Source organism: Leptospira harrisiae (genome assembly GCF_002811945.1).
Classification (GTDB): Bacteria; Spirochaetota; Leptospiria; order Leptospirales; family Leptospiraceae; genus Leptospira_A; species Leptospira_A harrisiae.
The window spans coordinates 115,343-230,685 of the sequence record NZ_NPDX01000005.1 but is presented as its reverse complement, the minus strand read 5'-3'; the positions used below and the strand labels follow the sequence as shown (position 1 = coordinate 230,685).

Genomic DNA, 115,343 nt, shown 5'->3' with positions numbered 1-115,343 from the left:
TCAAAATGGTGGGACTTACGGATCCAAAAGATGAACTTTTGATCTCAGATATCATGAAGAATAATAAATTTATTCGTATGGACATGGGAAAAATTGTTTGTACGGACATGGCAGAACTAGAAAAACTCGTCCAATTCTATCATAAAAAGGCTAACATGGAGAATAAGCTAAAGAAGCTGAAATAACTTCTTGCAAACTTTCCTCTCCTGACTTACGTTAGAGGCCAACGAAATATGAGTGATAAGATACTAGTCGAAGAAAAGGGAAACACGATCCGTGTTCGTTTTATGGATCAGATCCTTGATGGAAACGCACCAGAGTTAAGAGAGATTTTAGCGGAAATCTTGGAGAAGAACGTTCAAGAAATCTTTTTGGATTTGGAAAAAGTGGTGATTGTGAGTTCCCTAGGAATCTCTCGTTTGCTTTCATTCAAAAACAAAGCGGATGAAAAGAAAATGACAGTGAAGATTGTCAATATCCAAGATAAACTAAAAGAAACTTTGAAGAAATTGATGTTGGATCAGTTTTTTGGTCTTTAAACCAAAAAACGATCCATTCAAAAGATAGTTATTCTAATTTACTGGTTTCAATCCTTGAGTAGCTAAATCAGCTTCCATCATGATTCGAACCAACTCTTTGAACTTAACCTTTGGCTCCCAACCTAACTGAAGTTTTGCTTTTTCAGGGTTACCAATCAAAAGTTCCACTTCCGTAGGTCTGTAGTACTTTGGATCAATTTTAACAAGAACTTGGCCGGTCTTTTTGTCCTTACCAACTTCTTTCTCAGCTTTGCCTTCCCATACTACTTCAAATCCAGCAATTTTGTAAGCTTCTTCTATGAATTCACGAACTGTATGTGTTTCATTTGTCGCCACAACATAGTCATCTGGAGTGTCTTTTTGCAACATCATCCACATCATTTCTACGTAGTCTGGAGCATATCCCCAGTCGCGTTTGGAATCAATATTTCCCATTGTGATGTGTGGGAGTTTTCCAGCTTTCACTTCAGAAACACCAATGGTTACTTTTCTTGTGACAAAAGCTTCACCACGACGGGGAGATTCATGGTTAAATAAAATTCCGTTAGAAGCATGTAAATTGTATGCTTCACGGTAGTTAACGACTGCCCAATAAGCATAAAGTTTTGCAACTGCATAAGGGGATCGTGGGTAAAACGGCGTTTTTTCTGTTTGTGGTACTTCTTGGACAAGTCCGTAAAGTTCGGAAGTTGAAGCTTGGTAAAAACGGGTATTGATCCCTGTTTGTTTGATGGCATCTAAAATCCGTAAGGTTCCGACCGCATCCACTTCCGCAGTGTATTCTGGAACTTCGAAAGAAACCTGAACATGGGACTGAGCTGCTAAGTTATAGATTTCCGATGGTTGGATTTTTTCTAAGATTCGGTTTAGGTTCGAGGAATCCGTCATGTCTCCATAATGGAGGCGGAGGTTTGGGTTTCCGTGCAGATGTTCAATGCGATTGCGATTGAAAAGGCTCGTTCTACGAACGATCCCGTGGACTTCGTATCCTTTTTGGAGGAGGAGTTCTGCCAGATAGGAACCGTCTTGGCCTGTGATTCCGGTAATGAGTGCTTTTTTCATAGATCAGGGATCAGTATTTTAAATTTCTTTCGTAAGAAAAGGAAAAATGAACCTAGAAAGGTAAATATTCTCAAAAAGTAGCACCGATTTGCTTCTTTCTGTCTCATTCTCCTCTATTTCGACTCGAAAAACTCCTAACCAGGCTAAATCAAACTAAAACAAACCTTCATATACTTTCGCTTTCTTCGTTGTTAAAAGAAAAGGACGGCCAAAGGAATTGGTGAGTGAGGCATCGGGATTGACTCCAGCCGCTTGGTAAATGGTGGCGATGAGATCTCTTACATGAAGGGCCTCCTTTGGATTCACAGGTTTGGATCCTGTTTCATCTGTTTCGCCTAACACGAATCCTTTGGCAAAGGGTCCACCTCCAAGTAAGGTTGACCAAACTTTAGGATGATGGTCACGACCGTCTCTTGATCCTACATCTGGGGTTCTACCGAATTCACTGGTAAGAACAAATAACGTTTGTTTCATGAGCCCTGTATTATATAAGTCTTCGAGTAGAGAAGCAATGCCCATATCGGTTTCTTTCATTATTTTTGTGACTTGTGCTTTGTTGCCTGTATGTGTGTCCCATCCTCCAATCGAGATATGAATGAAAGGAACTTCTTGTGCTGCAAGGCGTTTCGCCAGTAACATAGCTTTGCCTTGCCAAGTGGTTCCGTAACGAGCACGAGTTTTTTCATCTTCCAAACTGATTCGAAAACTATCTATGTTTTTGGAATTCCGAAACTCTTCGGCCGCCACGAGCATATTTTTCCAATGTTTGGATTCTTTTGTGGGATAGGTTTTAGAAAACTCTTCATTCATAAAGGAAACCAAGTCCTTTCTTCGAAGGATCCGATCATCAGAAAATTTTCCATAGGATGGGTTTAGATGTTGGATGGGTTCATCCACATTTCCAACATGATAACCAGAATAATCGATTCCTAAAAATCCAGAGTTCCCATTTTTACTACCACGACCCCCAATAGTCACATAACTTGGAAAATACGAAGATTTGACTTTCGATTTTTTAGCATAAGCAATCACGGCACCAAAATGAGGAATGTCAGGAAAGCCCATCGCTTCTGTCATTCGGTATCCCGTACCCAGTAACATTTGTGCGAATCCATGATCCCCTTCTTCACTCCATGTAGACCTAACAATTCCAATCGAATGTAATTGTTTTGCGGTAAGAGAAAATGGTTCCAATACAGAAAGTCCAGAAATGCTGGAATTTACTTTTCCAAACGCACTGTTTGGTTTGGGATCTAATGTATCGACATGGCTCATCCCTCCCATCATTTCAATAAAGATGACGGACTTTACTTTAGAAGGAAGGGTAATGGATTCCTCTTCTTCTTCGGCATGTAGACTTCCAAAGGGATTTGTAGAAAACAAAAAGGGACTGAGTCCCAAACTGAGAATTGATTTTTTTAAAAATTCTTTGCGATCCATGATGATTCCCTAATTGATGTGTTGAAACTCTTGGCTATTGATCAGAGCCCAGAGAATGTCTTGGAGTAAGTCTTTGTCAAAAACAGTATCTGGTTTTATCAAAAGTGTTTTTATTTTTTCTTTTTCCCCTAAACTTGGCTCTCTACCTAAAAGTCGAAAGTAAAGATTGGAAATAACCAAATTCATTGATTTTAATTGGTCAAACTCTTGTTTCACCAAAGACTCTTTGTTACCAAAATCCCAAACCAATTTTCCCACCACACGACCATTCATTAGAGTTAACATTTGTTCAATGGTAAGTTCTGAGATATCATCAGAAATATCCACTCTTGGTCCAGACCCAAATACAGATAACATCGTATGATAAGGCGCTGGTCTCTCTACCTCAGCTGAGTTGGAAAATTCTTTTGGGTTTTCCTGAGGAATTCGGATACTACCTATTCCAGTCAAATCATAAGGTTTTTTATCCATAAAGCCAGAGATCCAAGATAAATTCCTTTCTCGAATGTTACCGATTTTTTGGGAATCAGAGACTCGAATGAGAGAGTTGAGAAGTTGATCACTGTCCAATCGATTGGGAGAAAAATAACGAATAGGATCTTGGTCGTTTGGATTGTTTGTCAGTGAACGATTGTAAGCATTGGAAGTCACAATGTATAAAATGAGCTCTTTTAGTTTTAAGTTGTTTGTCAAAAAATAAGAATCGAGATGATTTAGAATCTCATCTCCAGTCACCACAGTATCTTCATTCCAATCATCAAGTGGAGTGAAAAAACTCCAACCCATAAGTTCTGTCCAAACTCGATTGATGATCACTTTCCGAAACCGATCATTGGATTTATTTGTTAACCAAGTAGCAAAGGCTTTTCTACGATCCTCTCCAGGTAATAATTTTGCTTCTTTCCCATCTAAATACTTTGGCCTTACTAAATCACCTCCAGGGGCATCGTCAGTATGAGGAAAACGAAGTCCAAGTTTGGGTTGGTAATATAGAGTTGCGTATTCCACCTCATGTTTCTTTTGGTAGTCTTTTCGTTGTTCGTCGGTCCATTTGCTCCAATTGTCTCTATTCCATTCATTGTTTTTATCTTGAAGATTTTTTTGTTCTTCCATTGGAAGATGAACTTCTAATTCTCTCGGAACATAACTCAAAGTTTTTCCATAACGATCTGCTTCCCAAGATCCATCTCGAAAGAACTGTTGGCTAAAAAAGGCTGCGAGTGCATAATAATCTCTTCTTGTAAAATCCGAAATATAAGGATGGTCATGGCATCTGGCACAAGCCACTCGTTTTGCATAAAATAACCTTCCAACATACTCGGCTGTTTGTAAAGGATCGGCTCCATCACGAATATAAAACATGGTTGCTGGCGATTCTTTTACGTTGCCAGTAGAGGTTAACATTTCTTGCACCAATTGGTCATAGGGTTTGTTTTTATGAAGGGAACTGGCAACGTATTCGAAAAACGAGCCTGTTGGAATTTTACGACCTTTGGATTTGTCCCGTAACATAGAGGTGAACTTGGTTCCCCAGTATTCGGCAAACTCAGGTTGTTTTAAAAAACTTACTGCAAAAGATTCTAAACTTTGGTCGGCAGGTAGAGCTTCTAATTCTTTCCATTCGTTGACACTGGGAATCACACCTCGCAAATGAAGAGATAACCTTCGAAGTGCAATTTTCTTTTCCGTCTTAACTACATTAGGTGATAATTTCAAATACAAACTATCAAGTGGATGAACTGCATTCTGTTTTGATCGAGAATGAAGGTAACCAAGAGAGAAAATCAGAACGACAAAAGAGAAAAAGAAATAACGAAACTTAAGAACTAGATTTAGTACCAAACGCATGTTGGTAAGATTCTATGTGGGATTTTACGAATTGGAAATATTTTTCTTGCAAAAGTCAATTTTTTGCAGATAAACCTTTGTTGCGATGGCAGAAGAAAGAATCTATGAAATGCTTTGGGACTGCGAATATTGCGGAACTAAAAAATTGTTAGGTAAAACACATAGGCATTGTCCCAATTGTGGAGCCACACAAGATCCCAATCGAAGATACTTTCCGAGCGAAGCAGACAAAGTCGCTGTCCAAGATCATGTCTATTACGGAGCAGACAAGGTTTGTCCTTTTTGTCAAACAGCCAACGGAGCCAAAGCCACGTTTTGCGGAAACTGTGGTGGTTCCCTAGATGGAGCTCAAAATGTAAAACTCAGATCCGACCAGGATGGACTCACGGAAGACTTGTACAAAAAGCAAAAGAAGATTTAGACTTCCCCAATTCCGATTGGGTCAAACCACATCCAAAAACTCCCAAATGGGTTTTGTGGCTACTCGGAACCATTGTTTTTGGTGGGATTGGATTTGTTTGCCTCGGTGTGTTATGGACAGAAAAAGTAGAATTACAAATCACTCACCAAGAATGGTCTCGCACAATAGCCATCGATCAGTTCAAACCAGTTTCCGAATCTGAATGGTGTGACTCCATGCCTATCGGTGCGTACAGTGTGTCCAGAAGTCGTGAGATCAGAAGTTATAACAGCATACCTGATGGAGAAGATTGCCATACAGTTCGTTCGGATCGTGGAGATGGAACTTTCTCCGAAAGTGAAAGTTGTACTACCAAATACAGACAAGAACCTGTGTACGATGACCATTGTAGTTACCGCGTCGATAAATGGGCCTTTGAGAGAAATGCAGTGGCAAAAGGATTTGGAACCACACAAGAACCTTATTGGCCCTCTCCCCAAATCCGCGAATGTACAAGCACTAATATTGGCTGTGAACGTTTAGGAACCAAAGAAGAAAAATATATAGTTCATTTCACAGAGTCCACTGGTGAAACCAAAGGGGAAAAACATGACTGTGAATTTGATATGGCCAAATGGAAATCACTTCCATCCAAAGCACTCTACCAAACAGAAAAAAGTGTCATCTTTAATTACATCACTTGTGACACCATACAAACGTTAGAAGGGAACGTAAAAGAGGAATAAAATGGACCAAACTTGGTTAAAATCTACATTAGAACGTTTTAAGAACGAACAAGATCCCATCCGAAAGTTTTTAAAGGAAATCAAACTATTCGAAGAAGCTCTAGCCAACCAAGAGTATGAAAAAACCGATCTTCTCATCCGAAAAGAACTCGGAGGAATTCTAACCTCTTTTAAAGAAAGTTTTCGTAAACTAGAAGAAGGGTTTGTGGCGAAGGCAGAAATCCAAAACATCGGAAAAACAAATCCAGCAACCACGCTTCTGGATCGAATCATAATGAAAGTAGGTTCTGCTGGGTATGGACTGAATGGACTCGGTACTGGGGTCAAAGCCACTGCGGAAGAAATGGAAAAATTACTAAACCATGACTTTTCGATGTTGGAAAAAGTGGGGAACATACAAAAAGAAATTTTGGATACCCTTCCCGCTGCTTTTGTGACTAATCCAGAAGCGGCAATTGAATCAATCAACAAATTATTGTTAAACTTTGAAACACAATTTGAATCTAGAAACTCAATCTTTTTAAAATAAGAGAATAAGGAAATAAACAATGGCACTAATCGATAGAATTAAATTTGAAGGCAGCCCCAATGAAATCGTTTGGAAGTATCCATCTGATGAAATCAGCACTGCAGGGCAACTGGTGGTGGATGAAAACCAAGAAGCCATTTTTTTTAAAGAAGGAAAGGCTTTAGATACTTTTGGTCCAGGAACTCATACATTAAAAACGGGAAACATTCCTATTTTAGAAGCTCTCGTCAATCTTCCGTTTGGTGGAAAAACTCCTTTCACAGCAGAAGTTTATTATGTAAACAAAGCCATCTTTGCAATGAAATGGGGAACCAATACCCCAATCCCTTTGGAAGATCCAAAATACAAAATTGTTTTAAACATTCGAGCCTTTGGAGATTATAAATTACGAATCAAAGATTCGAGGTCCTTTTTACTCAATGTGGTGAAAGGTGGAAATCGAACTACCAACGAATCCATTGATGAATTTTTAAAACCAAATATCGTTCGTGGGATTGGTGATTTTATTTCTGAAGTCATTTTAAACAACAACACTTCTGTAGTTGAGATCAATAAATATAGGGATGAAAGTTCCACCGCAGGAAGGGTCAAACTGGCTCCTGAATTTGAAAAATATGGAATCGACTTAACAGAGTTTAACGTATCTTCGGTGAACTTTGACCAAAACGATCCCAACTACCAACGAATCCAAAAAATCATTACCGATAAATTCGAAATCGATATGCTTGGAGACAAATACCAACAAAAGAAAATGTTTGATATTGGGCAAGCCGCTGCAGAAAACGAAGGCCAAGGTGGTGGTGCGATGGGTGCTGGGATGGGAATGGGAATGAATATGGGCCAAATGATGGGAAGTATGATGAACCAAGGCGGAGGCCAAGGTGCGGCACCTGCAGCCAATGACCCAGCTGCTCGCATTGCCAAACTCAAAGGTTTACTCGACCAAGGCCTCATCAACGCCGAAGAATTTGAAGCCAAAAAAAAAGAAATTCTATCTTCTTTGTAAAATTGGCTGAACCTTAAAAACAGTTATCCCACCCATCGACACAAGTTAGTTTTCGTTAGGTGGGAATAATTTAGATTATGAATCAAAAGATTGTTAGGAAAACAATTGTTTGATTTCTGCTAAGTTTGCTTCTGCTTCTTGTTCCCCTTTATCAATGATCTCTTGGTAACGAGCAAAATCAAATAACTGAAATTCTTCCAAATGGAAGTGCACAAACAGATCCATTTTAGGTCGTTTGAGGCGAGTGATCTCTCTACCTTCTAAAGTGATGGTTCTTGTCATAATTTGTAAGATAGGAGGGTATTTTAAAGTATCCCAAATATAACGAAAGAATCCTTTTTCAGTTGTGTTTCTGTCTTCAAAGAGTTTGCCCGGAACAATTTCTTGCAAAGGAGATACGTTGATTCCCATCACTACATCCGCACCTTTGGAACGAATGAGATTTTCGGGAACGTTATTGATCATTCCCCCATCCACTAAAAGTTTTTCACCGAGTCTGTAAGGGGGAAAGGCACCGGGCAAACTCATAGCGCTTGTGAGAGCTTCCGTAATTGGACCTTGGTCAAAAATATGTTCTTTTCCCGTTTGTAAATCTACAGCTGAAGTAGCAAAAGGGAGTGGCAATTCTTCAATACGTTGGTCACCAAACCCTTTCTTTAACATACGTTTCATTCGTTTTCCCTTAAAAAAGGCAACAACCGGTATCGTTGGATCAAAGGCACTTTCTAATCCACCAAAGAAATTTTTAATCATCTCTTCAATTTCTTCAGGTGAATTTTTTCTGGCATACAAGGCCGCAATCACAGCTCCCATCGAAGCACCAGATACAAAATCAAAATGTATCCCTTCTCTATGTAAAACTTTTAACAAACCTACATGAGCAAGAGCTCTAGCACCACCACCACCTAACGCTAAACCTCTCGTTTTTGCGACCAGATATCTTGCTAAAGTATCTTTTTGATAAAAGGTTTTGAGTGATTGGTCTTGTGGAAGATAACTTTTACGAACACCGCTTTCCATCATTCGGATGGCACGGCCTTCAAAGTTTCTAATTCTATTTTTCCAAAAATTGATGATTTCTTCTTTTTCTTTATAAAACTTTTCTGGTTCATCTTCCCAAAACACAATGAAGTCAGATTGCACCACAAGATAATGTAAATCCATTCGCGATGTGGATTCATCAAAATAAATATGAAGTAAGGGAGTTTTATTTCTAAGATTGGTAAGGTATTCGGAAATTTGTGTGGGGTCCATTCCTTTGAAAGTGGAAATAGGAATTGCCGATGATAACTTTCTAGTAACTTCTCCGTATTCGTCTAGGAAGGATTTTACTTTTTCGCTGAAATGATATTCTGGTTCTAAAGGAACATGAACACATAACCTTCGTAATCCGGAAAATGTATCTTTATGATTGGAACGATCTAAATTCTCTCGCATTCGAGAGCCCATCATTTGAATGATGTTTTGTGCGAAGACCTTTTCTTGAGAAGCCAATTGCAAAAATAATTTTCCATTCAATACATAAACAAGGGAATCAATAACGGCAATAGCAGAAGTGGAATGGTTGGAACTGGAGATAAGTGAGTTCTCAGCCAAAACTTGACCTGAACCCACATAAACATGACTTTGGCCGGCAACATTTTCGAGTAGGATTTCTCCATACCGAACAATATAAATTGATTCCGAAGACTCTCCTTTATAATAAAGAGCTTCGTGGCTTCGGATTAATTTTTCTTGGACATTGTTTGCCAGTCTTAACAAAACAGCGGGGGGAAGTTTTTTGAACAAATCCACAGACTTTAAAAAATTTTGGATGGCCTGTCGTTCTAATTCTGTTCGTTTCATTTTCCCCTCGTTCTATTAAATTCGTATGTTCACCCACTCCTTCTTACGAAATTTTCCGACAAAAAGCACTGCCATGAGTAAAATCCAAATAAAAAACGCAGACCAGATTCCAATCGTTCCCCATGCTAGGACAATCCCGAATAAATATGCCAATGGCAACATAATGAGGAAGGATACGATGAGATAAACAAACATCACATAGTACATCATCCCCGCACTACGAAGTGCTGAACCAATCACCATATGATAGGCATCACCTATTTGAATGAGGGCAACAATACAAAGTGCAGGATATGCTTCTTTGGCAACAGCAGGTACATCGGTAAAAAGCCCAATAAGCCAAGGTCCGCCAATAATAAAAAAGAGTCCCATAGAACCCATCACAATCGCTGAAAAAGTTGCTGAACGCATGGTTCCTTCATATGCCAATCGAAGTTTTCCTTGTCCCATTGATTGACCAAGAATGGTAGTGGCTGCAATTCCAAAAGAAAAACCAGGCATAAAAGATAAACTAAGACATGTTAATACAACGCTCGCAGAAGCAAGAGTGGTTGTACTAATCATACCTGCAATTTTATAAAAACCAGAAAATGCAAAGTTAACGAGTGTTCCCTCTACAGCAGGCGCAAATCCAACCATACAAAGTTCTTTGATGATTTCAAAACTTGGAGTGAAGATTTGATACTTAAAGAATTTGATTACATCTTTGCGGAAAAAATAAAACACCACAACTAATAGAGATGGGATAGAAGATAAACTAGAAGCAATGGCCGCACCCTTCACTCCCCAAGCTGGGAAACCCCAGTTTCCAAAAATCAGTAACCAATTAAAAAAGATATTTGTGACAGCAGCTAAAATGGAAGAAATCATCCCCACTTGTACAATTCCAATTCCATCAAAAAATCCACGTAAGGCGAATCCAACGAAAAAGAGAACAGTTCCTATAAATCGATAGGAGAGATAGACTCCCGCCACTTCAATGACTTGCGGATCATCTCCAATCCAACCCATAAATTGTGGGGCGTAATGGAATCCGAAATAAGACAATAAAGATCCTAATATTAAGGACAAATAAACAGAATTAACTAAGGTAATTCCGACTCCTCTTTCATTTTTTTCGCCAAATCGACGTGCTACGATGATTTGAACGGCCATAGATCCACCCATAAGAAAGGCAAAGATGGAAAAATAAACCATTCCACCAAATCCCACAGCGGCAAGCGGAACCTCACCTAATTTTCCTACCATGGCAGTGTCTGCCACCATAATGGCTGTATAACTGATCATTCCAAAAAAAACTGGGATTGCTAATCCAAGAATTTTCTGATTCAATCGAGTTGGCTTCAAGATGCGTCTAATTTTGTGAAGCATAGTTTTGTCATTCTTATATGTATTGCGATCTACACAACCACCTTTATGGATGTTTACCCCCTGAAACTTTGTATCGAATTGGTAAAAATAACCCAGAACCTAGATGGCATCTCTATTTAGATTCTTATGAAAAAGCATATGGGATAAAAATTCGACCTTCGACTTTTTTTGAAGATTATGCTGACATAAAAAATTTTTCCAAACTCTATCACTTTCGGGAAAAGGCTCCTTTTTTACATTTTCAAGCAAAGTTCAATCTCATCATCGCACTTGTAAAGTTTGATGAAAGAGAAATTACAGAAGTAACTCATGATGTAGTATTATCTAATAGTTTGGATGATATCAGTTATGCCGAATATCGTTTGATGTTTGGTAAAGAAGAACCAAAAGAAAGTTTTTATAGCAAACTAATGGCTTGTTTGGAAGGGCTTTCCAAAGGCGAAAACTCTGCGAAAAAAGAAGGAAAAACCATCCAATCAAAACTTGTGATGTCTTTACATAGAGATATCAACTTTGAAAGGCATTATGATTGGATGAAGAACTGGATGGAAAAAGATTCCGTCATTCGCAATGGACTTGTGGGTATTGACTTCTGTCATATTGAAGAAGGACATCCACCAAAAGATAAAAAATCTTTTTTTCAATCCGTAATCAAAGATAACCAAGCAGAACCAAACACTGCCTTATCAATCCTATACCATGTGGGCGAAAGTTTTAGAGATAAAACTCCCTTCTCTGCAACGCGTTGGGTTTTGGAATCCGCTTTGAATGGTGCCCATAGACTGGGTCATGCATTGGCATTGGGAATTGATTCCGATTATTTTTTGGGAGATGAAAGGACTGAACTTGTATCGGAGGCCAAGGACCAAATTGAATGCGAATTGGAATCTTATGAAGAGATTACAAGTTTTGGTCCTTTTTATCCAAAAGAAGAACTCGAACTCAAACGAAGGGAACTAAAAACCAAACCAGATTCCGAACTTTTAAAAATCCCTTTTGATGTGACCCAGTCCCAATACCTCCACACTTTCCAAAACTTTGTTATGTCTAAAGTAGCACAAACAGAGTCTGTGATTGAATGTTGCCCTTCTTCTAATTTATACATTGGGATGTTGGAATCGCATATTGATCACCCTATCACAAGGTTTCTGCAAAACGATATCAAACTCGCTATCGGTTCAGATGACCCAGGTTTATTTGGAACCACAATGCCTGAGGAATATGGACATGCACATACGGCAGGAGTTTCTGAAAAAGAATTGGAAACCATCCGGGAAAAGTCTTTTTCCTACAGATCCACCAAACTTTCCGGGCGTGAATTGGATTGACCCTGACAGAGATTAGGTAAACTGGAATGTATGCGGATTTTTTCCCAAGTATTTGTGCCGATGATTGTATTTTCTTTGGCAATGGGACCTCTCTTTGGACAAACTAAAGAAGGTTTTTATGACACAAATAACTATGATCTAAGAAATCTTCCGAAATCCGATCCTGAATCCAATGTTTTACAGGATGTGACACTTCCTCCCAAGTTTGAAACTCCAGTTCTTGCAACGCCTAAAAATGTGAAAACCCAATACAGCGGGATTGAATCCATTCCGGGAGCTGGTGCCTTAATGAATTCCAGAACCACTTCCAACACAAGCCAATCCGCAGCAAATCCTTATAATTTAACTGGTTCTCAAAATTTACCAATCAACCCACTCACCGGGGAAATCAACGAACAAGCCCTACAAAACCAATTACAAAAAAGTAGAGTCAAACAAGAATTAAAGAAAAAACAAAAAGAAGAATTTGATGAAGATGCCGTCTACGAAGAAACAAAATTTCGAAGGGCTTATATCATTTTCTTTTTAACCTTCCCGTTTGCTTTAGGAGCATCTGCAGCAGTGGCTTCCGTATTTGCCGTTGAAAAAACGATTGCTGGAAGTATCATTATGATTGGTGGCTCCACTGGTCTTTCTGGAGCAAATGTTTATGCAGATAGACAAAGATTGGAAGAACACCGAGAAAAGAAAAAACAAGTGGCTGACGTTTTCCCTTGAAACTCAAACGATACTTCGTTTTTCTAACACGATTTTTTATTTATTTACAAATCCAAAGATTCGAAATTCGAAAGTTTTATATAGAACACTTCCGTTGGATGGGAAGAACTTTCTATATTCTTTTTGGATTTTTGTCAGTTACCATTTTAATTTTAGATTTTGGATTTTATTATCCAGAAAGTTGGAAAGCGTATGTGACTCTATCGATTCGAACTTTAGTATCCTTTTTTATTTTCTATGAATCTGTTCATTTAATTTTTACAAACAAACGTTGGAAAGAATATGTTTCCATTCACAAAATAGAACTCATCATTTTACTGATGTTAGGACTAGAATTTATATATGAAAAAAATATAGTTTCAATTTTGAAGTCCTATCATATTTCCGGGGATGATACTACACTTATCTTTTTATCAGCCAACCAAATTTTGTTTTTGTTTTCCAATTTAGCCCATTTCTATCGGCTCTCCAGAAACCATGAATCCCGAAAATTAAATCCTTCCATCGTATTTGTATCTTCTTTTGCATTTATCATTTTACTCGGAGTTTGTTTTTTACATTTTCCAAAATCGACAAATGGAAGTGTTCCTTCTATTGATATTCTATTCACAACGATCAGCGCCACTTGTGTGACAGGACTTTCGACTGTCGATATTAGTTCTAGTTTTACTTTGACTGGACAATTGATTGTATTGCTGCTCATCCAAGTAGGTGGGCTAGGACTTATGACCTTAACCAGTTTTTTTTCCATCTTCCTTGCCGGAAAAGTTTCTGTCAGTGATACGATGATGATCAAAGACCTTCTTTCTGAAGAAACGATGGGCCGGGCCAAAGAAATTTTAAAACAAATCACGATTCAAACCCTTGTCATTGAATCTATTGGAGCGATCTTATTATTTTATAGTTTTCCAGAGAACTTTCCGATCGCCCTCTCTGAAAAAATTTATTATTCCATCTTTCATTCCATTTCTGCTTTTTGTAATGCAGGTTTTAGTTTGTTACCAAATGGACTCGCTACAGAAGCCTTCCAAAGATCCGAAGGATTTTTATCAGTGATTATGTTTCTGATTGTTCTGGGTGGACTTGGATTTCCCGTCTTATTCCAAATTAGAACCAAACTTTCCAATCCTTTTGATTTTAAGTTTCGATGGTCCGTGACCTCTAAATTAGTATTTTGGACGACCGGTTGCCTTCTGTTATTCGGTTGGGTATCGTATTATTTTTTAGAACAGAATTCAAGTTTAAAAGGTTTAACCACATCCGAACAAATCTTTCATTCTTTGTTTTATTCGGTCACTACAAGGACCGCTGGATTTAATACTTTAGATTTAAGCCAAATGGGATTTCCTATCACTTTTATTTCATTTTTTTTGATGTGGGTGGGAGCCTCTCCTGTATCTACAGGTGGTGGAATCAAAACCACAACCTTTGCCATCTCCTTATTAAACATAACCAATGAAATTCGTGGGAAAGATAGAATGGAAATTGACCACCGAACGATTGCTAATTCTTCGATTGCAAGAGCCAGCGCCACGATTGTTCTTTCTTTATTTGTTATCTTTGTTGCCATCTTTTGTTTGTTACTCACCGAAAATGCTAATTTTATCGATTTATGTTATGAAGTGGTTTCTGCCTTTGGAACAGTCGGTCTCACTCGTGGCCTCACTCCACATTTAAGTGATTACGGTAAAATTATCATTTGTACGGTTATGTTTGTTGGAAGAGTGGGAATTTTAACTCTGCTTGTGGCAGTCTCTAAAAAAGTAGATCGTATCTCGTATGAATATCCAAAAGAATATGTGGTTGTAGGTTAAAGTTTGGTATGCAAAGAAAAAAAATAGCAGTCATCGGTATTGGAAGTTTTGGAAAGTTATTTGTTCGTTATCTTTTTGATGATGGGCATGAAGTCATAGCAATTGATAAAGATCCCATGGTCATTGATTCCATAAAAGATTATGTAACGATTGCTGTTACCTTGGATGCCACTGACGAACATGCATTACGTTCTCAAGGAATTGTTGATGTGGATTATGCAGTCATTGCACTTGCCGACGATTTTGAAACATCCATTATTTGTGCTGATAGTTTAAAAAAATGTGGTGTTAAAAATATTTACGCTCGTTACCAAACGGAACTACAAATGAAAGTTTTGGAACTTCTTGGAATCAAAGATTTGTTTAATCCAGAAGAAAAAGCGGCAAGGAGTATGGCCGAAACATTATCTTTTTCCGGAATGCGTTCTAGTTTTTTACTTTCTGATGAATACAGTGTGGTGGAAGTCACTGTACCAAAACGTTATATTAATCATACCATCGCTGATGCTGACTTACGTCATAAATACAATATCAATGTCATTACCATCAAACGCCCCACGATCAATAAAGAAACCAAACGAGCATCCGATTCTAAATCAGAAAAAATTTTAGGAATCCCACATGGAAATACAATCCTCAAAGAAGATGATGTGATTGTTCTCTTTGGATCCCAATCCGATCTGGCTCGTTTTTTGGAAACTTAAAGTATGGGCCCAGAAAGAATCATTTGTCTCACTGAAGAACCCACAGAGATGTTGTATCTCTTGGGAGAAGAAAAACGAATCGTAGGAATCTCTGTTTATACCGAACGCCCACCAAGAGCCAAAGAAGAAAAAACCAAAGTCTCTGCCTTTATCAGTGGGAACGTAAAAAAAATCACGGCTCTCGAACCAGATCTCGTCATTGGTTTTTCTGACATCCAATCCCAACTTGCCAAAGATCTCATTGAACGAGGGTTAAACGTTCTAATCTTCAACCAAAGATCGATAACAGAAATTTTATCCAATATGCAAATGCTTGGTAACCTTGTGGGCCAATCAGAAAAGGCAAAAAATCTGATCGATGATTGGAAACGTAAGATACATTCTTGGGAAAAGGAAAACGAATCCAAAACCCACAAACCAAAAGTTTTTTTTCAAGAATGGGATGAACCCATTATCACTGGAATCCAATGGGTGAGCGAAGCAATCACACTAGCGGGTGGCGAAGATTGTTTTTCCCACTTAAAAGATCGTAAACTTGCTAAAGACCGAATCATTACCGCTACGGATGTGAAGGATGCCAATCCCGATGTTTACATAGGTTCTTGGTGTGGAAAGGCAATGGACTGGGACTGGGTGCGGAACAAACCCGAATGGTTATCCACAAACTTTATCAAATCCAATAAAATCTTTGAGCTAGACCCAAGCATTATATTACAACCAGGTCCTGCTTTGTTTTTAGAAGGCATTCCCAAACTGAAAGAGATCTTCTCCTCCCTCTAATTTCCTTCTTTGTCATTCCCCTGTAATCTAAATGTAACAAGGATATTCTAGATTTGAAACATATCAATTAGATATGGAGACATTCATGAACTTTTCATGTAACCTGACAAAGAAGAAATTCGCTTTGTCTTTTGTGACCTTACTTATCACAATTTTTACTCTTGCAGGAAAAATCGAAGCACAAGCAACACCTGCTCCACCAACGACTGAATCCACACAAACAACGGAAGCACCAGCGGAAACTCAGGCTCCCGTAGCCGAAGCTCCTGCGGAAGCACCAAAACAAGATTCCGAAATCGGACTCGTAAAATTGTTTGTGACTGGTGGATGGTCAATGTGGCCACTCCTACTTTCTTCTATTGTTGGCTTTGGTGTGATTCTAGAAAGATTGTATTTTTTCTTCACAGCAAAACTCGTAAGAAAAGGTTACAACCAAGACTTACAAGATGCGATTGATGCTTCTGGTATGAATGGTGTCGAAGAATTCTTAAAAGCAAATGAAGGACAAAGAATTACTGACGTATTAAAAAATGGTATGGAAATTTCGCAAAACGATCCAGAGATTTTTGCATCTGGTATCGAAAGAGAAGCTGGTGAAGTCATGACACTTCTTGAAAAAGGACTCACAGTTCTTTCTGCAGTATCCACCATTGCCCCACTCGTTGGATTCCTTGGAACCGTTTCTGGTATGATCAACGCATTTGATGCGATTGCAAACGCAGACCAAGTAAACGCAAAAGTGGTTGCTGGTGGTATCAAAGAAGCACTTATCACAACTGCTGCTGGTCTTATCGTTGCGATTCCTGCAATGACATTCTACCAATACTTACAAGGCCGAGTTGCATTCTTTACTTCTGAAGTAGAAGAAGCTGCTAACAAAATCTACAAAGAATACTTAAAACTAAAAGCCGGTAAAAGAGCGTAAGCGACGGAAAGTAACTAACCATGATTAAGTTAAAGAAAAAACAAGAACTAGAGGAGATATCGGCAGCATCCATGTCGGATATTGCTTTTCTGCTCTTGGTATTTTTTATGGTAACTGCTGTATTTTTTGTAAAGGAAGGACTCAACATTTCCCTTCCTCGCAAACAATCCGAACCTCAGCCTTTTTTACGTAAAAATGTATATGAAATTTTGGTAACACAAGATCGATACAAGATGCGTAACACAGCATTCGGAACCAAAGAATATTCTAGTTTAAAAGAATTTCGTGATGATCTAAACCAAATGGAAATCCCGGATCTTAAAAACAAACTAGCACTCATTGTTACAACCGGTGATACCAAATATGCAAAGATGTTGGATGCTTTATCAGCAGTTCAACTTCGTGGATTTGAAAAAATCTCAGTGAGAAAGAAGAAATAATATGTTACGAAGAAAGAGAGTCGCACCTTCAGTTCCCGTAAGTTCGATGGCAGACATTGCCTTCTTACTTCTCGTGTTCTTTATGGTAACCTCCGTACTAGATTCGGATCCAGACCTTCCCATCAATTTACCAGATGTTCCTGGTGGAGAACAGTTAAACAAAAAGATTGCCAATCTTTATCTAACTGCTGATGAAAAGAGAACTGTCTATTTTAACTCAGTGAAGATGGAACTTAACGAAGCTATGAGTGAAATCAGAGCTAAAATTTCCACTACACCTGACTTAAAAGTTTTGATCCATGCTGATCAAGATCTAACCTATGAAGAGTTGGATAATGTTTTCGAAACTCTCCGAGAGATTGGAGCCTTAAAGGTTTCTCTCGTTACCAAGACCACTCAAGGTGGCGGGTTAAAAGGAAAGTAACGTGAACGGAACAGTTGTTACACAAAAAAGATCCAAACGCGAAAGAATCCATCGGTTCATTGACAGATACAGAATTGAGACTGGTCTCGCTATTTCTGCCTTCCTCCAGGCTATCATCATTCTCTTTTGGTTCACACCTCATTTAGAAACTGATAGTTTGGACGACCTTGTGGAAGAAGTTGCTTTCATCGATAATGTGCAAATCCAAGAACCATCTACCGACTCCAAACCAACAGATGGTGATTTTGATCTTACCGACAAAGAAAAGGAAGAGAAAAAAGAAGACCCAAGGATTGCTGGAGCTTCTGATCCCATCGTTTCTGGGGCCACTTCTCCAGTAGACCTCTCACCAAATGTTCGTCCCGAATATACTTCTGAGGCAAAGGCACTTGGTCTCACAGGAACAATGACTTTAGAAGTCATCATCGGAAACACTGGTGAAGTCTTACGAGTTAGATCCGTAGGTAAGCAGTTAGGTGGTGGTCTCGAAGAAGAAGCCGTCAAAGTGTATCGAAGAAAACGATTTTCTCCATCCATTTTAGAAGGGAAAGCCATCACCGTTAAGGTGCTTGTTCCCATTCGATTTACTTTAAATTAAAAATTCACCACTACTATTTCTTTAGTAGTGGTTGAACCTTTCCGTATCCAAATACAACTTTTAAATATTTGTTTGGGCGAATCCACCACCCAAATGGTGGTGGACCGGGCTCTCCGCTGCAATCTGCAAAGCAGGATTTCCGCTACGATCCCTTTCGCTACTCCGGTAATTCCAATACCTTATCTTCTTCTTCCATTGGTTGTTTAGGAATTTCCATTTTTTCGATTCGAATTTCGTGAACAAAATCAGAATCTTCAAACTTGTCTAAAATACTAATTCGTCTAGGGTATTGTTTGTCGTTCCAAACTTCATAGTATCCGTATTTGATCACACCTTTGTAAAAACTAAACAGTTCTCGGTAAGTAAACTCCATCCATTCTAAGGCACCACTTGTTTTTTCAAAATAACCAACATATTGGTCTGTGTCAGGAGTAGCACCGACTTGGACAGATGTAAAATAAACCACTTCATAATCTTGGCCTAACTTTTGAATGGGACCTGAATATTGAACGATAGGATATTCTGTGAGTCGCCATGGAAGTGTTAAATACAAACGAAGGGACTCTAAATAAACTCGGACTTCATCATCGCCAGTAAAAACTTTTCCTGTATCAGCAGCAATTTGGTAGGTATCTTTTTTGACAAGGCCAAGGATCAGTCCTTTTTTTTCTCCTCCAAGAAACTCCACTTCCATCGCATCTTTTTCAAAATCTAAGTACACACGAAGCCTTTGTTCTGGATCCTTGATGGGTGTAAAAAATCGAACAAACTTAGAATGCCATACATCTTTGATCACAAATTGAATTTGTTTGTAATCTTTCCAATTGCCTGGTGTGAGTTCTTTCACAGGAGGATTTGTAATGATTGATAATCCTTTTTTCTTTAGGTCGGGATTTAAACCTTCTTTTTGTAAGGCGGGTGGTCGTAAATCAGCCAAAGAACATGAAATACAAAATAAAAAAATAGAAATGAATGATAAATGGAAACGAAACATTGATTCCAGATTGAAGTAAAAATGATCCTCTGTCAATAGGGAAAGTGAATCAGTAAAACTGGAGTCAGCGAAGAATTAAAGGTTTTAGAATTTTAAAAGAATCAAATGAGAAAAATGATAAATGAAGACTCAAAACAACTGAAAAGAAAAGAGAAAAGGCCGGAAATCCGACCTCTCTTCTTTAAAGAAACTTATGCTTTTGCAGCACCTGTTTTTTTGATAGATTCCGCAACTTCATTGATTTTTGCTTTTACGGATTCAATTTTTCCTTCAGGCATTTTTGCTTTGATTTCTTCAGCAATTTTGTTGTAGTTATCTACGATTTTAGAACGAGTTTCGTCGTAGTTTTTTCCAGCAACACTAGAGAATTCTTTAATGTCTGTTAGGATTTTATCAACGGATTGGCGAATCTTTACAGAATCTTCCGTATTGTCCAAAGCACCTTTGGATACTAATTCATTGTAAGTTGTTTCCAACTGAGTTTTTGCCTTATCAAGACCCTCTTTTCCTGATTGGAAAAGTCCGATACCTGCGTTAAGAATGTCCATGATTTGTTTTTCCATAATTTAGCTCCTGGTTTTCAACTAATTGTGCAACGCACAACACAGTTATGTGCGTTGCACAAAATCTTACAAGAACTTTTTTATCCCATTTTGTAAATTTTTAGATTTTTTTTTCGTAATCCGATTTAGGATTAATATCCATAGAATTGTTCCAAAATTGAAAACACTGAATCCTCCATTCAAAATCCCAACGGAATTCAAAACCATTCCCATGGTCCACTTAACAGATGTTCATGAAGATGGCAAAAATCCTTACTTTTACGTGGGACGACTGGAGGAATTGCCAAACGAATTTCAGGACTTTGAAAGTTCTCACAGACATTCTTATTTTGCGTTGTTCTATTTTACGGAAGGAGAAGGGATCCACTCCATCGACTTCCATTCACATTCCATTACTGAAAATAGTCTTTTTTTCTTAAGACCAGGCCAAGTGCATTCTTGGACTTTTACCAAACCAGTAAATGGTTTTGCATTGAAGATTTATCCCGAATACCTTACGGAACATGGGGGGCAGGTCACCAGTTTTCAAAACTTTCCCTTTTTCCAATTGGGAAATGAAAACTCAAAACTCGTGGTCGCTGAGGCAAAACAATTAACTAACGATTTTGAAAGACTACTCATAGAAAAGAATTCCAAACCAAGTTCTTCTATGACCTATGTTCTCATTCAGCTGGTATTACAACAATCCTTGAAGGAATTTAATACCTCATATACAAGTAACATAACCATTGATTCTAAGTTAGGGGATTTTTTTCGTTTATTAGAAAATCATTTTAAAGACCAAAAAACCACTTCGTATTATGCAAAACAAATTGGAACTTCCTCTGGAAATTTAAACCAATTATGCCAAAAACAATATGGGAAGTCTGCAAAAGCAATCATCCAAGAAAGGTTGGTTTTGGAAATCAAACGACTGTTACTACATTCTGATTTGAATATCAACCAAATTGCTTTGACTTTAGGGTTCGAAGATAATTCTTATTTTAGTAAATTCTTTAAAAACCTCACAAACAACTCACCTGAAAATTTTAGACGCCTAAAACGAAAACTACCATAAAAATCAAATTCTCTCCATTTACCAAAAACCTCTTTTTCCGTAAGATACAAACAACACTTACAAAAGGAATTAGATATGTTCGAAAAGTTATTCTACACTGAATCAAGTTGGTTTTTTACCTTACTCAGATTGGTTTTAGGTTTTGTGATTTTACCTCACGGATTACAAAAGTTATGTGGTTGGTTTGGAGGGTATGGGTTTTCTGCCACTTTGGATTTTTTTAAATCGGAAGGAATCCCCTATGCCATAGGATTTTTAGTCATCGTTGCCGAATCTTTCGGGGCACTTGGACTCATCTTCGGATTTTTCACAAGGCTTTCTTCGCTCGGGATTGGACTAACCATGATCGGAGCAGCCATTTATGTAAGAAAAAACGGCTTTTTTATGAACTGGTTCAACAACCAAACAGGCGAAGGATTTGAATACCATATCTTAGCCATTGGAATTGCTGTGATTTTGATGTTCACTGGCGGTGGCCAATTAGCAGTTGATAGTTGGATCGCAGAGAAGATTAAATAAAACTGTTGAAAACCAATTAAAACAAAATTTGAAACAAAGGAAGTAACAGGAATCTAAATACAAAGTTTTCGATTGTTTAGTTTCAAACGAGCGAAACCACAGATTCTTAAATGATTTGTATTTAGATTTCTAAAGCACTGATGGGCTCTTGTTGTTGAGCCATGATGGATTCCAAAAACTTTATATAAGCTTCGCGACCAGGATACTCTACTTGATTCACTCCTGTTTTGACAGCAGCTTCTGCCACGGCCGGAGCCACATGGTAAAGAACTCTTGCGTCCAAAGGTTTTGGAATGATATAATCAGCACCAAATCGAATTTCCTTTTCGTTGTAAGCTTCAGAAACTTCGATAGGGACAGGAAGTTTTGTGAGTTCGCTTAACGCATAAGCGGCAGCTAACTTCATTTCCATATTCACAACTTTTGCACGAACATCTAAAGCTCCGCGAAAGATAAATGGAAATCCAAGTACGTTGTTTACTTGGTTATGGTAATCACTGCGACCGGTTGCCATGATGAGGTCAGGTCTTGCACGTTTTGCATCTGGATAAGGAATTTCTGGATCGGGATTGGCAAGAGCAAACATAATAGGTTTCTCAGCCATCGTTTTTACCATGGCTTCAGTCACCACATTGGCAACAGAGACTCCAATAAATAGATCCGTTCCAGGAAAAATATCTGCTAACGTTTCTGCTTCGGTGTTACGAACAAAAGGTAACTTGGTTTCATGTAAATTAGTTCGTTTGTGATTGATCACACCGCGAGAATCCAACATAAAAATGGATTCATGTTTGACTCCGATATGTGTTAACATCTCAGCAATCGAGATCGCAGCAGCTCCCGCTCCGTTGATCACAACTTTGATATTACCAGCTTTTTTACCGGTAATTTCTAATGAGTTTAATAAGGCAGCAGTAGAGATGATTGCAGTTCCATGTTGGTCATCATGAAACACAGGAATTTTCATACTTTCATCTAAAGTTTTTTCGATATGGAAACATTCTGGGGCACGGATGTCTTCCAAGTTGATACCACCAAACGTTGGTTCAAGGGCCTTAACAATCGTAATGAATTTTTCAGGATCGGTTTCATTGATTTCAATATCAAACACATCAATGCCGGCAAATTTTTTGAATAAAACTGCCTTTCCTTCCATGACTGGTTTTCCAGCGGAAGCTCCAATATTACCAAGACCTAAAATGGCAGTTCCATTGGTAATGATTCCGACTAAATTTCCTCGGTTTGTGTATTCATAAACGAGATCAGGTTGTTTTTCAATTTCGAGGCAAGGGTAAGCGACTCCCGGTGAGTAGGCCAAGGACAGGTCGTAACTGTTCTCCGTTGGTTTTGTCGGAACTACTTTGGTTTTTCCTTTCGGAAACCTAGAGTGATACTCAAGTGCGCTATTTTTCATGGTCTATTTTCCCACGATTTATGATTCAATGGAAAATCCTAGAATAAATTGGAGGGATGGCCTTTCAAAAAAGGTTGATGGAAGTTCTATGTCCCTTTAGATAAAGTCCTTACAAAAGCCATAGGGGGCAAATTTGGAACTCGTCGGAGAATTTTTTGGTACTGCTGTTCTTATTTTACTGGGTGATGGCGTCGTTGCGGGTGTTTTATTAGAAAAATCAAAAGCAAAAGATGGAGGATGGATCACCATTACCACAGCTTGGGCTTTGGCCGTTTGTTTTGGAGTTTTGGTGGCAAAGGCCTTGGGTAGTCCTGGTGCTCATTTGAATCCTGCTGTGACCCTTTCTGTTTGCATCCAGTCGGGTGATTTTTCCAATTTTCTCCCTTACTGTTTTGCCCAAATCGCAGGCGCTGCCCTCGGAGCCACTCTTGTTTATTTGCACTACCTTCCCCATTGGAAAGAAACCAAAGATTCTGGAACCATTTTAGCTGTATTCTCTACATCACCAGCCATCCATCACACTCTCTCCAATGTCATCAGTGAAGGACTCGGAACCTTTCTCTTAATCATAGGCATCCATGCCATCTTCTCTCCGTTCAACGGTGGAGCCACTGGTGTCGTCGGCACTGGGTTTGTAGGACTCCTTGTTTGGGCCATTGGACTTTCCATGGGAGGAACGACAGGTTATGCGATTAACCCCGCACGTGACTTAGGTCCAAGGATTGCCCATTGGTTATTACCGATTCCTAATAAAGGAAATTCCAATTGGAAATACGCATGGCTTCCCGTTGTGATCCCGTTAGTGGGTGCGGCGATCGCAGCGGCCGTGATCAGGTGGGGGGTAGGATAACTGGTGTAAGGGGTTTTTTCTCCCATAAGATTGTTATTTCTGTCGAAGGAATCTAACCTTATGGGAGATCATATTCGTTAAAAAAATGTCTTATCCAAACTTGTTAATCTATGTTTTTTTTTATATCCTCTCTGTTTTTTCATTTTTATTGTTCGATGAAAAACAGGTTCACAACCCTGCACCAGAAATTACTATTTTATTTACATCACTCCTTCACCCAATCTACATAATCAGTCTCTTTTCAAATATTAAGTTCTATTACTTGTGGATTCCATCTCTTGGATTTTGGATTTCAATTTTTTCATTTCATGTAATAAAAAAAGTAAATAAATAACCTCTATATAATTCTTTTCTAGGTTGAATTGTATTTTTCAATCCCATTATAACAATCAACATTCTCATTTTTACCACCTAATTTTGAATAAATTTCATTTTTCTAAAATATAATATTAATCCATAACTAGAAATTAAACTGATAAAATATTGACCAGATTGGTCTTGGAAAGTTAATTACTAACAGCTGATTTTCGAGTTAAATAAATTAACACAAATCTTAACTCGTTAATTAGAATATTCATTAGATTCAATATGAAAATTAATCAATCGGAAACCATGAAAAGTAAATGTATCCTCCTCATCCTACTCTCTCTCGCCTTCCTCCCGATTTTCGCTACAGAATCAGAAACTATAGATACCTTTCGTGGAATCAATTTTTCTACCACTGAAGCACAAAAAGTGAAGGCTATGTCCATTTTCATTCCCCAAGTGGCAAAACGTTCTGAGTCCACCCATCTGAAAGATAAGTTCCCAATTACTTTTTTCAAAGCAGATTGCACCCAAGAAAAAGAATGTTTTTCGCTATTAATCGCAGTATCAATCATACCTGAATCAATCAAATCCTTTGATACATTGGTGGAAGAATCAAGGGCAGCTGACTTTGGCAATCCGCCGTATGAAGTGAACAAATGGGTGGAACTTCTTTCGTTTAAAACCGAAAAAACAAAAATTCTAATGGGACCTGGGGAAATTCTCGGAACGAAGATTAACGCTTTTTATTATATAAAAGAAACCAATGAAACCTACAGAGTTTCCATGAACTTAATCTATCATCCTAAATTTCCAGAGGAAGAATGGAAAGACATCTTAATGCATTCATTTCTTATCTTAAATAGCATTCATATTGAAACAAAAATCAAAATGAAAGAAGCGGACTAGATATAAAAAAAGTATTACTCCTACTCGCCAAAGGCTTTGAATCTTTCGAAGCCACTGTTTTCATTGATCTCAAGGCAAAATCTCTTCATTTTTTCTATAAAGTAGGCTCAATCAATCAGAAAGATGATAGACAAAGGAATAAATCACTTCCTTATTAATGTTCAAAATAGAATTGGAGAACCAAATATTCAATGTTAGTTCTAACAAGATTGAAAACAAAGTTTATTCTTTCAGCAGTGTCACTATTCATAATTTCTTGTTCCAGTTTTCCAATTGGTTCAGGTTATAGTTCTAGGCAAAAAACGATAGTTTATTCAAAACCAGATAACAAAAGTCCAATTGTTTTGGAGCTTAAAAAAGAATCTAACTTTGACATCATAACCTATAACTATTTAAAAAGTAATCAAAAGGGAAGATTATGGCATAAAATTAAACTAGATGACAAGGTCGGCTATATAGAAGAAGATCCTGGAGACAAATCTAATTCTCCAACGCAATTGTTTCTTACAACAAACGAACCAATGTATGGTTTCGTAGTTGCTTCTTCTTTAGTTTTGCGCAAACAACCAAATACGACAAGTGCCGCTATTGAAAAACTTGCAACGAAAGAGATTGTTAAAATCATAGAAGAAGGAAAAAATCCGGTAACTGTTAATGGAAAAACTGGAAACTGGGCCAAAGTAAAAACAAAAAACAATAATATAGGTTTTGTATTCACTCCATATTTGATGTTAAACAAGTCTCCAGACAATTTTGTTATCGGCGAGGATATAGAAACCGATGAAAAAGGTTGGGCATATACTACGACCTTACCAAAAATCATTTATCAAAAAAAGAAAGGAAAGTTACACCCAGTAGAAAATAATCAAATTGATGAAAATGTTTTTTATTTAGTAGATTCTAGATATATCACAAAAGATGGTAAAGTATACTTTCATATTTACAAACAAACCGCCAGTCAAGCCGATTGGTATTCAGACATAGAAGTTGAAAACTCTGCGGATTGTTATATTCCTTCAAACCAAGTATTAGTTTCAAATCGTTATGCGCCATTATACTCACAAGTCAAAGAAACAGATAAAACAATACGCAAACTGATCGATTTTTTAGACCAACAAGAGGAATTTGAAATAGATCCTGAAAGGTCTCAATTTAACACATTTAATTCAAAAAAAGATAAGTTTCATGTGATCATTACTTCAATTAAAAGTAAATATGACGAATGTCGTGGTTGTTTTGAAAGTGAGGACTACAATTTAGTTTATGTGTTTCAAGAGAAAGATAACCAATTTAAAAAAGTATTCGATGCAGCAGGAAATCGATCCGCAAGTTTCATCGAATCAGATAAGAAGTATTTTATTACAATAGCAACGAGTCCTCTTCCTGAAGGAGATGAGGATCCAAGCACAACTACATACACTGAATACAAATTTGATGGATCTAGTTTTGTATTTGAATCAGAAGAAAAAAGACATTGATTCAATCATTCGATAGCTGATGAAAATCTCCCTCATTCGCTATCGATAAAACTTCCATTCCATTATCTTTTCAGATTCCATCTAACAATCAAAGCTAATCCAGATTAGGTGGGAAGGGGAAATGACCGTTCCTATTCTTTAATTTCCGTTCTGTACTTTTTGAAATGCAATACAAGCATTTACAGTTTCGATCTTTCCTTCTTGTAAATCTTTACAACTAAACAACAAAATTTGTTTATGACACTCTTTATATGCAGTTTGAATTGCGAATGGATCCGCACCAATTAGTTTGTAAGCATTACTTTCACGAAATCGTTTTTGGCATTGTGTTTCTTCCAATCGACCTTCCGTAAATTTTTTAAGGTTCTCCGGGATTGACTTCCATTCGTTATTTGCACATTCTCTATACTTAGCACAAATCTCAGCAGTCAAAGTTAAAGATTCATTTTGCCACTCTATGTTTATGATACCTTTCTCTTTTTTGCAAGAAATGGCAGCCAACAAAACAAAAATAGAAAAGAAAAGAAACAGTTTATTTTTCAAGTTTGATTTAGGAACAGAATTAACTGGTCGGCATTTCATTGTAATTCGATTATAAACCTTGATAACTTTCTCTTTATTTGTATTTCGTATAGCCACAACAAAACCTAAGGAAGTTATATCTACATTTCGTTTGTATCCGCCGCCTCCCCAATGACCTCGCTTGTTATCTGTAACGCATTTAGCTTTACTGAAGTTTAAAAAAAATTGATTTAGTAAGTTCATAAATTCTTTCGATTTTCCTTTATTATTTCTCTGTTTCTGCTGTTTCTTTTTTACGTATCAAAATTTCAATTCGCTCTTCTTTGGCTTTTTTTTCTGGTGTATCCGACTCTTTTGATTTTTGAAACATGGCGTAACCTTGGACAGAAACTTGTTCCTTGGGAATACCATATTCGTTTACTAATTTTTCCGCAAGCAAAGAGGCTCTATGAGAATGATAATCCCATGAGTTCTGAAATTTTGATTTATCAATTTGTGATTCATAAGGGATTTGAACACGAACCACTATATCAATATCCATTCCTTTGGATAATACTGCCAATTGTTCAAATGCATATTTTAGATCAGGATCTGCTTTTAATATATCATCCGAGGCTAAATCTGAACCAGCGAACGTCAATTTGAGCTCTTCTGTTTCAGCAAGTCCGAGTTTTAATTTTGCTTTTTCTCGAAGTGTCTTTAATGCAAATCCAATTCGTTCCCAAAGCCGAAACACTTGTGACTTAGGTTCCATCGTGTCATCTTCCAATATTCCTGAACCACCATCTAATAGGGCACCAACAGAACTTACATTTAATCCAAAACCACGTTTGATATCTTTTGCAACTTCTGTTAGGCGATTTGCATCAACCTTACTAATTGCGTATAATATAATAAAAAGTCCAAGCAACAAAGTAATCATATCGGCATAAGTCAATAACCAACGATCATGCGCTTCGATATGTTCTTCTTCTTTTGATACAAACCTGGAACGTCTTCTCATATTTCCTCTTTAAGAGTTGGGAAAGCTTTATGTAAAAATTCCCATTCTTTTTTTTGGACAATCTCATAGAACTCATTAAATAATTCTTGGTTCACCGGCAACGTTGCATAATAACCTTGTTCTACTTTTTTAAACAAAGGGTAAACTCCAAGTAACCTTGCCATCATTGCTGCTGGTTTGATAATATATGCACTTACTGGTTTATGCGCCAACTCATAGAATTTTTTAAGATTAAAAAGAACAACTTCTAATTGTTTTCTACGAGTTTCGCGTTGGTCTAACTCACAAAACAAAGAAAAATACTCATCCTGATCTAAGTTTTTTCCTGACTGCCAACCTTTAGAGAGAAGAAGTTTGGCCATTTGAATGTCCAATTCATCTGTAATAGAATTTAGTTCCATTAAACGTTCTACGTTTTCTCTCGTCCCCTCTTTCATCATGTTTTTAACTTTATCATAGGTGGTGAACGCTAATGTTTCCCATTCTTCTTTTCCATCTAAATTATAAACTGTTTCAAAAAAGAATTTTGCCATTCCGATTGTTTCGTTTCGATGAAAAAAATCATAATAATAGAGATGAAACCGGTCTACTTGGACTCGAACAATTTCTCTTCTCGCAAGAGCGACTTCTTCCGTCAATTGGTGTTTCATTTTCGCTTAGTTAGCTGTTGCTCCTAAAAGATAAGAAGGAAATCCTTGTTGGTCACGTTCAAAAGGTGCAATTGAAAATTGATTTGGAATGGAAACAATTTCATGATAGAATTTATAAGTAGATCGAAATAAAATTTTAGGTGTTATCGATTCTTTTGGCGTATAATAAAATTTTACACCATAACGAAAGTTATTTGCCCATCCTTCCTTTGTAACCTCTAACAAAGGATATTCCGCTGGGATTTTTTTGTTTTGGATAACATTAAAAACAATGTCACCTTTTTTATACAACCGAACTCCTTGAGTTTCACCTGCCAATCGAACAGAACCAGCTTCAGGAAAGGACAAGGATAAATATGTTAAACTAACATAGTTTCCACGATTCTTTAGTTGTAATGTTACAAGTGACTCTTTTCCAACCTCAAACTTAGGAACCACTTCTAAGGAAACAAATGCAGGTACCGGTTGCATCGGTAGGTTTGGAATCATCTCCCAACCATTAAAAACAAATTCTTGAGAGTAATTTGGATTCGTAGGAAAGATTCGAAATGATTTATCTTTGAGATTGTATTCAAAATCAGCCCGTTTGCTTCTTTTTAATTCCTCGTGTTCTTTGAGTTGGAACCCGTCCCATATTTTTTTACCTTTACGGTATCCCATAGGCACCGAAATCAAACCTAACGGTGGTTCTTCGGCAAGTACTTCGATAAATATAGAATTAAAATTATCACCGGGAAGTTCCGCTACTACAATCCTACGAAGGCAATCCCCTGCAAAAGTTACTTTTTCCTTTCCCGGTGCCGCACCTGGAACCCAAGATTTAAGTTTTGCATCATAGAACATCTCCCCCAAATTCTGTAGAAAGAACTCCAACTTCCATAAAAAAGTCCAACTTGATCCGTCTTTGCGAAATGCCGCAAGTACCTCGCTTGTCCCCGATTGGAACAAAACCAAAGTCTCCATTTCTGGAGTTTCATCTAAATTGATTTGTTTTTGGCCTAAAACTCGAACTGGTTGTCCGTTTTCACTGCCATACACTGCATTTCTAATTTCTCCATCGGAAGGAACTTCCTTTTGTGAGCAGGATACAAAAGAGAGGAATGCGAAAAGTAAAGTGACTGTAATTCGAAACTGAATGGATAAATTCATGGGAATTCTTTCATTCCATCAGACCAAAACTCCAATTCAACCTTTTTTGCTTTTCCTTTCTCGCTCCTGTGTTTTACTCGTCTAAGTAGTAAGAATTGGGGACGACATTGGTTTCGACTGTTGTTGGCTTGGATTCAGTGGCACGTAGGGGTGAGGGACCTCTTAAAAACCTTCAAAACAATAACTGCAAATAACGAATTTGCTCTAGCAGCTTAATTTTAAGCTCTACGGTTTCACTGGCTGTTTCCTTAGGTGGCCAAGAAACCGACACCTCTCTAAGGACCTTTCGGATTTGTCGCCCGCTTCGAACCGGATTGAACTCTAAGTAGGATAGGAATTAGTCCCCCGTTTGTAGGGTAAGTCTTTCCAAAATTTATTTGCAAACTAAACGTGTAGAAGCTGCATTTGAGGACGATAGGACCCGGGTTCGACTCCCGGCGTCTCCAGAATCTATTTTAAGCATCTCAAACCCTTTTTCATATAACAAACAATTCACGACGGGAGTCGAACGACCGCAGCAGAGAGAAATGGTAGCACGAAAACTGGGACGCCCCAGTCTTCGTGCGTTAAGCCATTTCGACCTGAGCACACGATGTGCGAAGGCTGATGCGGGACGGGCTGGAACGTGTTCGCCTGTCTCTCATGGCCAGAGACCCACCCGCACCCATGGTGCTTTTCGAAGCAAACACCTTCAACCTATCGAACGACAAATTGGTATATTATAGACTTAAACTTACATTAAATGAAAGAGCTGAACTTAATCTTAGGCCATACTCCAAACCACGTATGGTAATAAAGCATATAAATTCCAAAGGAAATTCCGCATAAGATAAGAAAGACAGCTGTTTTCCGAAAGACCAAAAGATTTCCCATGTCCACGGTCATTTTCAAAACGATCTTAGTGAATCTATCGATGATAGAGAACAAAAAGAAAAAAAGTAACAGGATCACAGCCATACCAATCAAAGTCACGATGGGTTTTTCATACATACTAGTAAGACCCAATACTCGTCCATTGATTGTTGTTACAATCAAATCCACAGCAAGTATACAAAGTAAGCGAAAATAAAAACCTAAAAAACGATGAACAAGGGTTTGTTTCGATGAAGTAGACATGGAAAAAAATTTAGGGATCCAAACGAAGTTTGCAAGTATGATTTTTCAAAAATCAATTAACGAAACTAAGAATTTTTACGTTCGCTGAACTAAGCCTGACCCAGATTCAAGTAATAAAGCGGAAGTTTTAAACATTATGCTACCTAACATCTAAAACGTTCTATATTTATTAATATCGAATATTTTTCTTCTGGTAATGCAGGTTTTTAATCAAAGGATCTCGAAGCACCTAAAGTAATATTAACAAAAGATGATTCGGCATTATAACTATATCCAAGTCCATTAAAGGAAGTTGGTCCTGTCCTTATGTAGTGTGATAAATCCCAATCTGTTCCCTTTGATCCTGTAATTTTGTTTCTTGGTCCATTATAACTAATTCCAAAATCAAAACTCCATTTATCAAAGAGATAACTAAATCCCGCTGCGACTACATGATGCAATGAAAAGAATCCTCCAGTTGATCCACCTAAACCATTACTCTTAATGGGAAGTGTATTGTAACTATAACCCAATCGATAAATCCAACTTTCACTTACTTTGTGTTCCAATCCAAGAAGGGCCGCAAATTGATCTCTAAAATTTAATTGAGCATCCCCCGCTTGTACATTTCCAATTGGTGTCGAAAGCCATGGATCTTCTAACTTTTGAGTGACCTTTCTTAAATAAGAACCATAGTTTGTATAAACAAAATCCAAACCAACTTTGAGATTGTCTGCACCAAAAGCAAAACCTAAGGAATGTTTTTCAGGCATATTGAAAAAATAAGAAACACCTGTTGTCCGGTAGTATGCTGGATTATTGATACCAACAGTATAGTGTCCATTCATTGGCAAGGCAGCATGTGCTTGGTAAGAATATGCAACACGTAACCATTCAGTAACTTTATAGTTTAATCCAAAAATTCCACCGATTGCAAATGACTTTTTACTACTTTCATAATAAGATCCTGTTCCAGGGACTTCAATAGAACCAGTTAAATCATAATATTTTTGATTTAACCTTTGGTATCCATACAAACCTTCAATACTGATACCAACAGAAAGTTTTCCAAAATCATAAGATATACCATTTACCAATCTCGCAATAGCAAATTCATTAGAATTTGATTCTTTAATTTGAGGATTGTTTCCAATTCCTGTTGGAAGATTCAAACCACCCCAATCATTTAACGTTTGTCCGGTGGGAGTGTTGCGAGTAATTTTGTCAACACCACCTTTGGCTCCTCCCGAAACATAAAAGGCGATACCATAATGTAAATTTTCTGTGATCTGCGTTTTAAAAGCTATATAAGGCGCAGGTGCATTAATTGCAGATTTTTTATCGTTTGTATAGACGTATTGTGGATTGGAATCTATAAAACGATCTTGGTACCTTGTATAAATAGTTGAATTAGTAGCTCCAAATTCCAAAAGTTTCCCTTTTTTTAAGGAAAGGTTTGCGGGATTAAGTGCCACATCAATAGCCGATCCACCTAACGCTGTATTTGTTCCAGCCAATCCTTCATAACGAGCGTTAAATGCATTTCGAGTGAGCCCATCGATTGCTTCAATGCGATTTCCGTTAATGATTACAAAAACCAAAAAAACAAAGTAAAAAGTGTAATTTTTGTTCTTTTTTAAGTTCATTTCATTTCCTTAGGAGACAAAATGTACGCATCCAAGTCATCACCCGGATCCAGGTTAAAAGGTAAAACCTCTAATTTAAAGAAACATATTTCCAGTATAACAGATATAAATCTAGTTTAACTCTATATTCTGTTCAATTTGTATAACATCATGCTCACCTTATTTTTGTTATAGATTCAAACTATCTCTCCATTCAGATCATTTCCTAAATGATCACACAAACAATTCTTTAAACTCTTTTGCGTCTTTGGCAGGGGATGCTCCAAAAAATCGTGAATATTCTCTATTGAATTGCGATGTACTCTCATAACCAACATCCAATGCAGCGTCAGTCACTGAGTAACTACTATACGTTAAAAGTTTTCTTGCTTCTAGGAGTCTTAACTGTTTTTGAAATTGTATCGGGCTTAAACCGGTGATGGATTTGAATTGCCTATGAAACGTAGTGATTCCCATACAAGCCCTATTTGCCAATTGGTCAATTTCAAAGGTCTCAGTAAAATTTTGTCTGACCCATTGGATTGTTTGGTGAATGCCAGATCCCTTTTGATGCGAACGAAATAATTGTCTAAGTCGCCATCCTTCTGGTCCAATCAAAACATGATATAGAATTTCTCTTTCGTATACTGGTGCCAATGCAGCAATATGTTCTGGTGTTTTCATTAAACGCAACATTCGTAACCAAGCTTCTAAAAAAGGAAGAGTGGCTGGACAGGCAGAAAATTCATAATTATTTTTATTACCATCGAAGGAGTTGGAAGTATCTTTTAATAAATCCAATAAGGCTTTTTGATCTAGTTGAATCGCAACAGATAAATACGGAAGGCCATTGGCTGCCTTTCTTACATAACCCGTTGCTGGCATTTCGGTGGGAATCACAAAATAAGAGGGCCCTTCTAAGTGAACTACCTGAGTTCCAATTGAAATTGTTTTTCCACCTTGAACAACAAGACCGATTAAGGGTTCATATACGGCCGCAAGCTGGCGTGTTGGAACATCCCCCTGGATCATCAGCACACGTGGAAGACCTGTTTTTGTAGGTTCCGTTGTGGCACTGGCACAAAGTCCCACGATTTCATTCAGTATTTTCTGCACCATTCCATCCTAACACCATTAATGCTTTTAGGCACTCAATTCTCAGAAAAATCAATATATTTAAGGAAATTTTTCATCAAAAAAATATAGATCGGCAGTTTTAGGCAATAATAAGGTAATATCGGATCTTGTTTCATTGCCTTCTTTCGACTATATTTCTTTTAACGAAACTTACAAACAATGAATCCTTGTTCCAACAGAAAGGAAATCAATCCTTCCCTCTCTTACGGGTGTTCATTTGTAGTTCAAGTTTACAAAAGGAGTCTATTATGAAAATAGCAATCATCACTGGTGGTAGCAATGGTATTGGAAAAGCAACAGCCTTAGAACTTGGCAGAAGAGGAATCAGTGTGATCCTCACTTACAACTCTTACAAAGACCGCGCGGAAGAAGTCGTCAAAGAAATCGAAAAGAACACGGGAGTTCGGGCAATCGCTTTAAAGTTGGATTTAACCAAAAAGGAAACCTTTTCTATGTTTGTCGATGAAGTTAAAAACAAACTTACAAACATTTGGAACCGAACCAGTTTTGATTACCTTGTAAACAATGGTGGTATTGGAGGCCCAATGGCATTTTCTGATTTAACAGAAGAATACTTTGAGCAAATTTTAAACACCAATTACAAAGGTCCAATTTTTTTATCACAAAAACTTGTGGCTCTTATGGAAGATGGAGGTGCAATCGTCAACACTTCGAGTTCCTCAAGTACAAAAGCATTTGTTGGTTATTCCATTTATGGTTCTTTAAAAGCAGCATTGTCTACTTGGACTCGTTACTTAGCAAACGAACTAGCACCTCGCAAAATTCGTGTAAATGCTGTATCACCTGGCCCAACACATAGTAACTTCGGCGATGGCGTATTTGATAAATATCCTGAATACATCAAACCTTTAGCTGATCAAACTGCATTTGGTCGTATAGGGTTTCCTGAAGACATTGGGAAGGTTATTGTCAACTTTCTCTCAGATGATTTTGGTTGGGTCACTGCCCAAGACATTGAAGTGTCGGGAGGACATTTGCTCTAACACTTTTAGAACATCATAAGCCCTCTTTCGTTTAGAGGGTTTTTATTTTTGATGCAAAACTCAGGTTTACAACTAAGCAGTTTTCGTTCTACTGTTCCACACAAAAGATAACGGAAGCTGTGTTACAATTTCCTAACGTTGAGGTAAATATGGAAACACTACTTGTAGCAACACCCGCATTACCTGTGCCCGTTCCAAAGCAATCAATTGAATTCAAACTACCTAACTACCATCCATATATTTTATATGGATTAAGATTGTTTGATCGGTATATAAACCAATTCTTCAGAATCTGAATCGTTATTTTTGTATTTTTCACCCATCACTTCAAAATGGGGACGATGGTCCAATTGAAACTTTGAATTTGGTAACCAATTCATAAATATATTTTGGAAAAAAGGTCCACCTTCACTTGGTAGTCCTTGATAAACAAATTCTGCATACATTCCACTAACAATTTCAAATCCTTCCATTCCTTCTGGAATATCTGCTTTTTTGGAAACTTCTACTCCAGCCCATTTTTCATAATTTCTAGTCGGATTAAAATTTTGGAAATAATCTGAAGGATATACTGATAAAGAAATGAGTTCATTCGTTATACGATTGGCAATGGTTGGTATCTGAGGAATAAATGATTTCCATAAAACTGGTGTTAAATTTCCAACCAAAGACATTTCCATTTTTTTACCCACAATCCACTTTCTTTCGATTGTAACAATTTTGGCATCCATAGGAAATGAATCTTATTTCAAAGTAGTTCCATCAATCAACTTTCTAAAAATCCAAATTCATAATGCACTTGGGATTTCAATGAAAGAATTCGAATGAAAAAGATAAACTTATTTTGTAAAAGTATCCGCTACGCATACAAACTTCTTGACGAAAATAGAAAAAATTTATATACCTTTTGGAATGTTCGCTCCACCTAAATAACATTTGCGATTTACGAATGGCGAAAAGAGATAACGACCTAAAATTATCTGCTAATTTACTGATTCAAATTTAAACTTTCCATCCATTGGGAATAACAACAAGTGAGGAGAACTATGAGAAAACTAATCATGTGGAACGTAATTACATTGGATGGATACTTCGAAGGGGAAAAGAACTGGGATTTAAGTTTTCATGGACTAGTTTGGGGAAAAGAACTAGAAGAGTTTAGCCTCACGCAACTTCGCTCGGCCGACTTGCTTGTGTTTGGTGCCACCACCTATCAAGGGATGGCTGATTATTGGACAAAGGCCACAGAAGAAGAAGGGGAAGTCGCAAAGTTTATGAATCAAATTCCAAAACTTGCCTGCTCGACCACTCTAAACGTTGCCAACTGGAACAATACCACCATAACCAAAGATGCTGTTACCGAAATTTCAAAATTAAAAAAAGAAGGAAACGGTGATATGTTTGTGTTTGGAAGCGGAATCCTATCAGCCTTACTTATGAAAGCAGGTTTATTCGACGAATATCGCATTTGTATTGCACCTGTATTTTTAGGAAAAGGAAGGCGACTTTTCCAAGAAGGAATTCCGAATAATCAATTAAAACTTGTCGAAACTAACCCACTCTCTACTGGTGGAGTGGTACTTTTTTACCAACCAACAGAAAAATCATAATACTAAATTCAATTTTATAAAAAGGAAGTTTAACGATGACGACAAACAAATTCGATGATTCACTGAAAGACGGCCCTCACAAACAGTTACAACAACTGCTTGGTCACTGGGAAGGGAAAACAAAAACCTGGTTTGAAAAGGATGTTTTGGCAGATGAATCAGCTGCAGAAATTGCCATCACTAGTCTGTTTGGTGGAAGATTTATTTCTTTAGATTACCATAGTAGTTTAGAAGGAAAACCTTTTGAAGGGAAAATGATCATTGGATTCGATATTCCATACCAAAGGTATACAAGTTCTTGGATTGATAGTTTTCATATGGGAACTCAAATTATGTTGTCTAGTGGAGAACCAAAGGGAAAGGGATTTTCTATGAACGGCTCTTATGGGAACCCAGAATATGGGGAAGCCCTTTGGGGTTGGAGAACCGAAATTCAATTCCTTAGTGAAAAAGAGTTCTCTCTGACGGCTTTTAATATTTCACCTGAAGGCGAAGAAGCAAAGGCGACAGAGACATTTTATAAGAAAGTGGGATGATGTTGCTGAAACCCGAGCGGGTTCCGTTGATTTTTCAGTCATCTGCCATCTAACAATAGCAGGTGACCAATTTCTACTCATCCTTAACTCGGGATTACAAATTAAAAAGTCAGTTCGAAGGCTATTGTTGTCTTCCCTCAATAATTTGTAACAAAATCACTATCGCAATTCCCAATCTTCGATCTAGTGCGTTTGTATTATCGGAAGAAAAATCAATATTAAATTGTGGAACAAAAGGATTAAAAGTTTGTTTTAAAACTCCCACCTGAGTTTTGTTCAAAGTAATGAAAAAAGATTGAGGAATTAAATTGGTTAAAAACCTACGAAGAATTGCCTTAAACATACTATCTTCATCGATAGAACCTATGACTTGGTCTTTTGTGTCCAAAATTTCCCAAGAATCTTTTAGTATCGATTTAAATCCTTTTCTACGAAGAGCTCCAATTGCTTCATTGGAAGTAATATCAACCACATCATAAACTGCAGAAAAATCGATCACACTACGTGCTTTTATTTTTAAGAGTTCTTTTGTTTTTGTTTCATCTGCATAAACCGTAATGTCTTCTTTTAACTTAAAAGCTTTTTGTTTTACGAAAAAGAGAAGGTTCGTTTTGTTCTCGTCAAAGATACGAATTTCACCACCAAAGAGTTTCAAAAAACTTTTTTTAGCAAAATATTTATTAAATGTGTACTGTTGCATAGGCAACGATTGTAACAAAACCTTACCAAACTCAAGTCAAAAAATATTTCAAAAGGGATCATGAATTTCCAAAAAATACTTTACATAAATAAACGAACGATCGTACTTTTATTTATGAGCAAGGGTGAAGACACAAAATCCATGATTTTGGACAAAGCAGTCCAAATGGCGAGCATCCAGGGTTTGGAAGGACTAACTATTGGAACTTTAGCTGATGAATTGGGAATGTCCAAAAGTGGGCTCTTCGGTAAATTTGCTTCCAAAGAAAACCTTCAAATCGAAGTCCTTCGGGTCGGTAGCGAACTCTTTCGAAGGAACGTAGTTTATCCTGCACTCAAAACCAAACCAGGTTTGACCCGACTTAAAACAGCATTTCAAATGTGGTTGTCGTGGGCAGATACGGATAGTTTACCGGGAGGATGTTTGTTTTTGTCATCGAGTTCGGAATTTGACGATAAACCTGGTATTGTAAGAGATCATTTGAAAAAAACACAACTCAGTTGGCAAAAGACATTAAAACAATTTGTTCAAGATGCGAAAGATACTTTGGAATTAGATGCTAACACAAATGTAGAAAAGATGGTGCAAGAAATTTGGGGACTCATCTTGGGATTTCATTTTTATAACAGACTTTTGGAAGATAAACACTCTGAAAAAAGGGCCAAACAAAGTTTTAATGAATTAATCAAACGGCACCAACACGAAATTTAGAAAAGATTTTTATAGAGATTTTTAAAAAAAGGAGTTTTGAATTATGGAAACTAATAGCACGATCGTTCGTACTTTAAATAGAACTTATCCATTAACCTTGGAAGAAAAGTGGGCCTTTGCCAAAAAAAGGCCAATGTTCTTTGGGTATGTGGCTGCAGGGTATTTTCTATCTACTCAGAAACAAAAACCATCGAGAAAGGAAATGGATGTATTAGCACTAGCCGAACAAAAAGAATTTAAAGAAAAAGAACACCGTATTCAATACTTTCACTGGAAAGGAGAAAAAGAAACAGTTCTTCTCGTTCATGGTTGGAATGGACATACGGGAAATTTTTCAAGAATCATCCCTGCTCTTTTAGAAGAAGGTTATAATGTGATCGGAATCGATTTACCAGGACATGGATTTTCATCTGGTAGGTATTCTAATATTGTTTTGTCCGCAAAGATTGTACGTAGACTCGTAAAAGACGTTGGAAATCCAGACTATATCATTACACATTCATTTGGTGGAGCAGTTGCGACCGTAGCACAGGAATTAGGTGTTGAGGCGAGTAAGTTAGTTTATATTGCACCACCTTTGCGTTTGGAAATTTTAAGAAAAAGTTTTAGTGAATACTTCAAGTTTACTGAAGAAGAAAGTGAATCTATGCGTTTGATTTTAGAACGAAAGGTCAAACAACCTCTTAGTAGTTTGGATTTAGAGAAAGCAGGTCCAAAATTTAATAACTCACTTCTTGTAATTCACGATGAGGATGATTTGGAAATCCCGTTTGCAATGGGACTTGCAGTTTCAAAGGCATGGAGAAAATCGAAGTTAGTTCCAACAAAAGGTCTTGGTCACAAAATGATTTTGCGAACCGAGAGTGTTAAAGATGAAATTATTAATTTTTTAAAAGAAAATTAAAACAGAATCAATTAAACTAACTTAATATAGATTTATGTTAGTTTAATTGAGATTGACCGAAATTCTTAAAAGAATAACTAACTTTGACTCATCGATGCGAGTTTATTCGATTCATCTTTAATCATTTCAATATGTTCTTCTAGATCTTTTGAGGCACGGCTGATTTCGTTAACTTCCATTTCAAGTTGAACAATACCTTTCGATGCCTCTTTTTGACCAAGTAACTGCTCTTTGGTGGACTCGGAAATTTGTTTAGAAAGTTCTCGAATCTGTCCCAATTCAGTCAAAATGGCAGACAAAGTATTTCTTTGTTCGATATACAAACGGTTCATATCTTGGATTTCTACAAGTGTTTGGTTCAATCGATCAATTTGAGATTTTGCCAATTCGCCCGTTTCTTTGGATGCATTTCTTGCATTGGCGATGATTTCTTTAGAACTTTTTACAACTACTGCAATTCGTTTTACGTTGTTTTTAGTAAACTCAGCAAGTTTACTGACTTCATTAGCAACAACGGCAAAACCTTTTCCAACATCCCCTGCTCTCGCAGCTTCAATCGATGCATTTAACGCCAGTAAGTTTGTTTTTTCCCCAATCTCAGCAACGATGTTATTAATTTCGTTTACTTGGTCAAAGGAAGATTGGATGGATTCTAGATGAGTAGCTGTTTGATCAGCCACTTCTGTAACTGACATACTTTCTTTTTTATTAATCTCAGCAATTTCTACAAGTCGTTCACTTTGAACAAGGATTTGGTCCACAGTTTCTTTAAGAATTTCTGTGTCTGATACCATTCCTTGAACTTTGTTATTTTGTTCTTCAATCGAAGTTCCATTAGATTCAAAGGAACTCGAAAGTTCGGAAATCACTGCAGTAATTTCTTCTAAGGAAGCCGCTTGCGATTCTAGTTTTAAGGAAGTTTGTGAAACAAAGTTACTAAAGTTAGTGATAGAACTTTCGAGTTTTACGGCAGCGTTTGCGGAAATTTTATTTCTTTCTTTAGTTTGGTTTAACAAAAGTTCTGCTTCGTCTGCTTTGATTTCAGCAAGCGAGCTAATCTTTGTTAAAAGCTGAACTAATAAACTGACAATATAACCAGCAATCATAATAAAAATTGGTTTCATTACTTCGCCAGCCATACCTACATATCCCATTTGGCGAGAAAGTTCAGGATCAACAGAAAGTTTGATTCCGCCTATGGTCACAGCACAATACAATGCAATCGCTGTAGTGATTGCCCCGATAAATGAGTTTAACAAAACGAATTTTCGATCACCTAAAAATCCAGAATAGATAGCGTTAAAAAAGAAAATAAAATATACCACTGCATTGGCAAGAGCGGCTTGTGCTTCTTTTAAACTGAGAGTGCAGTCCATAATTATGGTTCCACCGAGAACCAAAGTATCGAGTAAAATCAATGATTTGTGAAACCAAGTTGGTGGGTTTGTTTTTCTTTCTAAAAAATAAGCAATTGCACAATAGAATGCCATGGTGCATGTTCCGATCATATGGATCAAAAACATCTTTGGTTGGAATTCATCCTTTGCCCCGATCATAGCGAGAAGGAATAAAAGAACCAATCCAAATCTGATTCTGTTGATTATGATTTTCCCTTGTTTCCAAAGATCTGCAATTGATAACACTAAATACCTCGATTCATTACATCACCAGAATGGTGATTAGGCGCAATATTTTATTGTCCTTATTCATCTACGGATCAAAATCCAAGGAAACGATCTGTAATTTTCATATTTTTCTAGGAAATTTGGATTTTTTGAAGAAGAACGAACAATTTCAATTCTGATTCCAAGATATTTTTTTGGTAAATTTAGAAAGAATCTAGAGGAGTAACTATTTCATTTCGAGAATGTACTAAGATCGTCCTTTCGGAAAAGTTTCTACTAAAAAAAGCAGGGCCTATTTTTTATAATTTAATTCTAACTTTGTTGTACAATCTGTTCTTTTGATTGATAATCTAACAACCTTTTATCGAAGTGATTCAAGAGTAAAACTAAGAGGGAGAAGTTCATGACTGCAGGTTATTCTGGAAAACCACTTGTAGAAAAATTAGGGATCAAAGAAAACATGGTCCTCCACATCATCAATCTTCCCTCCGAAGACTTTACCAAAACCTGGGGAAGTTTTCCCAAACAAATCCAGATCCTAGACAAACCAAAACAGGGAATGGACTTGATTCATTTTTTTACCACAACCTCAAAAGAATACTGCGAAAAATTACCAAAGTTAATCAAATACTTAAAACCAAATGGAATGATTTGGATCTCTTGGCCCAAAAAAACTTCTAAAATTCTTTCGGATATGAATGAAAATTTAATTCGAGATTTTGCTTTGGAATTGGGACTTGTCGATGTCAAAGTCTGCGCCGTGGATGAAGTTTGGTCGGGTCTAAAATTGGTCATTCGAAAAGAAAATCGAAAAAGTTAGGAAACATATTTTTGAATAAAAGTCTCAAAAACGAATTATATTCGTTTTATATCTTCAAAATCATTCCCACCGATTCCGAAAATAGAATTAGTTAACAAAAATTCATCTCTCAAAAAATCAATTCAGATTTGAGATAGAAAAAATTAGTACAAATCGTCCTTATATGTGGTTTGACAAATTAAATCGAAGGATCATGACGTATGATTCTATTTGTTTTTGTTAGGATAGGACAAAATGAAATTCAATAGCCTAAAGATTGTAATCATCTCTCTAAGTGTTTCTGTCATTATGGTTTTAACCTTAGGGATCTCCTCGTTTGCGTATTTCATAGGCAAAGAATACATCGTCGATGCATATATTGGCGAAATGAAAAACGTTGCTAGACTCTCAGGAAAACAAATTCAGAATTTTTTTGATGAACAGTTTCTATTGGCTGAGTTAACTGCCTCAAATCCCGAATTTGCCGAACGATGTATCAAAAAAGATCGTAAGTATCTAGACCAACTTCTTGCCAATTTAAGTAATAAATTTGGGGTTTATGAAAATGTTTTTTTGTCCACTGCAGAAGAGAACCCAATCGTTTTTTCTGATGCCACGGGAAAAGCCATTGGATTTCGTTGGGGCAACACAGGCTTTGATGCCAATATCAAAGCTGTTCTCGAAGGAAAACCTCTTTTGAGTCAAGTGAATCGTTCTCCTGTCACACAGGAACCAGTGGCCGTATTGACCATGCCAGTGTTCCAAGGAAGACAAGTGGTGGCAATTTTTGCTTTTGCCATTTCTTTAAACCATCTCACCGATGAAGTGGTGAAGGATGTCAAAATTGGAAAAGAGGGTTTTATCGCAATCACTGATAAAAAAGGCCAAGTCATTGGACACCCAGATAAATCGTTAATATTAAAATTAGATCTCCAAACACTTGATTGGGGAAAAAAGTTACTCAGTCTCAAATCTGATGAACATATGGAGTATTTCTTCGGCAAAGAAAAAATTGCGACAGTGATCGATGTTGGTCAGTACAATATAAGACTAGCTACCATCGCATCCAAAGGAGAGATACTTACTGTTGTTCATGATATGTTATTGAAGATAGGAATCTTTGCTTTTGTCATATTAAGTCTTTCTGTTTTTGCTTTGTATCGTTTGATCACACAAAGACTAAAACCCATTGCAGGACTCCGAGATCTTTTCAAAAAAATGTCTGCTGGTGATCTAAGCCAATCACTTGCAATCATTCACGATGATGAAATTGGTGAACTCAGTGGTGATACCAATTTATTTTTACAAAGTCTTCGAAAAAGTGTATCAGAAATTCAATTTATTTCCCAAGAACTTGCTTCCAGTGCGGGACAACTTTCTTCTAGTTCTGATAGTTTTTCCGGCGGAGCACAAGCGACAGCAGCCTCCACCGAACAGATGTCAGCAACCGTTGAAGAAATGTCGGCAAGTATGGAAAACATAACTGGTTCGATTGATATCCAACATCATAATATTTCTCAATTCCAAATTAAAATCCAAGAACTCGCAGATAGTGTCAAACGAGTGGCTAATGAAATCAATGTAACTCTGGGTCGTATGAAATCAATCTCCAACCAGGCAAAAGAAGGAGAACAGTCTCTTACTGGTATGAATGATATGATCAGTAATATTTTGAAATCATCGGATGAAATGAAAGCAATCATAGCCATCATCAACGAAATTTCAGACCAAACACAACTTCTCGCTCTTAATGCTGCCATTGAGGCTGCACGTGCAGGCGATGCTGGTAGAGGATTTGCTGTTGTGGCCGAAGAAATTTCAAAACTTTCGATTCGAACTGCTTCTTCGATTAAATCGATTTCGGAAATGATAGGCAAAAACTCAAAAGAATTGGATGGAGGTGCCAAAAGCATCCAATCCTCCACTTCTCTCATCCAAGAAATCATTCAAAACATCAATGGTGTTTCCGAAGCAATGGATTCTCTGTACACCATTATGGGTTCCCAAGCAGAGATCAACCAATCCGTTTTGGAAAATTCGGGAGTAGTCAAAGGAGAATCTGACCAAATCAAAGTGGCCGCTGACGAACAAAGAGGAGCCGTTCGTGAGATTACGGATGTCATCACCCAAATCAATGAACATACCCTCAATACTGCTGCAGGAGCAGAAGAGATGTCTTCCTCAGCGAGAAATCTTTCTAACACCGCAGATAAGTTGAAAGGCATCTGCGACCAGTTTCAATTATAGGAACACTAGCGGAAGGGATCGTAGCGGAAATCCTTTCCGTAGGAAAGATTGCAGCGAAGTGCCCGGTCCGCTCCCTAGCGGAGCCGCCTAACAACCTGTCCTGAATCACCAATCGTTAGAAAATAGAACCGTGATGTTTTTGTAATAATCATCTTTGGTTTTGTAACAAACTGAAAATTTGCTAAAAAAACGTACAAAAAAAGCCCTTCTCCTGTGTCTGTAACCGAATTGTAACAATTCTGTCATCCAATCCCAACAGTACTTCAATACGTTTGTAACCAGACTGAAACATTGAATCGGAAGGGAACCTCCGGTGTCATAAATCCAAATCAGTCATGACTAGAATCGAATGAAGACTATCTCAAAAGCCATTTTGGCCTTCCTCATCTTTGTAGGGACAGTTTCTGCGGAACCAGAAGCTCCACAAACGGAAGCCAAAGAAAATAAAAAAGAATCGAAAGAATCACAAGCGAAAGTTTACCAAGAACTCTACGAAGACACGGAATCAGGCCAAATTTTTACGAAACCTGGTCCCAACCGAGTGAAAGTAGAATACAACCGTCCCTTAAAGAACGGAAATGCCACCACACTTCCCGATGCCTTTGCTCACAGGCCTGACGATACGAGCAAAGAAAAACTTACAATTTATGGTCGAATCCAGTTTCGTGGAGTTTCCGGATCGCAGGACTCACTTTTCAATAATGGACATCGTGATTTTAATACCGTGGATTGGAACTTCCGAAGGTTGCGGTTGGGCGCCCAATATGAAAACGATTGGTGGGGAACCAACATCCAACTTCGTTTGGAAAATATGCTCAACCGACCAGATGTGGTACAAACCACCAGCACTTTAAATTATTTAGATTCCAACGGCAGACCAGCTACCACTAGTTATGTGACTAATACTAGATTAAAAGACAACCGTGGTTATATTCACGAAGCTTTTGCTTACGCAAAAATTCCGTATGGTGGATTACGATTTGTGTTTGGGCAATTGCCAACTCAATTCAGTAGAGAGTATTTACAATCCTCTGCAAACTTTGTTACTTTAGAACGAAGTATGATCGTAAATGCAATTCCGCAGTTTGATAATGGTGTGATGATCCAAGCCACTCCGCTCAAAGAAATTGATCATAAATGGGAAAGATACTTACAACTTTCTCTTATGGTGAGTAACGGAAAAGGGGGTGGTGGAGACTACGGAACAGGAAGAAGGCAAGATTTAACAACTGCTAATCGATATGGTGCAGTGAATACTTCCCCTATCTACTACGCAAGAGCACAAGTGAATGTATTTGGTGGACTCAAACGAGAGTCAGATGGAAAAACGGTGAACTGGCAAGAAGGGGAAGAAATTTTCCAACGAGAATTAAAATGGTCAGTTGGTGCGGGTTATGTCCAAACTCAGAATTTAATCACTCCAGCATTGTATGTTCCTGAATACACACCAGGGACAACAAGTGGAATTCAATTATTAACAGCACAAGGTTCCAATCCCGATCGTGGAAGTTTGGATGCCAATGGAAATCCTAACTTTTTGGTTCAAAACTCTGTACCAACTTTAGCTCGACCTAAGATGGGTCTTGTGGGTCATACATACGATACTACCTTCACTTATAAAGGGTTCTATTTGTCAGGTGCCTATACAAAGTTTGGCGGGGCTGCCTCCAACGATTTATTCGGATACCATGGAACGATTGGATATAATATTCCCTTTTTGGATCGATACCACATCATGCCTGTGTTTAAATATGAATATATCCAAGGCGATTTTAATAGAAATGGAAAAGTGGATCCTACCGATTCATTACGAGTGTATTGGGCAGGTTTGAACTTGTTTGGTGACAAACACCATTTTAAAGCTCAACTTTATTACCAAGTCCTTGGCAATCAGTTTGATGTAAATCCGAGCACAGGAAATGCAATGCCAATTGATGATAGAAGAGTTTACCTACAATTTCAGGCAAACTTTTGGACCGGAGTTGTTTCTCCTGAAGCTTACAGTTATAGACCAAACTAAGAGGAATTCAAATGAACTTAAAATCAAATTTAATGATACGATTAATGATCTTCTTAGTGGTTTCTCACTCTGTTTGGAATTGCCAATCAAAAGAACAAAACAGAGAAGATATCTCTTCACTGGTGATCAACAACTTACTCAGTGGTGTAGCTGATCGAAATAAATCACTGGTGGTGATGGAAGTGGCGGATCTGGGAGGTTCATTTACTGGAACATGTTTTGATACATTTCAGTTGAATGGAGGAAATATTGGACCATCAGCTTATTTCAATACTCCGCAAGGTGGTGCCGGTGGACTTCTCAATACAAATATTAAAAAGTATGCAGTATCCACTTCCTCTTGTTCCGATTTAGGATTTGCAAGTGGGACTAACTTTGGTTCTACTTCACAACGACCAAATCCAAATGATTTGTTTACTTTCAAAATGTTTACATGTGATCCGAATAACAATCCTTGTACGAAAGCAGCGATCACTGCTTCTGGATTTTAAATTGATTCACCGAATTCTAAATTTTTGGTTCTTCGTGTAAACAAACGATAAATAGGGTTCCCAACACAAAAGGATAAATCCGCTATCCTTTTGTGAATTTTGTAACGATCACTACTTAGTTTGAATTAGTGTTTTGTTTGGAAAAGAAGTTAGTGTTCAGAAATAACTTTGGGATGGCTTTGTTCTACCTCAAAAAAAGATAGAATTGAAACTTCTATAGAAGAAGATATCGTCCGGCGAACGTATGAAAATCGAATGTACGTTCTTTATTGGAAATAGATTGTTCTACAGGAATCAAAGAGGATGAATTATAATAACGACTACCAAATCGTTTTAGGTCTTATTTTAGCACTGATGATCTTCGGTGTAGCATTGGAACTTAGGTTCATAGCCTTTCGGGCCGTATTACAACGTCCTGTATCTGTTTTCGCAGGGCTCATTGGCCAAACACTCTTTTTACCTTGGATCACACTTCTGATCACACTATTACTCGATTTACCTGCAGGGATAGAGTTGGGGATGTTACTTGTTGCAGCAAGTCCTGGTGGGAATTTATCAAATATCATTACTCACTTAGCCCATGGAAATACTGCACTTTCTGTAAGTATGACAGCTGTCTCTAGTGTATTTGCCATCATCACATTACCACTAAACTTTACTTTAACGGCACATAGCAACCCAGTCACAAAAGCAATGATCTCAGGTACGGGAGAATTACATATTGATAGCTTGATGATTATCAAAGGTTTAATTATTTTACTTTTGATTCCTTTAGCACTTGGTATGTCGATTGGCAATTTTGCAACCGGTGTAGCTCATAAAATCACTCCGATCTTCAAACGAATTTCTTCGGTAACCTTTTTGGTTTTTTTAGTTGTGGCTGTTGGTGGGAATTGGAAAGTTTTTTTGGACAATATTGGATTTGTGTTTCTGATTGTTGTTTTTCATAACTTTGTCGCACTCATCATCGGTAATTTAATTGCAAGAGCCTTTCGCCAAGACATTCCCAATCGACGTGCCATTACCATTGAAGTCGGAATGCAAAATTCGGGACTTGCTCTTGGTCTCATCCTCACACAATTCCAAGCAGAACCAAACATGGCTTTGGTGGCAGCGTTTTGGGGAATTTGGCATATTGTCTCAGGTCTTTTATTAGTTTTGCATTGGCGAAAATTTTCGCCAATGGATGGGACCAAAGTTTGAAAGTTTTGATCACAGGTGGTGCCGGTTATATTGGTACCACACTCATCAAACACATTTCTAAAAACTTTCCCGATTGGAAAATCCTAACCACAGATATCAAACCTTTGCAAGGTTTGGATTCCATTTCCAATTTAGAATTTCAAAATTTGGATATTAGTCAAAGGGATGATGTTCTTAAATTAATTCAAAACTGGAAACCAAATTCCATTGTTCACTTAGCTTCTATTTTAAATCCACCGCCAGGAATGAGTGAAGCCATCCAACATAAAATTGATGTCGAAGGCACAAAGAATGTTTTAGACGGTGCTATCTTATCTGAAACAGAACAAGTGGTCATCACAAGTTCCGGTGCGGCTTATGGATACCACAAAGAAAACAAAGACTGGATTGAAGAATCCGATCCGATCAGAGGACATTCCGCCTTTGTCTATTCCAGACACAAAAGAGAAGTAGAGGAAATTCTTTCCGAATACCGAATGAAACACCCTAAATTAAAACAACTGATCCTAAGACCTGGAACCATTTTAGGTCCCACAGTTAACAACCTAATCACTGATATGTTTCAAAAACCATTTGTTATGGGTGTGTTGGGGCATTTAAGTCCCTTTGTCTTTATTTGGGATGAAGATGTGATCCAAATCATAACCAAAGGGATTTTAGAAAAAAAAGAAGGTGCTTTTAATCTTGCTGGTGATGGAGCTATGACTCTAAAAGAAATTAGTTCTATGATTGGTAAAACATACATTGCCATTCCCTCTTTCATCTTACAATCGACATTATTTGTCTTAAAATTTTTTCATCTCACACAGTATGGCCCGGACCAAATTGATTTTTTGCGTTATCGACCTGTATTATCTAATAAACAATTAAAAACTGTTTTTGGATACATTCCAAAATATACATCCAAAGAAACTTTCATTCAATATTTAAAAGCCAAAGGAGTTCCTTACCATGAAACTTAAATTTAAATATATTTTATTTTTTGTTTTGTTCACCTATGTTCCGTTATTTGCCATTGAGATTGAAGTTAAAGATTCTTCTGGAAAACCTCTAGACCTTGTAATGGTGACTGTAAAGGCAGAAAAACCACAAGTGGCTCCGCGGGATGATCATGGATATCCACCAGAAGGTTTAGAATTTACCATCACTCCAGAAGTGACAATGTTTACAAATCCCAACGGTCGAATCAATGTGCCCTTTCCCTATTCACCTTCAGTGATTGTTCGATTGCGAAAAATTGGTTTTAAGGATCAAAACCTACGGGCTTTTTCATCGGGATCTTACCAATCCTTTCGAATGGAGAAGGTTGTAGACATCAATCTTCTCGTGAGCCAATACCCTTCCAATAGTTGGGTGGCCGCACTTGATTTTGGCGAAGACAAAGACTTAAGAAAAACTTACTTAGAACAGTGTGGATTTTGCCACCAACAAGGAAGTTTTTTTATGCGAAGGGCTTTCACGGCAGATGATTGGGAAGAAATTATCAATCGGATGATGGGTTATGGAGCAAGGCCCCATGGCAAAGCTAAAAAAAAGCTACCTACGCTTTTATCCAATGCTTATATTGATCTACTCAAACATCCGGAACGAGTACAACCAGGTCGGAGTTGGGGAAAAGAACTTCATGGTGCAGTTATCAGAGAATGGCCGATGGGAGACAGTTTTTCTCAAATGCATGATCTATTGTATCATAAAAAAACAGGGTTGGTTTACGTTGGAGATAACATCCAAGATAGACTCTGGGAAATAAACCCTAACACTGGCAAAACGGTTGTGTATAAAGTTCCAAAACAACCGGATGACGAATTGGGTGGACTCTTGCCAGGAAGGTTACGTTCTTTTCAAAAACATGAAACCTATGTAGGATTACATTCCCTAGCAGAATCACCGGTTGATGGACATATATTCATCACACCTTCACTTCAAAAGCGGATTACCGAATTTGATCCAATCACAAAAAAATTCACTGACCATATGTTTGAAGATGGATTGTATCCTCATACTGTTCGTATAGATGACGAAGACCGTGTTTGGTTTACTTTAGCACTATCAAATCAAGTAGGAATGTTTGACCGGAAATCTAACAAATTCAAAAATTATAACTTACCTGCAAGAACCAAAAAAGAAAGTTTTAGTTTATGGATCAGTGGATTCATTGTGAAGCTGATGAACTGGGGATTTCCAATGCATCTATTACCTGTTGATGAACGAGTGAGTGGAATGCCACTGCCTTACGGGATTGATATTGCACCGAACGGAAATGTTTGGTTTACTCGTTTGCATGCAGATACCATTGGAGTGATCAATCCAAAAGATGACAGTTTCCAATTGATTGAAACTCCTTTCCAAGGACCGCGCCGCCTAAGAATTGATAAAGACAACCATATCTGGATTTCCGCTTTTCCTGAAGGTTCTATCGCAAAGTATACACCTGAAGATGGAAAATTTAAACTTTATCCTTTGCCAACAGCCATAGATGGAGTAGAAACTCCCTATTCACTTAACGTTGACAGACCGAGAAACTTGGTTTGGGTGAATGGCACTTCATCTGACAATCTTATGGCAATGGATATCAAAACGGAAGAATGGAAAGTATATCCAATGAGCCGAAAAGTTACATTTACAAGAGATGTTGAATTTGGGCCAGATGGCAAAGCTTACACTTGTAATGGAGCCTTTCCAAGTTGGCAGATTGAAGATGGCCAACCAACTTTAATGGAAATTAAACAATCAAAATGAATACAAAACAAGAATACAATCAAGGACAAATTGTACGATTTTTAATGGCTTCGTTTTTTGGATTTTTGGCAGGCCACCTAACAAATTATAGTGTAATTTTATATGCACAAGATGTTTGGAATGCAGATGCGCTCGCAGGCATTGGTTTTGGATTGTGTTTTGGTGTTCCTCTAGTTCTTGGATGGTTTGCAGGAGCTTGGTGTGATTCCTATTCACCGCAAAAATTAGCACAAGGCGCTCATCTCTCCTTTTTAATTGCATTGGGATTGTTACATCTTTCTTCACAAATGGAAGGACAAATTTCTATCTTTCTGTTTTTGTTAGGTGCTGTATTTGTTGGAATGGGTTGGTCTGTTCTTGCTCCCGCTCGGATGTCTCTTTTAGGAAGACTCGCTGGAGATCGCCAGGTAAAATTGGCTGTTGTTTTTAATATTTTAGTGATGTTGGGTTTTGGAGCGGCTCCACCAATTCTTGCCTTTTGTCGGAAAATTCATTCCTGGGAAATGGTTCACCTAACTGGAATTATTTTATTTTTGATTGCGATGGTTCTACTTTTGGGTATTAAAACGGATGGTCTCGGAAAATCATCTTCGGCATGGGATCGAATCTTAAGAGGAGTGTCTTACGCAAAAAATCATACTCTCCTCAAACAAACATTACTCTTTTCTATCGTTATTTATTGTTCGATGGGACCAGTACAAGTAATGATGCCTAGGTTTGCCAAAGGAGTTTTAGAACTAGGGGAATTAGAACGTGGATTTTTTCTAGGAGGACTTGCTCTTGCCCTCTTACTCGGTGGAGGAGTTTCTTTAAAACTCGCAAAACAAGTTGGTTATGGGAAAATGATTTTTCTTGCAGGACTATTTTGTGGATTGGGATTTTTAGGAATTGGATTTAGTTCTATAGTTTGGGTTTCTGTTTTGTTTTTACTTTTTAGTGGTTTTGGTGCTGGTGCAAGCATAAGTCTTATCGTTGCCATCCTTCAATCAGAAGTCACAACAGAATACAGAGGAAGGCTTGTTAGTCTATACACAATCACAAGCCAAGTGGTTCCAGCCTTGTCTGGATTATTGTCTGGACTTTTACTTGTGAAAGTTTCGATTACGGCTGCCGTCATTTCTGCAGGAACCGTAATCACTTTAGTTGTGATTCTAAGTGCCATTCGTTTAGAAACACTTAGAAATTATAAAGTTTAATTTACCACTGCTGGTACATTTGTTCTGCAAAACCAGCAAGGCCTTTTACCTCTAATTTTGTGCCATTGTCAAGTACCACATAACCATTGTAATGACCAAAAGCTTTATTCAAATATGCTTCCGTTTTTAATAACTCTAAAATTTCGGAGAAAGTGAAGTTTTGGTACAATTGTTTTAAAAATCCAATCATTCCCATCAAATCAATATCTGAATGTAAAAGATACACTGGAGTAAATTCTAATTCAAGACGGCCTTCATTACTGATAAACTTCCATGGTTTTTTATAATCTGTGACATCATATTTCCAGGTGACTTTATCTAATTTATGAACCTTCCCTTTGTATACGATTCCATTCTCTGTTGCTTCTGTGGGAGTTCCAAATCCATATCCCAAATTCAAACTAAGCAATTCCCCTTGAACAAGTCCTGCACCCGCTGCCCATAACCATTTATTTTTTTCAGGCCAGGTCCCTCTTCCCCAATCTAAAACCGCATAACTTTTATTAGCAAATTCATAATTGGTTTTGTTGTATTGGATGGTACCTTTACAAATTAAACTCGGCATTTTGTATTCATAAAAGAATGTTGATTCTGAAAAAGGAGTAATGACCGCAAGTGCTTCTGGGGCTTTTTCTTCTAATTCCAAATTACCAATAATTACTTCTGATTTTGAATCGCCAATGATAGAGTATTCAATGACTCGTTTTCCTTTTAGCTTTGTAATCCGAATGAATTGGTCCCCTTTTTTGAACTCAATTGGATCCGTCGTATTCGTCGGGAAAAAAATCTCACCAGGTCTTACTAATTCAGTTTTGGAAAAAATAATTTTTCCTGTAGAAAAATCTAAAAGTTCAATGCTACCCATTGCCAAATTACCGATGTCTGTAACGGTAACCGCGCCACCAAATTTTTCATTATAAAACGTATAATGTTCCCATCTTTTATAACGTTTTGGATCAACTTTGATATGGGATTCTTCGATTTGAAAATAAGGATATCTCGACCAACCAGAAATGTTTAGTTTCCCATCTGCCAACAAAAGAGGAACCGAACTTTTAATTTCCTTCTGAATGGTTGGTTCTGATCCAGGTTCGGGTATCAATATGATTGTTTTTCCGTGTTGGTCAACAATTTGGCCGGGTTCTAATTTTGTATTAGAACAATTGAATATGCAAAAACTCAGGAATAATATTCCTAATAGACTTTCCAGTTGTGGTTTCCATTGAAACATGAATGTTCTCCAAAAATACAAATCTTATCTTAAGATTCGCTCAAAGTCAATAACTCTTGCGATTGAAATCTAATTTGTTACAATCAAATGCTTCAAAAACGCTGGTATGGTAAATTACGTTTGTTTTTATCAATGCGACGGAAAAGAGAAAACCAATCAAAGTGAATGCCATTGATTTTAATTTTTAATTCTACGAAATACCTGAACGGTCCTGATTTTAACTAAAAATTAAATTTAAGAACTAATGTGGACTGCAATTTCATTGCCAAATGAATTTAACTTAATCTAAAGCTAGGTCCACAAAAAAAGAATAACCCATCTCATTCACACGTGAGAATACGATGACATTCTTTTTTAATTCTTTATCCCAATACGGATCACTCACTTGCCAATTTTCAGAATCACGAAATACTTGTTTCACATGTTTATAAAAGAAAGGCATATAAGACCAGTTTTTCTGAATCAACAATAGGTTTTCGCTAAAACCCATCTCACTTGTCCGCTCGTAATATGGTGACACTTGGGTTCCCAACCAATCAGTGACATACACTCTTTTTACATGAGTATCAATTTTAAAAAAGGAATTAGGATCAATAATGACTCGATTATCCAACTTAATAGTTTTTAAATTGATTGTATTGAGTTTAGATTTGATTTGTTTTTCAAATTCAATTTCAGTAGCAACTTCTCTGCGTTTCTGTTCATGATACAATTGTAGATGTGGAACCACAGTATCACAAATACTTTGTTTATCATGGGCTAAATCAGAAGGCCTTCCCAAAAAATATCCCTGTAAAAGACTTGCTCCAGAACTTATTGCTCGATACAACTCTTCTTCTGTTTCAATTCCTTCAAAAAGTAATTGGGATCCAATGCTCAATGAAATTTGTTTTAAATACTCTAGGATCGATTGATATTCTCTTTTCTCGATTGATTTTTTTAATAAATTCAAATCGATTTTAATAATATCAGGTTTAATGGCACCTAATCGTTCTAAGTTGGAAGATTCAGAGCCAACATCATCCAAAGCAATCCCAAACCCTTGTTCTCGTAAAAGTTCAACACCCGCAGCTAAAACATCGGTTCCATAACTTCCTGATTTTTCTGTAATCTCAATGACGATTCGATTTAATGGAATCCCATAACTATTTACCAAATCTGAAATGGGTAACGTATTGGAACGGCTCTCTTCATATTCTAAAATCACTTGGTCAGGAGACATGTTGACAAAGAGTAAATCATTTGTTGTTTGAATTTTTGCGAGCGCAAGCCCTAGTAACTGCCGGTCGATCAAACTCATACGAAGAGCAGAAACATGGGGATCACTGAATTCAGGAATCGAAACCAAATTCCCATTTTCTTCTCGTTTCCGACCGAGGGATTCGTATGCGACCACCGTCTGCTCTTCTACGGAAAAGATCGGCTGAAATAAGGGGACATAATGATTCACTTGCATAGATTCTAAAGTCTGCATCGGGTTCCTTCGAAACCAATATCTGTTTTAACGGAATAATATTCAATAAATTAAACTACATTCCTACGCAGGACAAGTCTTGACCCCATCCGCGTCCTTCTTAGACTCACTGGAGAGGTAAAGATCGCTGCCTCTGAAAAGAATGAAACAAAAGACTAATACTCGATTTTTACCAAAGGGCCTGAGTATCCTTTACGAAGACAGAGACATTCTGGTCGTAGACAAACCCCACGGCCTTCTCACCATCGCTACCGAATCCGAAAAATCAAAAACTGCATACGCAGCTCTTATGGATTACGTGAAAAAAGGGAGCGAACGGTCCAAAAATAGAATCTTCATTGTCCACCGATTGGACAGAGAAACTTCCGGAATTTTGGTCTTTGCAAAAACAGAAACTGCAAAACAAACTCTCCAAGAATCTTGGGAGAAAACAAAAAAAATCTATTTGGCGGTCAGCCATGGGGTATGGAAGGAAAAGTCTGGCTTGATTCAATCTTATCTTGTCGAATCCAAAGCCCATCGAGTGTATTCCACCGATGATCCTGAATCAGGAAAACTTTCTAAAACAAAATACAAAGTTCTTAAAGAAACAAATTTATATTCATTATTAGAAATCGAATTATTGACAGGTCGCAAAAATCAAATTCGTGTTCACCTATCAGATAAAAAACATGCAATTGTTGGTGATACAAAGTACGGGAATGACACAAGAACTTATCCAAGAATGGCATTACATTCCTTTTCAATTCAATTGACTCATCCCTTCAATAAAGAAGTACTTACATTTGAAACCAAAATCCCTTCTTATTTTACAGGGTTTGTTGGTGGATATGAAAGGAAGATAAATGAATCATAAAGGATTTATTTTTGATATGGATGGTGTGGTTGTAGACAATCATTCTTTTCATTTCAAAGCTTGGATGGAATTCTCAAAAAAATATAATTTTCCATTAAACTCTGAAATTTATAGAGATACCTTCAATGGCAAAACCAATGCAGATCTCTTTAGAATGATCTTTGGAGATATTTCTGACAAAGAATGTAAACTATATGGTGATGAAAAAGAAAGTTGGTATCAAACGTTATATAAAAAAGAAATGAAACCACTTACTGGTTTGATTGAGTATTTATATTTTCTAAAAGATAAAAAAGTTAAAATAGCATTAGGAACTTCTGCTCCCACAATGAATGTAGATTTTACATTAGACAATCTTTCATTACGACATTTTTTTGATGTGATTGTAGATGGAACGAGAGTTGAACAAGGCAAACCACACCCGCAAGTTTATCAACTTTGTGCAAAAGAATTAGGGTTTGAACCTAAAGAATGTGTGGTATTTGAAGATTCTCTTGCTGGATTACAATCAGGAAAATCAGCAGGATGTACCATTATCGGTGTGGCGACTTCCCATACAGAATCGGAACTAAAAAATTATGTGAGCCAAATCATCCCAAACTTCACAAGTCCAAAGGTATTTCTTTTATAATCTTTTGTTATTCTTGAAAGTCTGTGAGTAAGTTGCCTTGTTTATTGGATAAATCTATTCGAATGACGGCGGTTCTGCCTTCGTCAGTATAAGAAAGGTCATCAAACGATAATTTTCTCGCCATAAAAATCCCACGACCATGGGTTTTGAAAGCATTCTTTGTCATCGCTTCCACAGAGAGATACCTTTGCCAATCAAAACCTTTTCCTTGATCACTGACTCGGATTTCAATTCGTTCCGAATTTTTTTCAAAAGTAACTTTTACAAATTTATCTTTAAACTCAGGAGTATCTAATCTTCTAAAAATTTCTTCCATAAGTTTGTCATTATCATGGAGTTCCGATTTTTCTTGATAGGATATACCTAAATTACCATGTTCTATCGCATTGTTTAAAATTTCCATAATCCCAGTTAACACTCGTTCGGGGTCAGGACAAGCATTCGCAAGAAGTGGTGCCAACTCATGAGATTCCCGAATAGAACGAATTCGAAACTCGCCTGTAACCATATGTCTAAGAGCACCCATTCCTTTATGAAGGTCTTCTTTCGCACGTTGGAGTTTGATAAAATGTTCTACAGCAGTCTGAACAATACGAATTAATAATGTTCTAGAATATGGTTTTGTTAAATAATAAAATGCACCAGCATCCAAACCTTCTGTCATATCAGTGACGGAACTCATTGCTGTTTGAAAAATAACAGGTATATCTTTGTACTTTTCGGAGCGTTTGATTTTTTTTAGAAGTTCGATCCCATCCATCTTTGGCATAAGTCGATCCAAAATAATTGCATGAAAGATTGTCGAACCAGAACTAAGGATTTGAAATGCTTCTTCACCATCCCTAGCTTTCACAACGGTAAATCCTTTATCGGAAAGTGACTCATCAATGATCATTAAATTGATCATTTCATCGTCTACTGCTAGTAGGTTAATCATCGAAGACCTTCGCGAGAACAAGGAATTAACATCGTAAAAATAGCTCCTTTAGATTCATGGTTCTCAGCATACAATAACCCATGGTGGTCATTCACAATTTCCCTAGAGATGGACAATCCAAGTCCCGTCCCCTTTGTCCCAGCTTTCACTTGTTTGGACTGGATGAATTTTTCAAAAATTTTATCCAAATCTTCCGGAGGAATCCCCGGACCAAAATCACGAATTTGTATTCCAATACCCTTGACATATGACTGAGTTTTTCTCGGAATAAATTCCCTTCTGACCATACTAATTTCAATATTAGTGTCATTTGGGATGAATTTTAATGCATTTGAGAGGATATTTCGGACCACCTGCTGGATTCTTTCGTAGTCGAACTCAGCTTCCCAACGTTCTTCCTTATCTAGTAAAACAACTGTAATCCCTCTTTTTTCCAAAATGACTCGCATTTCGTTGATCACAAACTTAGCGGTTTCTTTCAGACAATTTTTCTCAAATAGATATCGCATTTTGCCCGATTCTAATTTAGCAATATCTAACAAATTTTCAAGTAAACCTAACAATCGTTTACCTGAAGAATCGATAATCTGAAAGTATTCTTTAATTTTCTCAGGTGACACTGATGCTGATTTTTCTTCACCTAGTTCAGCATAACTCAAAATTGCGTGGATTGGCGTTTTTAATTCGTGAGAGATATTTGCTAAAAAGAGAGACTTCATATAAGATGCTTCTTCTGCAATATTTTTGGACATTTTTAAGTCCATAGTTTGGCTTTCAACCAAATCTTCTAAATGATTTCTATATTGGTATAATTCTTGTTCTTGAATTTTACGCAGGCTAATGTCTCGCAAAATTCCAGTAAACATTTTTCCAGATTTAGTTTTGAATTCTCCAACCGATAATTCGCATGGAAAAATCTCACCTGATTTACGTTGTGCGACAAGTTCCCTACCCACTCCAATGATATGTTGGGTTCCAGTGGCCTTATATCTGCGTAAGTATTCATCATGTTTTTCTTTATATTCAGGAGGAATGATCATGGTTATGTTTTTACCGATGACTTCATCATGAGTATACCCAAAGGTATCTTCTGCAGTTTTGTTAAAAAATTGGATAATGCCATCATCGTTGATAATGATAATGGAATCAGCCGCATTTTGAGCCATAGAAAGGAATCTAGACTCACTTTCTAAAAACGCATTCTCTAATCGTTTTCTTTCAGTGATGTCCCTATGGTTGGACATGATATAACCTTCATAGAGAACGACAAAACGAACCTCCACATGACGGATGTTTGGTTCTTCACCATATGAGTATTCTTTCCAAAATACTTGGCTTTTTTTCTCTGATAAGTATGCCAAAGCTTCGGCAGTGATTTCACGTAAGTAAGGAGGAAGACCTACATCGATATGTTTGCCGAGTAAGGATTCTGGTTTGTCTCCAATATTCACAAACCTGGATGTTTTATAATCAACGATGATTCCATCTCTGTTGATTTTGAGCCAAAAATCTGGATTGGATCTGAGTAGGTTTTCCAATTCCCGAAGTACGGCTTCCGGTGGAAAGTCGGAAGGATTCTGCCAAATACGGGCAAATGAAGAATTTGGTGCCATTCAGTAAAGTCCTGATAATGAGTCTCTGAAAGAACGCTATTTTCGGAAAGAAATTGTAAGAAAAGAGTGCGAAAAAAGAATCAACGTAAGGATTCTCTTCTTGTTCTACAATCACCTGATCAAACCAATTCTGTTTCACTTGGATCCGGAATCAGCACACCATTTGGCAGCAACATTCCTTTCGCTTTCACAAAAAATCCCTTTTTTCCATAAGACCTTATCTTCCCTGTTTGAATACAAATCAAAACGATTGGAACAAACCATCCAAGGAATCCATTTCCCCAATCCATTAGGACTTGCCGCAGGTTTCGACAAAACAGCAGAACTTTATCCAACAATGATTCATATGGGATTTGGCTCTATCGAAGTAGGAACCATCACTGCCAAAGCACAACCAGGGAACGACAAACCAAGACTCTTCCGTTATCCTAAACACAAAGCGCTCATCAACCGAATGGGATTCAATAACCCTGGTGCCGATACCACCGAATCCAATTTAAAAAAACAAGAGAAGTTTGGTGTGCGTGGAATCAATGCTGGAAAATCAAAAGTCACAGAATTAGAAAATGCTGTGGATGATTATGTTTATACATTAAAGAAGTTGGTTCCTTACGGAGATTATGCTGTCATTAATATCAGCTCACCCAACACTCCCGGATTACGTTCTCTTCAATCCAAAAAAACTTTAATCAATCTCATCGAAGGAATCCAGTCAGCTTTTGATCACAAATTTCCCGTTCCCTTGTATTTAAAATTTGCTCCTGATTTAACAGAAGATGAGTTAGTCGAAAATTTAAAAGTATGTTTGGATTATAAAATTAATGGAGTCATTCTGACTAACACCACACTTAACAAAGAAGTACTCGGCGAAACCAATCCAGAGGAAGGCGGTCTCTCTGGTGGACCACTTTTTGAAAGATCCCTTCAATTTGTTTCCCTTGCTTACAAAACACTAAAAGGAAAAATTCCTATCATTGGTGTAGGAGGAATCGACTCAGGTGAAAAAGCAAAACTTATGATTGAAGCCGGTGCCAACCTCATTCAAATTTATACAGGTTATATCTACGAAGGACCATTTCTTCCTTACCAAATTTGTTCTTATCTCGACAAGGTGATCAAACAAAAGAAACTCTCCAATATCTCCGAACTTGTAGGAACCGGAAATCCATTATGACACAAACCAATCCCGGTACAAAAATCTGCACCCACTTCGGAACTTGTGGTGGTTGTAATTATCTAGACATTGATTACACCAAAGAACTTCGTAAAAAAGAACAAAACATCAAAGAACTTTTTAAAACGTATCGCCATCTAGAATTTCGTACCATTGTTCCAAGCCCATCGCCAGAATATTACCGTCATAAAATTCAACTTCCGTTTGGAAGAAGAATCATTGGAAATAAAACACTTCTTACCTTAGGACTTTTTAATAAAGAATCTACATTTGTACTCGATCAAACCGAATGTCAAATCCAAGATCCTGGTTTAACAGAAATTGCACTAGCCGTCAAACAATGGGCAAGGCGAGAAGGACTCCTTCCTTATAACGAAAAATCTAGACGTGGGATGATGAAATACCTTGTGGCAAGAAAATCTTTTTCCACAGGAGAAATCATTTTAGGAATTGTTACGGCGAAAGAAGATATTCCACATGCCAAAGATGCTTCCAAAAGACTCCACACTGCCATTCAAAACCGAATTGGTAAAACAGGAAAGTTTGGTAAAATAGTTGGAATCATCCAAAACATCAATACCAAACACACGACCATGGCACTGGGTCGCGAAGAACATTTGTTATGGGGTAGACCATACATACACGAACATTTTGGAAAACATAAATTCAGAGTTGGTCTTTCTACTTTTTTACAAGTCAACCCCATCCAAACACCAAGTTTGTACAATTTGGTTTTGGATGAAATCGATCCTGAGTCCCGTGTCATTGATGCGTATTCAGGAATTGGAACCATTTCTTTTTGGATTTCTGGAAACTGTAAAGAAGTGATCGGAATCGAAGAAAATCCCAATTCTCATAGAACTGCCTTGGAATCTATTAAGTATAACAAAGTACACAATGTACGGTTCCGCAAAGGAAGAGTGGCCGAAGTTCTACCAAGTTTATTTGGAAAAAACTATGATACCTTAGTACTGGATCCGCCGCGCACAGGACTCGGCGTCGAAGTGGCGGAAACCATTTTAGGAATGGGTTTTAAAAAAATTGTTTATGTGTCTTGTGATCCAATGAGTCTTCGGGAAGACACAAACCTTCTGGCAAGACAATACTTTTTAAATTCAGTGCAACCTGTGGATATGTTTCCAAGAACCGATCACGTTGAAACCGTAGCCGTTTTTAGGAATAAAAACCTCACATAACATTCATTACAAACTCAGAGGCTTTTTTACTAAAAGCCATAATGGTAAAACTAGGATCCACACTCACCCCAGTAGGAAAAACAGAAGAGTCTGCCACAAACAAGTTTTCAAATCCATGGACTTGGTGGCGAGAATTCACCACTGAGTTTTCGCTCGATTTCCCCATCCGGCATCCACCGGCAGGATGGGGAGCTGCCATTGGAAATTCCGCAGGTCTCCATGCGAGAGCATCAATTTCTTCTTTTTTAGGAAGTTTGGAATATTTACGAAGTTTCATACCTGCGAGGAAAACTTCTTTGGCGCCCGCTTCAAAGTTTAACTTCATCTGTTTGTATGTCAGGTCGCTAAAGATTTGTTTGGTGACCTTTCCAAATGGGTAATTGATTTTTCTTTTTCCGAATAGATCCACTTCTATTGAACCAAGTTCCCCGTCCACATCGTCAATCCAACCAATGGTCCCACCCAAATGTTCCATTTGTTTCATATAAGTATAATGGTCTTTTCCAAAACTAGGAACGAGGGCCGCCAGAGTAGCTGGTTGTAATTGGTTTGGCATTAACATATACCCACCCTCTTTGTACTTTCCATTTTGGTATCTGGCCAAACGAAAGTCCTCCACTCCATAAGCAGCAGGAATGTTTCTCCATTGGATGATGGGTTCTTCATATAACGCATGTACCATCGGAGATGGATTGATTACCAAATACTCACCAAGAGCTGGTAATCTTTTTTTTAGGCCATTGCGAAGTAAAAAAGTAGAACTACCAAACCCACCTGCCGAAACACAAACCGCTTTGGATTGAAACGTTACCTTTGTCGCTGTAGGTCGTAAAGTTCTTCGATCAATCACAACAGCTTCAAGGCCTGCAACTTTCCTACCTTGGAAAATTAACTTTTCTGCCCGAAGGTCTGTATACACATCGGTTCCGAGTTGTACTGCCCTTGGGATATGAGTCACAAGTTGTGACTGTTTGGCTCCAAACATACAACCTTGCATACAATGGCCAGATTTTTGACAGTTTTTTCTTGCTTGTGGGACGGCATGACCTTCCCAACCTAATCTTTGTGAAGCGCTTCGAAACAGTCGGTTCATCGGATTAAAGGATTCTTCACCGGCTGGGGTTACATGAAGGTCCGCTTCCAATTCCGGCCAATAAGAATGTAGATCTTCAGGAAGATGATTTTCGATTCCATACTTACGGTTCCATAATAACAACCTGTCCTCAGGTGTACGGTAACTATCAGCCCAGTAGTGCACTGAGGCCCCACCCAAATTGTTTCCATATACGAGGTTGATCCCACCGTCTGCCGTCGTATGAAAATTTCTCTCTGCAGAAACTTTGCCACCCATATTGAGTTCATTATTATCAAAGGTTCCTGTATGGTAGTTCCCTCCCTGTTCCAGGAGAGCGACTTTGATTCCTTTTTTGGAAAGTTCATAAGCCATTGTCGAACCACCACATCCCGAACCAATGACCACTACATCAACAACGATGGTCTCATTCTTCGCATAACTTTTGTAATCACGGTAAATTCCTGGTTTCATCTTAAATCTCCTTTCCATTCACCAAATTTTGGTAGTGGATTCTTGATTCGCTCCATTTCTCAGGGGGATTGCCAAAGGGACCTGGATAAGATATTTGCTCCCAAGTAGATTTGTGACCATAGTAAACCAAACAAACCAAAAGTTTTAAATTTCCAACTACAGCACGGACGATATCCGAATCTGTCTCTGCCAAAATAGTTAAAAGCTCTCCGCGTTTTTCTTTGGAAAGTCTGGAGAAAAAACTAAAATATCCATAAAAGAGAGGAAGATATTCTAAAACCATCACTGCCGAATGAAAGTCTTCCTGGATCTCTTCGGAAACAAAATGTAATTCTTCGTCCAACCTTCGCATCACATTCGCCTTTTCTAAACTGGGCATTCCAGGTTCAGCAATAGGAAGTACAACTTCGGAAAATGCATTGACCGTTTTTGTTTCTGAATCACTAAAATATAAATAACGAATTTTAGATTTGATACCTGCACAAAAGACTAAGAGAGCTAAAAAAGATTTTCTAGAGATAGAGTACATAGATTCTTCCTTGGTTTTTTTCTTCTTTCACAAAATTGATTACAGGTTTTCCTGCGAGATTCAAAAAAGCATCTCCACTAGCTGACAAATCCCAAATTTCACCTCGAAAAAATACATTGATACCTGCTTTTACTTTTGGATCTTTCAGGCGACCATTCATTGCATATTTTTTCCAAGCCGATCGTTCTGAAATAACGCCAATGTCTTTGGAATCCACATCTTTTGGATTCGCATAACCGTTGTAACCCTGCCATTTAATGGTCCAGGCATCTGCTGGTGATACAAAAGAGGGAACTGCAAGAAGCTCCGATTCCGTTTTTTTAAATTCTGTATATACTTCAGGAAACCAAGAATCGGCACAGACCATCGTGTATAGTTTCCCAAGCGAGGTTTGGTAACTTGGATTTTCTTCTATCTTACCTTCTTTCAGGAATTCTTTTTCGTCGGTAATGGGAAATAGTTTTCTGACAATTTGGTCATCCACTCTGCCATCGGGATGAAAATAAAAACTTACGTTTTCCAAAGGCCCATCTGTCGGCGTGATTTTTCCTTCTATGACTTTGGGATGCGGTAATACAATGGAACCTGCGACAATGGAGACTCGATACTCACGTGCGAGTTTTGCAAATACAGATTGGTATCTGTCTGTCATTTGCCAAGCTTTCATCCGAAAGAGTGTTTCTTTTAAAGTATCAGAAGAATAGGAACTGCTGAAGAGATAATGCCAAAGAAAGGATCCAAGGTTATGTTTTACCAAAACTTCCATTGCTTCTTGGATTGTATTGGTGGCAAAAATTGATTTGTCCTCGGCGGTCACTACAAGCCAAGTTCCAATGTACTCGGGTAAAACAACGATACTACGATCTATAAAAAGAAGATCATTTTCCTTTGCTATCCGAAAGTATTCGTTCAAAGCCAAATAAAAACTATCTTCCGTTGCGTAACTATATTTGTTAAGATACGGTTCCATCCCCAGAAAACTTCCCCGTTTTCCTTTTCCCTCTTTTTGGATGTATACCTTTGGGTTAGGTAGGTATAGGGAGACTTCCTCTTGCGGTACAACTTGCTTTTGGCAGTGAATTGTAAAAACTGTAATGGTTACAAAAACAGAAAAAGAAACGGGAAAACGCATCCACCAAATCTACTACACAACTTCGTTTCAGACAATATTTAATTGTGTTCTTGGTTTTTTCTTTTATTTTGACCTTATTCTATGAAAGAGAAACCTGCTCCCAAAAAAATCGTTCTCGCTTACTCCGGAGGACTCGATACTTCCGTCATCCTGGCTTGGTTGAAAGATACCTATGGTTGTGAAGTCATTGCTTTTTGTGCCGATGTCGGTCAAAAAGAAGAACTTACAGGCCTAGAAGAAAAAGGTAAAAATACCGGAGCTTCCAAAGTGTACATCCAAGATCTACGTTTGGAATTTGCACGAGACTTTATTTTCCCTGCGATTCGGGGAAATGCCATTTATGAAATGCGTTATTTACTCGGAACCTCTCTGGCTCGTCCTCTCATTGCTAAAGCTATGGCAGAAGTAGCCACAAAAGAAGGAGCCGATGCATTCTCACACGGTGCAACAGGAAAAGGAAATGATCAAGTTCGTTTTGAACTCACCTTCAAAGCACTTTCGCCTAACTTACAAATTATTGCTCCTTGGAGAACTTGGGATTTCGGTGGGCGTGCGGACCTTATTGAATACGCAAAGAAAAAAGGAATTCCAGTTCCCGTAACAGCTGCTAAACCATATAGTATGGATAGAAACTTAATGCACCTTTCCTTTGAAGGTGGAATTCTAGAAGATCCATTCAATGAACCAAAAGAAGATATGTTTATCTTAACCGTATCTCCGGAAAAAGCTCCAGACAAACCAACTTATTTAGAATTGGATTTTGAAAATGGAGATTGTGTTGCTATCGACGGAAAAAAACTAAACCCACTTGAAGTGATGGAAACCTTAAATGACTTAGGTGGAAAAAACGGAGTGGGCCGAGTCGACATCGTTGAGAACCGACTTGTTGGAATCAAATCTCGAGGGGTTTACGAAACTCCTGGTGGAACCATCCTTCACATCGCACACCGCGATTTAGAATCCATCACACTCGATCGTGACACCCAACACAAAAAGGATGAACTCTCTCAAGAGTTTGCACGATACATCTACAATGGCCAATGGTATTCGAACCAAATGAATGCTTTGCGTGCGTATATGGATTATACACAAAAGTATGTGAATGGAACCGTACGAATCAAATTGTACAAAGGAAGTTGTACGGTTGTCGGACGTAAATCCATCAAGTCTCTTTACAATGCAGGATTATCTACATTTGAAAAAGAAGAATTGTACAACCAATATGATGCGGAAGGTTTTATCAACCTATACGGACTACCTATGAAAGAATGGGCACGGGTAAACAAATAAGATGAAAAATATCGCCGTATATCCAGGTTCTTTTGATCCGTTCACAAACGGTCATCTCGACATTATACGGCGAGCTCATCCGTTATTCGAAGAGATCATTATTGCTGTTGCAATCAATTCCAAAAAAACTTCTCTGTTTTCACCTGAAGAACGTGTGGAAATGATTGGAAAGGTTTTTAAAGGTTGGGACAAAATCAAAATTGATACTTTTGAAGGTCTGACAGTCGATTATTGCAAAGAAAAAAATTCACGTGTGATTTTACGGGGACTTCGTGCGGTAACAGACTTTGATTACGAATATGCGATTTCACTTATGAATAAAAAATTAGCACCGGAAATCGAAACTTATTTTTTGATGGCAGACAATGAATACTCTTTTGTCTCCTCTACAATCGTCAAAGAAGTAGCAAGACATGGAAGAGCGGTATCCAACCAAGTTCCAGACATCGTGGGCGAAGCCCTTACCAAAAAATTCTCCGTATAAGGAGAAAATGAGGATTCTATGAAAACACGTTCTTCTTTTTTTTATGGATTCACCATACTACTGTTTGGTTCCCTTGGCTATTTACTTTTGCAAGCAGGAACTCTTCTCGAAACAGCAAAAAATATTGTCATTGTTACAAATCAACATTTAGACACAGAAAATTTTATTAATAGATTCCACCATCCTTTAGCTCTACTTTTTCTCCAAATCATCATTGTTTGTGGATCGGCAAGATTTGTTGGTTATATTTTTTCGAGAAAACTCAAACAACCATCCGTAATGGGTGAAATAGTAGCGGGAATTTTACTCGGACCATCCTTATTAGGTTACTACTTCCCTGAAACCATGGGGTTTTTGTTCCCACCTGCAAGTCTTCCCACACTAGGAACCCTTAGCCAAATTGGTTTGGTTCTTTTTATGTTCATCATAGGGATGGAACTTGATTTATCAGTTTTGAAAAACAAAGCGCACTCTGCCATTGTGATTAGCCATGCCAGTATCATTTTCCCCTTTTTCTTAGGAATGATTTTGGCTTATTATTTTTATACAGATTATGCACCTGAGAATGTAGGTTTTTTATCTTTTTCACTTTTTATGGGAATTGCAATGAGTATCACTGCCTTTCCCGTACTGGCAAGGATCCTTCAGGAAAGAAACTTAACAAGAACTCCTCTTGGAGCAATGGTTCTTACTTGTGCCGCTGCCGATGATATCACCGCTTGGATCTTACTTGCAATCATCGTAACCATTTCCAAATCAGGAAATCTCAATACTGCCCTTTTCACCATTGGATTGTCTTTTGCATATATCCTAACTATGATTTATCTTGTGGCTCCTTTTCTCAAACGTTTGGGTTCCATATATATCTCTAGAGAAAACTTAACTAGAACTGCAGTGGCTCTCATCTTAATGATTCTATTTTTATCCTCTCTAACCACTGAGGTAATTGGAATTCATGCCCTATTTGGAGCATTCCTTGCCGGTGTAATTATGCCATCAGAAGGAAATCTTAAAAAACTCATTGCTGAAAAGATAGAAGACATTGCCGTCATTTTATTTCTCCCGATTTTCTTTGTGATCACAGGGCTCAGAACAGAAATTGGCCTTCTCAATGGTTCTCATTTATGGTTGGTGTTTGGTCTCGTCATCTTAGTGGCTGTTGTTGGAAAATTTGTGGGCAGTGCCTTTGCAGCAAAAGTTTCAGGATCCAATTGGGAGGATGCTCTCTCTATCGGTGCATTGATGAATACACGAGGGCTCATGGAACTTGTGGTTCTCAATATTGGTTATGATTTGGGAATTTTAAGTCCCGAGATTTTTGCTGTGTTTGTACTGATGGCTCTTGTCACCACTCTCTCAACAGGACCACTGTTAGATGGAATTCAAAGATTCTTTTCTAATTCTGAAAAAAGAATCAGCACTGAAAAACCAGCCGATAGAAAGTTACGTGTGTTAGTTGCCTTTGCGCAAGAAAAAATGGGGAAAAGTTTGGTTCGATTTGCTTATTCTCTCACTGGTAACCAGAAGAAAAATTTAGAAATTACTGCCCTTCATATTTCACCTAACGATTCTTTATCTAATGAAGAAATTCGTCGATACCGTGATGCCAGTTTTGAAGCCATTCGCCAAACAGGCAGGAGTATGGGATTGCAGGTTCAAACAGAATACCGCATCACAGACAACGTCACCTATGAAATTGTCAATTTTGCCAAAATCAAACACACTGATATCTTACTCATTGGTGCTGCCAAACCACTTTTTTCTCGTAGTTATACGGGAGGAAAAATCAAAGGAATCCTCAATTACTGTCCAGCGACAGTTGGGGTTTTGATAGACAATGGTCTCGAGTCTTTGGAAAAAATTGCCATCCTTTACAAAGGGGAAAAAGATCCCATCCTCGGTTTTGCACAAAAGCTAACATCCCTCAAAGGGATGAAGTCGAACAAAATCAAAGCGGAAGACCTAGTTCAACCCGAAACAGATCTAAGTCCCTATCCCATCGCTCTGAATAAAATTACAGGATATTCTCTGATTCTCATTGATCTGAATGTGTGGGAAGAAATGGGATTTGAGAAAATGGATCTACTCCCAACTTCATTTCTTTTGGTTCGTTTTTTAAGCACCTAAAGATTCGATTGCTTTTTTCGGTTTCTCCAAGCTTTTGGAGATATGGAAAGAACTTTTATTATGCTTAAACCCGATGCTGTGAAAAACAAACACATCGGTGACATCCTTCAAAGAATTGAAAAAGAAGGATTCAAAATCCTAGGAATGAAATTCCTAAAACTCAGCCTCGAAGACGCAAAACAATTTTATGCGGTTCACGCAGCTCGTCCTTTTTACAATGACCTTTGCACTTATATGGCTTCTGGTCCAATCGTTGCTTGCGCTCTTGAAAGAGACAACGCTGTAGCACATTGGAGAGATGTGATTGGTGCCACTGATCCAAAAGAAGCAAAAGCGGGAACCATTCGCGCACTCTTTGCTGAAAGCAAAGAAGCAAATGCAGTTCACGGTTCTGACTCTGTAGCAAACGCACTTCAAGAAATTGCGTTTTTCTTCAAAGGGTATGAACTTAACTAAGTTCGAACCAAACAATCGATCGGTTCTTTAAAGAGAACCGGTCTTCTCCCCGTGCCAACTCACTTTTCCGATATTTTAAAAAACTCCAAACAACTCTTTGATTCTTTTTTTGAATCTTATACGAAAGAATTGTTCCAACCGCGCACTCGCATAACAGACGCTTGTTTGTACAGTCTCAAAGCTGGCGGAAAAAGAATCCGACCTATTTTTGTACTCAATTCTTTCTTTGATCCATCCCAAATCCCGACGAAACCAAATTTGAATGAAAACTTCTCTGTTTATTTAGCGGCTCTCGCCGTGGAATGCATTCATACCTATTCTCTCATCCATGATGATTTACCAGCAATGGACAACGATGACACACGCCGTGGAATGCCTACTTGCCACATCCAATTTGATGAAGCCACTGCCATCCTTACGGGAGATACACTCAACTCTTTGAGCTTTTACCTTTTATCTTTATTTGAAAAAACAGACTCCACCGCTATACGTGACTCCATTCAAATTCTACACAAAGGTGCCGGAATGAATGGAATGATCCTTGGGCAAATGGAAGATATTGAAGAAGAAAAAAATCCTAGTGGAAAAAATAAAGAATCTAAGCTTTCATCCATCCATACAAAAAAAACAGGAGCTCTCATTGAAGCATCCTTCCTACTAGGAAATCGACTCCGATCCGATTGGAAAGAAAGAGAGGCAGTTATTTCTAGTTATGCGAAAGAAATAGGGCTATTATTCCAAATTACCGATGATATTTTAGATGTGGAAGGAAACCTGCAAGATCTTGGGAAAACGCCAGGAAAAGATGCCAAAGCTGGCAAATTAACTTATCCTAGTCTTTACGGGATGGAAACTGCAAAAAGATTAAGAGATGAGTCCGTTAACAATGCAATTTCTCTTGTTTCAGAAGTTTCTTCATTAAACAATGAATTCTTTTTAGGATTACCAAAATACATTGCCGAAAGAAAAAATTAGACTGGATGAATTCCTCGTTCGCGAGGGTTATGCGATTGATCTAAAACTAGCACAATCGTTAATCCTTTCTGGATCTGTTCTTATCAATGATGTAGTAATTTCCAAAGTGGGAACTTTAGTTTCCCCAAAAGATATCGTTAGGACCAAAGAAAAAATCAAAATCTATGTTTCTCGTGGGGCATACAAACTTCTCGGTGCTTTTGCTTCTTTTCCAAAGGTCAATGTCCAAAACAAAACCTGTATCGATTTAGGTTCTTCTACCGGAGGTTTTTGCCAAGTGCTTTTGGAAAAAGGTGCCTCACGTGTCATCGCTGTGGATGTAGGTTACGGTCAATTGGCCCAAAAAATTGCTAACAATCCCAAAGTTACAGTGTTTGACCGCACTCATCTAAAAGATCTAACAGTGTCTCAATTAGAACCTTTAACAGAGGAAACTTGGATCACCATGGATTTGAGTTTTATTTCACTTGTTCCCGTTTTTGGTTCCCTCGTTTCTCTATTCCAATCCAGTCCCAAAACCATTTGGCAAGGGATCTCCTTATTTAAACCTCAATTTGAAGTTCACCCATCCAAATTAGATAAAGGAGTTCTAAAAAATTCGCATCATATTGGTTATACGATTCGTTCCGTTTGGCGAAAGGTTAGAAATTTAGATTCAAGACTAAAATTTTTAGGATTAGCAGAATCTCCCATCCAAGGCGCTGATGGAAATCGGGAATTTTTGATTCGGTGGGAATGGAGAAGGTAGATTCAAAAAACTTAAGTTGTAAAACCAGAGACTGCTTCTTTCAATTGTTCGGAAGTGAAAGGTTTCATTAAATAAGCGTAGGATGAATTTTGATTGATTCTGTGTTTTGCGGTATCATCTAAAAATCCTGTCAAAAATAAAACGGGTACGGAAAACTGCTCTCGTAACGATTCCGCTGTCTCTATTCCATCCAAGGAACCTTCTAAATTGATGTCCATCAAAATCAGATCAGGAACTTTTTCCGAAACAATTTGGAATGCCTCATCCCCGGAAGGTACGACCGCAATCACATGAAAACCGAAAGATTCGATTTTCTGTTTGATATTGAGTCCGAGGAAGGGTTCATCCTCGACGATGAGGATGTTCTTTTTCGTCATATATGCTTTATTTTATAGGGGGGGGTCTGTTAAAAAGTAAAAATACTCTATGGCAGATAAAAGTAGCAAACAACCCGAAAATGTACCAGGAAAATACTATGTCGACCAGACTTGTGTTCCCTGTAACGACTGCATTAAGGAAGCCCCTAGTTTAATGCAGTACAATACCGACGAAAGCCATATTTTCTTTAAAAAGCAGCCAACCAACCCTGTCGAAGAAAAACAAGCAAAAGCTGCAATGGCGATGTGCCCCGTTGATGCCATTGGTGACGATGGCGAATAATTAAGTATTATAGAATATCCTAATATTATTTGCCACCACATCTGGTTTTTCCAAATGTATGGCATGTCGAACTTTTGGAATCCATACCAATTTACTTTTTTTAATATAAGAATTAATTTTTTTCATCATAAACGGCGGAGTGATTTCATCTTGTGCGCCGGCTAAAATTAAGGTTGGAATTTTGATTCCCTTAATTTTCGAATCAAAAAAAATCTCATCTTCCCGACGTAAGGTGTTTTCTTGTAAATATTCATTTGGTTTTTCGTTCCAAATAGTAACAAGAGTATGGCGAAATAAATATCCAGGTTCAGGAAATTCCTCTCCATACAAATATCGTAGCAACAAAATAACCTGCTTTTCCGTTTTTGGGAAAAGAATTTTGCGCATTCTTTCTCGTTCAGGATGTGGAATTCCGCCTGGTGCTAACAGAATAAGTTTTTCGACTCTTTTTTGATTATCTTGTAAAACCAAATGTTGGGATGTGAGCCCACCCATTGAATGTCCAACTAGACAAATATCTTTCAGTTCTAATTTCAGGAAACATTCGAGTAATAAATCTGCCCAAACATCAATTTGGTAAAGATATTTTACTAAGGGTAATTTACTTTTTCCATATCCAGGCAGATCAAATACATAAAGCGGATACCCATCATTTAACAGTTCTTTTACGACTCTTCGAAATCCAAAACTCTCATCAAGCAAACCATGTAAAAAAACAATTGGTTTTTTATTGCCATTTCCAAATTTCCAATAAAAGATTTTATGGCCTCCCATATCAACGAAACAGGGTATCCCCCCCATATTTTTCATTGATTTACGTCTCTGGGACTGATAGTTTCGAAAAAGGCTTCGGTAAAAGTATTTAAACATAATGTTAGATTCAAAAATTGAAAGACTATCGCAGCTACTTTCCCATTCCCAGAATGGATTGGTTTTCGTCGATCTTAAATCGAAACGAATTCTATATCTGGATGAAATTACAAAAGAACGACTGGATATCAAAAATCCGAATTCTTTGGAAATTCAAAATGTCTTCTGCGATCATGAACTTTTAATTTCGGAAATCCATACTCATCCGCAATCAAAAAGTGAATACAAATGGTTTTTAAAAAAACAAAATTTAGAAAAGATAGTTAGTTCCGTTCATTTTTCCTCGCTAACAGATTTTTTTGATTCCGATACAGAAATTTATTCCATAACAATTCATTGGAATCATGAGTTCACAAAGGAACAATCTGAAGTTATTGGTCATCTAGAAATTCCATTTTGCCAAACTGATCTCAACGGAAACTTAAAATATGCCAATCCTAAGTTCATTGATTTTTTTCGTTTATCAGAAAACCAAATCCAGACTTACCATGTATCTGATATTCTTCCCTTATCTGAAACTTTCACTAAAGAATTGTTAATTCAAAATTCAAAACAAATTCTAGAATTTCAATTGTCAATGGGTGATTTGATTACCTTTCAACTACAAAGTTTTATCACAACAGATCAAGGTAAACCAAATGGAATCACGTTACTTTTACTTGATCTTTCTGAATTACAAAATGCAGAAAGAATCATAAAATATGGTGAAGATAAATTAAGAACATTTTTTGCAACGATGAATAATGGATTTGTAATCGTAAATAGAGATGCCAAAATCCTTGAAATTGCGCCAATTTTTAAGTTTTTGTTATTCCAAGTTTTTGCCTTTGAAGTAGGAGAAGATATATTTCATTTTTTTGATGAAACCATGAAATCGAAACTAATGAATGTTTTGAAGGCAGTTGTTGAAAATCAAATTACCCAATCCACAGAATTTGATTATGTTCTTTTAGGTGAAGAACGAACTTTTGAAATTCGCTTTATTCCTGTAAGGCGATATGATCCGAACGACAAAAAAATTATGTTAGTTTTTTCTGATATTACTGAAGCAAAACGAATGGACCGCCAACTCATCGAATCTATGAAATTTGCAAGTATCGGAGAAATTGCTGCCGGACTTGCTCATGAAATTAATAATCCACTTCAAAGTGCACTTTTATATTTAGATGATTTAATTGCCGTCGACGAAACAGATCCCAGCGAACGAAGGAACATTCTCAAAAAAATTGAATCAGCAAATTTACGAATTCGAGATTTGGTTAAGGCTCTACTTGATTTAGGTAGGATGGAAAGTCCCAATCGAGATTTTGTATCGCCGTATTATATCTTAGTAAGAACAAGTGAACTCGTGGAGGTAAGTTGCCGAAAAAAAAATATCAGTTTTACCCGCCACGCTGGACCCAATTTACCAGGAATTTTTGTACGTTGGCAGGAAATTGAACAAGTATTGATCAATTGTGTGGTAAACTCCATCAATGCTCTTTCCGAGATGGAACAGGCAAGACAGTTTCCAAAAATTGAATTGGGAATCGATTTAGTCAAAAATCAAAAAAAAGAGTGGGTTGTATTTTCAGTAGAGGACAATGGACCTGGTATTGATGAAAATACTTTAGAAAAAGTTTTTTTGCCATTATTCACAACAAGAAGAAATAAACAAGGAACTGGTTTGGGGCTTTCTATTTCTAAAAAAATCATCACTGACCATGGCGGTGAGATCTATATCAAGACAAAGGAAGGAACAGGAACAAAGGTAGAGATATACCTTCCTGCCCATACAGATGACAATGGATAAAATTTTAATCGTCGATGATGAAGAAGACATTCGAGTTGCTTTAAAAAGAGTTTTATCTCGAGAAGGTTACCAAATTGAACTTGCTGAATCAGCAGCAGAAGCAATCCAAAGAATTTCTTCTGGTGAAACATTTTCAGCAGTAATTTCTGATATTCTAATGTCAGGGATGTCTGGTATTGATTTCACAAAATTTATCGCAGAAAAACAAATCAACTTACCTGTCATTCTCATTACTGGAAACCCAAACCTATCCTCCGCCGAATCAGCAATTCGATATCATGCCTTTGAGTATATTTCAAAACCTGTAGATAGAACTCAGATTCTTTCCGTCGTAAAACGAGCATTAGAAGTTAAGAATCAAAAAGATTCAGATTTAGAAAAACTATTATTGTCGGAAAAATTGGAAAAGGCATTAAGAACTCAAAATTTAGATTTAAACCGACAAAACACTGCAATATTAAATGCTACTTCCGATGCAGTGATCACAATCGATTCCAAATTAACGATTGTTTCAGCAAATAAAGCTAGTTTCGAAATGTTTCGTTTTCATACACCATTGGAACTCATCGGTCAGTCCGTTAAACTTCTGTTTACCGAAAGCAAAATGCAAAAATACATGGAACAAATTGCAAAGGTACTCAACGAAGAGGAAAACAAATCTACTCTCCAATTATCTGATGTAACTTTATTACGTTCCGACCAAACTACTTTTTTAGCCGATATTGCAATTTGTTTTTATAGTTTGGATGGAGATACATATTATACTGGAGTCATTAGAGATGTGACACAGAAAAAGGCAATGGTGGAACAACTCATCCATTCCGAAAGAAGGGCTTTTTTATCGGTTGTTGCCGCTAGCATAGGTCATGAAATTAATAATTCTCTCACGGCGATTCAAGGTTTTGTAGAGATGGCTTCCAGAGAAAGTGCAGATGTAATGCTAAAAGACCGTGCCTTAAAAGTAACTTTAAATCAAACTGAAAAATTACGAGCGCTAACATCTAATCTCTTACAACTTGGAAAATCATTAAAATCAAACAATGAACAATCAAAAACATTGAATTTGAATAAGGAAATATCTTCTGTTCTTCAAATGTTTAAGGAAACAGCAAAGTTAAAATATTGTCATATCAAATGGGAAGAAACATCAGAAGAAGTTCCTATCCAAATGAACTCTGACCAATTTGCATTATTACTTTCCAACATCCTATTGAATGCAGCCGATGCTACCAACAATATTGGTACGATAGAAATTCGTTCCTACCAGGACAAAAGATACTCATACTTAGTTGTATCAGATGATGGAGAAGGTATGTCACCAGAAACTTTAGATAAAATCTACGAACCGTATTTTACAACAAAGGAATTAGGAAAAGGAACTGGACTCGGAATGTTTGTAGTCAAACAAATTGTAGATAATTTTGACATTCAATTAGAAATTGAATCTTCGCCAGGCAAAGGATCCAAATTTCATTTTATTTTTCCTAAGCTTTCAGAAACATAGTAGCTTCAGTGTATCCAGGATTAAATGACTCACAATTAGAATTGATTCTCTCTCGTTATGGTAAAAATTCCAAAATTGAACCATTACAGGAAGAAGCATCCACTCGTAGGTACTTTCGAATCTCAACTTCTAATGGAAAAGAAGAAGTGGTATGTGCCGATGAAACCGTAAATGAAGATTTTGTTATAATTTCTGATTTTCTAAATACAAATGGAATCCATGTTCCAAAAGTTCAAGATACAAATAAAGATCTTGGCCTTACATTTATGAGTTTTGAAGGAATGAACGATTTTAGTTCATACACTCTCAATGATTATAAAAATAAATTTCCAATTCTAATCGATTTAATTCTTAAACTCCAATCCTTAGAACCTCCTTCTCTTGTTAAAAATCGGAAATTTGATACTGAAAAACTGAGTTTTGAAACTAATTTAACTTTGGAAAAATTTGAAGGATTTAAAAAGTTATTTCAAATCAAAACTGAAATTTCCAATGAAGGGAAAGCGTTTATTGAAGAAACTGTAGGTTATTTAAACAAATACCCTATTAATGTTTTTACTCACAGAGATTTTCACTGTAGAAATATTTTAATTTCGCCAAACTCTGATTATGCGTTAATTGATTTCCAGGATGCTAGAATGGGTGTTCCCCAATACGATTTAGTTTCCATCTTATATGATGCATATTACCCACTGCCTAGAGATTTTCGAACCTTAATGTTAAAATCATTTCAAAAACGAAATATCGACCAATCCAAAAAATTCAACGATACCTTTTATTTACAGGCATTACAAAGGTCCTTTAAGGCTTTAGGAACCTATTTCCGAATGGTAACAGATCATGGAAAAAATAAATTTAAACCATCAATCATCTCATGTTTAAACCAATTGGAAGAAATCATTCAATTAGGAATGTTTGCCGATTCATTATATATTTTTGTAAGAAGTTTACGTGAAGAACTTGGTCGACACAAGGATTTCAAAAATTTATGAATGCGTTTGTTTTAGCGGCAGGGTTTGGGAAACGTATGGGAATACTCACCGAAGGTTGTCCGAAACCTCTATTAAAAATTCAAGGTATTTCCCTTCTTGATTATAGTTTGTATCTTTTGAAAAAATGGAATACTTCAAAAGTTTGGATCAACACACATTATTTAGGTGACCAAATCAAATCCCATCTTCAAAACTTTACTCAATTTCCCATTGAAGTTTTAGAAGAAAAAAAAGAAATCCTTGGTACTGCAGGTGGAATTCGAACAGGATTACCTGAAATTTTTTTTAACGAACCGATACTATTAATCAATCCAGACACTTTGTTTTTTCCAACTCCAAACTTTGTACCCAAAAAGGATTTAACACCTTTTTCAAAAATTCATTTATATTTACTTCCAATTCCTCCTAATCAAAATTATACGAAAATCAATATAGGAGAAAATGGGAAACTAACTTTTGGAGAAGGATCGAATTATTACATTGGACTAGCTTTACTTAATCCAAACTGCCTTATTCATTTGGAGAAAAACAAATACTATGATTTATCGGATATTTTTAAGGAATCTGCAAATAGAGGAGAAATTACCGGAGAGATTTTCTCCGGTACGGTTCTTGATTTAGGAACAAAAGAACTTTGGGATGCTTACATCACAAAAGATATATTTGGATCTGAACTTTTGAAAATTCAATCCTTCATCAACTCATCTTATGTGGCTTAGAATTTCCTCTTTTCTTTTTTCAAATCCTTTTTTACCTAATAAAGCAAACATGTTGTTTTTATAATCTTCTACACCAGGTTGGTCAAAAGGATTTACACCTAACATATAACCAGAAACACCGCAAGCAAATTCAAAGAAATATAATAATTCTCCAACTATTTCTTCACTTAACACTGGCAATGTGATTTCTAAACAAGGCACTCCGCCATCTCTATGGGCAATCAATGTTCCTAACATTGCACTTTGATTTACCTCCGATAGTTTTTTTCCTGCTAAATAATTTAAACCATCTCGATCATCCTGTTTTTCTGTCAAATACACATCTTGTTTTGGAGTTTCCACTTTGATTACAGTTTCCATCAAATGTCGTTCTCCATCTTGAATGTATTGACCCATCGAATGTAGGTCTGTTGTGAATTGAACCGATGCAGGGAAAATTCCTTTTCCTCTTTTTCCTTCACTTTCGCCAAACAACTGTTTCCACCACTCAGATAAAAAGCCTAATGCGGGAGTATAACTTACTAAAATTTCTGTTTTTTTCTCTTTGGCATAGAGAGCATTTCGTATTGCAGCATAGACAGTAGCAATATTTCCGTCGGCGGCGGATTTGGATTTTAATTCTACTTCCATTTGTTTTGCACCATCAATGAGTTTGTTGATGCTAAACCCTGCCGCTGCAATTGGTAATAATCCGACAGGTGTAAAAACAGAATACCGACCACCTACATCATCAGGAATTACAAACGTTGGAAATCCGTATTCATCCGCTAATTGTTTTAAGGCTCCCTTTTCTTTGTCAGTTGTCGCAAAAACTCTTTTTTTGACTTTTTCTCTTCCATACTTACGTTCCAGTAGAGAAAGTAATAGTCGAAAGGCGATAGCCGGTTCCGTTGTCGTACCAGATTTTGAAATTACATTTACTGAAAACTCTTTGTTTTCAAGAAATGCCAAAAGTCGAGAATGATAATCTGCATCCAAATGATGTCCGGCATAAATAATTTTAACTGATTTTTTTTGTGTTTCTGGTGTGCTGAATTCTGGCGTTAAAGCTTCGATCACGGCCCTCGCCCCCAAGTAACTCCCACCAATCCCTACTACTATCAAATATTGTGAATGTGATTGTATGGTTTCAGCAGCCACACGTATCTTTTGGAGTTCATCTCCACTAATTTTTCCAGGTAGATCAACCCAACCTAAAAACTCATTTCCTGGTCCTGTTTTTTGAAGTAAGGTTTGGCGCGCTTTTTCCGCCTTTTCCAATTCGTTTTGAATCAGATTTTCAGTCAGAAAAGATTTCGCAAATCTATCCGAAATTTTTAAGTTCGACATAGCACCAGTCCTTGAATAAAGTATAGCATCGAAAGGAAGATGAAGTGGATTCTTTAAGAAGTAAAGAAAATTTGAATCAATTTGAATCAATATTTGGAAAAACAAATCAAATGCCTCGTTTGTTTCAGGCACCCGCTAGAATCAATATAATTGGAGAACACGTTGATTATTTGGGTGGAACTGTTCTTCCAGCAGCGATTGACTTCTTTGTCCAAGTGTATTTGCGACCCAATGAATCTCAAAACTATCGGTTGCATTCGGTTTCCTATAATGAAACAGTAGAACTCAAAAAACCATTATCACCGAATCCAAAATCTCCATGGGTAGACTATATTGCCGGTGTCATTTTTGAAATCGAAAGACTAGGCGATACTGTTCCTGGATTTGACCTATTGGTCGATGGAAATATTCCACAAGGGTCTGGGCTTTCTTCTTCGGCTGCATTTGAAGTGGTTACCGGTTATGCGATCAAAGAGTCCTTTGGATTGCATCTTTCTCGTGAAGAAATTGCTCTTATTGGGCAGAGAGCTGAGAACAATTTTGTAGGAACCAAATGCGGAATTATGGATCAATTCATCATTGCAGTAGGCAAAAAGGATGATTGTATTTCTTTAAATACTGAAACTCTAAAATACACTTACCACCATTTTGATTTAGGAAATTATGAATTCTATCTAATCAATTCAAAAGTAAAACATAGTCTGAAAGACAGTGCTTATAATCAACGTAGGTCAGAATGTGAGTCTGCGTTGGTAAAAATTAAAGCAAAGTATCCAAATTTTACACAATTATATGATGTCAATCTTACAGAAAAAGAATTAGAAAACTGTCACCTAACAAATGAAGAGCGGAAAAGAACGAATCATGTCACTTCTGAACGAGAAAGAACTAAAATAGTCGTCAATGGTTTAGAATCTGGTAATTTTAAAGATGTTGGGTCTGCACTTTTCCAAACCCATTGGTCTTTATCTAAAGAATTTGAAGTCTCTTGCTCCGAAATAGATTTCATTGTTGATTCTTTGCAGAGTCTGGGCGTCACTGGTGCGAGAATGATTGGTGGTGGTTTCGGAGGATGCGTACTCGTACTAGATACTAAAGACCATTTTTCTAAAATAGAAGAAGTTTTGAAAAAAAGTTATCAACAAAAATTTAACGTTGCAATAGACTTCTACAAGTTTCAAATTTCAGACGGGGTAAAGGAAGTTTTGATATGATCGAAAACTGGAGTGATTACACAGTTGAAAGTGGAGATTTCAAAATGGAAGTCCTCCAACAGAGATTTGTCCCCCTCCCTGAAACTGCAGTTTACTTTGAATTGTCTGGCGAAATCAACTTATACAATTCCCAGGTTATGAAAGAAAATTTGGAAATTCTTATCTCCAAAGGAATCAATCACATCTTCTTAAACTTTGAACAAGTGAGTTATATTGATAGTTCTGGACTCGGAGTTTGTTTGGGAATTCATTCCAGACTGATGAAACAAAAAGGTTATATTCGAATCATTTCCCCATCTGAAAAAGTAAGATATGTTTTAGAACTAACAAAACTTAGGAGCCTGCTCCAAATCTATCCGACTTTGGAACAAGCTATTAAATCCGACTAGAAGTAAGTTGGAAAAAGAAATTTTAATTTATTTATTTGTTCCTGGTTTCTTTTTTCAGGAGCCGTGACAAGAGAAAACTTTGTGCTTCCCACAAGACTTGTATCATCCGATTTTCCTAGAAGGTCAATGAGAGCTGATAGTAACTTCTTCGCTGTATCTGCATTCGTACTCAAGTTTGCGAGAACCATTTCCAATGTGACATGTGCTTCATCTTCTTTCCAACAATCATAGTCTGTAGACATACAAACCATTTGGTAAAGGATCTCTGCCTCTCTAGCAAGTTTTGCCTCTGGAAGCACTGTCATATTGATGATATCAGCTCCCCAAGATCTGTACATATGAGATTCGGCTCTTGTAGAAAATAAAGGCCCTTCCATACAAATGAGTGTTTTATTGGAATGTATCGGAAGACCTATTTGTTTTGCAGCTTCTTCAACTTTTTTACCGAGGCCTGCTGAAAAAGGATCCGCAAAGGGAGCATGTGCCACCATTCCATTTTCAAAAAAGGTAGCATGTCTTGCTTTAGTTCGGTCAATGATTTGTGAAGGAATCACAAAATCTCTAGGAGCAATTTCTTGGCGTAAACTTCCCACAGAACTAAATGCAATGATTTCTTCTACGCCTAACTGTTTTAATGCGGCTATATTGGCTCGGGCCGGAACTTCGCTTGGATTTAAAAAATGCCCTTTACCGTGTCTTGGCAAAAATGCAATTTCTTTTCCTTTGAACCGACCAATGGTGATCGTGTCCGATGGTTTGCCCCAAGGTGTATCAGGATGGATTTCTTTGATAATTTCCATTCCATCAATTGAATATAGGCCAGTTCCACCAATGACCCCGATTTTCACTACATTTGCCATTTGAATCCTCTTAAAGTGCAGTTTTCCCCCAACGATTTTGGTTGCATTCGTTTTTTACATTCGAAGACTGTAGAATGCTCATGGGAGAATACATGAAATCCAAAATATTACGCTTCACCACACTAACACTCCTGATCTTTACAGCCGGGATCACCTCAGATTCCGCATTTGATATGTCTACACAATCTGATCGAAAATCTGTCAGTGTTACCATTTACAATGGAGGCATTGGTCTTGTTCGGGAAACTCGTCTTTTAAATTTATCGAAAGGAATTCGTACATTGCGTTTCGAAGATGTTCCTTCTCAAATCATCCCACAAACCGTAAGAGTGAAAGGAGAGGATCCAAAAAAACTTACCGTCTTTGAACAAAACTATGAATACGATTTAATTTCTCCTGAACGTTTGATGGACAAATACATTGGAAAGGAAGTTACGCTTTACAATGAAACCAAAGAAAAAACCACATCCGTCAAAGCAACGTTAATCTCAAACAATGGAAACCCAGTGTATAAAATTGGCGATGAAATTTCTCTTGGATACAACGGAAGAGTGACAGTTCCTACCATTCCTGAAAATCTTTTTGCGAAACCTACTCTTGTTTGGAAATTAAAGAACGATTTAGAAAAGGAACAAACATTAGAAGTTTCTTACCAAACGAATGGACTTGGTTGGTCTGCCGATTATATCCTCGTTTTGGATAAAGAGGAAAATATCTGTGGTTTGAATTCTTGGGTTACTTTGAATAATAACTCTGGCGCTGAGTTTAAAAATGCAACATTGCAACTTGTTGCCGGAAAGGTTAATTTAATCTCCAACCAAACGAACACCTATGCAATGCAACCTCGCGCAGTCAAAAATACAATGCGAAAGGAATATGATGAATCTGCGGCAGCACCTGAATTCAACCAGGAAAATTTGTCCGAGTATTATTTGTATACTTTAGACCAACCAACAAATATTGGTTACAATCAAACCAAACAAGTTCAGTTATTTCAATCGGAAGGAATTGAAATCAAAAAGTTTTTTGTTTTTGAAAACTTACCAATGTATGAGGGAAATGAAAAGAATTTCAATAACGCAACTATCAAATACATCTTTAAAAATGCGAAGAAAAACAATTTAGGTCGTCCCCTCCCACAAGGAACCATTCGAGTTTTCAAAGCGGATTCCAAAGGAAGACAACAACTTCTAGGTGAAGATACCATCGACCATACACCTGAAAATGAAGAAGTAAAAATCAAAACAGGCCAAGCCTTTGATGTAGTGGCTAATGGCAAACGACTTTCGAGTGAAGTTTTCAAACTTTCTCGTGGAGACAAATCAACTTTCTCTGCAGAAATTCGAAACAGAAAAAAAGAAGAAATCGAAGTCAGGTTTTACGCTAGCCTTTGGGGAGATTGGACCATCACAAAATCTTCTCATAAATTTACAAAAGAATCTGCAACAAGAGCTTATACAGATGTGCCTTTAAAAGCAAACGAAACTGTGACCGTTGAATACACTGTAGAGACTAAGTACCACTAATGGAAAATAAATATGACGTAATCATTATTGGTTCTGGTATTGGTGGCCTCACGGCTGCCTCTATCCTTTCTCAAGTTGCCAAAAAGAAAGTACTCGTTTTAGAACGTCATTTTAAGTTAGGCGGTTTTACTCATACTTTCAAAAGACTCGGAAAGTTTGAATGGGATGTGGGAATTCACTACATTGGAGATCTTGCTAAGGGCTCCATGTTACGAACTCTTTTTGATTCCATCACAAGAAGAGGCGTACAATGGCAGAAGATGCAAGAACCCTTTGAAGTATTTGATTACCCTGATTTTAGTTTTCCTGTGTATGGAGAAAAAGAAAAATGTGTATCGGACTTAAAACTTAAGTTTCCTCTAGAATCCGAGGCCATTGATAGATACTTTCGGGATGTCGAAACCTTTACCCAATGGTTTGGAAGGCATTTTACTCTCAAAGCGTTACCATCCGTATTTGAAAAGGCCGCAAAGTTTTTAAACCTAAACCACATTTCTACACCTTACATCACCACCAAAGAATATATGGAAACACATATTCAGGATGAAAACTTAAGGGCCCTTCTTTGTTCGCAGTGGGGTGATTACGGCCTTCCCCCTGCCACATCCTCCTTTGCCATCCATTCCATGATTGTAGCCCATTACTTTAACGGTGGTTATTTTCCTATTGGTGGTTCTTCCAAAATTGTCGAATCCATTGAACCCATTGTGGAAGAAAACGGAGGAAGTTTAAAAATTCTACATACAGTTAAAGAAATCCTTCTTGAAGGAGACAAAGCTGTCGGTGTGAAAGTAGAAGTTCAAAAAGGAAAAACTTTTTCAGAACAGGAATTTTTTGCTGATGTGATTGTTTCGGATGCAGGCGCTTACACAACCTACAACAAACTATTACCAAAAGAACATTCTGTATCTTTTCAAAAACCTTTGGAATCTCTTAGCACTCAAGGAACCACATCCATCACACTTTATATCGGTTTTAAAGAGTCTCCTACAAAACTCGGATTTCATGGCGAAAACCATTGGATCTTCCCTGACATTAACCATGACGCTAGTTATGCGAAACGAAATGATTTGACGGAGGGAAAACCTCCCATGATGTATCTTTCCTTTCCTTCTTTAAAAAATCCAGAGGCAGAAGGCCACACTGCCGAGGCGATTAGTTTTGCCGACTACTCGCTATTTGCCAAATGGAAGGACGAACCTTGGAAAAAACGGGGAGAAGAATACAGCCAACTCAAAGAAACCATCACAGAAGGAATGTTAGAATTTTTAGAAAAACGATTTCCTGGTTTCCGTGACTTAATCGAATTCACAGAACTCTCCACACCCATAACAACTGAATTTTTTACAGGACATAAAGAAGGATCGATTTATGGACTTTCCTGTACACCGGAACGCTTCAAACAAGAATGGTTAGGTGTGAGGACAACGATCAAAAATCTTTACCTAACGGGTGCGGATGCCTGCTCACCTGGGGTGGCCGGTGCCTTAATGGGCGGAGTAGCAGCCTCCTCTGTGGTTTTGGGGCTTACTGGAACTCTCCGGCTCATGAAGGAACTTTTCCAAAAGAGCCAAGAAACCAGTTGACAATTGGTTTAAGATTTGATAGTTTGATATTAAATTAATGGGAACAAAATTCAAAGGCTCAAAAAAAGAAGTACAGGCACTCGATGCGTTTATTAAATTAAAACGTGCTGCCGAATCTCTATCATCTCGACTCATTTCTGAATTTACCAAGTGGAATATTTCAGAAAGTCAGTTTGGAGTTTTGGAGACCTTGTACCATTTGGGGCCACTTTGCCAAAAAGAACTTGGGGATAAAATTTTAAAGAGTACAGGAAACATCACCCTTGTGATTGATAACCTGGAAAAAAGAAGTCTCGTTGAACGTGTGCGTGGTGTGGAAGACAGAAGGTTTATTTCTGTCCACCTAACTAACGATGGAAAAAAACTTATAGAACAAGTTTTTCCCGACCATGTAAAACGAATTACTTCTGAGTTTGCTGTTTTATCGCCAGAAGAACAAGAAGTCCTTGGAAAGATTTGTAAAAAGCTCGGCAAAAAAACCGACGTCATCTGCAAATAATTTAATCTCGGTAGTCCATTACCAATCGAAATCCCGCTCGCCTATCTTCAGATAGGTTGGGAATCCCACCATAAGATCTGGCTGTTGCAGTCGAATTTTTTGCGGAATCTGAATAGGAACCACCGCGAATCACTTTATACATTTTTCCAAAAGAAAAGTTCTTAATATGATGTCCAGGATACAATTGGTAATCACTGGAAGTCCATTCTGCTGCATTACCGCACATACCAATTGCGCCATATGGGCTTGCCCCTTCGGTTGATAAGTCCAATACCGATTGAGCCTTTCCTATTTTTGATTCTCTTGTATTACAATATAAAGAATCGTATTCGTCACCAAATGGATATTTGGTGGCAATGATTTGATAACCTAAGGTTTCATCTCTATTGGTAAATTCAATCACACCTGGTCCACGAGCCGCTTTTTCCCATTCCCACTCAGTAGGAATTCGTTTTCCAACCCAGCTCGCGTAACGTTCCACATCTCTATAAGTAAGATGGATTACTGGAAAATCGCCTTCCCCTTCTGGATATTTTCCCCCAATCCAATGAGGAGGACTTGGAGTATTGGTTTGTTTTAAGAAGTATGCATATTCCGCATTGGTGACTTCATACTTATCAATATAAAAGGAGGGAATCTCTTTCAAGTTCGATGGTTTTGGTTCTAAAAAATAAGGATTAAAACTTTCAGAGGAAGGATCTGTCCCTTGGCCGTATAACAAAAGACCCCTGGTCACAAGAACCATTTCTTTTCTATCCTTGGGATGAAAGACTGTTTTTCTGGGAGGAGTAAATCTTCCTTTAAAAAATGCATCTGGTTCCGTAAAAAAATCTTCTTCAATATAACTGGAGATGTAGGCATCTGTTGTGATCTCTTTCATTTTTGAACTTAGATCAGGTTTATAATCACCTACCAATACCACTTCAATGAATTGATTTTTTTTATTAATATGTTTTTCTTCCCAGACGGTATCGCGAACTACGAGAACCCCTTGTTTTAGGTCTGTCAGTTTTTGATATACAGGAAATTCTTTTGTTTCAGCAAATAAAGATTTAATTTCTGCGAGAGATAGTTTGGAAATGCGTTGATTGCGATAAATCCGAACTTTGATCCAAAGTCTATTTTTATAAACACCGACAACTTCACCTTTCCAAAGTTGGACTTTTCTTTTTGTCGATGCAAAAGGAGATTCTTCCGAAGTATCCTCTTGTGAAACAAGGGGTGAGGTCACAATTCCCCAAACGAATAGAATCATTAACAAGTTCTTCATGCTGTCTTTTATCATCATCGGCCTATTTTGCAGAAACCTTTTGATTGAAATTTCCTGTGCGTGTATACAATCTGTGGGAAAGGGAAATACCACATTGATCGAGTTTCAGTACAAACGAGAGAAGGAAAATATCCTTATTTCCCTTAAAACAGATTCTACCCAGATCGGTACCTTTCACCGAATCGCTACGATCATTTATGCACTTAAAATGGACATCCTTTCCGGCGAACTTAGTACAGTTATTGAGAAAGGCAGAGAATTTACAATCGATTCGTTCATTTTACAAGCAGATGGCGGGGATACCACCCAAGCCGCATTCAAACTAGGGATGATGATGGATTCCTTATTTTCTAAAAATACAAAGTTTGAAGAAATTTTGGAGAAATTACAAATCCAAGAACCTGCCATTGCCACCTTCTTTCGTGAAACTCCAGAATTCATTTTTAGTGATCTGCCAGAAAGGAGCGAAACTTGTTTGTATTTGGAAAGTAGTGCCGGACGAGGTTTGTTGTATTATGTATCTCGCATTTTAATGCAAAACCAAATTAACATTCGTAGTGCAACCATTGAAACGGACTTTGAAACAGGCCGGGCAAAAGATAGTTTTTATTTAACTGATGCATCGGGGAAGATGTTTGCTTCTTCTGATCTTGCTGACAAAATCAGAAAAGAAATTCTAGCCCCGATCCAATCGAACTCTCGTTAGAGATTAGTTTTTACAAAGAACTTTTAGAGAAGTAGCTTTGTCCACTTTTGGTGCTTTTCCATTTGAAAAACGGTAAGCCAAACCAGACTTCTTATCCACTTCAGTTTTGGTCCAATATTTCTCTTCGCTAGATTTAATCTCTTTTGGCGCAGTTGCTGCAAATTTTACGAGATCTTCTTTAGAAGGAACCACTCCACCTACTGATTTACAATACGTAGCTGCTTCTGACCATTTTTTAGATGCTACTTTGTCCACGAGAAACCCTGCTGTCGATTCTTCTGCAGGTGCAGGAGACTCTTCTACTTTTTTCTCAGGTTCTGCAGCAACTGGTTTGGTTTGTGCATCCGCTGGAACAGAAGCAGTTGCCACTGGAGCAGGTGCTTTTGTTTTGAAATATTTTACGTATCCTAAGTACCCGATCGCGAGTACACCGGCAAGAACCAAAAATAGATACACTCCATTTCCTGATTCTTTTGTTTGAGAAGATCCTTCGGAATGAGACACCGGGGATTGAAGGGAAACTTGCGCGGACTCATCGTTTCTGAAAAGTGATGCACTTTCGTTTCTTGTAGATTGTTTCTTAACCGTATTTGTTTTCTTAGCCGCTTTTTTAACAGCCTTCTTCTTAGCGGCAGATGATGATTTTTTCGTTGCCATAATGATAATCCTTATTGCCGAGACAATTCTAATTATAGTTATCACATAAAAACAAAAAAAGCTGAAGAACTTCTTCTCAAATTTGTTTTTTTTTAAATTTTTTTTAAGTGTGTTTCCTTTTCTCCTACGAAATCGTGATCCTAGATGAAAGAAGTTCGTATTGGTCTATTGGGTGCCGGTGTTGTCGGTACTAGCTTACTCCAACTCTTGGATAAAAACCGAGAAAAAATCCAACGTCATTATGGAATCAACTTACAACTAACGACCATTGCCACCCGTAGCCCGGGAAAACTCCAAGGTAAAACGAACGTTCCAGTCACTGACGATGTATTATCTGTTACAAATCGTTCGGATATCGATATGATTGTTGAATTGATAGGCGGAACGGATACAGCTTACCAAGCAGTTCGGTCATCTTTGGAACATGGTAAAACTGTCATCACAGCCAATAAGGCATTGTTATCTGAAAAAGGCAGGGAATTGTATCCAATTGCAACAAAAACTGGAGCTGAGCTTGGTTATGAAGCAGCCGTAGCCGGATCTATCCCTATTATCCGCACATTACGCGATGGACTCTCTTCTTGTGAATTTGAAGTCATTTGTGGAATCCTGAATGGAACCACAAATTTTATTTTAACCAAAATGGAACAAGAAGGTTGGGATTATTTAACTGCACTGAAAAAAGCACAAGATCTTGGATTTGCAGAAGCAGACCCAACCTTCGACGTAGAAGGAATTGATGCCGGGCATAAAATCAGTTTGCTTGCAAGTCTTGCCTTTCGTGAGTACGTTTCGTTCGCTTCCCTTTCCGTAAAAGGAATTTCCGATTTACAATCTTTGGACATCCAATCCGCTCTTTCTCTCGGATATCGAATTAAACTTTTAGGAATCTCTAAACGAAGTTCGGCGGGTGTCCTTACCAAAGTCCATCCAACTCTCGTTCCTCTCGACCATCCATTGGCAAATGTCATGAACGAATCGAATGCAGTTTTTTACAAAACAAAAGAAGCAGATTCGGGAATGATCACTGGAAAAGGTGCTGGTGGAATGCCTACTGCAAGTGCTGTTCTCTCTGACATCATCTACTATGCGTCAAGACTGGGAAGTCAGGACGTCGCTAAGGAAAATAATCTTTTCCCAGAAGCTAAAGCCTTTCCAGAACCTGACAATTTGGTTCGTTATTACTTACGTTTTTCCACTGTAGACAAACCTGGAGTGCTAGCTGAAATTTCTCAAGTGCTCGGCCGTCATAATATTTCAATTGCTTCCGTCCAACAGAAGGAGTCCACTTCGGAACCAGTGTCTGTGATTGTAGTCACACACTCGGCGACAGAGGGGGAATTTCAGAAATCTTTACAGGAAATTGATACTATGTCGACCATCATCAAACAGAAAACTGTGGCCATCCGGCTTTTGGAAAAACTGTAACTCGCTATGGCGAATTTCCAGTTTCCCTCTCTGGATCTAAAAACAGAATTCATCGAAATCAAAGGAGAACGAGTTCTGGTTGTTTCCTTTGTGGGCCAAATCACAAATACCAACGCCTACGAAATCAACCGAAATATTTCCGTGATCTTTCGCGACTCTGTTTATAATATTATTTTGGAACTAACCAAGTTGGATTATATCAATAGCATTGGTGTGGCGACACTCATTGGTATTATCAAAACAGTAGAGAGTAATCATGGCAAAATTCTGATTGGGGGACTCAATCATTTTCTGGAAAATGTAATTCGACTGATGGATTTACCACGTAGTGTACAAATTTATAATACTAAAAAAGAAGCCATTACGAATTGGGAATAGAAGCTAGGTTTGGAGTCTGTTCCTTTTTCTTCCAAAGTTCTTCTTCAATTAAATCCAAAAGATGCGACAAACCTTCGCGGGTCACAGCAGATACAAGTAATGCCTCATTTTTTTCAAATGAAGCACGTGTTTCCTCATCCAACCCGTCAGCTTTGTTAAAAACCACCATTCTCGGAATTTCGTTCAATTGAAGCGAATTGAGAATGGTATCTACGGCTTCCATTTGTTCCGCATAATTTGCGTTTGTTGAATCTACAACATGGAGTAATAAATCTGCATCCCCTAATTCCTCAAGAGTCGCTTTAAATGCTTGGGATAAATCTGGAGGAAGGTCGTGGATAAAACCCACAGTATCAGAAATGATGATTTCTCTCTCTTCTGGAAAACGTATCCTACGAGTTGTGGGATCTAAAGTTGCAAATAATTTGTCTTCGGCAATGACAGTAGAATTCGTGAGGGCATTGAGTAAGGTTGACTTTCCGGCATTTGTATAACCAACAATTCCCACGATAGGGATTTCGTTTTTGGAACGAGCCTTTCGGTTTAATTCCCTGCGACGTTTGAGATCTTTTAGTTCATTTTCCAAACGAGTGATTTTTTCTTCCACGCGCCTGTTTCCAATTTCTAACTTGGTTTCTCCAGGCCCTCTACCACCGATACCACCTGTTAGGCGACTCATATTGTCGTCCAATTCAGAAAGTCGGTTTTTTAAGTATTTGAGTTGGGCCAGTTCCACTTGAAGCTTTCCATCTCTCGATTTTGCATTTTTGGAAAAGATATCTAAAATCAGCTGGGTACGATCTATGATTTTTAAATCACTTGCATCGGATATTTTTTTGGCCTGTGAAGGTGTGAGTTCCAAATCAAAAATCAAATGTTCAATGTCTTTGTGAACCGAAGTAAGAATGATTTCTTGTAACTTACCTTTTCCTACAACAGTTCTGGGATCCGGATCTCTTTTTTGAACATAAGTATCCACAACATGGATTCCTGCTGTGCGACAAAGTTCTTTGAGTTCTGCCATCGAATGGTCAGGCGAACGTTTCATCTTTCGAACATCATACACACCCACAAGGAAGGCCCTGTTTTCTTTTTGAGATTCTTTGAGGTTGGATGTTTTTTTTGTGAATTCAGATTCGAGTGCTTCAACTTGTTCGGAGTATCCATACTTCAATTGACCTGGGTATTGTTTAGGTGAAAGAATCCAAGGTTCCTTTGCATCCGGATCTGGATTGATGAATGCAGAAAAAAAGAATTTAGGAATCCCATCTGTGCCAACACAGGCTGCCGTAATGGAATCAAATCGGTTAAGGACAAGGTCCATCAAATCTTCTTGGTTTAATGGGTGTTCTTTGAGATGAGTATGGAAAAGGCGTAAACCCCGAAGCCTGGAATGGGCCACACGGTAACGATCCAAGTGGGGAATTTCGATGGAATGGTCGTTCCCAACAATCAAATGAGTGACATAACCTGTCCTCTCAATGAGAAGGCCGACCTGCCGACCAATTTCCACTGAAATCTCTCCAACGAGCCTTGCGAGGTCCATTGAGATGATAGAATCCTCCCGAAGACGCCTTTCGGAGAGAGATTTTAACTTTTTTACCTGGTTTGGCTTGAGACCAGCTAGATTGCCGCTAATTTTACTTATAGTACGTATCCGATATTCAAAGTATGGAAGTAGGCTATCAGATGTTTCAAAAGGGTCAAGACATAATTTGGAAGAGCAGTTTATGGGTGGTCTATGTTCTACTCATCAGTTGTTCAAGTTCGAAGCCCTACCAGTTAACAGATGTTTCACCCAAGTATAAAGAATACCAAGGTAGTGATTTAGATCCTCATAAAGCTAAGGATGTCATCATTCCAGTAACCAATAATCGAAAGTATGATGATTTTATCCAAGAGGCACACAAGACGATAGCGCTATTAGAGTTTGGAGAAAATGTTGCCCTTCGTGCCGACAGCAAAAAAACAGTGGGTGAACCTGTAACCAAAGAGATGCAGGCTGCTGCTTATTTGGAAGAAGACCTTCCTCAAATTGTATCCAAACTTCCAGGACTTTTGCAAACCAACCAAGACCTAATTGATAGCACTCCGAATGATTTTGATGGGCCATCAATTGGTCAAGTCAGTTATGAATTAGGCAATATTTTAGATTCTTTAAAACAATTTAATTCCAAAGCCATTGGAATTCAAAATGCAATTCGACATTTACGATCAGACTCAGGAAATTATAGCCAAGGAAAAGATGTAACTGAAGCAGAAACAAAACCGATTGCAGAAGATCCTATAATCAAAACGAATGAGTCGGAATTAACTAAAACTGTCAAAAAGCTAGTTACGAAAAAAGAAGAAACTGGTTCTAAAATTTCGATCAAACGACTTAATCGCAAAACAAAAGTTACAGGAAAAGTAAAAGCTACTGAACAAATTAATGAACTTGTCAAAAAAGAAGAGGAAGAAGTTCTCTCTGATGAAGAAAAAAAAGACAGAGAATATACTGAACAAATTCGCAACGGCCTCGTTCAGGTATTCCAATGGGAATACTATCGAAAACCTCAGAAATTAGAAAAGATATTATCCTCACATCCAATCCCTCGTGTTCGGTCCGCTGCCGCACTTGCACTGGGACGTATGAAAGCTGGTCGCGTCAGTTTACAAAATGCCATCGATAAGGACGGATACCAAGTTAGGCCTGCCGCATACAAAGCACTTTCTGATTTGGGAGACAGAAGATCTTTATCCTATTTTATTGCAGGAACCAAAGCAGAAGACCCAGAAGTCATAGCTGTGAGTTACGAAGGTCTCGGAAAAACGAGAGATCCCGCGGGTAGAGAAATGATTCTCACAACTGGACTTGCTTCTGAATTTGTTGTAATTGTTTCAGGTTCCCTTCGTGGACTCGCCTATCACAAATTAGATGCCGATGTAGAGGTATTTGATAAGTTTTTAAAATCCAATGATCAAGAAATCAAAGAAGCGGCACTAGAAGCTCTTGCAATTCATGGTAGTCGTGAAAGTCTACGAATTTTGGAAAAAGTTGTAGCAGAAGAACCCAATCTTGCTCTTTTGGCTGTTGATGAAATTAGCAAAAACCCATCCCTATCTGCGACTTTTGCTCTCATTCGATTGAATGAATCCCAGACCGATGAAAAATTAAACAAACGAATAGGAGAATCATTACTTCGCCGCAAAGCTTTTGGTAAATACGCCATCATATTAGTCCAAGATGACTATCTCCGTGCAGAACCAAACGAACGTTCTAGACCAGTATCGTATATCAAAAACAAAGAAATTGGACTAATCCTTTCCGAAACCAAAAAGGAATTTGCAGTTCGGATTGGTGAGGACATTCTTACGGACAAATACATCCAAGTGAAAATGGAATCCACTCTACCTGGTGCTCGAGGAGCATTTGTGTCTGGTTGGGTATTCTATCCTAAACTGGATATCATTGAAGTGAAACAATTAGGAAGCGATGGAAACTCTGGAAAATATTCCAATTTGAAAAAAGGAAAACATAACAATCTCTTCAATCCGATTGAAGAGATTAAAGTTCCTAGAAAGGATTAGATTTTCCTCTGCATAGTGCGGTGGGGACCCATTCCACCGTTCCTTGTTTGAGTGGGACTTTGGGGATCATCCAATGAAGCCCACAAAACCAAGGTAAAAACAAAGAAGAAAACGGCATGACTCCAATTACGTCGAATCCAGTGGAAGCAATCACAAGGATACCTTTATAACCAGCTTTGTAGATTTGACGCATCATCCAAAGCCCTGAGGTTTGGGTTTCCATTGTTACATCAGAAACAATCATATCGTAGTTTGGATTTTTGGTAAAAAGGGCTAATCCTTCTTTGGCATCCATTGCCCGATCAGACGGAATATTTTTAGAGTCAAAATATGATTTTAAATTGTTCGCATAACGATCATTATCATCAACAATTAAAACTCTTTTCATATTTGGATCTCCGCTTCCGCAAATTGACTGTCATATAACTTTTTATAAATTCCGTTTTGGGAAAGTAAAGAATCGTGATCACCTTGTTCTTTGATTTCCCCTTCTTCAATCACCACGATATTTTTTACACGACGCACTGTGGAAAGACGGTGAGCGATGATGAAGGTGGTTCTATTTTTAAAAAGGCGTTCTAAGGCTCGACTGACCAACCTTTCGGATTCAGCATCGAGGGCACTTGTTGCCTCATCTAAAATCATAATTTCTGCATTCCGTAACAAGGCACGTGCGATGACCAACCTTTGCCTTTGTCCCCCACTGAGATCTAACCCACGAACCCCAATGACGGTATCATAACCTTTTTCCATATTGGTAATAAAATCATGGGCGTTGGCAAGACGAGCGGCACGAACCACTTCTTTCCTGGTAGCAGCTCCAGTCCCGTAAGCAATGTTATCTGCTACTGTTCCGTGAAAGAGGAAAATTTCCTGAGTGACAATTCCTATTTTTTTACGAAGGGAGTTGAGAGAATAGTTCCGAATGTCAATTCCATCGATTAAAATTTTGCCAGCTGTTGGATCAAAAAATCGAGGAATCAAATCCATCATAGTCGATTTGCCTGAACCACTAGTTCCAACAAAGGCATAGGTTTCACCCAGTTTGATATCTAAGTTGATTCCTTTTAAAACTTCTTGGTTGGTTCCTGGATAAGAAAAATGAATGTCGTCAAACTGAATTCCCGTCTCTATCTTTTCAAGGACAGTCTCATCTCCATGTTCAACAACTTCGGGATCACGATCGATGATTTCAAAAATGCGTTTTCCAGCAGAATTGGCTTGTGTGATTTTTCCCACCATTTGCGAAAGTTGAGTGAGAGGTCGAAGTAAAAATAACAAGGTAAGGAGGAAGGCCATAAATTCCCCTTGTGTAAACTTACCTGAATATATGAATTTGGCACCCATTGCAAAGTAACCAAGCACCACAATGGAGGATGTAAGTTCCACAAGGCTTGGTGCCATTTGTAAGTAGAATTGCCCTTTGAAAGTCCTTCTATATACTTTGTAGTTGATGTTATCAAACTTTTTAAGGTCCTGTTTTTCTTGTCGAAATGTACGGATGACCTTAATTCCAGAAATGAATTCTTGGATATGGCTATTTAGGTCTGCAAGTTTTTCTTGGAACCTTGCAGTGGAAGAGGAAATTTTCCGTGTAAACAAGGTTACAGGCAAAATCACTACGGGAATTGTAAGACAAGCTAAGAGTAATAATTCGGAATTTAAATAAATCAGAATCATTAAGTGAGTCACTACGTAAAAAAAGTTGATGACCGCATCACGTAGGTTACTCGAAATAACAGCGGCCACTATCTCTGCATCATTGATGACCCGACTCATAATCAGTCCGGTTTTTTCTTTATAAAAATAGGTAAGTGGTAATCTCTGGACTTTTTGAAATAATTCCTGACGGACATCTCTTACAGCCTTATAACCGGCAGTTGCTATACAATAAACAGATAAAAGATATGTTCCCAATTTTAAGAGATAAAGTGGAAAAACTGCAATACAAACTGCCCAAACCACTTCCTTAGGTTCCATATCTTCAGTGAATTCATTAATTTGAAGTTTTGCTGAAATGATAATACGTTTGATTCGTTCCAAACCATCCAAACTATCATCACCCAAAAGAACTTCTTGGACGAGAATCGTTTTCTCAGGAAGTGTCAAATCCAAATGGAACCGATTGTTTTTGTCTCCACCTAACGAATCAAAAAGGGGAATCAATGCGGTGAGAGAAATCCCATTTAAAACTGCTGTCAAAAGTGCAAACACGAGGCCCAAAACAAATCGTTCCCGGTAATACACTGAATAGGACAATAGTCTTAAAAAATATTTCATGCGATAACTTCCTCATAGAAGTTACGGAGTAAGGTTTCCCCATGTTCAGTGAGAATGGATTCTGGATGAAACTGAACCCCAAAGACTTTATTCCATTTTCTGTGACGAATTCCCATTATGACTCCATCCTTTGTTTCGGCTGTCACTTCCAATTCACTTGGCAAAGAAACTTTCGAAACGGCCCAGGAATGGTATCGGTTTGCCAAAAATCCATTGGGAATGTTTTTAAAGACACCTTCGCCATTATGAACAATCTCGGATGGACGTCCATGGAATATGTCTCTCGTTTGTTCGAGTTTGGCTCCGACGACTTCTGCCAATGCTTGGTGGCCAAGGCAAATACCGAGAACAGGTAATGATTGGTAAAATGATTGTAAGTGAGGAAAAAGTTTACCAGAAGATTTGGGAAGGCCAGGTCCCGGAGACAATACTACGGCCTTGTATTTTTCATACAAATCAACCGGTAGGTCTTCATCGTGGCGCATTACAGTTGTCGGTGTGATTTGGTTCAGGTATTGGTACAGAATATAGGTGAATGAATCGTAGTTGTCGATAAGAAGGAACATATTAGGAGAGGACAAGTGGAATAGTCAAAAAATCCACCTGTCCTAAATCCAATCTTTATGCGTTAGGAGTTTCGATCCCAACACCATCATTGAGAAATTTGGAAATGATCACACGTTGGATTTGTGAAGTTCCTTCGTAGATTTGGAAAATTTTTGCATCACGCATTAATTTTTCTACTGGGTATTCTTCATTGAATCCGTATCCACCGAAGATTTGGACTGCATCTGTTGTGACACGCATTGCCATATCAGCACAAAATACTTTTGCAATGGATGCTTGGTATGTGTTTCTAAATCCGTTATCAATAAGCCAAGCCGATTGCCAGCAAAGAAGTCTTCCTGCTTCAATATCACGAGCCATTTCAGCGATCATAAAACTAACACCTTGATTTACTGAAATTGGTTTTCCAAACGCATTACGAGTGTTTGCATAGCGAATGGAATGGTCAAGCGCAGAACGAGCGACACCCACTGCGCCAATTGCCACCGCAGGACGAGTTTGGTCAAAAGCACCCATCGCAATTTTGAATCCTTCCCCTTCTTTTCCGATCATGTTTTCTTTGGGAACTTTTACATCTTCAAAAGTAACACCGCGAGTGTCGGAACAACGTTGTCCCATATTTTTTTCTTTTTTACCAACAATGATTCCTGGAGATTTGGCATCGACGATGAATCCTGTCATCCCTTTGTGGCCAGCATTTGGATCTGTTTTTGCTAAAACAAAAAACCAATCCGCATGACCTGCGTTAGTGATCCACATTTTAGATCCGTTGATGATGTATTCGTCACCTACTCTTTTTGCCGTAGTTCGAATTCCAGCGACATCAGAACCAGCACCTGGCTCCGTTACTGCATAAGCAGCCAATGTGAAATTTTCAGTCATTGGTTGGATGAATTTTTTCATTACATAATCATCTGCACCTAACAATACTGGAGCGAGTGCTAAGTTGTTAGCTAGGATGGCAGTTGCCATTCCCGAACAGCCGTAAAATAACTCTTCCGAAGCAATCAATTCATCCAAAACACCAAGGCCAGACCCACCGTATTCCACGGGGATATGCATATTCATAAGGCCTACATCAAAAGCTTTCTTTAAAATTTCCTTTGGGTATTCACCTGTGTGGTCATGGTGTTCCGCCTTGGGAATCATTTCATTTTTGGCGAAATCTTTAGCTAAATCGCGGAGGGCTTTTTGTTCATCGGTGATAGAAAAATCAATCATGGTGTGCCTTATAGATGTTTTTTTACAGTACTTTGGAATTTTCTCTCTGAGTCAAGAAACTAGGGCGACTTAAATCTGTTGAAAAATCTTTTGAATCCAAAATCTTAGCCATGGGAGAAAACAATGTCAGGACACTCGAAATGGGCGACGATTCGAAGAAAAAAAGGGGCCATTGACGCCAAAAGAGGCGCCATCTTTACTAGGATTGCCAAAGAAATTTCCGTAGCTGCCAAAGAAGGTGGTGGAGACCAAGAAGGCAACCCAAGACTTCGTCTAGCAGTCACAAAAGCCAAAGCTGCCAACATGCCAAAAGACAATATCGAGCGGGCTATCAAAAAGGGAACGGGCGGTTTGGAAGGTATGGTGTATGAAGAGTGCCTGTACGAATGTTACGCACTGGGTGGAGTTGCCATTATGGTGGACGTCCTCACTGATAAAAAATCACGTACTACTCCCGAAATTAAAAGCATTCTAACCAAACTTGGTGGATCCCTTGCCAATGCTGGTGCCGTTTCCCGTCTTTTTGAAAGAAAAGGACAAATCACCCTAAAGGCGGATCAAATATCGGAAGAAGCTCTCTTTGATCTAGCACTTGGTGCCGGTGCCGAAGACATCCAAGTCAATGACGGAATGTATACCGTAATCACTGCTCCTGCTGAATATGAAGCGGTTCAATCGGCTCTTTCCACCAAGGGTTTGAATATGGAAGAGTCTGAAATTAAATACATTCCCATGACCACAGTAGAAGTGAACGACAAAGAAACGGCAGAAAAGGTCATGAAGTTAATTGATAACCTAGAAGCCAATGATGATGTGCAAGGTGTGAGCTCCAACTTCGAGTTAGGTGAAGGAGTGGAACTCGACTAAGCGATTTGTCTTTCAAGTCAATTCTGACGGTTGTTTTGAGAATAAAATGATAGGACGGTTTATGTCGCCCTATCATTTGGAATTTCATAGGATCCATCCTCAGAGGGAACCAATTCCATTTGTTATCTTTTTTTGATCATCCCTGCAATGAAGATAAGTAAAATCGCACCGACTACTGCCACGATGAGTTCTGCAATTAGACCATAAGAACGAAAACCTAATAACCCAAATACAATTCCTCCCAAAAAGGATCCCACTACACCAATTACCAAATTGGCAATGAGTCCAAATCCTTTCCCACGCAAAATACGACCAGCAAGCCAACCTGCCGCAAGACCAATCAGTAAAAACCAAATAAAACTAAACATAAGTTACTATCCTTGTTGCCTTTTCTTTTGAATTCTCATAAAATTACAAGAAGTCGTTTGAGAATCAAATCATATACGCAGGCTACATTTGAAAAATCAACTTTTAACAGGTCCCTATTATTTTGGTATGAAGGACTTGGATGTGTTCAAAAAACATTTTATTCAAGAGAACCAAGGGAAACCACTTTTCCTCATTCGTTTTGAAAACATTACAGGGATCGAACTAACAGATTTTTTGGATTTACTCCGAACTGATTTTTACTCCTGTTTGGATTTAGAAGACATTAGTTTTGGATTTCATTATATAGAAAAACAAAACATTTTAATTATGGGAATCTCGCCTCTTTTCGAATGGGACATTGAACGATTTCCTAATATAGAAAATTCAGTTGGTAAATTCCAACAACAATGTTTACAAAATAAAATCTTATCCTTCCATTTTGGTGTATCAAGAACCCAATCTAATTTTATTTCAGATAGTGATGAAATTTATAAAGAACTCTATAAATCTTCAGAAAAAAACCTAAATGATAACCTAGTACGTTGGAGTTGGACTTACTATAACAAAGCAAATACGTATATCTCTGGATCCGTTCATGAAGCAATGATCCAACCAACTGTCATATTTAATCCTAAAGAAAAAACTTATGCTGTGAAGGGAGGCGAAGTATTCCTAGGTGGTGGAGCCTATATTGGGTATAAAGATTTAATCAATGATATTCCTGCTGACCAAGATTTAAATCGTATTGAACTTTTGATTTTAGAAAAGCTGATCATTGCATGCGAAGGAGCACCTGGTTTATTAAAATTCAATATCTCCCCTCAATCTTTAATTGATACTTTTTCACATATGGATCGAGTAGACCGGCTCAAAAAACTTATACAAAACAAAGACCTACTGCCTGAAAATATAAGATTTGAACTCGTTGAAAAACCATACGATGATTCTCACTTTCCATTAAAAGATGTATGCCATGCATTTTATTCCCACGGAATGAGTTTTGCGGCTGATGACTTTGGTGTAAAAAGTCAGTCCCATCAAATTGTTTTGGATCTAGGAATTATGATCAAAGAGTTTAAATTGGATCCCATTAGTTTTAAATTTAAAATAGAAGAAGACCAAATTAAATTTTTGGACAACTTAGCTTTTATTGATTATTGTAAACGTCTTGCAGACAATAGGGAAGCCGTCATCACTGCGGAAGCTGTGGAAGATTATGATACTTTACGATTTCTTATGGAACACCAAATCTATCAGTTCCAAGCAAATATTTTATTTGGAAAAATGACAGTCTCAGATTATAAAAGAGATTTTGAGATTCTACACTCGATTCATGAAGACGTAGTCAAAGAAGTATTGACAGATAAAATTTTGTCAGAAAAACAAAAGAAAGTCGGAAATTTGTTTCGAGTTGCATCGGAAGAGGGTTTAATTTAAAATTCATTATGCATTTCATCATGGCCATTGAAAACGATCCAAACTCAGCGCAAGATTTGGAAAACATCTTCCTTGGTTTACGCCAACGAGTTGTCATAACAAAATTTTCGCAAACAGTTCAAGAATATGTAAAATCTTCCAATCCTGATATTATATTAATGGGTTTGTCTTTTAAGGACAAAAAGGAATTAGAATTTGTCTTGGAACTTCGTCGAGATGTAATCACTCACAACATTCCAATATTGGCAATGATTCCAAAAGAAGATACCAACTTCATTGCAAATCATAAAGTTCTAGGTTTTACAGATTATATGGTAAAACCGTTAATGAAACAACCATTGCTTGATCGTATTCATTCACATGTTGAGGAATATAAGTTTAGTGAATCTTCAAAAACAAGAGACAATATGTCCTTTGTAGTTGTGGATCGTGGCCATGGTCGTGTGTTGTTTCAATGTCGTGCCAATCTCAAACGATATGTATTTCCTGAATTCAAAAAAATATTCACTCCCAATTTTTTAAAATCCATTCATGCGGAACGTATTTGTTTTGACGTTCGAGTGGTTCCCGAACTAGGCAAAGAAGAAGTAGAAGTATTCGAACGTGTGATGAAACTTTTTTCAAATCATGAAAAAGTTGTGTTTATTGCTGGCCGTCACATGGGAGCATTTATTGAACATGCAGCTGATGATGATAAAATGTTAGTGTTTATGGCTCCAAACGAATTCGATGAATACGTTAAGATGGAAGAACAGAAAAAAGAAGAACTTCGCAAAAAAGAAAAAAAGGATAAATTTGCAAAAGACAGTGGCAAAGAAAGCCCTCAAACACCTCCAACTTCTTTAGGTGATGTAAAAATTGAAATACCATTAGGCGGAGCAACTCTTCCTGAGACAACTGAGGAGCCTATTATTTCTGAAACACCTAACGATACACCGCCTGGTGCTGGTACAGTCGAAGAATCCCCTCAATCATAAATTTAAGAATAAAATAAGAAGAAACAAATGAATTACAAACGTGAAGTCATCGACATTCCCAATGGTAAAGGCGAAATCATTCGCTTTCAAATGAACGACCAAAACTCATTGACTGGGCAAAACATGCGAGATCTAGGTGAGATTTTAAATGAGATCAAAGCAGACAATTCTAAACGAGGTGTGATCTTAACCACAGATAATCCGAAGTTTTTTTGCAATGGACTCGATGCCGAAAATTTACTTTCTACCAGTCGTGACAAACTCATAGATGAGGTTGGCGGAATTGTAATTCTTTTTGGTGAGTTAGTTAAATTTGATAAACCACTTATCACGGAAGTGACTGGTCATGCCATGGGCGGAGGAGCGGTCATCACTGTTGCTTCTGATTTTAAATATATGTTAGATGGAAAAGGTAGAATTGGCTTTACCGAAGTGAATGTTGGCCTACCACTTCCTGGAAGTTTTATCGACCGTATCAAAATGTGTGTCGATCCAAGATATTGGGCAGAAGTATGTTTAGAAGGAACAACTTACAAAGGTGCAGAAGCTAAAAAAATTGGTCTCATCGATGAGATTGCACCGACGCCAGAAGAGATTCGTAAAATTGCCTTAAAGAAACTTGAAACACTTTCGAAGGTTCCGCAAGCAGCATATCGAGCGACTAAAAATACATTGAATGGCGTGCTGATTGCTAACTTAGAACAATATAAAAAAGATACAATTAAATCCTTTGAACAACCAGGTGTTGTTGATAATTTACTCGAAGCAATGACCGCTCTTAAGGAAAAACGTAGACCCGTTTTTAAATAAATTGTAAAAGAACGAGGGGAAAATGAGAATCGCCCCTCGTTTCTTATAAGTCTTTTCACCATTATAGCCGAAAATTATAGTGAAATCTGATGTTGCGTTCTTTCGTATTAGTACTTATACTCTCTCTTTATCCGCTCTCGGCAATATCTGTATCTGATTTCCCACCAGGGTTTGTTTTAAAAAATCCTTATCTTTGGCCTGTCAAAGGATATGATTCCATCACAGGTACCTTTGGTGAATTCAGGACGGGACATTTTCATATGGGACAAGACTTTTCCACAGGCGGAAGAATTGGTGTTCCCATTTTAGCAGTGGCAAAAGGGAAAGTCACTCGTGTACAAAGGAGATGGACTAGCATAGGTTATGCGCTTTTTCTACAACATGATGATGGAATGACTTCCCGTTATGGTCATTTAAACAAATTTTCTCAGAAAATTATCAAACAAATTCTAAAATCAAAACAAGCAAAACGTTACAAAGATAGAACCGATTTTGATATTGCCCTTCCGGAAGCGGTTGAAGTTGAAGCGGGTGAAACCATTGCATTTTCTGGGGATACGGGAGTTGGCCCACCCCACCTTCACTTTGAACTTTTTAAAGACAATGTATATTATAATCCCGTACATTATGGTTTAGGTTACAATGTTGCAGAGCCCATTGTATTCAATGCACTTCGAATCACACCTCAAACTCCCAGAACATTTATCAACGGCCGAAATGAAACCGTTGAAATTCCTTTTTACGAAGCTAGCGGAAACCGCTTTGAATTATCTGAATCTCCTACTCTTTTTATCCAAGGAAAAGTTGGGATTCAAATCGCAATTCATCAAAAATCAAATAGTAATCGTCTTGGAATTTTCACCTTAGATATGTTAATTGGTGAAAATGTTTTACAAGGATTTCAACTTTCAAAAATATTAAAAGAACATACAAGAAAAAATGTTTTATTATATGATAGCTCGGTTAGTAAACCAAATGGAAATCCATTTTCATATTATTTGCATACAAGAGATGGAAATGACCTTTTAGGAATGAGAAGTAATGGAAGGGAACAAGGTCTTCTAGATAGCGAACAAATGCGAATGGGAGAACCAAAAGAAATTACAATCCGCGCCACAGGTATGGGTGGACAAATGTCATTTGCTTCCTTTTATATTTTAAAAGATCAGGGTGATTACAGTCATATTGTTACCAAAGAATGGAAGTACAATGTGTACTATGATCGTTATACAACTTTCAAATCCAAAGATACAAAAGTAGAATTGTTTTTTCCTGTGAATGCCGTATATTCAAAGGCATTTTTTGATATTGAAGCCCAAGAACAAATTCAAATCAATACAAAAGGTCTCAATCAACTTTCCAGCGTATATAAAATTGGTCCTGATTTTAAAGACTTTAATTTAGGTTACGATCTTTATGTAAAAGTTCCCAAAACAAAGGACATTAATTCAGCAGATTTGTATGAAGTTTTGGCTGATGGGAATGTAAAAAAAATCAACGGTTCATCGTTTAGTTCTTGGGGTCAGTTTTTTAAAGTAAGATTACGAAAAACAGGAATGTTTGTGGTACTTTCTGACCAAACTCCGCCTACCATTTATCTACATGATTTGATGAATAAAACGGTATATCCGAGAGAAGACTTCGCTCTATATCTAAAAGCTGTGGATGTTGGATCAGGAATTATGCCAGACGGCTTTGATATCACAGTGGATGGAATTCCAGGCAAAGCAGAATTTTTTCCAAAAGATGGCCGGTTAGAAATCTTTGAACCAGAAATTTTATATGAACCAGGAAAACATACTGTGCTTGCGAGTGTTCGAGATTTTGCAGGAAACTGGAGTTCTACCGTTCGGTATGATTACGAAATCCAAACACCACCAGTCCCGGAAGAAAAGAAAAAACTACCTACAGAAAATCAAAACGTAGATACAATTAAAGATAAAAAGAATACAAAAGAAATAAAAGAAACAAAAACCAAATCTTCTTCGCCTAAGGTGCAAAAGACGGTAAAACCAATCACAATCGCACCCAAGGCAAAGGATAAAAAATCTACATCCCGATAGCCGCACCACCGTCTACACGGAGGTAAGTTCCAGTGATGTAAGATGCATCATTGCTTAAGAAAAATTTCACAGCAGATGCAATCTCTTCTTGTTTTCCCGGACGTTTGAGTGGGATTACAGAAGGATCTGTCAACTTGTCTTGTACTTCTTTAGAAAGAGTTCCTGTCATTTCAGTTTGCACGTATCCAGGGCAAACTGCATTCACAAGAACGTTTCTTCCAGAAAATTCACGAGCAGAAACTTTAGTTAACGCAATCACACCCGCTTTGGAAGTGGAGTAGTTTGCTTGGCCAGGTTGGCCTGTTAATCCAGAAACTGAGGAAATGTTTACAATTCGACCAGAGTCAGATTTTAGAATGAGTTTACTTGCGGATTTAGTCATAAGGAAAACTCCCTTACAGTTCACATCCATTACAAAGTCATATTCTTGTTCAGACATACGAATGAGAAGATTGTCTTTCAAAACTCCCGCGTTGTTCACAAGAAAATCTAATTTTCCAAAAGCTTCTTTTGTTTTGCTGATGGCAGCATCACAGTCTTCTGGTTTTGTTACGTTACAAGCAACTCCAATTGCCTTCACACCAAATTTTGCTTCTACTTCTCTTGCAGCTTCTTCAATTTTTTCCTGATTCAAATCAACAAGCACCAAACTTGCACCATGCGATGCGATTCGGTTTGCGATTGCTCTTCCCAAACCAATGGGAGAGGCAGCTCCCGTTACCAGTGCTACTTTTCCTTCGAATTCTTTGGACATATGCCCCCCTAGGATTTATTACTAGATTCTAAACTTGAATTTCGAACATCGTTCGGCAATCGTAAAATTCCCAGTTGAAAGAGAAGTTTCTAATGAAAGACTGCCCTTATGATCGATCGTTACAGCCATCCAGAGATTTCGGCCATCTGGGAATTAGAGAACAAATTTAAAATTTGGACAGATATTGAAATTTATGCCTGCGAAGCCCGCGCCAACCGCGGAGAAGTTCCAAAAGAAGACCTCGAAACCATCAAACAAAAGGCAAAATTCAACGTGGATGAAATTCTTGAAATAGAATCCAAAGTCCACCATGATGTAATCGCCTATTTGACCAATTTAAACTCTTATATAGGACCAGCAGGCCGACATGTTCACTTTGGACTAACATCCAGTGACGTTGGTGACACTGCACTTTGTGTGCAAATGGTCCAAGCAATGGATCTTCTCATCCAAAGAACAGAAACTCTTTTAGAAACCACGAAACAAAAAGCAAAAGAGTACAAAGACCTTCCTTGTATCGGACGTTCTCATGGAATCCATGCAGAACCAATGACACTTGGTCTTAAGTTTGCGCTCTTCTATGCAGAGATGACTCGAAACTTAGAACGGATGAAAGATGCTCGTACACAAATTGCTGTAGGTAAATTGTCTGGAGCTGTAGGAACTTATTCCAATATTGATTTAGAAATTGAAGAATATGTGTTAACCAAACTTGGATTAACTGTGGATCCCATTGCTACTCAAGTTATTTCTCGTGACCGCCATGCCTTCTACATGTCAGTACTCGGTGTAGTTGCTGCAAGTTTGGATCGTATGGCAACTGAGATTCGCCTCTTACAAAAAACAGAAGGGCGCGAAGTAGAGGAACCTTTTGCCAAAGGCCAAAAAGGATCTTCGGCTATGCCTCACAAACGAAATCCAGTTGTTTGCGAAAGAATTTCTGGAATCTCACGAGTCATTCGTTCGAACGTAAACGTGGGATTACAAAACGTAGGGCTTTGGCACGAACGGGATATTTCTCACTCTTCGGCCGAACGAATTGTTTTACCTGATTCCACCATCGCACTCGATTACATTTTGGAAAAAATGAATTTTGTGTTGAAGGGACTCCATGTATATCCAGATGCCACCGAACGCGCATTAAACGTGACTCGTGGACTCATCTTCTCACAAAAAGTTTTGTTGTGGTTGATTGAAAAAGGTGGGATTAGTAGGGAAGATGCTTACTTAATCGTTCAAGAAAATGCAATGGCGGTTTGGGCAGACCAATCCAAAAATCTTCGTGACCTTTTAAAACAAGATCCAAGATGTTCTGCCATCCTCAAAGATAGCGACCTGGATGAAATTTTTCAAATCAAACCGTATTTGGAAAGAATCCCTCTCATTTTCAAACGATTGGGGATTATCGATTAATTCCAATCATGTCAGTGAAAATGGAAATTCCATAGTTAGAAGTTTTTTGACTCAATTTAGAAAAGGATACAATCTCATGACTGATAGACAAAATGTTTTTCAAAGACTAGTCGGAAAGGGATTGTATCCTTCACAAATGGCATGGATGTTACTTCTTCCATTCCGAAACCTTTACTTATCACCAGCGAAACTGGCAAGCCGATTGGGTCTGAAAGATGATTCTATTGTTTTGGAATTAGGATGTGGGCCTGGATATTTTAGCCCCTTCATCGCAAAAAGAATTCCAAAAGGAAAACTTTATCTTGCAGACATTCAACCAGAAATGCTTGAAAAAGCTCGAAAACGAATGGACCAAAAAGGGATCAAAAATGTAGAATTATCACTTACTGAAAAGGATTCTCTACCTTTTCCTGATAATCATTTTGATGTGATCTATCTTGTTACAGTTCTCGGAGAAATTTCGGAACCCAACAGTTATGCAACTGAAATGTTTAGAGTCTTAAAACCAAATGGAATTGTATCGATATCTGAACAGGCTGGTGACCCGGACTCTTTATCCCTCGCAAACGTGGAAAAGATTTTGTTACCAACTGGATTCCACCTAAACCAAGTATTCGGAAAAGGCAGGACATACACAGCCGACTTTATCAAAATCTAAATCAAAGATTTTCTTCCAACCATTGGATTAAATCTTTTAACATCTCTCTGTTGATACTATGGCCTTCTTCATATTCATGATATTGAGGCAGAATGCCAATTGATTCCAAATATCGTTTGACTGAACGTGCATATTCAACAGATAACACTCGATCATTGCTACCATGAGATATAAAAATCTTTTTAGTCAAGAGTTCCTCTGTGACCTTAATCATTTCTTTATTCTCTTCCAACAATCTTCCACTTAAAGCAAAAATACCTTTAATCTTATTTGGATACAGTAACCCAATAGAATATGACATGATGGCACCTTGGCTAAACCCTCCAATCCAAACATTGGATTCATCAAATTGAAAATTTGATTTCAGATAATCCAAAGACTCTAATAATAACTTTCTACTTAGTTTTTCTTGGTCTAAGTTGATCTTTGGCTGCCCAGTTGTGAATAATACTTCATACCAACCAAAACTATTGGGGCCTAAAGTTAATGGACCACGGAGAGAAACTACTAGAAAGGATTCCGGTAGATAATTTGCTAAGGAAAATAAATCTTCCTCATTACTACCAACTCCATGTAACAATAAGAGAAGAGGTGGTTTTTCTATCGAAACCTTTGGTTTTCGAATTAAAAATTCTAATGGTTTTTCCATTTTAATACCTTAGTCCTCGTCAGTTTCTATTAAGAATCAAACCTTACTGAAGTCATAGTCAGCGCTCCTGCTACAGGTTTATCATTAAAGAATGATAAAGTGTCAGAATCTAGTTTAGTGCCTAATGTGTATAACAATGGCAAATAATGTTCCGCTGTTGGAATGGCCCACTCAAATTCTTTTCCATGATTTCGAATTTGAATTAATGAATCGTTGTCTCCAGTCGCAATCCAATTTTTGACCTTTTGATTTACATCGATTGCCCAATCAAATCCATAAACTTCGTTTAATCTGTCCCAAGCCACCATACGCAAGTTATGTACAATATTCCCGCTGGCAATAATAAGTACACCTTGGTTTCGAAGAGAAGATAATTCTTTGGCCAGTCGAAAATGATCCTCAGGCGAAATTTTATAATCCATACTTAATTGTACAATCGGTATATCAGCATTTGGATAAATATGTTTGATGACACTCCAGGCACCGTGATCCAATCCCCACTCATAATCTAATTTTACATTTTGAGATTTTACCAATGACTGAACTAATTTTGCAAGTTCTGGGCTACCGGGAGCAGGGTATTGAACGTCAAATAATGCTTTTGGAAATCCACCAAAGTCGTGTATGGTGGGAGGATTTTCCATTGCAGTTACAAAGGTTCCATCGGTCACCCAATGGGCTGAAATACAAAGAATTGCCTTTGGTTTGGGGATCGTTTTACTAAGATCTCGTAAACCTTCTACAAATTCATTTTCCTCAATGGCGTTCATCGGGCTGCCGTGTCCTAAAAAAAGAGAAGGCAATGTGGTGGAATTTTTCAAAAAAGTTGAATTCTCTTTAGTTTCTGCTGAGTTCATAAAGTTTTCGGATTTTTGATAATCCGACTCCTCTCTTAAGATAGTTTAATATTAAATCATTTATTGTCAATGTAATCTCTGCTTGAAAAATGGAAAATTATTCTTTTTATAGCAGACGATTCGCTGTTAAACTACTGTATTATTATAAAGAGGTTTTATGGTTATGAAAGCAATTAAACGGAATTTAGGATTTGGATTTTTGAGTTGGTTTTTACCGTTTTTTATCTCAATCTTCTTTTTTTCAAAAGAAGGTTCGCTGCAAATAGACTTATTTCTTTTCAAAACAATTATGATTGTTGTTGGATCTCTGAGCGGTTGTTTTTTACTGTTTCGATATTTTTTGTTAGTTGATTCTAGTTTTTTTAAAGAAGGAATCATCATTGGAATTTCTTGGTTATCTCTCAACTGGATTTTAGATATCCTTGTATTACTTCCCATGTCCAAAATGCCGATTGATTTATACTTTATCCAAATCGGATTTCGTTATCTTTCAATACTGTTTTTTTCTATAACATTGGGTGCCATTTTAGAGAAAAAAACTCAATCGAAATGATAGTTTAAGAAAAAATCCTAAACAAAAATATCTTTTGAAATTCTTGGACCTTTGTTTTTAAAACTCAAATGAGAAAAATATTCTATATCCTAATCAAATTATCTTTTACCTACCTACTCATTGCTTCAAGTTATATAGTCTCAACGGGACTCGTAGAGGAAAAAGAACTGAAATCCAATGTAGCCCTAGTTCTGGGAAACAAAGTTGAAATAGATGGATCTCCATCAGAAAGATTGCGATCAAGATTAGACAGGGTAGTTACTCTTTATAAGGAAGATTTGATTCAAAAAATAATTGTCTCTGGGGGATTGGGAAAAGAAGGATTTGATGAAGCAAAAGTAATGAAAAATTATTTAATGAATCAAGGAATTGCAGTAGACCATATCATCGAAGACAACCTAGGTTACACTACGGAAAAATCCGCCGATAATTTAAAAGAAATCTTGAAATCGCATGAATCGGAACCAATTCTCATCATTTCGCAGTATTATCATCTTCCTAGAGCAAGTTATCTAGTAAAAAGAGCAGGATTCAATAATATCAAATCATCTTACGCCAGATACATTGAAATACGTGACCTTTATTCCATTTTCAGGGAAACAATAGCTCTACCTTATGTTATAGTTGTTAACTCAGTATTTAAGCACTAAATAAACTTTATATATAATACTATGCCTGGTTTTCTAATATTACTTGTTATAGAAATCAATTATGAATGAAGAAACAAAGTTAAAATTAATCGATAAACAACTAAAAGCTTACAATCAAAAAGATATTGATTTATTTTTAGATTGTTGGGATCAAAACGCAAATATATTTTTACATCCGAATACATTGGTGGCCGAAGGAATCAAAGAGATCAAAGATAGGCATTTAAGTCGCTTTCAGGAACCAGACCTTTTTGCAAAATTAATTTCTAGAACTTCCTTTAATGGTAAAATTGTAGACCATGAATTGGTTACCAGGAATTTTCCTGAAGGAAAAGGCACGATTGAAGTATTAGCCATTTATGAAATATTAAACCAAAAAATTTGTAATGCCTGGTTTTTGATCGGAGAACCAAAATTCTGAAAATTGAGAATTTGTTCGATAGGTTTATGCTTCGATCTGGCAGTACCCAAGCGATAGAATCTCAGTTTTCTTCTGCGTTCTATATTTAATAGTTGAAAGATCCTCAATATCCATTCCGATAACTCTGTTTTCAATGGACCAGTTCAAAAAATGATAAACTAACCGAATCAGACTAAATGATAAAAGAGGATCTATATGGCAGCACCAAAGAAGAAGAAGAAAACCAGTGGAACCAAAACAAAATCTAATTTGAAAAAATTAGATTACCGGGCCAATCCTATTCACAGCATCACACCTTTTCTTATGTTCAATGCAGATATTGAAGAAGTGGCAAAGTTCTATGCATCGGTTTTTAAAAAGTCAAAAATCATAACTGCAAATTCCATGCAAGGTGAGTTCATTTTAAACGGCCAAAAATTTACTGCCTACAATGGGGGCACCGAATTCAAATTCACTTGGGGAGTTTCCTTTATGATCAGTGTAGAAACTCAAAAAGAAGTGGATTATTATTGGAATGCTTTATTAGCAGATGGTGGTACAGAAAGTATGTGTGGTTGGCTTCAAGACAAGTTCGGAATGTATTGGCAAGTGACCCCGAAAATTCTTTTACAACTCATTTCGCATAAAGATCCAATCAAAGCAGAACGTGCCACGCAAGCCATGTTAAAAATGAGAAAAATTGACATTGCAACGTTGAAAGAAGCTGTAAGTTAATTAGAATTTGTTTTTACTTTCTCATAGAAAAATATCAAATAAAGATTTAGAATCTGCTTCCATTATTTGGGATTTTTTAACTCAAAAAGATGATCTTAATAAAGCAGATTTAATTTTTGTCTTATGATTATAAACGAAATCGTAGGCGATTTACAAAGAATCATTTTGTATCCCAAATTAGGTTTTCAGTCTGAAATTTTGATTCCTGAGTCAGTTGAATATGCCTTCAATTATCTCATTTCTCGAGAGTATAACTTACATTTAATTTTGTGATTAATTTTTTTTCTTTGGAGAATGTTACCAAAAATGAATAAAACTCGGATTTCGATTTTTTTTATCATTTTTTTAACCCTATCTTTGCCATTCGAAAGTAATGCGATCAATCTAAATAAAGATACTACCAAACTTGATTGTCAAAAAAACCTTTTAGGTGTATTTGAGTATTCTTATCCAATTCCCGGAAAGTTTAATGTCGTAGATGTTAAAATCGTTTATACTAAAAACAAAATTTATACTTTTAGAGAGTATCCAAAATTTTATTTTGTGGAGTGCATTGAATGGATAGATTTATGCACCTACAAAGCATACAAATGTGAATTTCACGATCCTATTCTTGATGAAAAAACGGAAGATACTTCTATATCAGTTGAACAGTTTACTAAAATTATTGGTAACAAATTCTATTTCAAAAGATACAATAACCAAAAACTCATAAATGAAGACTATATCAGAAAAACGTCAAATGATATACCGTTTGAATTCGACAACGAGTGAAATCTAAATAAATTGATAACTCTGAAATAAAAGAAATAAATATCAAACTACAGCTAAACAGTTGTTACTTGTTTTTCAGACACCAAATTGTATTTCAATTTAATCTGATCTATTTTTTCTTCCATTGATTTCCAGAGAGATTCTTTTTCAGGATGGAAAGTACAAAGTACACCTTGTCTTACCAAATCAATAATTTCATCGATAGAAAAATCTAAAAAGCGATATAGTTTAAAAAACTCATAGGTAAGATTCACATTAAAGATATCAGGATCATCTGTATTGATACACAACATCAAACCTTGGTCGTAATAATAACGCACAGGATGGTTTTGTTCCTTACGGACATATTTTCCAGTAAATACATTGGAAGTAACACAAATCTCTATTGGAATTTTGTTTTCTTTCATATAGCGAACAAGTTCTGGATCTTGAATGGCAGAAGTTCCGTGTCCTATCCTTTCTGCCTTACAAAGATTTACTGCATCCCAGATAGCCCATGGTCCATCATCTTCACCTGAGTGAGCGACACATCGTAAACCTGATTCACGTGCTACTTTGAATACTTCAGAATAATCCTTAGCTGGGCCCATAAGTTCAGCACCACCAAGTCCAATTCCAATGACTTCTTTATGTTTTAATCCCAACACTCGTTTGAGATTGTTCATCGCATTTTCTGGACCAAAGGAACGAGAAACGTCAACTAACAACCTAATGGTGATTCCATCTTTGACTTCTATCTGGCGAATTCGATTTACCATCACTTCGACCATTTCATCAAAATCTAATCCGTTTTGAATGAACTTAGAAGGAGCAAAAAATGCCTCACAATAAACAATGTTATTGGAACGTAGATAATCTGCTAAGCTATCGATAAAGTATCCAAGATCGGAAGTTTCTTTAACCGAACCTTGCACAAAGAAAAATACCTGAATGAATCCGTTTAAATCTTTGAAATTATATTTATCTTCAAATTCTTGATCAGTTACTTCGATACCATTCTTTTTATAAAGGAACTTTAAAGTTTCCTTATTCACACAAGCTTCAAGATGTAAATGAACTTCTGTTTTTGGAATCTCTCGAATGAAGTTGATGACGTCCTGTTCATTCGGGTGTGCCACCGACAAGTCGCCAGCAAGTAAAGATTTTCTCTCTTTTAGAATTGATGGTTCATCCGTAGTCTCTAATCCATCTTTGGAGAGCAACCAAAGCGGCGGATGGAGAATCGGGAGCTCCATTAACGAAACTCGCTCGTTTAAAAGAGTATTGATTTGTTTATCAAAAGTAAGCTGGATGGTGGGCGAGTACGGTCTGTCAGCTGGCAGACGACTCTTCAAACGATTGAGCTCTGCAATGTCACGGTCAATGACAGCGATACGATTTAAAATCTCAGAAAAAGGAACTTCCATGTTCCAGGAAAGAATGCGAAGTTTCCTAAGTGCCTACAAGTAGATTTTTAAAGCTTGGGTGAAAATCCCTATTTAGCTTTCAAAAATCCCGTCGATAGGTTGTTTGGGGGCGGAAAAGACTGGAAATTTTTTCCGAATTATGTCGTATAAATGAATATGCTCACATCTCGCAAAACCTTCCTGCCATTTGCTCTTCCGTCAATTTCCGAGGATGCGATTGAAGAAGTTGCTCAAGTCCTAAGATCGGGATGGGTCACTTCCGGCCCCAAAGTCAAACAATTTGAGATGGAGTTTGGTGACTTTGTTGGCAGTAAAGAAACCATCGCAGTCAACTCTGCCACCGCCGGCTTACATTTAGCCTTAGAAGCAATTGGCCTTACATCGGCAGATGCTGCAATTACTAGTTCCACTACTTTCACAGCAACGGCGGAGGTGATCTGCTATTTCGGGGCCGAACCAATTCTCACAGACGTGGATCCCGTCCACAATCTGATGACTCCAGAAACATTGCGAGACACAATCGAATCAAAATGCAAGTGGAACGGTAAAGAACTGAAAAGCAAAAAAACGGGTAAACAAATCAAAGCTATCATGCCCGTACACTTAGCTGGTTATACTTGTGATATGGAAGGTCTTATCGAGGTGGCTAAAGAATTTAATCTTTCTGTAATTGAAGATGCTGCCCATGCCTTCCCAGCAGTTCACAAAGATAAGATGATAGGAACTTGGGGCGATTTTACCGTTTTTAGTTTTTATGCCACAAAAGGAATCACAACAGGAGAAGGTGGTATGGTTACTACTTCTCATAAAAATGCCGCAGAACGAATTCGAAAAATGCGACTGCATGGAATCAATCGAGATGCCTTTAATAGACCAGGTTGGTACTATGAAGTAGTTGATGCAGGTTACAAATATAACATGACCGACATAGCTGCTGCATTAGGTGTTGTGCAACTAAAAGAATCACATGGATTTTGGGAACGTAGAACAGAAATTGCAAAACATTATAACGAAGAATTTAGTTCGTTAAAAGGAATCAAACTTCCCAAAAAAGATTCCAATGGAATTCATAGTTGGCATCTTTACAGAATTGAAGTTGATCCAAAAATTGCGAAAGTAGGTAGAGATAGTTTAGTAGAAGAATTGAAGGAAAGAAATATTGGTACAAGCCTTCATTTTATTCCCATCTTCGAACATCCTTATTATAAAAAGACATTCCAATACAATCGCAGAGAATATCCAAATGCATGCCAAATGTATGATAGATCGATTTCCCTACCGCTTTTTGCGGGAATGACAAAGTCAGATGAAAAAGATGTGATTGATGCAGTAAAAGATATTTTAGAGTAGTCAACGTGAATTGGTAATTGGTGCGGTTCGGCTTTGATAAAATTCCGAATCGTACAACTTCAACAAATCAACTAATCCTAAAATAAAATCTGTATCCGTACCATCTACCTTGCGCCGAATCCAAAACCCAACTAATTCCTTTACGATTTGTGCATCGATTGTTTCATCACCTTTTCTATAAACAAATCTCGATGACTCTTCGGGGTCTTCGTTGTCAGTAAAGGCCGGATATAAAAATAAAATAAATCGATCCAAATAATACGGATCCAATCGATTTTCAGCAACTAACAATAAATAACGATCCGCTTCTTTTCTAAAAAACCTAGGATTTGAATCTAATTTCTGATAAACTATAAAAAAATCACGAGCAGTACTTTGAATCAAACTTTCATAAATGGGTAAAGTGAGTGTATACAAAGATTTGTTATTTTTTGCCGGAAGAAGAAATTCACGAAGTTTTACCGGAAATTCAGGATGGTAATGTCCAAAATCACTGTTTGAGTTTAATTCTAAATAGTATTTTGTATGTGGGCCGGATTCAAAAATTGAGATATCTAAATATTCAGAAAACTTTCGAAAACTCAAAACAGTCTGGATCTTACAAAAGATTTTGTGGTAGGAAATTTCCTTCTCACAATACAAACCCAGTTTAGGAAATTGGATCCAAGTAGATTCAACTAAATCTCGAAATTTGCTTTCTCTTTCTATTGTTCTATCAACCAAAAGTGAATCAAACTTTTGACTCAGTGGGGAACAAAAAAATAGAAAGAGAATTGAAAATTTACTTAATCTTATAAGTAATTTCTGCAGGTAAATTTTCCCATTCCGAATTAACATCTTTACGAAAGTATACAGGAGAAACGGAAGATTTGGAATTCAAACTTTGGAATAAAATTAAGTCTGACTCTTTTTTTTCAAAATATCGTTTGTCAGTGTTACTTCCTAATCCTAAATCCCCAATTGGAATCCAGCCATAACTTAATAGAAAAATGGAAAGTGAATCCTGAATGGACTTTGCCTTTCCTTTTTCAAATCGAATCATTCGAAACGGCTGTATAGGAACTCCAATTGCTTTCATTTTTTCTTTAAAATCATTAATACTAATGCTTGTTTGACGAGCTTGGTAAATTGCATCCAAATAATCCCGAGGTAAAAGTTTTACCTCTTCATTGGTTTTTTCGTAATATGAAGTAACATCACCGGGATAAACGGCTTCCTTATCTAAATATTCATCAGTAACATAATATTTGATAAATTGGTTTTTAGAGGAGAATTTATATTTTACAGTTTGTTCACCAGGTAAATCTTCTATGGATAACTTTTTTAAGTGAACTCGATTTCTTTGTATAAACGAAGGTTGATAACTTGCATCAGTAAATTTAACTCCGCGAATTCTTTGTTGTTCGTTTGATGGTGGGTGGAGGATTGCAATTTGTGCTTTAGATAAAGATACAGAATCCAACTTGAATTTCAAAGATACTTCTAAATTGTATTCTTCTTCACCAGATGCAATGAAACGTTCGGTTTCTATGAAGGGAATATTTTTTATTTCCTTATTTTCTCGATCCACTACCCACAATTTTGATCCACTGAGCAGAACACCGCGAATAGAACGCAAATTTGTTTTAATTGAACCTGTAATTTTTCCAGATTTAGTATCGTATCGATAAATACTATTATCAGCCGAATCTGAAATCCATAAAGAATCTCTACCATAACAAATGTCACGTGGTCTTGTTCGATCAGTAAAAAATCCACCAATCAATAATGATGAAGATTGATCATAAATTTGGACCTTGCCAGAATCCAAATCCAAAATATAATAATAATTTCCAACACTTGCAATTCCTGCTACATTCGAAAGAGGAATTTGAATTTTGTCAGTGATACCACCGGAATTGGGATCTAACTTTAAAATATGTTTAGGAGCGACAACAAGTAGTTTTCCTTCGCGAGAATCAAAACTAATTCCACGTAAGTTTGCAAGACCTAAGTTAAAAATTTCTTGTTCACCAATTTCATTGATCTTAATAATAGCACGACGATTGGTGTCGATATACCAAAAATTGACTCCATCCCAAGCAAGACCATAAGCCTTATCAGTGAGTTTGTATTCTTTGCTCTCTTGTGCGAACAATGCTAACGAAAGAAAAAGTGAAAAAAATAAAAATAAAATACGAATCATAAATCCAATCCAATGTTATGAGTCATCAGACGAAAAATATCGTTTAGTAACGAAGAATCATTAAACTCTGATCCTAATATAATTGGTTTTGGAACAAAAATAATTAGGAATGTTACTAACATCGTAACACCAAAATAGAAACGAATTTTTCCTATTCCTGACTCAGAATCTCGAATGAACGGATGTTCCACTTTCACTACAAAATAAATGATAAATCCCCAAAGTAACCATGTAAAATGAACCAATGCAAAAATAAGAAAAAATATAAACAAACGGTGGATCCATTTTCTATAATCCTCACCAAACATAGCGTATATGACATGTCCCCCATCTAATTGACCGAATGGCAAAAGATTTACGGCAGTGATTAAAAGTCCTACCCACCCAGCTTTGGCAAGTGGGTGCGCTTGGATGTCCATCGTAGAAAGATCAACGGGACCTAATATCC

The 115,343-nt window shown here is 37.5% G+C and carries 115 protein-coding genes and 1 other RNA gene (2 of these 116 running past the window's edge); 72 read left to right on the top strand and 44 right to left on the bottom strand.

The features are described 5' to 3' along the window. Both CH364_RS15895 and CH364_RS15890 read left to right on the top strand, forming a co-directional pair. Positions 1 to 185 carry the end of a Crp/Fnr family transcriptional regulator gene (locus CH364_RS15895; protein ID WP_100743542.1) on the top strand. 1,027 nt of this gene lie to the left of the window's left edge, so the window shows 185 of its 1,212 coding nt (coding positions 1,028–1,212); its start codon lies off the left edge, out of view; its stop codon occupies positions 183 to 185. Between the two features lie 48 nt (positions 186 to 233). Continuing rightward, the gene (locus CH364_RS15890; protein ID WP_100743543.1) at positions 234 to 539 is read left to right on the top strand and encodes an STAS domain-containing protein; all 306 of its coding nucleotides are present in this window, start codon (positions 234 to 236) and stop codon (positions 537 to 539) included. A 33-nt stretch (positions 540 to 572) separates the two neighbouring features. Here CH364_RS15890 and gmd read toward each other — a convergent pair whose 3' ends face one another. The 3 genes from gmd to CH364_RS15875 form a co-directional block, all read right to left on the bottom strand. Next, positions 573 to 1,601, bottom strand: a complete 1,029-nt coding sequence (gene gmd / locus CH364_RS15885; RefSeq protein ID WP_100743544.1) for a GDP-mannose 4,6-dehydratase — start codon at positions 1,599 to 1,601, stop codon at positions 573 to 575. Positions 1,602 to 1,754: 153 nt separating this feature from the next. Beyond that, a complete protein-coding gene (locus CH364_RS15880) occupies positions 1,755 to 3,041 on the bottom strand; it encodes a DUF1501 domain-containing protein (protein WP_100743545.1) in 1,287 nt (428 codons plus the stop codon). 9 nt (positions 3,042 to 3,050) lie between these two features. Next, the gene (locus tag CH364_RS15875) at positions 3,051 to 4,889 is read right to left on the bottom strand and encodes a DUF1553 domain-containing protein (protein WP_100743546.1); all 1,839 of its coding nucleotides are present in this window, start codon (positions 4,887 to 4,889) and stop codon (positions 3,051 to 3,053) included. 85 nt (positions 4,890 to 4,974) lie between these two features. Between CH364_RS15875 and CH364_RS18835 the strand changes: the two genes are divergently transcribed. Genes CH364_RS18835 through CH364_RS15860 form a run of 4 tightly spaced genes read left to right on the top strand, consistent with a single transcriptional unit; the run spans position 4,975 to position 7,570 of the window. Then, entirely contained in the window at positions 4,975 to 5,310 is a 336-nt protein-coding gene (locus CH364_RS18835) for a hypothetical protein (protein ID WP_243401323.1), read from the top strand. Positions 5,311 to 5,363: 53 nt separating this feature from the next. Continuing rightward, the gene (locus CH364_RS18830; protein ID WP_243401324.1) at positions 5,364 to 6,035 is read left to right on the top strand and encodes a hypothetical protein; all 672 of its coding nucleotides are present in this window, start codon (positions 5,364 to 5,366) and stop codon (positions 6,033 to 6,035) included. A 1-nt stretch (position 6,036) separates the two neighbouring features. Then, complete coding sequence (locus CH364_RS15865) at positions 6,037 to 6,564, top strand: LIMLP_15305 family protein (protein ID WP_100743547.1); 528 nt, start codon at positions 6,037 to 6,039, stop codon at positions 6,562 to 6,564. 19 nt (positions 6,565 to 6,583) lie between these two features. Then, the gene (locus CH364_RS15860; protein ID WP_100743548.1) at positions 6,584 to 7,570 is read left to right on the top strand and encodes an SPFH domain-containing protein; all 987 of its coding nucleotides are present in this window, start codon (positions 6,584 to 6,586) and stop codon (positions 7,568 to 7,570) included. A gap of 93 nt (positions 7,571 to 7,663) precedes the next feature. On the opposite strand, the gene CH364_RS15855 is transcribed toward CH364_RS15860, so the two are convergent. Continuing rightward, positions 7,664 to 9,415: a patatin-like phospholipase family protein gene (locus tag CH364_RS15855; RefSeq protein ID WP_100787875.1), complete on the bottom strand. Its 1,752-nt coding sequence runs from the start codon at positions 9,413 to 9,415 to the stop codon at positions 7,664 to 7,666. Positions 9,416 to 9,430: 15 nt separating this feature from the next. Then, positions 9,431 to 10,747: an MATE family efflux transporter gene (locus CH364_RS15850; protein WP_243401325.1), complete on the bottom strand. Its 1,317-nt coding sequence runs from the start codon at positions 10,745 to 10,747 to the stop codon at positions 9,431 to 9,433. Between the two features lie 56 nt (positions 10,748 to 10,803). On the opposite strand from CH364_RS15850, the gene CH364_RS15845 reads away from it, so the two are divergent. The 9 genes from CH364_RS15845 (at position 10,804) to CH364_RS15805 (ending at position 18,516) form a co-directional block, all read left to right on the top strand. Further along, a complete protein-coding gene (locus CH364_RS15845; RefSeq protein ID WP_100743551.1) occupies positions 10,804 to 12,114 on the top strand; it encodes an amidohydrolase family protein in 1,311 nt (436 codons plus the stop codon). A gap of 30 nt (positions 12,115 to 12,144) precedes the next feature. After that, positions 12,145 to 12,831, top strand: a complete 687-nt coding sequence (locus CH364_RS15840; protein ID WP_100743552.1) for a hypothetical protein — start codon at positions 12,145 to 12,147, stop codon at positions 12,829 to 12,831. Beyond that, entirely contained in the window at positions 12,828 to 14,645 is a 1,818-nt protein-coding gene (locus CH364_RS15835; RefSeq protein ID WP_100743553.1) for a TrkH family potassium uptake protein, read from the top strand. The genes CH364_RS15840 and CH364_RS15835 overlap by 4 nt, the downstream gene beginning before the upstream one ends. A gap of 8 nt (positions 14,646 to 14,653) precedes the next feature. Next, positions 14,654 to 15,349 (top strand): potassium channel family protein, encoded by a 696-nt coding sequence (locus CH364_RS15830; RefSeq protein WP_100743554.1) that lies wholly within the window; start codon positions 14,654 to 14,656, stop codon positions 15,347 to 15,349. Positions 15,350 to 15,352: 3 nt separating this feature from the next. Continuing rightward, positions 15,353 to 16,129 carry a cobalamin-binding protein gene (locus CH364_RS15825; protein WP_100787874.1) on the top strand — a complete coding sequence of 259 codons (777 nt, stop codon included), beginning with the start codon at positions 15,353 to 15,355 and terminating at the stop codon, positions 16,127 to 16,129. An 85-nt stretch (positions 16,130 to 16,214) separates the two neighbouring features. Beyond that, on the top strand, positions 16,215 to 17,054 hold the full coding sequence (locus CH364_RS15820) for a MotA/TolQ/ExbB proton channel family protein (RefSeq protein WP_100743555.1): 840 nt from the start codon (positions 16,215 to 16,217) through the stop codon (positions 17,052 to 17,054). Between the two features lie 20 nt (positions 17,055 to 17,074). Next, the gene (locus CH364_RS15815; protein ID WP_100743556.1) at positions 17,075 to 17,494 is read left to right on the top strand and encodes an ExbD/TolR family protein; all 420 of its coding nucleotides are present in this window, start codon (positions 17,075 to 17,077) and stop codon (positions 17,492 to 17,494) included. Position 17,495: 1 nt separating this feature from the next. Beyond that, complete coding sequence (locus tag CH364_RS15810; protein ID WP_015677138.1) at positions 17,496 to 17,918, top strand: ExbD/TolR family protein; 423 nt, start codon at positions 17,496 to 17,498, stop codon at positions 17,916 to 17,918. 1 nt (position 17,919) lies between these two features. Further along, positions 17,920 to 18,516: an energy transducer TonB gene (locus CH364_RS15805; RefSeq protein ID WP_100743557.1), complete on the top strand. Its 597-nt coding sequence runs from the start codon at positions 17,920 to 17,922 to the stop codon at positions 18,514 to 18,516. 157 nt (positions 18,517 to 18,673) lie between these two features. On the opposite strand, the gene CH364_RS15800 is transcribed toward CH364_RS15805, so the two are convergent. Further along, positions 18,674 to 19,510 carry an LBF_0142 family lipoprotein gene (locus CH364_RS15800; RefSeq protein WP_100743558.1) on the bottom strand — a complete coding sequence of 279 codons (837 nt, stop codon included), beginning with the start codon at positions 19,508 to 19,510 and terminating at the stop codon, positions 18,674 to 18,676. A 191-nt stretch (positions 19,511 to 19,701) separates the two neighbouring features. Next, entirely contained in the window at positions 19,702 to 20,073 is a 372-nt protein-coding gene (locus CH364_RS15795) for a phasin-related domain-containing protein (protein WP_100743559.1), read from the bottom strand. A gap of 157 nt (positions 20,074 to 20,230) precedes the next feature. Here CH364_RS15795 and CH364_RS15790 point away from each other — a divergent pair, with 157 nt between their 5' ends. Both CH364_RS15790 and CH364_RS15785 read left to right on the top strand, forming a co-directional pair. Further along, entirely contained in the window at positions 20,231 to 21,130 is a 900-nt protein-coding gene (locus tag CH364_RS15790) for an AraC family transcriptional regulator (RefSeq protein ID WP_243401326.1), read from the top strand. A 75-nt stretch (positions 21,131 to 21,205) separates the two neighbouring features. Next, complete coding sequence (locus tag CH364_RS15785; protein ID WP_100743560.1) at positions 21,206 to 21,649, top strand: DoxX family protein; 444 nt, start codon at positions 21,206 to 21,208, stop codon at positions 21,647 to 21,649. Positions 21,650 to 21,770: 121 nt separating this feature from the next. On the opposite strand, the gene CH364_RS15780 is transcribed toward CH364_RS15785, so the two are convergent. Continuing rightward, positions 21,771 to 23,063, bottom strand: a complete 1,293-nt coding sequence (locus tag CH364_RS15780) for a malic enzyme-like NAD(P)-binding protein (RefSeq protein WP_100743561.1) — start codon at positions 23,061 to 23,063, stop codon at positions 21,771 to 21,773. A gap of 133 nt (positions 23,064 to 23,196) precedes the next feature. On the opposite strand from CH364_RS15780, the gene CH364_RS15775 reads away from it, so the two are divergent. The 3 genes from CH364_RS15775 (at position 23,197) to CH364_RS15755 (ending at position 26,606) form a co-directional block, all read left to right on the top strand. Then, positions 23,197 to 23,913 carry an MIP/aquaporin family protein gene (locus CH364_RS15775; RefSeq protein WP_100743562.1) on the top strand — a complete coding sequence of 239 codons (717 nt, stop codon included), beginning with the start codon at positions 23,197 to 23,199 and terminating at the stop codon, positions 23,911 to 23,913. A 612-nt stretch (positions 23,914 to 24,525) separates the two neighbouring features. Beyond that, complete coding sequence (locus CH364_RS15765; protein ID WP_100744695.1) at positions 24,526 to 25,128, top strand: hypothetical protein; 603 nt, start codon at positions 24,526 to 24,528, stop codon at positions 25,126 to 25,128. A 191-nt stretch (positions 25,129 to 25,319) separates the two neighbouring features. Beyond that, the gene (locus CH364_RS15755) at positions 25,320 to 26,606 is read left to right on the top strand and encodes an SH3 domain-containing protein (RefSeq protein ID WP_100743564.1); all 1,287 of its coding nucleotides are present in this window, start codon (positions 25,320 to 25,322) and stop codon (positions 26,604 to 26,606) included. Positions 26,607 to 26,744: 138 nt separating this feature from the next. On the opposite strand, the gene CH364_RS18825 is transcribed toward CH364_RS15755, so the two are convergent. Genes CH364_RS18825 through CH364_RS15735 form a run of 4 tightly spaced genes read right to left on the bottom strand, consistent with a single transcriptional unit; the run spans position 26,745 to position 29,930 of the window. Further along, entirely contained in the window at positions 26,745 to 27,371 is a 627-nt protein-coding gene (locus CH364_RS18825) for an LA_2478/LA_2722/LA_4182 family protein (RefSeq protein WP_243401327.1), read from the bottom strand. Positions 27,372 to 27,393: 22 nt separating this feature from the next. After that, a complete protein-coding gene (locus CH364_RS15745) occupies positions 27,394 to 28,131 on the bottom strand; it encodes a flagellar motor protein MotB (RefSeq protein WP_100743565.1) in 738 nt (245 codons plus the stop codon). After that, the gene (locus CH364_RS15740; RefSeq protein WP_100743566.1) at positions 28,128 to 28,781 is read right to left on the bottom strand and encodes an FFLEELY motif protein; all 654 of its coding nucleotides are present in this window, start codon (positions 28,779 to 28,781) and stop codon (positions 28,128 to 28,130) included. Before CH364_RS15740 ends, CH364_RS15745 begins: the two co-directional genes overlap by 4 nt. Positions 28,782 to 28,787: 6 nt before the next feature. Further along, positions 28,788 to 29,930 carry an LIC13341 family surface-exposed protein gene (locus CH364_RS15735; RefSeq protein ID WP_100743567.1) on the bottom strand — a complete coding sequence of 381 codons (1,143 nt, stop codon included), beginning with the start codon at positions 29,928 to 29,930 and terminating at the stop codon, positions 28,788 to 28,790. A 97-nt stretch (positions 29,931 to 30,027) separates the two neighbouring features. Here CH364_RS15735 and ssrA point away from each other — a divergent pair. After that, positions 30,028 to 30,379: a transfer-messenger RNA gene (gene ssrA, locus CH364_RS15730) on the top strand. Positions 30,380 to 30,668: 289 nt separating this feature from the next. Here ssrA and CH364_RS15725 read toward each other — a convergent pair. From CH364_RS15725 to CH364_RS15715, 3 genes are all read right to left on the bottom strand, one after another. Then, entirely contained in the window at positions 30,669 to 31,046 is a 378-nt protein-coding gene (locus tag CH364_RS15725) for a hypothetical protein (protein ID WP_100743568.1), read from the bottom strand. 206 nt (positions 31,047 to 31,252) lie between these two features. Then, the gene (locus tag CH364_RS15720; protein ID WP_100743569.1) at positions 31,253 to 32,671 is read right to left on the bottom strand and encodes an OmpP1/FadL family transporter; all 1,419 of its coding nucleotides are present in this window, start codon (positions 32,669 to 32,671) and stop codon (positions 31,253 to 31,255) included. 213 nt (positions 32,672 to 32,884) lie between these two features. Continuing rightward, on the bottom strand, positions 32,885 to 33,766 hold the full coding sequence (locus tag CH364_RS15715) for an AraC family transcriptional regulator (RefSeq protein ID WP_100744697.1): 882 nt from the start codon (positions 33,764 to 33,766) through the stop codon (positions 32,885 to 32,887). A gap of 269 nt (positions 33,767 to 34,035) precedes the next feature. Here CH364_RS15715 and CH364_RS15710 point away from each other — a divergent pair, with 269 nt between their 5' ends. Beyond that, complete coding sequence (locus CH364_RS15710; RefSeq protein ID WP_100743570.1) at positions 34,036 to 34,791, top strand: SDR family NAD(P)-dependent oxidoreductase; 756 nt, start codon at positions 34,036 to 34,038, stop codon at positions 34,789 to 34,791. 251 nt (positions 34,792 to 35,042) lie between these two features. On the opposite strand, the gene CH364_RS15705 is transcribed toward CH364_RS15710, so the two are convergent. Continuing rightward, entirely contained in the window at positions 35,043 to 35,522 is a 480-nt protein-coding gene (locus CH364_RS15705; RefSeq protein ID WP_100743571.1) for a GyrI-like domain-containing protein, read from the bottom strand. A gap of 315 nt (positions 35,523 to 35,837) precedes the next feature. Between CH364_RS15705 and CH364_RS15700 the strand changes: the two genes are divergently transcribed. Both CH364_RS15700 and CH364_RS15695 read left to right on the top strand, forming a co-directional pair. Beyond that, complete coding sequence (locus tag CH364_RS15700; RefSeq protein ID WP_100743572.1) at positions 35,838 to 36,401, top strand: dihydrofolate reductase family protein; 564 nt, start codon at positions 35,838 to 35,840, stop codon at positions 36,399 to 36,401. Between the two features lie 35 nt (positions 36,402 to 36,436). Beyond that, the gene (locus CH364_RS15695; protein WP_100743573.1) at positions 36,437 to 36,937 is read left to right on the top strand and encodes a DUF1579 domain-containing protein; all 501 of its coding nucleotides are present in this window, start codon (positions 36,437 to 36,439) and stop codon (positions 36,935 to 36,937) included. A 121-nt stretch (positions 36,938 to 37,058) separates the two neighbouring features. On the opposite strand, the gene CH364_RS15690 is transcribed toward CH364_RS15695, so the two are convergent. Then, complete coding sequence (locus CH364_RS15690) at positions 37,059 to 37,637, bottom strand: LURP-one-related family protein (protein WP_100743574.1); 579 nt, start codon at positions 37,635 to 37,637, stop codon at positions 37,059 to 37,061. Positions 37,638 to 37,751: 114 nt separating this feature from the next. Between CH364_RS15690 and CH364_RS15685 the strand changes: the two genes are divergently transcribed. Then, a complete protein-coding gene (locus CH364_RS15685; RefSeq protein WP_100744698.1) occupies positions 37,752 to 38,348 on the top strand; it encodes a TetR/AcrR family transcriptional regulator in 597 nt (198 codons plus the stop codon). 43 nt (positions 38,349 to 38,391) lie between these two features. Then, positions 38,392 to 39,252, top strand: a complete 861-nt coding sequence (locus tag CH364_RS15680) for an alpha/beta hydrolase (protein WP_100743575.1) — start codon at positions 38,392 to 38,394, stop codon at positions 39,250 to 39,252. 77 nt (positions 39,253 to 39,329) lie between these two features. On the opposite strand, the gene CH364_RS15675 is transcribed toward CH364_RS15680, so the two are convergent. Further along, the gene (locus CH364_RS15675; RefSeq protein WP_100743576.1) at positions 39,330 to 40,895 is read right to left on the bottom strand and encodes a methyl-accepting chemotaxis protein; all 1,566 of its coding nucleotides are present in this window, start codon (positions 40,893 to 40,895) and stop codon (positions 39,330 to 39,332) included. Positions 40,896 to 41,280: 385 nt separating this feature from the next. On the opposite strand from CH364_RS15675, the gene CH364_RS15670 reads away from it, so the two are divergent. The 8 genes from CH364_RS15670 (at position 41,281) to CH364_RS15635 (ending at position 51,572) form a co-directional block, all read left to right on the top strand. Then, entirely contained in the window at positions 41,281 to 41,697 is a 417-nt protein-coding gene (locus tag CH364_RS15670) for a DUF3052 family protein (protein WP_100743577.1), read from the top strand. A gap of 234 nt (positions 41,698 to 41,931) precedes the next feature. Then, positions 41,932 to 43,923, top strand: coding sequence for a methyl-accepting chemotaxis protein (locus CH364_RS15665; protein ID WP_100743578.1), 1,992 nt, complete (start codon positions 41,932 to 41,934; stop codon positions 43,921 to 43,923). A gap of 349 nt (positions 43,924 to 44,272) precedes the next feature. Then, the gene (locus CH364_RS15660; protein ID WP_100743579.1) at positions 44,273 to 45,943 is read left to right on the top strand and encodes a porin; all 1,671 of its coding nucleotides are present in this window, start codon (positions 44,273 to 44,275) and stop codon (positions 45,941 to 45,943) included. 11 nt (positions 45,944 to 45,954) lie between these two features. Continuing rightward, positions 45,955 to 46,434: an LA_3150 family lipoprotein gene (locus CH364_RS15655; protein ID WP_100743580.1), complete on the top strand. Its 480-nt coding sequence runs from the start codon at positions 45,955 to 45,957 to the stop codon at positions 46,432 to 46,434. 303 nt (positions 46,435 to 46,737) lie between these two features. Beyond that, on the top strand, positions 46,738 to 47,637 hold the full coding sequence (locus CH364_RS15650; RefSeq protein WP_100743581.1) for a bile acid:sodium symporter family protein: 900 nt from the start codon (positions 46,738 to 46,740) through the stop codon (positions 47,635 to 47,637). Then, the gene (locus CH364_RS15645) at positions 47,634 to 48,599 is read left to right on the top strand and encodes an NAD-dependent epimerase/dehydratase family protein (protein WP_100743582.1); all 966 of its coding nucleotides are present in this window, start codon (positions 47,634 to 47,636) and stop codon (positions 48,597 to 48,599) included. Before CH364_RS15650 ends, CH364_RS15645 begins: the two co-directional genes overlap by 4 nt. After that, positions 48,589 to 50,376, top strand: coding sequence for a Vgb family protein (locus tag CH364_RS15640; RefSeq protein WP_100743583.1), 1,788 nt, complete (start codon positions 48,589 to 48,591; stop codon positions 50,374 to 50,376). The genes CH364_RS15645 and CH364_RS15640 overlap by 11 nt, the downstream gene beginning before the upstream one ends. Beyond that, positions 50,373 to 51,572 carry an MFS transporter gene (locus CH364_RS15635; RefSeq protein WP_100743584.1) on the top strand — a complete coding sequence of 400 codons (1,200 nt, stop codon included), beginning with the start codon at positions 50,373 to 50,375 and terminating at the stop codon, positions 51,570 to 51,572. The genes CH364_RS15640 and CH364_RS15635 overlap by 4 nt, the downstream gene beginning before the upstream one ends. Before the next feature lies 1 nt (position 51,573). On the opposite strand, the gene CH364_RS15630 is transcribed toward CH364_RS15635, so the two are convergent. Continuing rightward, positions 51,574 to 52,803, bottom strand: coding sequence for a DUF2804 domain-containing protein (locus CH364_RS15630; protein WP_100743585.1), 1,230 nt, complete (start codon positions 52,801 to 52,803; stop codon positions 51,574 to 51,576). 280 nt (positions 52,804 to 53,083) lie between these two features. Next, complete coding sequence (locus CH364_RS15625) at positions 53,084 to 54,277, bottom strand: EAL domain-containing protein (protein WP_100743586.1); 1,194 nt, start codon at positions 54,275 to 54,277, stop codon at positions 53,084 to 53,086. Positions 54,278 to 54,419: 142 nt separating this feature from the next. On the opposite strand from CH364_RS15625, the gene CH364_RS15620 reads away from it, so the two are divergent. Together CH364_RS15620 and CH364_RS15615 are read left to right on the top strand one after the other, a co-directional pair. Next, complete coding sequence (locus CH364_RS15620) at positions 54,420 to 55,133, top strand: RluA family pseudouridine synthase (RefSeq protein WP_100743587.1); 714 nt, start codon at positions 54,420 to 54,422, stop codon at positions 55,131 to 55,133. Next, complete coding sequence (locus CH364_RS15615) at positions 55,123 to 55,764, top strand: HAD family hydrolase (protein ID WP_100743588.1); 642 nt, start codon at positions 55,123 to 55,125, stop codon at positions 55,762 to 55,764. Before CH364_RS15620 ends, CH364_RS15615 begins: the two co-directional genes overlap by 11 nt. A 7-nt stretch (positions 55,765 to 55,771) precedes the next feature. Here CH364_RS15615 and CH364_RS15610 read toward each other — a convergent pair whose 3' ends face one another. Further along, positions 55,772 to 56,701, bottom strand: coding sequence for a response regulator (locus tag CH364_RS15610; RefSeq protein ID WP_100743589.1), 930 nt, complete (start codon positions 56,699 to 56,701; stop codon positions 55,772 to 55,774). Continuing rightward, entirely contained in the window at positions 56,698 to 58,314 is a 1,617-nt protein-coding gene (locus tag CH364_RS15605; protein WP_100743590.1) for a sensor histidine kinase, read from the bottom strand. Before CH364_RS15605 ends, CH364_RS15610 begins: the two co-directional genes overlap by 4 nt. A 100-nt stretch (positions 58,315 to 58,414) precedes the next feature. On the opposite strand from CH364_RS15605, the gene CH364_RS15600 reads away from it, so the two are divergent. Both CH364_RS15600 and rlmD read left to right on the top strand, forming a co-directional pair. Continuing rightward, the gene (locus CH364_RS15600; protein WP_100743591.1) at positions 58,415 to 59,488 is read left to right on the top strand and encodes a quinone-dependent dihydroorotate dehydrogenase; all 1,074 of its coding nucleotides are present in this window, start codon (positions 58,415 to 58,417) and stop codon (positions 59,486 to 59,488) included. Further along, complete coding sequence (gene rlmD, locus CH364_RS15595) at positions 59,485 to 60,684, top strand: 23S rRNA (uracil(1939)-C(5))-methyltransferase RlmD (RefSeq protein WP_100743592.1); 1,200 nt, start codon at positions 59,485 to 59,487, stop codon at positions 60,682 to 60,684. Before CH364_RS15600 ends, rlmD begins: the two co-directional genes overlap by 4 nt. Here the strand turns inward: rlmD and CH364_RS15590 are convergent. The 3 genes from CH364_RS15590 to CH364_RS15580 are packed head-to-tail and all read right to left on the bottom strand — an operon-like array spanning position 60,677 to position 63,891. After that, entirely contained in the window at positions 60,677 to 62,230 is a 1,554-nt protein-coding gene (locus CH364_RS15590; RefSeq protein ID WP_100743593.1) for an FAD-dependent oxidoreductase, read from the bottom strand. The two genes, rlmD and CH364_RS15590, sit on opposite strands and share 8 nt — an antisense overlap. Position 62,231: 1 nt before the next feature. Beyond that, a complete protein-coding gene (locus CH364_RS15585; protein ID WP_100743594.1) occupies positions 62,232 to 62,759 on the bottom strand; it encodes a hypothetical protein in 528 nt (175 codons plus the stop codon). Further along, positions 62,743 to 63,891 carry a nitrilase-related carbon-nitrogen hydrolase gene (locus CH364_RS15580; protein ID WP_100743595.1) on the bottom strand — a complete coding sequence of 383 codons (1,149 nt, stop codon included), beginning with the start codon at positions 63,889 to 63,891 and terminating at the stop codon, positions 62,743 to 62,745. Before CH364_RS15580 ends, CH364_RS15585 begins: the two co-directional genes overlap by 17 nt. A gap of 81 nt (positions 63,892 to 63,972) precedes the next feature. Here CH364_RS15580 and CH364_RS15575 point away from each other — a divergent pair, with 81 nt between their 5' ends. From CH364_RS15575 to CH364_RS15550, 6 genes are read left to right on the top strand one after another with little or no spacing between them, the layout of a single operon-like run. Next, positions 63,973 to 65,181 (top strand): argininosuccinate synthase, encoded by a 1,209-nt coding sequence (locus CH364_RS15575; protein WP_100743596.1) that lies wholly within the window; start codon positions 63,973 to 63,975, stop codon positions 65,179 to 65,181. Between the two features lies 1 nt (position 65,182). After that, a complete protein-coding gene (gene coaD / locus CH364_RS15570) occupies positions 65,183 to 65,665 on the top strand; it encodes a pantetheine-phosphate adenylyltransferase (protein ID WP_100743597.1) in 483 nt (160 codons plus the stop codon). 18 nt (positions 65,666 to 65,683) lie between these two features. After that, the gene (locus tag CH364_RS15565) at positions 65,684 to 67,792 is read left to right on the top strand and encodes a cation:proton antiporter domain-containing protein (protein WP_100743598.1); all 2,109 of its coding nucleotides are present in this window, start codon (positions 65,684 to 65,686) and stop codon (positions 67,790 to 67,792) included. Positions 67,793 to 67,834: 42 nt separating this feature from the next. After that, complete coding sequence (locus CH364_RS15560) at positions 67,835 to 68,248, top strand: nucleoside-diphosphate kinase (RefSeq protein WP_012387121.1); 414 nt, start codon at positions 67,835 to 67,837, stop codon at positions 68,246 to 68,248. Positions 68,249 to 68,299: 51 nt separating this feature from the next. Further along, positions 68,300 to 69,223, top strand: a complete 924-nt coding sequence (locus tag CH364_RS15555; RefSeq protein WP_100743599.1) for a polyprenyl synthetase family protein — start codon at positions 68,300 to 68,302, stop codon at positions 69,221 to 69,223. Further along, positions 69,204 to 69,971: a TlyA family RNA methyltransferase gene (locus tag CH364_RS15550; RefSeq protein WP_100743600.1), complete on the top strand. Its 768-nt coding sequence runs from the start codon at positions 69,204 to 69,206 to the stop codon at positions 69,969 to 69,971. Before CH364_RS15555 ends, CH364_RS15550 begins: the two co-directional genes overlap by 20 nt. A gap of 11 nt (positions 69,972 to 69,982) precedes the next feature. On the opposite strand, the gene CH364_RS15545 is transcribed toward CH364_RS15550, so the two are convergent. Continuing rightward, positions 69,983 to 70,348 carry a response regulator gene (locus CH364_RS15545; protein ID WP_100743601.1) on the bottom strand — a complete coding sequence of 122 codons (366 nt, stop codon included), beginning with the start codon at positions 70,346 to 70,348 and terminating at the stop codon, positions 69,983 to 69,985. Positions 70,349 to 70,397: 49 nt separating this feature from the next. Between CH364_RS15545 and CH364_RS15540 the strand changes: the two genes are divergently transcribed. Then, complete coding sequence (locus tag CH364_RS15540) at positions 70,398 to 70,631, top strand: ferredoxin (RefSeq protein WP_100743602.1); 234 nt, start codon at positions 70,398 to 70,400, stop codon at positions 70,629 to 70,631. Here the strand turns inward: CH364_RS15540 and CH364_RS15535 are convergent, their stop codons facing one another. Continuing rightward, positions 70,632 to 71,441, bottom strand: a complete 810-nt coding sequence (locus CH364_RS15535; protein WP_100743603.1) for an alpha/beta fold hydrolase — start codon at positions 71,439 to 71,441, stop codon at positions 70,632 to 70,634. It lies immediately after the preceding gene. A gap of 61 nt (positions 71,442 to 71,502) precedes the next feature. Between CH364_RS15535 and CH364_RS15530 the strand changes: the two genes are divergently transcribed. From CH364_RS15530 to CH364_RS15515, 4 genes are read left to right on the top strand one after another with little or no spacing between them, the layout of a single operon-like run. After that, positions 71,503 to 73,293 (top strand): two-component system sensor histidine kinase NtrB, encoded by a 1,791-nt coding sequence (locus CH364_RS15530; protein WP_100743604.1) that lies wholly within the window; start codon positions 71,503 to 71,505, stop codon positions 73,291 to 73,293. Further along, on the top strand, positions 73,286 to 74,797 hold the full coding sequence (locus tag CH364_RS15525) for a hybrid sensor histidine kinase/response regulator (RefSeq protein WP_100744699.1): 1,512 nt from the start codon (positions 73,286 to 73,288) through the stop codon (positions 74,795 to 74,797). Before CH364_RS15530 ends, CH364_RS15525 begins: the two co-directional genes overlap by 8 nt. A gap of 8 nt (positions 74,798 to 74,805) precedes the next feature. Next, positions 74,806 to 75,789, top strand: coding sequence for a phosphotransferase (locus CH364_RS15520; protein ID WP_100743605.1), 984 nt, complete (start codon positions 74,806 to 74,808; stop codon positions 75,787 to 75,789). Continuing rightward, positions 75,786 to 76,508, top strand: a complete 723-nt coding sequence (locus CH364_RS15515) for an NTP transferase domain-containing protein (protein WP_100743606.1) — start codon at positions 75,786 to 75,788, stop codon at positions 76,506 to 76,508. The genes CH364_RS15520 and CH364_RS15515 overlap by 4 nt, the downstream gene beginning before the upstream one ends. Here the strand turns inward: CH364_RS15515 and CH364_RS15510 are convergent. Then, positions 76,491 to 77,837, bottom strand: a complete 1,347-nt coding sequence (locus CH364_RS15510) for a glucose-6-phosphate isomerase (protein WP_100744700.1) — start codon at positions 77,835 to 77,837, stop codon at positions 76,491 to 76,493. The genes CH364_RS15515 and CH364_RS15510 overlap by 18 nt on opposite strands. Positions 77,838 to 77,881: 44 nt before the next feature. On the opposite strand from CH364_RS15510, the gene galK reads away from it, so the two are divergent. Continuing rightward, positions 77,882 to 79,051: a galactokinase gene (gene galK / locus CH364_RS15505; RefSeq protein ID WP_100743607.1), complete on the top strand. Its 1,170-nt coding sequence runs from the start codon at positions 77,882 to 77,884 to the stop codon at positions 79,049 to 79,051. Then, positions 79,048 to 79,440, top strand: coding sequence for an STAS domain-containing protein (locus CH364_RS15500; RefSeq protein WP_100743608.1), 393 nt, complete (start codon positions 79,048 to 79,050; stop codon positions 79,438 to 79,440). Before galK ends, CH364_RS15500 begins: the two co-directional genes overlap by 4 nt. On the opposite strand, the gene mtnP is transcribed toward CH364_RS15500, so the two are convergent. Further along, a complete protein-coding gene (gene mtnP, locus CH364_RS15495; RefSeq protein WP_100743609.1) occupies positions 79,437 to 80,300 on the bottom strand; it encodes an S-methyl-5'-thioadenosine phosphorylase in 864 nt (287 codons plus the stop codon). The genes CH364_RS15500 and mtnP overlap by 4 nt on opposite strands. A 92-nt stretch (positions 80,301 to 80,392) precedes the next feature. Between mtnP and CH364_RS15490 the strand changes: the two genes are divergently transcribed. Genes CH364_RS15490 through CH364_RS15480 form a run of 3 tightly spaced genes read left to right on the top strand, consistent with a single transcriptional unit; the run spans position 80,393 to position 83,911 of the window. After that, positions 80,393 to 81,826, top strand: a complete 1,434-nt coding sequence (locus CH364_RS15490; RefSeq protein WP_100744701.1) for a DUF4139 domain-containing protein — start codon at positions 80,393 to 80,395, stop codon at positions 81,824 to 81,826. Beyond that, positions 81,826 to 83,412 carry a phytoene desaturase family protein gene (locus tag CH364_RS15485; RefSeq protein WP_100743610.1) on the top strand — a complete coding sequence of 529 codons (1,587 nt, stop codon included), beginning with the start codon at positions 81,826 to 81,828 and terminating at the stop codon, positions 83,410 to 83,412. The genes CH364_RS15490 and CH364_RS15485 overlap by 1 nt, the downstream gene beginning before the upstream one ends. A 37-nt stretch (positions 83,413 to 83,449) precedes the next feature. After that, a complete protein-coding gene (locus CH364_RS15480) occupies positions 83,450 to 83,911 on the top strand; it encodes a MarR family winged helix-turn-helix transcriptional regulator (RefSeq protein WP_100743611.1) in 462 nt (153 codons plus the stop codon). A gap of 1 nt (position 83,912) precedes the next feature. On the opposite strand, the gene CH364_RS15475 is transcribed toward CH364_RS15480, so the two are convergent. Then, a complete protein-coding gene (locus tag CH364_RS15475; RefSeq protein WP_100743612.1) occupies positions 83,913 to 85,181 on the bottom strand; it encodes a formylglycine-generating enzyme family protein in 1,269 nt (422 codons plus the stop codon). Between the two features lie 94 nt (positions 85,182 to 85,275). Here CH364_RS15475 and CH364_RS15470 point away from each other — a divergent pair, with 94 nt between their 5' ends. After that, positions 85,276 to 85,887: a hypothetical protein gene (locus tag CH364_RS15470; RefSeq protein ID WP_100744702.1), complete on the top strand. Its 612-nt coding sequence runs from the start codon at positions 85,276 to 85,278 to the stop codon at positions 85,885 to 85,887. Between the two features lie 3 nt (positions 85,888 to 85,890). On the opposite strand, the gene CH364_RS15465 is transcribed toward CH364_RS15470, so the two are convergent. Then, the gene (locus CH364_RS15465) at positions 85,891 to 86,544 is read right to left on the bottom strand and encodes a hypothetical protein (RefSeq protein WP_100743613.1); all 654 of its coding nucleotides are present in this window, start codon (positions 86,542 to 86,544) and stop codon (positions 85,891 to 85,893) included. Positions 86,545 to 86,688: 144 nt separating this feature from the next. On the opposite strand from CH364_RS15465, the gene CH364_RS15460 reads away from it, so the two are divergent. Both CH364_RS15460 and CH364_RS15455 read left to right on the top strand, forming a co-directional pair. Next, positions 86,689 to 87,972 carry a homoserine dehydrogenase gene (locus CH364_RS15460; protein ID WP_100743614.1) on the top strand — a complete coding sequence of 428 codons (1,284 nt, stop codon included), beginning with the start codon at positions 86,689 to 86,691 and terminating at the stop codon, positions 87,970 to 87,972. A 6-nt stretch (positions 87,973 to 87,978) separates the two neighbouring features. After that, entirely contained in the window at positions 87,979 to 88,350 is a 372-nt protein-coding gene (locus CH364_RS15455) for an STAS domain-containing protein (RefSeq protein ID WP_100743615.1), read from the top strand. On the opposite strand, the gene hflX is transcribed toward CH364_RS15455, so the two are convergent. After that, on the bottom strand, positions 88,334 to 89,896 hold the full coding sequence (hflX, locus tag CH364_RS15450) for a GTPase HflX (protein WP_100743616.1): 1,563 nt from the start codon (positions 89,894 to 89,896) through the stop codon (positions 88,334 to 88,336). The genes CH364_RS15455 and hflX overlap by 17 nt on opposite strands. Positions 89,897 to 90,039: 143 nt before the next feature. On the opposite strand from hflX, the gene CH364_RS15445 reads away from it, so the two are divergent. Further along, positions 90,040 to 91,920, top strand: coding sequence for a HEAT repeat domain-containing protein (locus CH364_RS15445; RefSeq protein WP_207762252.1), 1,881 nt, complete (start codon positions 90,040 to 90,042; stop codon positions 91,918 to 91,920). Here CH364_RS15445 and CH364_RS15440 read toward each other — a convergent pair. Genes CH364_RS15440 through CH364_RS15425 form a run of 4 tightly spaced genes read right to left on the bottom strand, consistent with a single transcriptional unit; the run spans position 91,907 to position 95,988 of the window. Beyond that, complete coding sequence (locus CH364_RS15440; protein ID WP_100743617.1) at positions 91,907 to 92,308, bottom strand: response regulator; 402 nt, start codon at positions 92,306 to 92,308, stop codon at positions 91,907 to 91,909. The genes CH364_RS15445 and CH364_RS15440 overlap by 14 nt on opposite strands. Beyond that, positions 92,305 to 94,200, bottom strand: coding sequence for an ABC transporter ATP-binding protein (locus tag CH364_RS15435; protein ID WP_100743618.1), 1,896 nt, complete (start codon positions 94,198 to 94,200; stop codon positions 92,305 to 92,307). The genes CH364_RS15440 and CH364_RS15435 overlap by 4 nt, the downstream gene beginning before the upstream one ends. Beyond that, complete coding sequence (locus tag CH364_RS15430) at positions 94,197 to 94,766, bottom strand: anthranilate synthase component II (RefSeq protein ID WP_100744704.1); 570 nt, start codon at positions 94,764 to 94,766, stop codon at positions 94,197 to 94,199. Before CH364_RS15430 ends, CH364_RS15435 begins: the two co-directional genes overlap by 4 nt. 55 nt (positions 94,767 to 94,821) lie before the next feature. Further along, complete coding sequence (locus CH364_RS15425) at positions 94,822 to 95,988, bottom strand: acyl-CoA dehydrogenase family protein (RefSeq protein WP_100743619.1); 1,167 nt, start codon at positions 95,986 to 95,988, stop codon at positions 94,822 to 94,824. 123 nt (positions 95,989 to 96,111) lie between these two features. Here CH364_RS15425 and CH364_RS15420 point away from each other — a divergent pair, with 123 nt between their 5' ends. Continuing rightward, positions 96,112 to 96,855 carry a YebC/PmpR family DNA-binding transcriptional regulator gene (locus tag CH364_RS15420; protein WP_100743620.1) on the top strand — a complete coding sequence of 248 codons (744 nt, stop codon included), beginning with the start codon at positions 96,112 to 96,114 and terminating at the stop codon, positions 96,853 to 96,855. A gap of 122 nt (positions 96,856 to 96,977) precedes the next feature. Here CH364_RS15420 and CH364_RS15415 read toward each other — a convergent pair whose 3' ends face one another. Next, positions 96,978 to 97,223, bottom strand: coding sequence for a GlsB/YeaQ/YmgE family stress response membrane protein (locus tag CH364_RS15415; protein ID WP_100743621.1), 246 nt, complete (start codon positions 97,221 to 97,223; stop codon positions 96,978 to 96,980). A gap of 88 nt (positions 97,224 to 97,311) precedes the next feature. On the opposite strand from CH364_RS15415, the gene CH364_RS15410 reads away from it, so the two are divergent. From CH364_RS15410 to CH364_RS15395, 4 genes are all read left to right on the top strand, one after another. Next, positions 97,312 to 98,661: an EAL domain-containing protein gene (locus CH364_RS15410; protein ID WP_100743622.1), complete on the top strand. Its 1,350-nt coding sequence runs from the start codon at positions 97,312 to 97,314 to the stop codon at positions 98,659 to 98,661. Positions 98,662 to 98,669: 8 nt separating this feature from the next. Next, positions 98,670 to 99,638, top strand: coding sequence for a response regulator (locus CH364_RS15405; protein WP_207762253.1), 969 nt, complete (start codon positions 98,670 to 98,672; stop codon positions 99,636 to 99,638). A 27-nt stretch (positions 99,639 to 99,665) separates the two neighbouring features. Next, a complete protein-coding gene (locus tag CH364_RS15400; protein ID WP_100743623.1) occupies positions 99,666 to 100,448 on the top strand; it encodes an enoyl-CoA hydratase/isomerase family protein in 783 nt (260 codons plus the stop codon). 89 nt (positions 100,449 to 100,537) lie between these two features. Then, positions 100,538 to 102,511 carry a M23 family metallopeptidase gene (locus tag CH364_RS15395; RefSeq protein WP_100743624.1) on the top strand — a complete coding sequence of 658 codons (1,974 nt, stop codon included), beginning with the start codon at positions 100,538 to 100,540 and terminating at the stop codon, positions 102,509 to 102,511. Here CH364_RS15395 and CH364_RS15390 read toward each other — a convergent pair. Beyond that, a complete protein-coding gene (locus CH364_RS15390) occupies positions 102,498 to 103,265 on the bottom strand; it encodes a glucose 1-dehydrogenase (protein ID WP_002972927.1) in 768 nt (255 codons plus the stop codon). The two genes, CH364_RS15395 and CH364_RS15390, sit on opposite strands and share 14 nt — an antisense overlap. Positions 103,266 to 103,373: 108 nt before the next feature. Here CH364_RS15390 and purB point away from each other — a divergent pair, with 108 nt between their 5' ends. Together purB and CH364_RS15380 are read left to right on the top strand one after the other, a co-directional pair. Then, positions 103,374 to 104,678 (top strand): adenylosuccinate lyase, encoded by a 1,305-nt coding sequence (gene purB / locus CH364_RS15385; RefSeq protein WP_100743625.1) that lies wholly within the window; start codon positions 103,374 to 103,376, stop codon positions 104,676 to 104,678. Positions 104,679 to 104,754: 76 nt separating this feature from the next. Further along, positions 104,755 to 105,336 (top strand): class I SAM-dependent methyltransferase, encoded by a 582-nt coding sequence (locus CH364_RS15380; RefSeq protein WP_100744706.1) that lies wholly within the window; start codon positions 104,755 to 104,757, stop codon positions 105,334 to 105,336. Between the two features lies 1 nt (position 105,337). Here CH364_RS15380 and CH364_RS15375 read toward each other — a convergent pair whose 3' ends face one another. Together CH364_RS15375 and ygiD are read right to left on the bottom strand one after the other, a co-directional pair. Next, complete coding sequence (locus CH364_RS15375) at positions 105,338 to 105,985, bottom strand: alpha/beta hydrolase (RefSeq protein WP_100743626.1); 648 nt, start codon at positions 105,983 to 105,985, stop codon at positions 105,338 to 105,340. Positions 105,986 to 106,014: 29 nt separating this feature from the next. Further along, complete coding sequence (gene ygiD, locus CH364_RS15370; protein WP_100743627.1) at positions 106,015 to 106,842, bottom strand: 4,5-DOPA-extradiol-dioxygenase; 828 nt, start codon at positions 106,840 to 106,842, stop codon at positions 106,015 to 106,017. Between the two features lie 163 nt (positions 106,843 to 107,005). Between ygiD and CH364_RS15365 the strand changes: the two genes are divergently transcribed. From CH364_RS15365 to CH364_RS15340, 6 genes are all read left to right on the top strand, one after another. After that, positions 107,006 to 107,395 carry a hypothetical protein gene (locus CH364_RS15365; RefSeq protein ID WP_100744707.1) on the top strand — a complete coding sequence of 130 codons (390 nt, stop codon included), beginning with the start codon at positions 107,006 to 107,008 and terminating at the stop codon, positions 107,393 to 107,395. A 68-nt stretch (positions 107,396 to 107,463) separates the two neighbouring features. After that, positions 107,464 to 108,045, top strand: coding sequence for a YdcF family protein (locus CH364_RS15360; protein WP_100743628.1), 582 nt, complete (start codon positions 107,464 to 107,466; stop codon positions 108,043 to 108,045). A gap of 61 nt (positions 108,046 to 108,106) precedes the next feature. After that, positions 108,107 to 108,466, top strand: a complete 360-nt coding sequence (locus CH364_RS15355; protein ID WP_100743629.1) for a nuclear transport factor 2 family protein — start codon at positions 108,107 to 108,109, stop codon at positions 108,464 to 108,466. Positions 108,467 to 108,661: 195 nt separating this feature from the next. Then, positions 108,662 to 109,180, top strand: coding sequence for a VOC family protein (locus CH364_RS15350; protein WP_100743630.1), 519 nt, complete (start codon positions 108,662 to 108,664; stop codon positions 109,178 to 109,180). A gap of 123 nt (positions 109,181 to 109,303) precedes the next feature. After that, positions 109,304 to 109,453, top strand: a complete 150-nt coding sequence (locus CH364_RS15345) for a hypothetical protein (RefSeq protein ID WP_207762254.1) — start codon at positions 109,304 to 109,306, stop codon at positions 109,451 to 109,453. A 33-nt stretch (positions 109,454 to 109,486) separates the two neighbouring features. Next, positions 109,487 to 109,954 carry a hypothetical protein gene (locus CH364_RS15340; protein ID WP_125178691.1) on the top strand — a complete coding sequence of 156 codons (468 nt, stop codon included), beginning with the start codon at positions 109,487 to 109,489 and terminating at the stop codon, positions 109,952 to 109,954. 53 nt (positions 109,955 to 110,007) lie between these two features. Here CH364_RS15340 and add read toward each other — a convergent pair whose 3' ends face one another. Further along, positions 110,008 to 111,360 (bottom strand): adenosine deaminase, encoded by a 1,353-nt coding sequence (gene add, locus CH364_RS15335; protein WP_100743632.1) that lies wholly within the window; start codon positions 111,358 to 111,360, stop codon positions 110,008 to 110,010. A 156-nt stretch (positions 111,361 to 111,516) separates the two neighbouring features. Between add and CH364_RS15330 the strand changes: the two genes are divergently transcribed. Next, on the top strand, positions 111,517 to 112,710 hold the full coding sequence (locus CH364_RS15330) for a DegT/DnrJ/EryC1/StrS family aminotransferase (RefSeq protein WP_100743633.1): 1,194 nt from the start codon (positions 111,517 to 111,519) through the stop codon (positions 112,708 to 112,710). Here the strand turns inward: CH364_RS15330 and CH364_RS15325 are convergent, their stop codons facing one another. The 3 genes in view from CH364_RS15325 to CH364_RS15315 are tightly spaced (at most 58 nt apart) and all read right to left on the bottom strand, a layout consistent with a single transcriptional unit that may run on beyond the window. Continuing rightward, on the bottom strand, positions 112,711 to 113,433 hold the full coding sequence (locus CH364_RS15325) for a hypothetical protein (RefSeq protein WP_243401329.1): 723 nt from the start codon (positions 113,431 to 113,433) through the stop codon (positions 112,711 to 112,713). A 58-nt stretch (positions 113,434 to 113,491) separates the two neighbouring features. Then, positions 113,492 to 114,895, bottom strand: coding sequence for an NHL repeat-containing protein (locus tag CH364_RS15320; RefSeq protein WP_100743634.1), 1,404 nt, complete (start codon positions 114,893 to 114,895; stop codon positions 113,492 to 113,494). Next, on the bottom strand, positions 114,892 to 115,343 hold the final stretch of the coding sequence (locus CH364_RS15315) for a site-2 protease family protein (RefSeq protein ID WP_207762255.1). It continues 478 nt past the right edge of the window; only the last 452 of its 930 coding nucleotides appear in the window; the start codon falls outside the window, past its right edge; its stop codon occupies positions 114,892 to 114,894. Before CH364_RS15315 ends, CH364_RS15320 begins: the two co-directional genes overlap by 4 nt.

Coding starts and splice junctions, on each gene's coding strand:
- CH364_RS15460 (WP_100743614.1), top strand. CDS start 86,689: ATGAAAGAAGTTCGTATTGGTCTATTGGGTGCCGGTGTTGTCGGTACT.
- CH364_RS15355 (WP_100743629.1), top strand. CDS start 108,107: ATGAATGAAGAAACAAAGTTAAAATTAATCGATAAACAACTAAAAGCT.
- CH364_RS15840 (WP_100743552.1), top strand. CDS start 12,145: ATGCGGATTTTTTCCCAAGTATTTGTGCCGATGATTGTATTTTCTTTG.
- CH364_RS15700 (WP_100743572.1), top strand. CDS start 35,838: ATGAGAAAACTAATCATGTGGAACGTAATTACATTGGATGGATACTTC.
- CH364_RS15500 (WP_100743608.1), top strand. CDS start 79,048: ATGATCGAAAACTGGAGTGATTACACAGTTGAAAGTGGAGATTTCAAA.
- CH364_RS15630 (WP_100743585.1), bottom strand. CDS start 52,803: ATGTTTCAATGGAAACCACAACTGGAAAGTCTATTAGGAATATTATTC.
- CH364_RS15650 (WP_100743581.1), top strand. CDS start 46,738: ATGAATTATAATAACGACTACCAAATCGTTTTAGGTCTTATTTTAGCA.
- CH364_RS15415 (WP_100743621.1), bottom strand. CDS start 97,223: ATGTTTAGTTTTATTTGGTTTTTACTGATTGGTCTTGCGGCAGGTTGG.
- CH364_RS15815 (WP_100743556.1), top strand. CDS start 17,075: ATGATTAAGTTAAAGAAAAAACAAGAACTAGAGGAGATATCGGCAGCA.
- coaD (WP_100743597.1), top strand. CDS start 65,183: ATGAAAAATATCGCCGTATATCCAGGTTCTTTTGATCCGTTCACAAAC.
- CH364_RS15530 (WP_100743604.1), top strand. CDS start 71,503: ATGTTAGATTCAAAAATTGAAAGACTATCGCAGCTACTTTCCCATTCC.
- CH364_RS15395 (WP_100743624.1), top strand. CDS start 100,538: ATGTTGCGTTCTTTCGTATTAGTACTTATACTCTCTCTTTATCCGCTC.
- CH364_RS15465 (WP_100743613.1), bottom strand. CDS start 86,544: ATGGCAACGAAAAAATCATCATCTGCCGCTAAGAAGAAGGCTGTTAAA.
- CH364_RS15585 (WP_100743594.1), bottom strand. CDS start 62,759: ATGTACTCTATCTCTAGAAAATCTTTTTTAGCTCTCTTAGTCTTTTGT.
- CH364_RS15625 (WP_100743586.1), bottom strand. CDS start 54,277: ATGCAGACTTTAGAATCTATGCAAGTGAATCATTATGTCCCCTTATTT.
- CH364_RS15605 (WP_100743590.1), bottom strand. CDS start 58,314: ATGGCACCAAATTCTTCATTTGCCCGTATTTGGCAGAATCCTTCCGAC.
- CH364_RS15475 (WP_100743612.1), bottom strand. CDS start 85,181: ATGAAGAACTTGTTAATGATTCTATTCGTTTGGGGAATTGTGACCTCA.
- CH364_RS15430 (WP_100744704.1), bottom strand. CDS start 94,766: ATGTTCCTTCTTATCGACAACTACGATTCATTCACCTATATTCTGTAC.
- CH364_RS15740 (WP_100743566.1), bottom strand. CDS start 28,781: ATGAAACACCAATTGACGGAAGAAGTCGCTCTTGCGAGAAGAGAAATT.
- gmd (WP_100743544.1), bottom strand. CDS start 1,601: ATGAAAAAAGCACTCATTACCGGAATCACAGGCCAAGACGGTTCCTAT.
- CH364_RS15865 (WP_100743547.1), top strand. CDS start 6,037: ATGGACCAAACTTGGTTAAAATCTACATTAGAACGTTTTAAGAACGAA.
- CH364_RS15720 (WP_100743569.1), bottom strand. CDS start 32,671: ATGAACTTAAAAAAGAACAAAAATTACACTTTTTACTTTGTTTTTTTG.
- CH364_RS15445 (WP_207762252.1), top strand. CDS start 90,040: ATGTTTCAAAAGGGTCAAGACATAATTTGGAAGAGCAGTTTATGGGTG.
- add (WP_100743632.1), bottom strand. CDS start 111,360: ATGGAAGTTCCTTTTTCTGAGATTTTAAATCGTATCGCTGTCATTGAC.
- CH364_RS15670 (WP_100743577.1), top strand. CDS start 41,281: ATGACTGCAGGTTATTCTGGAAAACCACTTGTAGAAAAATTAGGGATC.
- CH364_RS15860 (WP_100743548.1), top strand. CDS start 6,584: ATGGCACTAATCGATAGAATTAAATTTGAAGGCAGCCCCAATGAAATC.
- CH364_RS15545 (WP_100743601.1), bottom strand. CDS start 70,348: ATGACGAAAAAGAACATCCTCATCGTCGAGGATGAACCCTTCCTCGGA.
- CH364_RS15440 (WP_100743617.1), bottom strand. CDS start 92,308: ATGAAAAGAGTTTTAATTGTTGATGATAATGATCGTTATGCGAACAAT.
- CH364_RS15725 (WP_100743568.1), bottom strand. CDS start 31,046: ATGTCTACTTCATCGAAACAAACCCTTGTTCATCGTTTTTTAGGTTTT.
- CH364_RS15480 (WP_100743611.1), top strand. CDS start 83,450: ATGGGAACAAAATTCAAAGGCTCAAAAAAAGAAGTACAGGCACTCGAT.
- CH364_RS15515 (WP_100743606.1), top strand. CDS start 75,786: ATGAATGCGTTTGTTTTAGCGGCAGGGTTTGGGAAACGTATGGGAATA.
- CH364_RS15565 (WP_100743598.1), top strand. CDS start 65,684: ATGAAAACACGTTCTTCTTTTTTTTATGGATTCACCATACTACTGTTT.
- ygiD (WP_100743627.1), bottom strand. CDS start 106,842: ATGAACTCAGCAGAAACTAAAGAGAATTCAACTTTTTTGAAAAATTCC.
- CH364_RS15780 (WP_100743561.1), bottom strand. CDS start 23,063: ATGAAAAATAGCGCACTTGAGTATCACTCTAGGTTTCCGAAAGGAAAA.
- CH364_RS15455 (WP_100743615.1), top strand. CDS start 87,979: ATGGCGAATTTCCAGTTTCCCTCTCTGGATCTAAAAACAGAATTCATC.
- CH364_RS15345 (WP_207762254.1), top strand. CDS start 109,304: ATGATTATAAACGAAATCGTAGGCGATTTACAAAGAATCATTTTGTAT.
- CH364_RS15680 (WP_100743575.1), top strand. CDS start 38,392: ATGGAAACTAATAGCACGATCGTTCGTACTTTAAATAGAACTTATCCA.
- CH364_RS15490 (WP_100744701.1), top strand. CDS start 80,393: ATGAAATCCAAAATATTACGCTTCACCACACTAACACTCCTGATCTTT.
- CH364_RS15690 (WP_100743574.1), bottom strand. CDS start 37,637: ATGCAACAGTACACATTTAATAAATATTTTGCTAAAAAAAGTTTTTTG.
- CH364_RS15890 (WP_100743543.1), top strand. CDS start 234: ATGAGTGATAAGATACTAGTCGAAGAAAAGGGAAACACGATCCGTGTT.
- CH364_RS15375 (WP_100743626.1), bottom strand. CDS start 105,985: ATGGAAAAACCATTAGAATTTTTAATTCGAAAACCAAAGGTTTCGATA.
- CH364_RS15405 (WP_207762253.1), top strand. CDS start 98,670: ATGCATTTCATCATGGCCATTGAAAACGATCCAAACTCAGCGCAAGAT.
- CH364_RS15685 (WP_100744698.1), top strand. CDS start 37,752: ATGAGCAAGGGTGAAGACACAAAATCCATGATTTTGGACAAAGCAGTC.
- CH364_RS15755 (WP_100743564.1), top strand. CDS start 25,320: ATGTTAGTTCTAACAAGATTGAAAACAAAGTTTATTCTTTCAGCAGTG.
- CH364_RS15875 (WP_100743546.1), bottom strand. CDS start 4,889: ATGCGTTTGGTACTAAATCTAGTTCTTAAGTTTCGTTATTTCTTTTTC.
- CH364_RS15695 (WP_100743573.1), top strand. CDS start 36,437: ATGACGACAAACAAATTCGATGATTCACTGAAAGACGGCCCTCACAAA.
- CH364_RS15525 (WP_100744699.1), top strand. CDS start 73,286: ATGGATAAAATTTTAATCGTCGATGATGAAGAAGACATTCGAGTTGCT.
- CH364_RS15340 (WP_125178691.1), top strand. CDS start 109,487: ATGAATAAAACTCGGATTTCGATTTTTTTTATCATTTTTTTAACCCTA.
- CH364_RS15640 (WP_100743583.1), top strand. CDS start 48,589: ATGAAACTTAAATTTAAATATATTTTATTTTTTGTTTTGTTCACCTAT.
- CH364_RS18835 (WP_243401323.1), top strand. CDS start 4,975: ATGGCAGAAGAAAGAATCTATGAAATGCTTTGGGACTGCGAATATTGC.
- CH364_RS15535 (WP_100743603.1), bottom strand. CDS start 71,441: ATGAAAAATATGGGGGGGATACCCTGTTTCGTTGATATGGGAGGCCAT.
- CH364_RS15360 (WP_100743628.1), top strand. CDS start 107,464: ATGAGAAAAATATTCTATATCCTAATCAAATTATCTTTTACCTACCTA.
- CH364_RS15380 (WP_100744706.1), top strand. CDS start 104,755: ATGACTGATAGACAAAATGTTTTTCAAAGACTAGTCGGAAAGGGATTG.
- CH364_RS15540 (WP_100743602.1), top strand. CDS start 70,398: ATGGCAGATAAAAGTAGCAAACAACCCGAAAATGTACCAGGAAAATAC.
- CH364_RS15800 (WP_100743558.1), bottom strand. CDS start 19,510: ATGTTTCGTTTCCATTTATCATTCATTTCTATTTTTTTATTTTGTATT.
- CH364_RS15655 (WP_100743580.1), top strand. CDS start 45,955: ATGAACTTAAAATCAAATTTAATGATACGATTAATGATCTTCTTAGTG.
- purB (WP_100743625.1), top strand. CDS start 103,374: ATGATCGATCGTTACAGCCATCCAGAGATTTCGGCCATCTGGGAATTA.
- CH364_RS15620 (WP_100743587.1), top strand. CDS start 54,420: ATGAAACAAAAGACTAATACTCGATTTTTACCAAAGGGCCTGAGTATC.
- CH364_RS15745 (WP_100743565.1), bottom strand. CDS start 28,131: ATGAGAAGACGTTCCAGGTTTGTATCAAAAGAAGAAGAACATATCGAA.
- CH364_RS15830 (WP_100743554.1), top strand. CDS start 14,654: ATGCAAAGAAAAAAAATAGCAGTCATCGGTATTGGAAGTTTTGGAAAG.
- CH364_RS15560 (WP_012387121.1), top strand. CDS start 67,835: ATGGAAAGAACTTTTATTATGCTTAAACCCGATGCTGTGAAAAACAAA.
- CH364_RS15820 (WP_100743555.1), top strand. CDS start 16,215: ATGAACTTTTCATGTAACCTGACAAAGAAGAAATTCGCTTTGTCTTTT.
- CH364_RS15710 (WP_100743570.1), top strand. CDS start 34,036: ATGAAAATAGCAATCATCACTGGTGGTAGCAATGGTATTGGAAAAGCA.
- CH364_RS15435 (WP_100743618.1), bottom strand. CDS start 94,200: ATGAAATATTTTTTAAGACTATTGTCCTATTCAGTGTATTACCGGGAA.
- CH364_RS15635 (WP_100743584.1), top strand. CDS start 50,373: ATGAATACAAAACAAGAATACAATCAAGGACAAATTGTACGATTTTTA.
- CH364_RS15590 (WP_100743593.1), bottom strand. CDS start 62,230: ATGAAACCAGGAATTTACCGTGATTACAAAAGTTATGCGAAGAATGAG.
- CH364_RS15485 (WP_100743610.1), top strand. CDS start 81,826: ATGGAAAATAAATATGACGTAATCATTATTGGTTCTGGTATTGGTGGC.
- CH364_RS15365 (WP_100744707.1), top strand. CDS start 107,006: ATGAAAGCAATTAAACGGAATTTAGGATTTGGATTTTTGAGTTGGTTT.
- CH364_RS15330 (WP_100743633.1), top strand. CDS start 111,517: ATGCTCACATCTCGCAAAACCTTCCTGCCATTTGCTCTTCCGTCAATT.
- CH364_RS15350 (WP_100743630.1), top strand. CDS start 108,662: ATGGCAGCACCAAAGAAGAAGAAGAAAACCAGTGGAACCAAAACAAAA.
- CH364_RS15575 (WP_100743596.1), top strand. CDS start 63,973: ATGAAAGAGAAACCTGCTCCCAAAAAAATCGTTCTCGCTTACTCCGGA.
- CH364_RS15320 (WP_100743634.1), bottom strand. CDS start 114,895: ATGATTCGTATTTTATTTTTATTTTTTTCACTTTTTCTTTCGTTAGCA.
- rlmD (WP_100743592.1), top strand. CDS start 59,485: ATGACACAAACCAATCCCGGTACAAAAATCTGCACCCACTTCGGAACT.
- CH364_RS15420 (WP_100743620.1), top strand. CDS start 96,112: ATGTCAGGACACTCGAAATGGGCGACGATTCGAAGAAAAAAAGGGGCC.
- CH364_RS15705 (WP_100743571.1), bottom strand. CDS start 35,522: ATGGATGCCAAAATTGTTACAATCGAAAGAAAGTGGATTGTGGGTAAA.
- CH364_RS15610 (WP_100743589.1), bottom strand. CDS start 56,701: ATGATTAACCTACTAGCAGTAGACGATGAAATGATCAATTTAATGATC.
- CH364_RS15425 (WP_100743619.1), bottom strand. CDS start 95,988: ATGATTGATTTTTCTATCACCGATGAACAAAAAGCCCTCCGCGATTTA.
- CH364_RS15795 (WP_100743559.1), bottom strand. CDS start 20,073: ATGGAAAAACAAATCATGGACATTCTTAACGCAGGTATCGGACTTTTC.
- CH364_RS15765 (WP_100744695.1), top strand. CDS start 24,526: ATGAAAAGTAAATGTATCCTCCTCATCCTACTCTCTCTCGCCTTCCTC.
- CH364_RS18825 (WP_243401327.1), bottom strand. CDS start 27,371: ATGAACTTACTAAATCAATTTTTTTTAAACTTCAGTAAAGCTAAATGC.
- CH364_RS15665 (WP_100743578.1), top strand. CDS start 41,932: ATGAAATTCAATAGCCTAAAGATTGTAATCATCTCTCTAAGTGTTTCT.
- mtnP (WP_100743609.1), bottom strand. CDS start 80,300: ATGGCAAATGTAGTGAAAATCGGGGTCATTGGTGGAACTGGCCTATAT.
- hflX (WP_100743616.1), bottom strand. CDS start 89,896: ATGGACCTCGCAAGGCTCGTTGGAGAGATTTCAGTGGAAATTGGTCGG.
- CH364_RS15400 (WP_100743623.1), top strand. CDS start 99,666: ATGAATTACAAACGTGAAGTCATCGACATTCCCAATGGTAAAGGCGAA.
- CH364_RS15615 (WP_100743588.1), top strand. CDS start 55,123: ATGAATCATAAAGGATTTATTTTTGATATGGATGGTGTGGTTGTAGAC.
- CH364_RS15845 (WP_100743551.1), top strand. CDS start 10,804: ATGTATTGCGATCTACACAACCACCTTTATGGATGTTTACCCCCTGAA.
- CH364_RS15735 (WP_100743567.1), bottom strand. CDS start 29,930: ATGAATTTATCCATTCAGTTTCGAATTACAGTCACTTTACTTTTCGCA.
- CH364_RS15880 (WP_100743545.1), bottom strand. CDS start 3,041: ATGGATCGCAAAGAATTTTTAAAAAAATCAATTCTCAGTTTGGGACTC.
- CH364_RS15510 (WP_100744700.1), bottom strand. CDS start 77,837: ATGTCGAACTTAAAAATTTCGGATAGATTTGCGAAATCTTTTCTGACT.
- CH364_RS15810 (WP_015677138.1), top strand. CDS start 17,496: ATGTTACGAAGAAAGAGAGTCGCACCTTCAGTTCCCGTAAGTTCGATG.
- CH364_RS15825 (WP_100787874.1), top strand. CDS start 15,353: ATGGGCCCAGAAAGAATCATTTGTCTCACTGAAGAACCCACAGAGATG.
- CH364_RS15580 (WP_100743595.1), bottom strand. CDS start 63,891: ATGCGTTTTCCCGTTTCTTTTTCTGTTTTTGTAACCATTACAGTTTTT.
- CH364_RS15855 (WP_100787875.1), bottom strand. CDS start 9,415: ATGAAACGAACAGAATTAGAACGACAGGCCATCCAAAATTTTTTAAAG.
- CH364_RS15390 (WP_002972927.1), bottom strand. CDS start 103,265: ATGTCCAAAGAATTCGAAGGAAAAGTAGCACTGGTAACGGGAGCTGCC.
- CH364_RS15660 (WP_100743579.1), top strand. CDS start 44,273: ATGAAGACTATCTCAAAAGCCATTTTGGCCTTCCTCATCTTTGTAGGG.
- CH364_RS15785 (WP_100743560.1), top strand. CDS start 21,206: ATGTTCGAAAAGTTATTCTACACTGAATCAAGTTGGTTTTTTACCTTA.